Below are 114,410 nucleotides of genomic sequence, written 5' to 3' on the forward strand. Positions count from 1 at the left end.
CCCGCGGCGCCGGCCGCGGCGAGCACCCGCGCCACCGCACCGTGCCGCGTCCGGATCCAGCCCTCGCCGTCGAGCTGCTCGTAGGCGGCGACGACCGTGCCGCGTGCGACGCCGAGCTCGGCGGCCAACGCCCGGGTCGAGGGCAGCGGATCGCCCTCGCGCAGCGTGCCGTCGTGGACCATCCGGCGGATGCGCGCGACCACCCCTGCGGTCTTGCCGGACTGGTCCACCACGATCACCTCGATCTGGTCCACGCACTGGACCACTGTCGAACCTAGCGTGGCCCGTATGAGCACCCCGAACCCCGCCGACGGCCCCGACCTGCGCGTCCGACGCATCCGCGAGCGCCAGTCCGACGACCCCGCCGTCCTCCGGGCGATCCTCGCCGAGGCACACCTCGCCCACGTCGGGTTCGTCCGCGGCGGCCACCCGATCGTCCTGCCCTTCCTGTGCGGCGTCGGCGACCTCGGCGCCGGCCCGGTCCTGCTGCTGCACGGCTCGACCGGCGGCGGCCTCTTCCTCGAAGCAGGTGCCGCCGGCGTGCAGGTCGCAGCGACGGTCACGCACCTGGACGGGCTCGTGTTCGCCCGTTCGACCTTCGACAGCTCCGCGAACTACCGCAGCGCGATGATCGCGGGCGTCGCGACGGTCGTGCCGCCCGAACTCCGCACCGAGGCGCTCTGGCAGGTCTCCGACCACCTGATGCCCGGCCGCCGCGACGAGGTCCGCGAGATGACCCCGAAGGAGGTCCGCGCCACCCAGGTCCTGCAGCTGCCCCTCGACCGCGCGAGTGTGAAGGTCCGGTTCCAGGGCAACGGCGAGGCCGCGGACGACGGCGAGGACCACACGGTCTGGGCCGGCGTGCTGCCGCTCGCGGTCCGCGCCGGCGTCCCGGTACCGGGGGACATCTCGGGGGACGCCCCGGTCGACGCGTCCGTCGTGGCGCTGGCGGCTCGCCTCGACCGCCTGTCGTCCGACCGGGAGGCCCGGATCGCCGCCGTCATGCGGGTCGCGCCCGTCTGAGGCCGGGTCCTCGGGCCCCCTGGCCGCTGATCCGCCGCATCTGAGCGACCTGCGAGGATCGTCCGTTCCTGTGACGAGCCGCAGGAACACTCCGGGACTGCCCAGCCTCGGTCCGCCCCGTGACCAATACGTTACTTTCCGGATCGCCCAGCGGTCCCGACCCGGAAGGACCCATGGGACGCCACGCCCTGCCTGCAGCAGCCGATGACCGAGAGCCCTCGCGAGGGACCCCGCAGACCGCGGTGGAACCCGCTCCGGCGTCGCCGCAACCGCAGCTGTCCCGCCCGCGTGGTCGTCGCTCGGCCCTCGGTCCGGCCGCCGCCCGGGCCACGTTCGTGGAGCACCCGAAGCCGACCCGCACCGTCCGGATGCAGCCGCGTCCGCTCCCAGTCGCTTCGAGCGCCGGTGCGGCCGTCCTGAGCCGGAAGGCCGTCCTGCGCGCCGAGCGGGCCGTCGACCCGCGGCACATCCGCCGCACCGCGAACGCCAAGCGTGCCGCGATCCTGCTCGCACCGGCGATCGCCGTGACCTCGAGCCTGACCCTGGCCGTGCCGGCGAACGCGGCGACCCCGGCCGAGACGCAGCAGGGCACGACGACCTCGCAGGCCGCGCAGACCTTCACCGTGGCACACGACGTCAAGGTCCCCGTCGTCACGACCGACGGTATGACCACCACGACCACGGTCGTGTCGTACCCGACGCTCGACCTGCGCTTCGGGGTGACGACGGCCCAGGCGCAGTCGGCCCTGTCGGCGGCGTTGTCCGCCGGCGGCGACCGCGCCACCATCGTCGAGACCGCTCTGCAGTACATGGGGGACCCGTACGTCGAGGGCGGCGCGAGCCACGAGGGCATCGACTGCTCCGGCCTGACGATGGTCGCGTACGCGGCAGTCGGCATCCCGCTCGTGCACTACGTCCCGACGCAGGACGCCGCGGCGACGACGATCCCGGAGTCCGAGGCGCTGCCCGGCGACCTGGTCGTGTACGACGACGAGGACCACGTCGGGCTGTACCTCGGTCAGGGACTCGTGCTGCAGGCACCGCACCCGGGCGAGGTCGTCGACATCGTGCCGATGTACTCGGCCGCGCACCACTTCGCGCGCCTGCTGCCCGCCGGCAGCTGATCCGACGCAGGCGGGGCCGTCGACGGTGGCCATCCCGGCCACCGGAGGGTCCGGCACCGACGTGTCACGGGCCTCCCGTATCCTGGCCTGATGGCTTCCGACACCCGTACCCCGTTCGAACAGCAGCAGTCTGCTCGTCCGCAGGTGCGCCCGCGCACCGAGGGCTGGAAGCAGGCGACCGACACCGACGGCCGTCCGCTGCTGCAGTTCGCGTCGCCGAAGCGCGGCAAGCCGCCCGTCCACCTCGCCGACCTGACGGCCGAGGAGCGCGAGGCACGCGTCAAGGAACTCGGGCTGCCGGGCTTCCGCGCGAGGCAGCTCGCGACCCACTACTTCACGCACTACACGTCCGACCCGGACAAGATGACCGACCTGCCGGCAGCCCAGCGCGAGCAGCTCGTCGCCGGGATGCTGCCGCCCCTGCTGACCGAGACCCGGCGCCTGGCGACGGACAACGGCGACACGATCAAGTTCCTGTGGAAGCTGCACGACGGCGCCCTGGTCGAGTCGGTGCTCATGCGGTACCCGGGCCGCATCACGCTCTGCGTCTCGTCGCAGGCCGGCTGCGGCATGAACTGCCCGTTCTGCGCCACCGGCCAGGCAGGGCTGACCCGCAACATGTCGACCGCCGAGATCATCGAGCAGATCGTGCGGGCCAACGCGGCCATCGCCGCGGGGAGCTCGGGGGCGATCCCCGCAAGGGTGGCAAGGACCGCGTCGACGCCGAGCGCGTGACGAACATCGTGTTCATGGGCATGGGGGAGCCGCTCGCCAACTACAAGCGGGTGATGGACGCCGTGCGGCTCATGGTCGCGCCGCAGCCGAACGGCCTCGGCATGAGCGCCCGCGGCATCACGATCTCGACCGTCGGACTGGTTCCCGCGATCCTCAAGCTGGCGGACGAGAACATCCCGGTGACCTTCGCGCTGTCGCTGCACGCTCCTGACGACGAACTCCGCGACGAGCTCATCCCGGTGAACTCGCGCTGGAAGGCCGACGAGGCGATCGACGCCGCACACAACTACTACGTCAAGACGGGCCGTCGTGTCTCGATCGAGTACGCGCTCATCAAGGACATGAACGACCACGCCTGGCGTGCGGACCTGCTCGCCGAGAAGCTCAACAAGCGCGGCAAGGGCTGGGTGCACGTCAACCCGATCCCGCTCAACCCGACGCCCGGCTCCGTGTGGACCTCGTCCGAGGTGCACGTGCAGGACGAGTTCGTCCGCCGGCTCAACGCCGCGGGCATCCCGACGACCCTGCGCGACACCCGCGGCAAGGAGATCGACGGGGCCTGCGGGCAGCTCGCTGCAGCGGAGTAGCCCCGCCGCCGACGATCATTCCCGGGCCGACACGCCCGGGAGGAACCACGGTTGGCGAGGCCTCCGGAGCCTGTGTAGTGTTACCTCTCGTTGCCACGGCGGCGGAGAACGGAACGGCTGAGACGGTCACTGGGTTTACTCGGGGATCTTGTCCGCCAGGGTTCTTCCCCGGGCAGCGGATTCACCAGCCTCTCTGGCGGAGCATCTTCGGGTGTCGAGTGGGGGAGTGCGTCTGGTCCTTGAGAACTCAACAGCGTGCACATTGTCAATGCCAATTTATTGATTGACCTCGTGCCTGGTCGGCTTGCTGACTGGGTCATGATGCAATTCCTTTTGGATTGAAGATTGTCAGTTGACAGTCAACAGTCAGAATCAACTCGGTCTGATGCCTTCGGGTGTTGGGCCTGTATTTTTTTACGGAGAGTTTGATCCTGGCTCAGGACGAACGCTGGCGGCGTGCTTAACACATGCAAGTCGAACGATGATGCCCAGCTTGCTGGGTGGATTAGTGGCGAACGGGTGAGTAACACGTGAGTAACCTGCCCCTGACTCTGGGATAAGCGTTGGAAACGACGTCTAATACTGGATATGATCACTGGCCGCATGGTCTGGTGGTGGAAAGATTTTTTGGTTGGGGATGGACTCGCGGCCTATCAGCTTGTTGGTGAGGTAATGGCTCACCAAGGCGACGACGGGTAGCCGGCCTGAGAGGGTGACCGGCCACACTGGGACTGAGACACGGCCCAGACTCCTACGGGAGGCAGCAGTGGGGAATATTGCACAATGGGCGAAAGCCTGATGCAGCAACGCCGCGTGAGGGATGACGGCCTTCGGGTTGTAAACCTCTTTTAGTAGGGAAGAAGCGAAAGTGACGGTACCTGCAGAAAAAGCACCGGCTAACTACGTGCCAGCAGCCGCGGTAATACGTAGGGTGCAAGCGTTGTCCGGAATTATTGGGCGTAAAGAGCTCGTAGGCGGTTTGTCGCGTCTGCTGTGAAATCCCGAGGCTCAACCTCGGGCTTGCAGTGGGTACGGGCAGACTAGAGTGCGGTAGGGGAGATTGGAATTCCTGGTGTAGCGGTGGAATGCGCAGATATCAGGAGGAACACCGATGGCGAAGGCAGATCTCTGGGCCGTAACTGACGCTGAGGAGCGAAAGCATGGGGAGCGAACAGGATTAGATACCCTGGTAGTCCATGCCGTAAACGTTGGGCGCTAGATGTAGGGACCTTTCCACGGTTTCTGTGTCATAGCTAACGCATTAAGCGCCCCGCCTGGGGAGTACGGCCGCAAGGCTAAAACTCAAAGGAATTGACGGGGGCCCGCACAAGCGGCGGAGCATGCGGATTAATTCGATGCAACGCGAAGAACCTTACCAAGGCTTGACATACACCGGAAACGGCCAGAGATGGTCGCCCCCTTGTGGTCGGTGTACAGGTGGTGCATGGTTGTCGTCAGCTCGTGTCGTGAGATGTTGGGTTAAGTCCCGCAACGAGCGCAACCCTCGTTCTATGTTGCCAGCGGGTTATGCCGGGGACTCATAGGAGACTGCCGGGGTCAACTCGGAGGAAGGTGGGGATGACGTCAAATCATCATGCCCCTTATGTCTTGGGCTTCACGCATGCTACAATGGCCGGTACAAAGGGCTGCGATACCGTAAGGTGGAGCGAATCCCAAAAAGCCGGTCTCAGTTCGGATTGAGGTCTGCAACTCGACCTCATGAAGTCGGAGTCGCTAGTAATCGCAGATCAGCAACGCTGCGGTGAATACGTTCCCGGGCCTTGTACACACCGCCCGTCAAGTCATGAAAGTCGGTAACACCCGAAGCCGGTGGCCTAACCCTTGTGGAAGGAGCCGTCGAAGGTGGGATCGGTGATTAGGACTAAGTCGTAACAAGGTAGCCGTACCGGAAGGTGCGGCTGGATCACCTCCTTTCTAAGGAGCATCTGGCCTCGTGTGCCCTTCGGGGTGGGCGTGGTCCAGGCGCCGAGTAACCCGAACGTGGTTGCCGGTAGCTCATGGGTGGAACATTGACAGTGCAGTTGGGAGTGATGCTTCCGACCTCAGTACGCTCTGCTTGCAGGGTTGGGACGGGTTGGGGTGGAGCTGCCGGCTGGTGCACGTTGTTGGGTCCTGAGGGACCAGGCTTCCTGCTGACATGAGAGTGTCTGGTGGGGGTTGGGCCTGCGGGTCCTTCGTTGGGCTGCATGAAGCATCGTCGTTGGATGGTGGGGAGTGTGGTGCCGATCGTATGTTGAGAACTACACAGTGGACGCGAGCATCTTTGATTCGCGTCATCCAATCGACCGGGGTCTTCGGACTGATGGTTGTGGGTGATGACGGATCGCAATTTTAATCTTTGTGGTCAAGTTTCTAAGAGCAAACGGTGGATGCCTTGGCATCTGGAGCCGAAGAAGGACGTAGAAATCTGCGATAAGCCTCGGGGAGCTGATAATCGAGCCCTGATCCGAGGATCTCCGAATGGGGAAACCCCGCTGGGCGCTTTTGTGACCTGGTGACTCCCGCCTGAATATATAGGGCGGGTAGAGGGAACGTGGGGAAGTGAAACATCTCAGTACCCACAGGAAGAGAAAACAACATGTGATTCCGTGAGTAGTGGCGAGCGAAAGCGGATGAGGCTAAACCGATCATGTGTGATAGCCGGCGGGCGTTGCATGGTCGGGGTTGTGGGACACGTCACTCAGTTCTGCCGGACTGGGGCGGTTACAGCGCATCATAGTCGAACCGGTTTGAAAGCCGGGCCGTAGTGGGTGCCAGCCCCGTAGACGAAATGGTGTTATGGCCGGATGTGTATCCCAAGTAGCACGGGGCCCGAGAAATCCCGTGTGAATCTGTCAGGACCACCTGATAAGCCTAAATACTCCCAGATGACCGATAGCGGACAAGTACCGTGAGGGAAAGGTGAAAAGTACCCCGGGAGGGGAGTGAAATAGTACCTGAAACCGTTTGCTTACAAACCGTCGGAGCCTCCTTAGTAGGGGTGACGGCGTGCCTTTTGAAGAATGAGCCTGCGAGTTAGTGATATGTGGCGAGGTTAACCCGTGTGGGGCAGCCGTAGCGAAAGCGAGTCTGAATAGGGCGTTTGAGTCGCATGTTCTAGACCCGAAGCGAAGTGATCTATCCATGGCCAGGTTGAAGCGACGGTAAGACGTCGTGGAGGACCGAACCCACTTCAGTTGAAAATGGAGGGGATGAGCTGTGGATAGGGGTGAAAGGCCAATCAAACTTCGTGATAGTTGGTTCTCTCCGAAATGCATTTAGGTGCAGCGTTGCGTGTTTCTCGCCGGAGGTAGAGCTACTGGATGGCCGATGGGCCTCAACAGGTTACTGACGTCAGCCAAACTCCGAATGCCGGTGAGTGAGAGCGCAGCAGTGAGACGGTGGGGGATAAGCTTCATCGTCGAGAGGGAAACAACCCAGACTACCAACTAAGGTCCCTAAGCGTGTGCTAAGTGGGAAAGGATGTGGAGTTGCATAGACAACCAGGAGGTTGGCTTAGAAGCAGCCACCCTTGAAAGAGTGCGTAATAGCTCACTGGTCAAGTGATTCCGCGCCGACAATGTAACGGGGCTCAAGCACACCACCGAAGTTGTAGATTTCGCACATTGACAAGCCTTCGTGGTTCAGTCGTGCGGAGTGGTAGGAGAGCGTCGTGTGGCGAGTGAAGCGGCGGAGTGATCCAGCCGTGGACGCTACACGAGTGAGAATGCAGGCATGAGTAGCGAAAGACGGGTGAGAAACCCGTCCTCCGAAAGACCAAGGGTTCCAGGGCCAGGTTAATCCGCCCTGGGTAAGTCGGGACCTAAGGCGAGGCCGACAGGCGTAGTCGATGGACAACGGGTTGATATTCCCGTACCGGCGAACAACCGCCCAAGCTAATCCAGTGGTGCTAAGAGTCCTAACCCGGACGACCGGATCCCTTCGGGGTGATGGTGGCCGGTCTAACGCTCGACCCCATGCTGGTGCGGTTAGCGTATGAACAGGTGTGACGCAGGAAGGTAGCTGAGCCAGGCGATGGTATCCGTAAGGTGAACCTGGTGTAAGGATGTAGGGCTGACGATAGGCAAATCCGTCGTCTGTGTGCCTGAGATCCGACGCGTACCCGTAAGGGGAAATCAGTGATCCTATGCTGCCGAGAAAAGCATCGACGCGAGGTTGCAGCCGCCCGTACCCGAAACCGACTCAGGTGGTCAGGTAGAGAATACCAAGGAGATCGAGAGAATCGTGGTTAAGGAACTCGGCAAAATGCCCCCGTAACTTCGGGAGAAGGGGGCCGGACACGTGACCGGATTTACTCCGTGAGCGTTGAAGGCCGCAGAGACCAGTGGGAAGCGACTGTTTACTAAAAACACAGGTCCGTGCGAAGTCGCAAGACGATGTATACGGACTGACGCCTGCCCGGTGCTGGAAGGTTAAGAGGAAGGGTTAGCCTTTGGGCGAAGCTCTGAATTTAAGCCCCAGTAAACGGCGGTGGTAACTATAACCATCCTAAGGTAGCGAAATTCCTTGTCGGGTAAGTTCCGACCTGCACGAATGGCGTAACGACTTCCCAGCTGTCTCAACCGCGAACTCGGCGAAATTGCACTACGAGTAAAGATGCTCGTTACGCGCAGCAGGACGGAAAGACCCCGTGACCTTTACTACAGTTTGGTATTGGTGTTCGGTGTGGCTTGTGTAGGATAGGTGGGAGACTGTGAAGCGGGCACGCTAGTGTTCGTGGAGTCATTGTTGAAATACCACTCTGGTCACTCTGGATGTCTAACGTAGGACCCTGATCGGGTTCATGGACAGTGCCTGATGGGTAGTTTAACTGGGGCGGTTGCCTCCCAAAGAGTAACGGAGGCGCCCAAAGGTTCCCTCAACCTGGTTGGCAATCAGGTGGCGAGTGTAAGTGCACAAGGGAGCTTGACTGTGAGACTGACAGGTCGAGCAGGGACGAAAGTCGGGACTAGTGATCCGGCAGTGGCTTGTGGAAGCGCTGTCGCTCAACGGATAAAAGGTACCTCGGGGATAACAGGCTGATCTTGCCCAAGAGTCCATATCGACGGCATGGTTTGGCACCTCGATGTCGGCTCGTCGCATCCTGGGGCTGGAGTAGGTCCCAAGGGTTGGGCTGTTCGCCCATTAAAGCGGTACGCGAGCTGGGTTTAGAACGTCGTGAGACAGTTCGGTCCCTATCCGCTGCGCGCGTTGGAAATTTGAGAAGATCTATCCCTAGTACGAGAGGACCGGGATGGACGAACCTCTGGTGTGTCAGTTGTTCTGCCAAGGGCACCGCTGATTAGCTATGTTCGGACCGGATAACCGCTGAAAGCATCTAAGCGGGAAGCCGTCTTCGAGATGAGATTTCCATGCACCTTGAGTGTGAGAGGCTCCCAGCAGACTACTGGGTTGATAGGCCGGATGTGGAAGCGGGGACTAACGACCCGTGGAGCTGACCGGTACTAATAAGCCGAAGACTTGATAACACACTGATTTCCCGCACCTTTGCGTGTGGGGCTCGCGTCCACTTTGTGGTTCCCGACAGACGATCGGGAATCAAACTGAATACACCGCTCTGCCCATTCGTGGGCAGCAGTCGGAACATGTTTGAGACCAGTTCATGGTCGATAGTGTTCCGGTGGTCATAGCGAGAGGGAAACGCCCGGTCACATTCCGAACCCGGAAGCTAAGCCTCTCAGCGCCGATGGTACTGCAAGGGGGACCTTGTGGGAGAGTAGGACGCCGCCGGACTTACCGTAGTAACACCAGGGAACCCCTGACCAGCACTGGTCAGGGGTTTTCTGCGTTTCCGGGCAGGCCGTAGGATCAGCCGACGACGGAGGAACGATGACCGAAGCCTGGCCGGCACTGCCCGAGGGTTCCCGCTTGGCACTGCGGGAGATCCTCATCCACGGCACGCTTTCGCGAGCGGAGATCGCTCGGTCACTCGGGCTGTCGCGGGCGAGCCTGACCCGGGCGATGCGGATCCTCGTGGCACACCGGCTCGTGGTCGAGGTCGGCACCGACGTTCGTGGGGCCACCGGTCGACCGTCGGAGCTGTTGCAGTCGAGTTCGGGGCAGTGGGAGTTCCTCGGCGTCAAGCTGACCCGGGAGCAATTGTACGCCGCGGTGACCGACCTGGGTGGACGGGTCCTCGCGCTGCACGAGGAGACCGTCCCGTCGACCGTCCCGGACGACCTCGCCGACCAGATCAGCGCCGTGCACGAGCGCCTCCGTGCCGCGCACCCCGCGATCTGCGCCGTCGGGGTGTCCCTGCCCGGCGATGTCCTCACCCGGGGCGGCGAGGCCGTCGTCGCCGCGTCGCCGTTCCTCGGGTGGACCGACGTCCCGTTCGCACGGATGGTCCGGGAGCGAACCGTGCTCGCAGCCTTCACGGCGAACGACGTCCACGCCCTGACCGTCAAGGAGCACTGGTTCGGTGCCGGCGCCGGCCGGGGTCCATGGCCCTGGTCACGGTGGGTGAAGGGCTCGGCCTCGGGCTCATCGTGAACGGGCAGGTCTCCACCGGTGAGCACGGGCGACTCGGTCGGATCGGGCACCTTCCGGTCCTCGGTGGTGGGCCCGACTGCGGCATCGGGCACGCGGGGTGTGCCTCGAGCTACCTGCCGAGTCCGGTCATCGTGCGGAACGCCGGGCGCGAGGGATCGTCGTACGAGCAGGTCGTCGAGCCTCGCGCGGAACGGTGACGAGCAGGCCGTGGCGGCGTTCGAGGACGCCGGACGAGCACTCGGTGTCGTCCTGGCCACCGCGGTGCACATCGCCGACCCTGCCGCGATCGTCCTGACCGGCGACGGGCTGCCGGTGTACGACCTGGCGCGGACCACGGTGGACGACTCGCTCCGTGCGGCCCTGGCTCCGTACCGGCAGCCGGTGACCGTCGAGGTGCAGCCGTTCGAGTTCTCGGAGTGGGCGCGAGCGGGGCGGTCCTCGCGATCCGGCAGCTGCTCGAGACCTGATGCGGCACCACTGACTGCGCGTTAGTTACACACGTTGACAAACACTTCCGGAGACGGGAGGCTGGTGCGGTCCACCCATCGAAGGAGATGCCGTGCCCGCTGCCCCCACCGTCCCGTGGCCGACCGACGGCCTGTCGTTCGGCGGCGACTACAGCCCTGAACAGTGGCCGCGCGAGGTCTGGCTCGAGGACGTCCGCCTGATGCGCGAGGCCGGGGTGAACCTGGTCACGATCGGGGTCTTCTCGTGGGCGCTGCTCGAGCGGTCGCCGGGGAGTACACCTTCGACTGGCTCGACGACGTCATCGCCCTGCTGCACGACAACGGCATCGCGGTGGACCTCGCGACGCCGACCGCCGCTCCGCCGAACTGGCTGTTGACCGCCCACCCCGAGGTGCTGCCGGTGGACGCCACGGAACGTCGCGAGCGCCCCGGTGGACGTCTCGGGTGGTGTGCGGCGTCGATGGTCTTCCGCGAGCACGCCCTGCGGATCGTCGGTGCCCTGGCCGAACGGTACGGGCACCACCCCGCGGTGCGGCTCTGGCACGTGAGCAACGAGCTCGGTGGCGGGAACGGCCGCTGCTACTGCGAGGAGTCGGCAGCGGACTTCCGGCGCTGGCTCGCCGACCGGTACGGGGACGTCGACACCGCGAACGCCGCATGGGGAACGGGGTTCTGGGGACACACCTACACGTCCTTCGACGAGGTCTCACCCCCGCGCGGAGTCGGCGGCGCACCGAACCCCGGCCTCTTCCTGGACTTCGAGCGGTACTCGTCCGACGCCCTGCTCCGGCACTTCGACGCCGAGAAGGCCGTCATCGAGCGGCACTCGGACGTCCCCGTCACGACGAACTTCATGGTCGGTGCGGGATCGCAGGTCGTCGACTACGCCGAGTGGGCGAAGCACGTCGCGATCCCGGCGAACGACCACTACACGCTCGTCGACGACCCGCACCGCGAGCAGGACCTCGCCCTCGCTGCCGACCGGATGCGCGGCATCACCGCCGACCGCGCCCCGTGGTTGCTCATGGAGCACTCGACGGGTGGCCCGAGCTGGCAGCAGCGCAACCGGGCGAAGGAACCGGGCGAGATCCTGCGGAACTCCCTCGTGCACGTCGCCCGCGGGTCCGACGGCGCACTGTTCTTCCAGTGGCGGGCCTCCACCGCAGGGGCCGAGCAGTTCCACTCCGCGATGGTCCCGCACGCCGGCACCCGCACCCGGATCTGGCGCGAGGTCGTCGCGCTCGGCCGGGCACTTCGCGACCTCGCCCCCGTGCAGGGCAGCCGCGTCGAACCGGCCCGGGTCGCGATCGTCGTCGACGAGCCGTCTGGCTGGGCGCTGCAGTCCGGGCTGAAGCCGCACCGGGCACTGCGGTACTCGCGGGAGCTCCGTACCTGGTACGCCGCGTTCCACGACCGGCAGGTGCTCACCGACGTCGTGCCCTCGGACGCCGACCTCGACGGCTACGACGTGGTGGTCGTCCCCACGATGCTGGTCGTCGACGACGCCACCGCCGCACGGATCGCCGCAGTGGTCGACCGCGGCGCGACCCTGATCGTGACCTATCTGTCCGGCGTCGCCGACGAGACCGCCCGCATCCGCACCGGCGGCTACCCGGGCGCGTTCCGGCAGGTGCTCGGCGCCTGGAGCGAGGAGTTCACCCCGCTGCAGCGCGACGAGACCCGCACGCTCGACGACGGCGGCACCGTCACCGACTGGGCCGAGGCCGTCGTGGTCGACGACGCCGACGTCGTGCTCCGGTACACGAACGGGCCGCTCGCGGACCGCGCAGCGGTCACCCGCCGCGCCGTCGGCGGCGGCGCCTGGTACGTGTCCGCGATGCTGCCTGCCCAGAGCACCCAGCGGCTCGTGGACCGGGTCATCGAGGAGCGCGCGCTCCCGCGGACGGTCACCGCGCCTCCCGGCCTGGAGGCGGTGCGCCGCGTCCACGACGACGGATCCGTGTTCCTGTTCCTCGTCAACCACCGCGCGGACGACGTGACGGTCGTCGCGTCCGGTACGGACCTGCTCGACGGCTCCGGCCACGGGCCGGAGACCGTCGTGCCCGCCGGTCGCGTCCGCGTCCTGCGCGAGGAGCGTGCGTCGTGACCGTCGTGGACCGCGAACCGGCGCCGGCGCGCGCACTCGACGGACGGCAGGTGCAGGTCCTGCGCAGCGGCGGGGTGTCGCTCGTGCTGGCGACCGCCGACGACGGGCTGCCCGAGGTGCTGCACTGGGGCCGCGACGTCGGACCCGTCACGGACGGCGACGGCGCCGAAGTGCTGCTCGCGCTCGGACGGCCGCTCGGACCGAGCGCCCTCGACGCGGCCTGGCCACTGACCGTGCTGCCGACCGAACGCGACGGGTGGGAGGGACGACCCGCGATCGCCGGGCACGTCGACGGGCTGCCGCTCGTGCCGCGGTGGCGCGACGTCGAGGTGACCGCGGAGCCGGGCGTGCTGGTCGTGACCGCGGTGTCCGACGAACTGCTGCTGCGGAGCACCTTCCGGCTCGACGCCGCGGGGGTGCTGCGCGTCGGGCACACGGTGACGAACGCCGCCGCCGTGCCCGTGCACCTGCAGGCACTCGAGGCGACGCTGCCCGTGGGCGAACGGGTCGGCGAGGTGCTCGACCTGGCCGGACGCTGGACCCGGGAGCGCACCCCGCAGCGCCGGACCCTGACCGCCGGCAGCCACGCGCGGGAGAGCCGCCGCGGTCGCACCGGCCACGACGCTCCGACGCTGCTCGTGCTCGGCACACCCGGCTTCTCGGACGCCCAGGGTGAGCTGTGGGGCGTGCACCTGGCCTGGAGCGCGGACTCGGTGCACCGGTACGACCTGCTCGCCGAAGCGCGACCGCTGCTCGGCGCCGGGGAACTCCTGCGCGCCGGCGAGGTCGTCCTCGGGCAGGGAGAGTCCTTCGCGGCGCCCGACGCCGTCTTCGTCTGGAGCGACGCCGGGTTGGACGGACTGTCCGACCGGCTGCACGACTCGCTCCGCAGCCGTCCCGGCCACCCGAAGCGCCCCCGGCCGGTGGTGCTCAACACGTGGGAGGCCGTCTACTACGAGCAGGGCCTCGCACCCCTGGTCGCACTGGCCGAGACCGCCGCGGACATCGGCGTCGAGCGGTTCGTGCTCGACGACGGCTGGTTCCTCGGACGGCGCTCGGACTCGACGTCGCTGGGGGACTGGCGCGTCGACCCGACGGTGTGGCCGGACGGCCTCGGGCCGCTCGTCGACCGGGTCCGCGGACTCGGTATGGAGTTCGGGCTGTGGTTCGAGCCCGAGATGGTGAGTCCGGTGTCCGAGCTCGCGGCCGCGCACCCCGAGTGGTTGTTGCAGCGCCCCGAGGACGACGTCCGCACCTGGCGGAACCAGTACGTGCTCGACATGGCGAACCCACTCGCGCGGGCGTACGTGCTCGAGGCGATGTCCGCCGTCATCGGGGCGCACCACGTCGACTTCGTGAAGTGGGACCAGAACCGCGACATCGTACACGCGGTCCACGCCGGACGTGCCGGCATCGACGCGCACACCCGCGGGGTCTGGACGCTGATGGACGCCCTGCGCGCCCGGCACCCGTGGCTCGAGATCGAGGCGTGCGCGAGCGGCGGCGCCCGGGTGGACCTCGGCGTGCTGGAGCGCACGGACCGGGTGTGGCCGTCGGACTCGAACGACGCGTTCGAACGCCTGCCGATCCAGCGCTGGACCGAAGCACTGCTGCCGCTCGAGCTGATCGGCTCGCACGTCGGCCCCGAGGTCTCGCACACCACCGGCCGGCACCTGGACCTGGACTTCCGGATGGCGGTGTCGTTGTTCGGCTCCGCTGGCATCGAGACCGACGTCACCCGACTGGCGCCCGCGGAGCTCGACCGGCTGCGGGCGTGGACGGCGTTGTACAAGCGGGAGCGCGGACTGCTGCACACCGGGCGACTGCGGCACCTGGAGCTCGGCGACCCCGGGCTCGTGGCGACCTCGGTCGTGGCCGTCGACCGGTCGCGGGCGCTGGTGCGGATCGCACGGACCGAGACCGGGCCGCAGTCGCTGCCGGTGCCGCTCCGGATGCGGGGGCTCGACCGCGCGCGGCGCTACCGGCTGGCACCTGTCGCAGGGCTGCGGGTGCCGCACGGGCTCGACATGGTGCCGCCGGCGTGGCTCGTGCGCGGGCACCTGGAGCTGTCGGGCGCGGTGCTCGAGGACGTCGGGGCGCGGCTGCCGCTGCTGGCCCCGGCGACCGCGATCGTGTTCGAGCTGGCCGCCGTCGACTGACCCGACCCTGTCGGCCGCCGCGGTGGTGCAGGCGCGGCCCAGCCGAGCGGGCGAAATGCCCGGGTGCCTGACGTGGGAACCCGGGCATTTCGCCCGCTCGCGGTCCGTGCATGCCGCGCGGGCGATACATCCGGGTGCTCGGCCTGGGAACCCGAGCATTTCGCCCGCTCGCGGATTGCCCGCTCGCCGACAGCACGGTCGGCGAGCGGGCGGCCCGCGTCAGGGAGGAGCGAGCCCGCGTGGCGGAGGACGAGCGGGCCGACGAGCGCCTCGGGGTCGATGCCCGGCGCACCCGTCACCGTGAACGTCACCGACTCGCCGGCCAGCAGGGACACCAGTCCGTCGTCGACCCGAGCGGCCGGGTCCACACGGTCCGGGAACAGCGAGACGTCCCGCGCGTAGGACGTCGCCGTCACCGTGACGACCGCCCCGTCGTCCGTCCCCGTGACCGACGTGGACAGCGGTGTGCGGGCGAGCACCTGGTCGACGACCTCGGCGAAGTCGAACACCGTGCGGGTTCCTGCTCCGGTGACGACGAGCACCTCGGACCCGGCGTCCTCGGGCACCGCGAGTGAGGCCGGCAGCGTGACCCGGTCGGCATCGGCGGGTGCGGCGGCGAGCGAGAACGACGACGAGTCGAGCACCGTGCCGTCGAATGCGACGCGGGAGACCGTGACCACGTCGGTGACCGGCGCCCCGGACGCGTTCACGAGCACGACGTCGAGCCCGCCAGCAGCGCCCGCCGCGTCCGCAGCCCCGGCAGGAGAGGGCTGCACGGTGAGCAACACCGGCTGGTAGGCCTGCCGCACCGCGTACCAGACGGGCTTCCGGATGCCCGCGTGGTCGACCAGCGCCCAGGACACCACGGGCCAGTCGTCGTTGAGCTGCCAGACGATCATCCCGGTGTTGTCGGGCGTGCGGGACCGGAACCACTCCATGCCGAAGCGGATCGCGTGCGCCTGGTTGAGCTGTGACGCCCAGTGCCAGTCCTCGATGCCCGTCGGCGTCGGCAGGTGCCCACGCATGCCGTCGGCGAGCTTCCGGTTGCCCTGGTCGGCCTTCTGGTGCACGAGCATCTCGTGGCCGTCGGGGTCGAGCGGCTCGTCGTGCACCACCGCGGTGAGGGTCGACCAGGCGGGCGGGCCCTGGAACCCGAACTCCGCCACGAACCGCGGGTTCCAGTCGGCGTAGGCGCGGTAGTCGAGCCGGTTCCAGACGTCCCAGATGTGCACGCTGCCGTTCCGCTCGTCGTTCGGCGTCAGGTACTCGTCGAACGAGAACGGGCTGCCCGGCGTGTACGGACGGGTCGGGTCGAGCTCGGCGACGATGGAGGGCAGCAGCGAGCGGTAGTAGCCGTTGCCCCAGGTCCGGCCGACGAGCGACGGCCGCCAGCCCCACTCGGCGTACGCGACGAGGTTCTCGTTGTTGCCGTTCCACACCACGAGCGACGGGTGCGGGCTCAGGCGGGTGACGGCTTCGCGGACCTCGGGCTCGACCTCGTCGGCCAGCCAGGGCTCCTCGGCGTAGGCGGCGCAGGCGAACAGGAAGTCCTGCCAGACGAGCACACCGAGCTCGTCGCAGCGGTCGTACAGGTCGTCGGACTCGTAGATCCCGCCGCCCCAGATGCGGAGCAGGTTGACGTTCGCCTCGATCGCGTCGTCGATCCGGTCGGCGTAGCGCTCGGGCGTCATCCCGGGCAGGTACGCGTGGTCGGGGATCCAGTTCGCGCCCCGCACGATCACCGGCCGGTCGTTCACCCGGAGCAGGAAGGGCGCTCCGCCGGCGTCGGCGGCGGTGTCGAGCGTCACGGTGCGGAACCCGACGCGGCCCGTCCAGACGTCGTCGCCGACCTCGACCCGGACGTCGTACAACGGCTGCTCGCCCTCGCCGCGCGGCCACCAGACGGCGACGTCGGGGACCTCGAGCCGCACGACGGCGGAGCCGTCGACGACGGCGCGCACGCTGGTGACGGACGTCGCGCCCGGCACGGACGGGCGGCCGGGAGGCACGGTGCCGGACCCGACGGGCGTCGCCGCCGCCTCGGTGCCGCTCGCGCCGGGGGCGGGCGTGCTCTGCTCGGCCAGGGCGGCGCCGTGGCCGTCGGCCCCGCCGGGGGTGACGTGCGGATTCAGGGTGACCCGCGCCTCCAGGCCGGCCCGACCGGACACACCTGCGACCGGAGCCGACCCGATGTGCTGGGAGAAGGCCCCGGTGGAACCTGCGGACTCGACGTCGACGTGCGCGGTGAGCACGCCGGTGGTGCGGTCCACGTCGACGAGCGGGCGGACGGCGGCGATGCGGGCGCCGCTCCACGACTCGATGCCGATCGACTTCCAGATGCCGCTCGTGGCGACGTCGATGCCCCAGTCCCAGCCGAAGTTCGACGCGTTCTTGCGGAGCGCGTTGTACGGGTGGTGGTTGACGTGGGGGAGTTCGCCGCCGTGCAGGGCGGACAGCCGCTCGGCCGCGGGCACCGGTGCGTCGAAGGTGATCACGAGCTCGTTCGTGCCCGGGCGCAGCAGGTGCCCGACGGGGAACCGGTACGCGCGGTGCTGGTTCGCGGTGGTGGCGACGACGATGCCGTTCAGCTCGATCGTCGCGAGGGTGTCGAGCCCCTTGGCGACCAGGTCGTGGCGGTCGTCCGTGCTCGTGCCGGACCACGCGAAGGTGCGGCGGTACCGCCACACCGTGTCGCCGATCCACTGGGTCGCGGCCTCGTTGTCGCCGTCGAACGGGTCGGGGATCCGGCCCGCCCGCAGCAGGTCGGTGTGCACGCAGCCGGGGACGATCGCGGCGACCGGCTCCCGGTGTGCATCGGCCAGCGCCGGGCCGTGCACCGCCTCGACCGTCCACGTGCCGTCCAGGGTGGTCCGCTCCATCGCGTCTCCTCAATCGTGACGGGGCCGTGACCCGACCCCTTGACCGCCTTAGTTTACGCGTGTAACAATCACGCTCACAACGTGGATCCTGCGACGACGCAGACCGAGAGGACAACGATGTTCAACCCAACCCGTTCACGGCTCGCCATCGGCGCCGCCGTCCTCCTCGCCGCCGGCCTCGCGCTGAGCGGCTGCAGCGCGAGCGGCAACGCCAGCACGAAGGACGACGCCGCCTCGACCCTGGTCGCCTACACCGGACAGTCCGGCGACTACCAGATCAACTTCAACCCGTGGTCGCCGTCGAACATCGGCGGCGTCGGCACGATCTACGAGTCGCTGTTCTTCATCACCAACGTCAACACGAACGACCCGAAGCCGCTGCTCGGCAAGTCGTACGAGTGGAACACCGACGGCACGCAGCTCACCATCACCCTGCGCGACGGGGCGACCTGGAGCGACGGCGAGCCCTTCACCTCGAAGGACGTCGTGTTCACGCTCGACATGCTCAAGAAGCAGAAGGCCCTGAACTCGATCGGCTACGACGGCACCGCGAAGGCCGACGGCGACTCCAAGGTCGTCGTGACGTTCGACAAGCCGTCGTTCGTGCTCGGCCCGAACCTGCTCGGCAAGACCTGGATCGTGCCCGAGCACCTGTGGAAGGACATCGACCCGACCACCGACGTCGTGCGCGAGCCCGTCGGCACCGGTCCGTACACGCTCGGCACCTTCAAGGCGCAGGCCTTCACCCTCGAGGCGAACAAGAAGTACTGGGACGGCGCCCCGGCCGTGAAGACCATCCGCTACCTGTCGCTCTCCGGCAACACCGCCGGCGCCGACGCGCTCAAGCAGGGCTCGATCGACTGGCAGACCGGCCCGGTGCCGAACATGGACGACATCGCCGGCAACTACAACGGCTACGACGGCATCACCGTCGGCCAGAACCAGATGGCGCTGCTCACCTGCGCGAACACCGACCTCGGCTGCACCGGCCCGCAGACCGACCCGGCCGTGCGCCACGCCATCGCCGACGCGATCAACCGCAAGCAGCTCAACTCGCTGGCGTTCGAGAACACCGCGAGCGAGATCTCGCCGACCTTCGCGCTCACCACGACGCAGAAGGACACGATCTCGAAGGACATCGAGCCGGCCGTGATGCCGGAGACCGCCGACAAGGCCGCCGCCGCGTCGTCGCTCGAGGGCGCCGGGTGGAAGAAAGGCGCCGACGGCATCTACGTGAAGGACGGCAAGAAGCTGTCGCTGACCGTCGAGGTCGTCACCGGCTGGACCGACTACATCACCGCGATCGACACGATGACGCAGCAGCTCAAGGCCGCGGGCATCGAGCTCAAGGCGCAGCAGTCGTCGTGGAACGAGTGGACCGACAAGAAGACCAAGGGCAACTTCGAACTCGCGATCGACTCGCTCGGTCAGGGCCCGACGGCGAACCCGTACTACCTGTACAACAATTACTTCACGACGGCGAACACCGCGAAGGTCGGCGCAGCAGCCCCGATGAACATCTCGCGGTACAGCAACCCCGACGTCGACAAGGCCATCGCGAAGCTCGCCACGATCAACCCCGAGGACACCGCCGCCACGCAGCCGGAACTCGACACGATCCAGCAGCACATCGTCGAGGACCTGCCGTACATCCCCGTGATGACCGGCGGCACGACGAGTGAGTTCCACGCGGCGAAGTTCACCGGCTGGCCCACGAAGGACGACCTCTACGCCTTCCCGGCGGTCTGGGCGAGCCCGGACAACGCCGAGATCTTCAAGGCACTGAAGCCGGCGAAGGGCTGACCACGATGGGATCGCGACCGAGGAGCACTCGACGATGACCTACTTCCTGCGCAAGATCGGCTTCTACATCGTCGCCCTGTGGGCGGCACTGACGCTGAACTTCATCATCCCGCGGCTGCTGCCCGGGAACCCGGTGGACATCCTGCTCGCCAAGCTCCAGCAGCGCGGCGGGCAGGTGACCCCGGCGACACGGCAGGCGTACGAGCTGCTCCTCGGTGGCGATTCCTCGGAGCCGCTGATCTCCCAGTACGGCCACTACCTGGTCAACGTGTTCCGCGGTGACCTCGGGGTGTCCGTCAGCTACTTCCCGGCCCCCGTCACCGAGGTCATCGCGAGGCTCGCTGCCGTGGACCATCGCCCTGGTCGGCATCGCCACCATCCTGGCTGCCATCATCGGCGTCGGCCTCGGCGCCTTCGTCGGCTGGCGTCCGGGCACCTGGCTCGACTCGTTCGTGCCGGCAACCACCCTGCTCGCCGCGGTGCCGTACTTCTGGCTCGCGCTGATCCTGGTGTACTTCTTCGCCACCGGCATCCACCTGTTCCCGGCGCAGGGCGGCTACGACGTCATCCTGACCCCCGGGTTCAACTGGGACTTCATCGCCTCGGCGATCCAGTACGGGGTGCTGCCCGCCGTGACGATCGTGCTCGCATCGCTGGGCGGCTGGCTGCTCGGCATGCGCAACATGATGGTGTCGACGCTGTCCGAGGACTACATCACCACCGCCCAGGCCAAGGGGCTGTCCGACGGCAAGATCCTGCGGAACTACGCCGCCCGGAACGCCGTGCTGCCCTCGGTCGCCGGCTTCGCGATCTCCCTCGGGTTCATCGTGTCCGGCTCCGTCGTCACCGAGCAGGTGTTCTCGTACCCGGGCATCGGGTCGAAGCTGCTGTCCGCCGTGACCAACAACGACTACGCGCTCATGCAGGGGATCTTCCTGTTCATCACCCTGGCGGTCCTCGGCGCGAACCTCGTCGTCGACCTGCTGTACGGGCTCATCGACCCGCGGACGCGGGCGCGGAGCTAGGGAGGACACGCCATGACCAACATCCAGCAGGACACCGAACCCACCATCGGCGCACTCGCCGAGGAAGCCGACGCCGGGTCGACGCGGAGCATCGCCACGGCCCGAGCGACACGACCGAAGGGCGGCATCCGCCGTTTTCTGCCGACCCTGACCCCGTGGCTCGTCACGGGCATCGCCCTCGTCGCCGGCGTCACGTTGTTCGGCGTCGTCGGGCCGCTGCTCGTCGGCGACCCGACCACCATCCGCGACTCCGGACTGCAGGGACCGAGCGGCGAGAACCTGCTCGGGACGACCCAGACCGGGCAGGACGTCCTCGCGCAGCTCGCCTACGCCACCCGCGGCAGCCTGCAGATCGGCCTGATCGTCGGCGTGCTCGCCACGGTGCTGTCGGCGTTCTTCGGGATCCTCGGCGCCTACCTGGGCGGGATCATGGACGAGGCGTTCTCGCTGTTCTCGAACGTGTTCCTCGTCATCCCCGGTCTGCCGCTCGTCATCGTCATCTCCGGCCTGGTCCCGCGCGAGGCCCGCGGGCTGTGGACCATCGCCGTCGTCCTCGCGATCACGTCGTGGGCCGGGTCCGCCCGGGTCCTGCGGGCGCAGACGATGTCGATCCGCAACCGCGACTACGTCTCCGCCGCCCGGGTCGCCGGCGAACGACCCTGGCGGGTCATCGCCGTCGAGATCCTGCCGAACCTGCTGCCCGTCCTGGCGTCGCAGTTCGTGTTCGCGGTGATCGCCGCGATCCTCGGGGAAGCGGGGTTGTCCTTCCTCGGCCTCGGGGCGTCGAACTCGTCGACGCTCGGCACGATGCTCTTCTACGCCCAGAACGGCTTCGCGCTGGCGAACGGCGCCTGGTGGTGGTTCGTGCCGCCCGGCCTGCTCATCGCCCTGCTCGGCATGGGCCTGTCCCTGGTGAACTTCTCGATCGACGAGGTCATCAACCCGCGGCTCGCGAACGTGCGTGCCCAGCGGCGGCGCGAACGTCGCGCCAAGCGGGCCGCCCGCGCCTCGCGGTCCGCACGCACCACGAAGGAGTTCGTCCGATGAGTGCCGAAGCCGTGCTGACGATCGACCACCTCGACGTCGTCTACGAGACCGAACACCCCGTGCACGCCGTCAAGGACGTGTCACTCACCCTGGCCCCCGGCGAGATCCTCGGGCTCGCCGGGGAGTCCGGCTGCGGCAAGACGACCCTGGCCTACGCGATCACCCGGCTGCACCGACCGCCGGCGAAGGTCGCCTCGGGCAGCATCACGTTCCACGACCGCGACGGCACCGACATCGACCTGCTCGGGCTGCCGCACGAGCAGCTGCGGGCCGTGCGCTGGTCGAAGCTGTCGATGGTGTTCCAGGGCGCGATGAACGCCCTCAACCCGGTCACCACCATCCGGGCGCAGCTCGACGACGCCCTGAAGGAACACCGGCGCGACCTGGGCCGCAAGGAACGGCGCGCGATCGCCGAGGACGCCCTGAGCCGCGTCGGTGTCGACCCGTCTCGCATCACCGCGTACCCGCACGAGCTGTCCGGTGGCATGCGGCAGCGCGTGATGATCGCGATGGCGATGCTGCTCGAACCGCAGATCATGATCATGGACGAGCCCACCACCGCGCTCGACGTCGTGGTGCAGCGCGAGATCCTGCGCGAGATCGTCCGACTGCGCGACGAGCTCGGGTTCGCCGTGGTCTTCATCACGCACGACCTGCCGCTGCTGCTCGAGATCAGCGACCGCATCGCGATCATGCTGCGCGGCGAGGTCGTCGAGTGCGACCGGGCCTCGGTCATCCAGCACGACCCGAAGCACCCGTACACGCAGAAGCTGCTGCAGTCGTTCCCGAGCCTGTCGGGGAGCGCGGCGCGTTCATCCGCTCCGGCGTCGACGACCACGCGGCCGCAGTCCACGAGGAGATCCGATGACCAGCGTGACCGTCAGCCACCTCGGCAAGGACTTTCACACCCGCAAGGGCCTGAAGCGCACCACCTTGCACGCCGTCGACGACGTGTCGTTCGAGCTGCTGCCCGGGAAGACCGTGGCGTTGGTGGGTGAGTCCGGATCGGGCAAGTCCACCATCGCCCGGATGCTCGCCAAGCTCGAGAGCACCACCCGCGGCACGATCGACGTGCAGCTCGAGGACGGCACCCCCGTCGTCGGCAGCATGTACCGCCGGCACGTGCAGATGGTGTTCCAGGACCCCTTCGCCTCGCTCAACCCGTTCCACTCGATCGAGCACCACATCGCCCGGCCGCTCCAGCTGCACCACCGAGCCCGGGGCGCCGACGAGACCGCCGAGAAGGTGCGGGAACTGCTCGGCCGGGTGAACCTCGACGAGGACTTCGCGAGCCGCCGCCCGCATGAGCTCTCCGGCGGACAGCGGCAGCGCGTCGCGATCGCCCGCGCACTCGCCCCCGGCGCCCAGGTGCTCATCGCCGACGAACCGGTGTCGATGCTCGACGTGTCGATCCGGCTCAGCGTGCTCAACCTGATGGGCCGACTGCAGCGTGAGGACCACCTCGCCGTGCTCTACATCACGCACGACCTGGCGACCGCACGGCACTTCTCCGACGAGATCCTGGTGCTCTACCGCGGCCGGGTCGTCGAACGCGGGCCGTCCGACGCCGTGATCCTCGACCCGCAGCACGACTACACCCGGCTGCTCGCCGAGGCCGCCCCCGACCCGGAGCGCATCGACCGCAAGGTCACCTCCGGCAGCGCCCTCGACCGCTCGAAGATCGACAACACCACCTGCTACGACCACGGTGTCGGGGCGTGGGTGTCGAGCGAGCCGGCACCGGTCGGCGCACGGTGAGCGGAGCCTTCGCCGACTGGGTCACCCCGGGGTTCTCGGCACGGTTCCGGATCGGCGACGACCAGCCCGCCGCGCTCGTGTCGTTCGTGGCGGCCGGCGGAGCGCTCGCCGACGGACCCGATGATCCGCAGCCGCTGGTCGAGCTGACCACCGTCGGGCACGGGCGGTTCCCGGGCGGGTTCCGGCACGTGGACTCCACGATCGGGGCGCGACTGCGACCCGTTTCGTGGCGTGTGTCCGACGACGCGACCGATCCGTGGTTCCGGATCGTGCAGGCGGACGCGGCCACGGGCCTCCAGGTCGAATCGGTGTTCCGGGCGCGAGCCGACGTCCCGGGCTTCCAGACGTGGACCGAGGTGTCCGCCGATGACGGCGAGCACGTCGTGGACTTCGTGTCGTCGTTCGCGACCGGGGCGTTCCTGAACGACTCCGGCGTCGGCGTCGACGACCTGGCCCTCGTGCACGCGGACAACGACTGGGCGGCCGAGAGCCGGTGGCGGACCGATCCGCTGCGGTCGATCGGACTCGCAGCCATCGACCGCGAGGCGCAGCACCACCCGCCCCGCAGCCGCGCCGTCGTGCAGAACCGGGGATCGTGGTCGACGGGCGAGGCGCTGCCGATCGGCGTGCTGACGCCTGCTGCATCCGCTGGTGCCGGGCCCTACGCGCTCGGCTGGCAGGTCGAGCACAACGGGCCGTGGCTGTACGAGCTCGGCGAGACCCGGCGGCACGCGTACGTGCTGCTGAGCGGGCCGACCGACCAGGAGCACCAGTGGACGGCCGTCGTGGCTCCGGGGCAGCCGTTCGTGTCCGTGCCGGTGTCGGTCGGGATCGCCGGTTCGGTCGGTGGCGCGTTCGAGGTGCTCACGGCGCAGCGTCGGGCGTTCCGGCACGTGCGCGAGGCCGATCGAGCCCTGCCGCTCGTGTTCAACGACTACATGAACACGCTCATGGGCGACCCGACCACCGAGAAGCTGCTGCCGTTGATCGACGCCGCCGCCGACGCCGGAGCGGACCTGTTCTGCATCGATGCCGGCTGGTACGCCGAGGGGCACTGGTGGGACACCGTCGGGGCCTGGGAGGAAGCCGCGTCGCGGTTCCCGACCGGGCTCGGGTTCGTCATCGACCACATCCGGTCGCGGGGGATGCAGGCCGGGCTGTGGCTCGAGCCCGAGGTCATCGGCATCCACTCGCCGCTGGCCGCGACCCTGCCGGACGACGCCTTCGTGCACCACCACGGTGTGCGGGTCGCCGAGCACGGACGGCACCTGCTCGACCTCCGGTCACCGGCCGCGCGGGCGCACCTCGACGCGGTCGTCGATCGACTCGTCGGGTCGCTCGGGGTCAGCTTCTTCAAGATGGACTACAACACGATGACGGGGCCGTGGGACGGTTCGGTCTCGGCTGGCAGAGCGCTGCTCGACTGGCTCGACGACGTGCAGGCCCGGTACCCGTCGCTGCTCATCGAGAACTGCGCCTCGGGAGCGATGCGCGCCGATCCCGCGATGCTGTCCCGGTTGCACATGCAGTCCACCTCGGACCAGCAGGACCCGGTGCTGTCGGCCTCGATCGTCGCTGCTGCCCCCGCCGCGATGCTGCCCGAGCAGGCCGGCAACTGGGCGTACCCGGCGCCGTCGATGTCGCCCGACCTGTTCGAGCTGTCGCTCGTGAACGGGGTGCTCGGGCGGATGTACCTGTCGGGCTACCTCAATTCGATGAGCACATCGCAGCGGGCGGTCGTGCGTGCTGCGATCGAAGCCCACCGGACAGTGCTCGAGGTCATCGAATCGTCGGTGCCGGTGTGGCCGCTCGGGTTGCCGGCCTGGGAGGACCCGTGGCTCGCGCTCGGCTTGCGGGCGGCGTCGGGCGATCTGTACTTGTCGGTGTGGTCGCTGCCCGGTGCATCGGGGTCGGTGTCGTTGCCGCTGCCGGGCTTCGCCGGGCAGGCGGTCGTCGTCGAGCCGCTGTTCCCGACGGCGCTCGGGTCGTGGTCCGTGGCGTGGGACGCCGCCTCGGGCTCGCTCGAGGTCGCGAACGGCGGGGCGACCCCCACAGCGCGGGTGCTCCGCGTCCGACCGGAGGGGGCGGGCGCGGAGCACTGAGCGGGGCGCGCGTCGATGGCAGCGGGGCGCGTCACATGGTGAGCAGAAATGGTCGGGTGGCTCTGGTGCACCCGACCATTTCTGCTCACGAAGCGCACTGGGGGATCAGGGGAGCAGGCGGAGCTCCATCGCGCGGGTCACGGCACGGGTGCGGTCGTTGACGCCGAGCTTCTCGAACACGTGACCGAGGTGCGTCTTCACCGTCGTCTCGCTGAGGAACAGGGCGCGGCCGATCGCCGGGTTCGAGTTGCCCTGGGCGACGAGCTGCAGGACCTCGAGCTCGCGCGGGGTCAGCGACGGGCCAGTCGGGATCCCACCGGTGGCACGCCTGACGAGCGCAGCCGCGGCCGAGGGCGCAAGCGCGGTCTCGCCCCGCGCGGTCGCCCGCACCCCGGCGAGGATCTCGGACTCCGGAGCGGCCTTGAGCAGGTAGCCGGTGGCGCCGGCCTCGATCGCCGCGAGGATCTGGTCGTCGGACTCGTACGTCGTCAGGATCAGGACACGGACGCCCGGCTCAGCCGCGAGGATCGCCGCCGTCGCCGCATCCCCGTCGAGTTCGGGCATCCGCAGGTCCATCAGCACGACGTCGGGGCGCTCGGCCAGCACGACGGACACCGCTGCACGGCCGTCGCTGGCCTGCCCTACCACGTCGATGTCGTCGGCGTCCTGCAACAGCGCGACGATGCCCGAGCGGACGATCGGGTGGTCGTCGGCGACCACGACGCGGATCACCGGGTCACCTCCGCCACGGGGTGGCGAACGGCGGACGGGAGGCCCGGTGCGGCTCCGGTGGGCAGGGTCGCCTCGACGACGGTGCCCCGGCCCAGGGCGCTCGTGATCGTGCAGGTGCCGCCAGCGAGGGCGAGGCGCTCCCGTAACCCGCGCAGCCCGTGCCCGGCCGTCGGCTGCTCGGGGTCGAACCCGGTGCCGTCGTCGGTGATCCGCAGCACGGTCTGACCGTCCTCGGCGAGCAGACGGACCTGCGCCGAGGCGGAGCCGGCGTGCGCGCGGACGTTCGAGAGGGCCTCTTGCGCGACCCGCAGCAGGACGACCTGCGCATCACGATCGAGCACGCAGTCGGCCGCGTCGACCGTGACGACCGCGCCGGTCTCGCGGGTGTGCCGTTCGGCCAGGCGGTGGAGGGCGCCGGCGAGGCTGTCGCGGGTCATGCCGGCGGCTCCGGCGGCGACGAGGGTGCGGGATTCCTCGAGGGCGGCGCGGGCGGACTCCTCGAGGACGGTGAGTCGTTCCTCGAGCGCCTCGGAGCGGTCGTTCGCCAGGTCGCCGCGGGCCCGTTCGGTGAGCATGACGATGCCGGCGAGGTTCTGTGCGACGGTGTCGTGGATCTCGCGGGCCAGGCGCTCCCGTTCGCTCGCGATGCCCGCCGTGCGGTTCGCGTCGGCGAGGGACTGCTGGGTGGCGCGGAGTTCCTCGACGAGCTGGCGGCGCTCCTCGGACAGACCGGCGACACTCGAGATCCACACGCCCATCGCGCAGGCACCGATCACGCTGATGCCCTCGATGAGCAGGGTGCTGACGAGGGCGTCCGGGCCCTCGGAGACCTGCAGGCCGATGCCGCTCGCGACGCCGACCGCGATGGACAACAGGACCGCGGTGCGGACCCGCTCGGACTGCACCCAGACCAGCGGGAACACGATGCACTGCACGAACGCGGTGCTCGGGACGACGGCCGGCAGCACCAGGGCGGCGACGATGACGAGCGGCAGGAACGCGGCGGCGGCTCGGGGGTGTCGTAGCCGCGGTGCCCGTACGCGATGTACGCCACGACGAGGACCACCACAGCGAGGTACGCGGGCCAGCGGGCCGACCACGGGGACCAGCCCAGCGCGGTGATTACGGCGGTGAGGAGCATCGTGCCCGCGAAGAAGACGTGCAACCACCGGCCCCGCACCCACGTCTCCCCGCTCATGACGACAGCATCCCATCGATGCAGCACCGCGGAGCGGTTCTCCACAGGCCCCATCACGCGTCCTTGGGATTCCAGCGGAACGTGAGCAGGCAGGCCACCGTGCCCAGGACCAGCCACGCTGCCAACACGAGGGCTCCGAGGCCGAGGTGCCACGCGCCTCCCGGCTCACCCGACTCGAACGCACCGGGCAGGAAGACGGACCGCATTCCGGACGCCATCCAGCGCAGGGGGAAGACGGAGGCGACGTCCTGCAACCAGGTGGGGAGCTGCGTGAAGGGCAGGTAGACGCCGGAGATGAACTGCAGCACCAGCACGATCGGGACGATGGTGGCGGTGGCGCGGCGGCCCTCGCGGGGAGCGCCGAGACCGCGATGCCGAGGACGCAGCTGGTGGCGATGCCGAGGACCATCACGCCGGCGAAGACGCCCCAGTTGCTCGCGGCGGTCGGCAGGTCGACGCCGAACACCAGGCTCGCGATCGCCAGCAGCAGGGCGGTCTGCACGAGCGTGGTGACGAGGACCATGCCGATCTTGCCGACGAAGTACGACAGGACGGGCAGTGGTGTGCCGCCGAGTCGCTTCAGCGTGCCGTCGCTGCGTTCGGTGGCGATGTCGACACCGAGGGCCTGCGTGCCGGAGAGCAGGATGCCCGTCGCGACCAGGCCGGGCAGGTAGTAGGTGGCGTAGTCGACGCTGACGTCGGGGCCGGCCTGGATGTCGGCGGCGCCGGAGAACGCCACCGAGAACAGCGCCAGCATGATCATCGGGAACAGGAAGGTGAAGAAGACCGCGTCGGGAGCGCGGAAGTAGGTGCGGATCTCGTACGAGATACGGCTCGTCGCTGTCTTCATTTCTGTCCCACCATGTCGAGGTAGACGTCCTCGAGGGACGGGCGGATGACTTCGAGGTCGTGCATGGGTGTGCTGCTGCTGCGGATGAGCGCTGTCGGGTCGGTGGTGCGCTCGTCGTGGCGTTCGCCGCCGTCGTCGCGCCAGCGGACCCGGGGCGTGCGGGCCTCGGTGCCGCCGATCTCGTCGATGGGTGCGAGGTCGAGGAGCTTCCCGTCGGCGATCACCGCTGCCCGGTCGGCGAGCTGGGCGGCTTCGTCGAGGTAGTGCGTGGTGAGCAGGATCGTCGTGCCCTCGTGCTGCACCTGGCGCAGGAGGTCCCAGAACTGCCGGCGGGCCTCGGGGTCGAAGCCCGTGGTCGGTTCGTCGAGGAACAGGACCTCGGGGCGGCCGATGATGCCGAGGGCGACGTCGACGCGGCGGCGCTGGCCACCCGACAGGCGGCTGATGCGGGTGTTGCGCTGCGTCTCGAGCCCCGTCGCGGTGAGGAGCTCCTCGACGCTGCGGTGCTTCGGGTACAGCGTCGCGAAGTGGTTCAGCTGCTCGGCGACGGTGACGTTCGGGGACTCCGCGCTGGTCTGCAGGACGATGCCGATGCGTGCGTTGTGGCTGCGGCTCGTCCGTGCCGGGTCGTGGCCGAGGACACGGACCTCGCCGGCGGTGCGGGAGCGGTACCCCTCGAGGATCTCGACCGTCGTGGACTTGCCGGCACCGTTGGGGCCGAGGAGGGCGAAGGTCTCCCCGCGTTCGATCGTGAAGGAGACGTCGTCCACGGCACGTTTGCCGGTGGCGTACTGCTTGCCGAGGTGCTGGACCTCGATGGCGGGGGACTCGGGCATGGGTCCAGCTTCGCCGCCCGGTCGCGGTGGGGGATCGGCCGGGGCGGTGGTCTCGGCATCGTCCGATCGGGGGATGGTGCCGGACCGGAGGCACGGTGCGGGTCGGTCGTCCACAGGCCACTCCGCGGGTGGTTGTGTCCGGCAACTCTCTGATATGTTGCGTCCGGGGATGTGGCGCAGGCTGCAACGGCAAGACGGGGAGACGATGGCTGATCTGACGGTGTCGTGGAGCACGCTCAGAAGCTGTTCACGGCGCGCTCGAGAGGGCGACCGGAACGTTCAAGGGCGCCTCGCTCCCAGCCGAGGGCGGTGCATCCGGATCAGGCGACATCGCCCAGGCGTTCGCGGCCTTCCGGACGGCCCAAGAGCGTTCGGCCGAGTGGTTGGCCGACACGAGCCGGACGCTCGGCGAGTACGCGAAGGACACCAGGTCGCTCTTCGCCGACGCCGACGACGACCTGGCAGGCAAGGCCGGGGGCAAGTGATGGCGGCCGACCCCTCGCCGGCGACCCTGGCGCGATCACCAAGCTCTCGAGCGCTCTTGCCGATCACCAGGACGACATCCGCACGGGCGCGCACCAGGTCGTCAGTGCGCAACACGACGCCGACGGGTGGGAAGGCGCATCGAAGGACCGCTTCACCACCACCATCGGCACGATCGCGCCCGCCGCGCAGCGCATCATCAGTCGACTCGACGCAGCGATCGACGTGCTCGACACCTACGCCGAGGCCGTCCGACAGATCCAGGACGAGGCCGAACGCATCCAGTCCGCCCAGCTGCGCAACGCCGTGGACTCGGTGACGAACGCCGCGTCGATGGGCAGTGCGGAGTCGGCCGCGTCCGGCAGCGACGCCACCGAAGCCGACAGTCGGCGCCTGGACCGCCTGCAGAGCGATGCCGACGACCTGGCTGCCGCGGCGAAGCGACTGGACGCCGAGTGGGACGCGCTCGTCGAACGGCGGGCGGCGGCCGACCGCGCGGCCGCCGCTGGTCTGTCCGACAGCGACGTGCTCGGAGTCGCCCCCGGGTACGCGGGGTCGCTCGCCGCGATGAGCGACGCCGACTTCCTGCGGGCCGTGGCCGGGATGCCGCCCGAGGTGCTCGCGGCACAGGGGAACGGCGTCGCGGACCGGATCGCAGCTGTGCCACCCGAGGTCGTGCAGGCGTGGTGGGACGGGCTCGGCGGACGCGCGACCGCGGGCGAGCACTCAGCGGCGCAGGACGCGTTGATCACGGCGTTGCCCGCGGTGATCGGCAACCTGAACGGGGTGCCGTACTGGGCGCGTGACCAGGCGAACCGGCTGAGTGCGCAGCGGGCGTACGCGCAGGCGGAGGGCGCGGTGAAGGCCGCGAAGGACAACCTCAAGGCGGCGATCGGTCGGACCGCGCAGCTCGCGGCGCAGCAGAAGCTGAATGCCGCCCAAGCGCGTGAGAAGGACCTGCGCAACTTCGTCGCCGGGGCCAAGCGGAAGCTCAACCTCCTGCACGAGGTTCCTCGGCAGATGGTGTCCTTCTCACCGTCACACCCACCACTCGGTGCGTTCTCCGTGGGGGACCTCGACACTGCGGACAGCGTTTCCTACCTGGTGCCGGGCATGGGCAGCTCACTCAAGGACACGACGCAGTACATGGTCGCCGCATCGACCGTCATCGGCCTTCACCAGGGCCTCGTTCCGCCGCCGACGACGGCCATGGTCACCTGGATCGGCTACGAGGCACCGCCGAACTTCATGACCACCGGGAATCGTGGTGTCTTCGGTGAGCATTACGCCGACGCCGGAGCCAAGCGGTTGTCCGTCGACCTGGAAGGATTCCGTGCAACTCGCCCGGATGCCCAGCTCGACATCCTTGCGCACTCGTACGGATCGACCACCGCGGCAGTGGCGCTCGCGGCCTCACCCGACCTTCGGGTGCACTCCTTCGTGACCCTCGGATCAGCAGGCATCCCGTCCTCGGTCCCGAACGCCGCTGCGACCCACGCCGAGCACATGTACGCCGCGCAGGCCGCGGAACGCTGGGACATCGCCTACATCGGGCGGAAGTACAGCGTGCCGCACCGCCTCGACCCGGCTGACGGCTTCGGCGCTACACCGATCGACACGTTCGACGGCAATCGCGTGAACGTCCACGACCTCAACGTCCACAGCGACGAGGACGGCGACTACGGCTACCTCGACGAGGGCACGAACTCGCTGTTGACCGTTGCGAAGGTGACGCTACCGTGAGGACTGTGCGTCATGCTCCGATCCGCAAGAGGCTCGCCGTGCTTGCAGCCTTGCTGTCCGCCACGATCGTGCTCGCCGGATGTGCGGCCGAAGGGAAGACCATGACGCCGGAAGAAACGCAGAAGGACGCCCTGGCGCTGCTCGATCAGACCACGACGTCCACCGACCTCGATTGGTCCTCGCCCGGAGACCCCGTCAGCAAGAAGTGCTCGGAGGGTGTCCGGTACCAGTACATGGTGCATGCTCCGGTCAACTCGAAGCAGACCGAACTCGCTGACTCCCTGGCCGAGTTCTGGCGCTCCAAAGGACTCCAGGTCGAGCGGAGCCAGCAGGACTTCGGGTCGAAGTACGGGACCGTGTACGCAGCCACAGCGAAGGCTGACGGCAAGGCGGGCGCAGCCTTCGAGATCACGAACGGAAACGCACTCGTCTACGTCAACTCCAAGTGCGTTGCTGGCTCTCCGGACGATGAATGACAGCCGTGGCGAAGATCACCCTGCCGTGATGGCGAAGCAACGCATCGGACTCGTCGTGTTGACGGTGAGTCTGCTGACCGGGGGCCTCACAGCCTGTGCAGGAGGGAGCCAATCGATGCACGCCCCTGACGACGCGAAGGCTGACGCCTTGCAACTGCTCCGCAAGACCGAGAAGGTCGTGGACGTGTCGTGGCCCGACACCCCGGAACCGAGCGCCGAGCAGTGCGATGACGGCGTCCGCTTCGCCTACTTGGTCCCGGTGTCGGTCGACAACGACGCGAAGGCGACCGCGAAGTCACTCCGGCAGCTCTGGGAGTCGGAAGGCCTTCGAGTATCGCCGTCCGAGACGGATTTCGGTGCGAGGGGCACGCTCTACTCGGCGACTGCCGACCGGGACGGTGCGGCAGGAGCGGCGTACCAGATCAGTTCGACGTCGGTCGCAGTGCAAGTGACCTCTCCGTGCGCAACGGGGTCGGTGCACGATGACGACGAGTGACGGCGTCGAGGCAGGGGCGGCTCCGATGACGAGGCGAGCGCGCAAGCGATCACCGCTGCCACTCTGGCCGGCACGATCGTCCTCGCGCTGTCGGGGTGCGGGATGGCAGGGCCGGGCAAGACCATGACCATCGACGAAGCGCGCTCGCAGGCCGTGACCGAACTTCGGTCGGTCCTGGAACTCGCTCCCGACACGTGGCCGCAGGAAGTCCCGAAGCCGGTCGCGAACGACTGCCAGGTCGACGGGCAGAAGGCGGTGCAGTTCAGCTACTACGTCGAGGTGGATAGGCCGGACGACCCGCAAGTGCTCGTCGGACAGGCCAGTGAACACTGGAGAAAGCAAGGGTACGAGCTCGCAACGACGCGGACCGAGATGGATGCAGCGACGGGCGATGTGTCCGCTGTGGTCGCACGCGCCGACGGCAAGCCTCGTGCATCGATCGCAGCTACGAAGATCCGCGCGCACGTCAATGTGGACTCGCGCTGCGTTCTCGGGGACCCGGACGACTACTGGTGACGGCCCTGATGACGAATGAGGCCTGACGGTTCTGGTTCGCGATCGTCGGAGATCGTGAACCGGAGCCGCCACGACTTCAGTACTGCGGGCGGATCCAGTCTGTCGGTGGCACGAAGCGGGCGCGGGGCAGGGCCTCGTCGGGCTCCGCGGTCCGCACGCTCGTGATGATCGTGTCCTCGCCGTACTCCGACAAGCGACGGGCGATGCCGTCGCGTTCGTCGATCACCAGTGTCGCGCGGGTCGCGGGGTCCCCTCGGTGCTCGAACGTCACCAGGATCGAGTGCTCGCCGACGTGCTGGACCAGGATCGGGTGGAAGCTCTCGGGGCCGCGACCCCAACGGAGCATCAGGTCGGGCACTGCCATCCGGACGACGGGATCGGACACCATGCTCCGGGCGAACGACACCTCGATCGGGCCGTCGTCGGGCTCGTGGAGCACGCCGTCGCGGTAGGAGACCGGCTTGGCTCGCTGGCGGACGAGCGTCCACGTCTGCGCGGGCTCGTCGATGTCGACGCGGAACTGCCAGAACTTCTGCCGGGACTCCTGGTGGACGCCCTCGAGGACGTACCGGGCGGGTCGGCGGAGGGCGGACAGCCCCTCGGCGATCGCGGGACCGTCGGACCGGGTGAGGACTTCGTCGAAACGCACGGTGCCAGCATGGCGCACCACGTGCCGTGGACCGCACTCCCTGACGGGCGGGAGGCGCGGGGCGGGGTGGTAGCGGGCCTCCAGGCCGTGGGGTGGTCGCGTCAGGTTGCGTCAAGCAACGTGCGCGTAGACCGGGAGGATGCAGGTCGTCGGAGTCGAACAGTTCGGAGGGCCCGAGGCCCTCGCCGTCCACGAGGTGCCGGAGCCGCACGCCGGTGCGGGATCCGTGCGGATCCGGGTGCAGGCGTTCGCCGTGAACCCGACCGACACGGGGGTGCGTGCCGGGGAGCGGGACAGCTCGCAGGCCTCGCCGCCGTACGTGCCGGGGATGGACGCCGCCGGCGTCATCGACGAGGTCGGGCCCGACGTCACCGGCTGGCAGGTCGGCGACGAGGTCATGGCGATGGCATTGCCGCTCAGCGCCCACGGTGGCGCCTACGTGCAGGAGCTCGTCGCGCCGGTGGGGTCGTTCACGCGGATTCCTCGTGGGACGTCGATCCCGCTTGCTTCCACGGTCCCGATGAACGGGTTGACGGCGTCGCAGATCCTGTCGCACGCCTCGCTCGCGCCGGGGCAGACGCTCGCCGTCACCGGGGCTGCGGGGCTCCTCGGGAACTACGTGGTGCAGCTGGCGAAGGCCGCTGGGCTGACCGTGATCGCGGACGCAGCTGAGAAGGGCGAGGCGCTGGTCCGGTCGCTCGGGCCGGACCACATCGTGCCTCGCGGTGATGGGTTCGCTGCCGCTGTCCGTGAACTCGTGCCGGACGGGGTCGATGCGCTCGCCGATGCTGCGGTGCAGCGGTCCTCGGTCGTGGATGCGGTTCGCGACGGCGGAGTGTTCTTCGATGTGCGGGGGTGGCAGGGCGACGGGGCTCGGGGCATCGAGTTCGTGCAGGTGATGGTGTTCTCGGAGTACCGGTCGTTCGACAAGCTCGAGCAGTTGCGGCATGCGGTGGAGAGTGGGACGTTGACGCCGCGGGTCGCCGAGGTGCTGCCGGCTGCTCGGGCTGTGGAGGCGCATGAGCGGCTGGAGGCTGGAGGGACGCGGGGGCGGTTCGTGCTCACTTGGTGAGAAGCAGCCCATCGAGCCGAGCACCAACAAGTCGTGCCTCCGACTGGACCCGCGACGGAGGTCCTGATGGCTTACGAGCGGCTCCCCGCGGCTGATGCACGTACCTATGCCGCACCACGGTGCAGCACCAGGCAGCACGCCGCCGCCTCCTCGAGACGTTGCGTTCCTTCAACGGTCGAGGCGCAGCGCCGAGTAGGCAGAATGAATGGTATCCTTGTCCTTCTTCCCGAAAGTGAGGAAAATCTTTGAGGGCAATCCAGTCAAAAACTCTATTAGAAAAAGGGTTGCCGTCTCGTGTTGTGCCTTTCTCGGCAAAGTCCGTTAATAGAGTGCTCGACGCTCTCATCGCACCTTCGCACTCGAGTGCTGACACCCCCAGAGCCGGTGGCTTTCACTCGTTGCGGCTCGCGTTCGGGCAGTGAAGCCAGAGTATGCCGATGCTGCCGCAAAGTATCTGAGTGTCAAGCCGGCGACCGAAAACCTTTTGAGAAGCCTTTCTATTGGTGAAGTTAGTGCCTGCTATGAGGCGCTCCTGGCCACTTTGGATAGTGGTTCTCGCAAGGAATCCGGCCAGTTTTTTACTCCCGACGACGCCGCCTCGTTCATGGCCGGCTATTCGAGAGAATTTCCGGAGGGGATCTGGCTAGACCCGTGTTGTGGCGTAGGGAATTTAGCCTGGCACCTAGTTGCGGTTCAGGACGATCCATCAGACTTCCTGAAAAACCGTCTTGTTCTTTCCGATCGGGACGACGTTGCACTGCGGAGCGCTGTTGCGCTGCTTGCAGCCGAATTTGGCAACCCGCAGGATGATGAACTGCTTGGCGAGCTTGGGGGAGGGCAGTGTGCACGGATTTCCTCGCTGCAGAGCGCGTAGTAGCGCATGACTTCGTCATCTGTAACCCCCGTATGCAGCGGCTGCGAAAAGACCGGATTTCAGAACGGGTGATTGCAGAGACCTATACGCATACTTCTGGGAAAAAATCAGCCTATCGTCGCGAGGGTACATCATCGTGACACCAGCCTCCTACATGTCCGCGCCAAAGTATGCTCCGCTGCGAGATCTGCTCAATCAGGGATCACGGGGAGGGCGTGTATTTGTCTTCGATAATGTACCTGATACCCTTTTTCGAGGGTATAAATATGGCTCCACAAACACGTCGAAAACCAATTTTGTTCGAGCTGCTGTTACGATAGCTTCCCCAAATACGCAGACTGGCAGACTACGCCCATCTTGCGATGGCAGGCGGCAGAGCGCTCGTCCATGTTCGAGCAATGCCGCCTTCTGCTTCGCTCTCGGAGGATTGGACCGCATGGCGAATGGGCTAAAATCACCCCCGGAGTTCTCGACGCATGGGATGTCCTCGAAAATATCTCCTCCACGCTCAACGACCTGATTTCCACGCGCTCAAGCGACTACAAGCTCGACGTTGCGCTTACTCCTCGATACTTTATATCCGCCTCTTATAGGTCATTGAAACGCGGTTCGAAGGCTACATTGTACTTCAAGACGGAAGAAGACCGTGACAAAGCCGCGATCGTGCTGAACTCAAGCCTTGCGTACCTTTGGTGGCGCTCCCTGGACGGGGGCGTGACTCTGCCAATGCGAGTCCTCCTTTCGACACCCATTCCGCATCACCTCTCAGTCGATGACGCTTTGGTCGGAGCGATCAAAGAATCAGAAAATGAAAACGTCGTGGTGAAAATGAATGCCGGTTCGCCCAACGAGAACATAAAACACGATTCTGCGCTAGTGCGGCAACTGAACTCGGTAGTCATACCGGGCGACCCAGACCTTGACTTGCTTTACTCAAACAGTATGTTCCCACTGGACGCGACGTACGGGTAAGTCTTAACACGGAGCAGGGCACTACTCATGTGACTGAGTAGTGCCCTTTCCCGGGGATTGAGCGCCGGAGCTATTTCAACAGCAACCGCAGGGCGTCGCGGAGGGCCTGGAGCCCCTCAAGAGTGACTGTGGAACCGCCGCCTGAAGCGGACGCCCTTGAGTCGTATGCGTGGTAATACGGAAGTCCCGCACGTACAATCACAGCCTCATTGATTTCCGGCATCGAGCTGCCGGAAACCCCTACACGTATCGCCGCAGCCTCAAATACCTCACTAGGCAAACTCGAGCCGCGGGCTACGCTGTATCGCGGCAGGCCTAAAAGATCGGTGACGTCGTCAAGCACGTCTTGTTTGATTTCAGTCTCTGAGTTAGCAGCCATTCCGGCATCCTTCCGATGAGAAACGTGAAGTCCGGGTGGACTCACACGGTTGGTTCCTCGTCCGAGTCCTCGTTGACGTCTTCGATTAGGGCGTCTTTGGAGGAGTCAAAGAAACCAAGACTTGCAATTTCGTGCTTTGCAAGCGGTGGAGTGAAAGCCTTTGCGGCTTTCAAGATTAATTCCTGACTGCGTTGGTTGATCCGGGCGACGTCCCACCGGTCCACCGTCAGAAGGCCTTCGTTGAGCTTGAGGGTGTCATCCTTGTAAATCGCCTGCTTTTTTGCCAAGGACTTGTTGCCGAGCTGCGAGTTAGTTGCCGACAGTGTCAAGTTCCCGAGTACGTCCCGGTGCGTTTCGAGAAGATTTTGCACGCTTCCCACTCCCCAAATGAGCAAATCTGCTTCCCATTCAGGAGACGGCCGTTGGGGCAAAATGTGCTCTACGGTGTACGCCGAGTCGTTGATCAGCGCCGGCGCGTTAGCCTCGTAGTTGAAGTACTCTCGATTAATTCGCTCGAGAACGATGAAGACCCACTTCCTCCGAGGCGCCGTATAGAGGGGGTGCCGGCTGCCCTCTCCAATAGAAATGCGTCGGTGGGCCAGGCGTTGTCTCCTTCGAGCTCAGAGAGTAATGCGCGGAGTAGTAGCACAAGGTCGCTACCGCTAAGGTCGCTGCGTTCTCGGAGTTTTTGAGTGACGCGAACAAATATGGAGCGATGCCGATTAGGTGCATAGCCGGCAAGGAATCGCCTCGCAAGGTAGCTGAGGATTATCTCCCCGGCTTCGCCGAGTTGGGCATCATCAAGAAGATCAGCTTCGTGTGTCCTCAGAAGGTGAAGTAGCAGTCCTTCGGCGGGTTCGGTTCCCCATCGGGCAAGAGCTTTCAAGGTCCACATCGTGTTGGGAGCGATCCCAACCCATTCTTCCGGGAAGAGTATGTGTCGATAAAGGGCTGCACCATTGACAAATCGTTCGCCGTACGAAAAAACGGATTCTGCGTCGTGCTCACTGTCGCCGAGATCTTCCTGAAAGTACTCAAACAGGGCCGACTTGACCCCGGGATATCCCTGGCTGATTGACCAGGCAGTGAGGTACGCTTCAAGTCGGCCTGCTGGGATGTCTGATTCGAGATGAATCCAGTGGTGCCTGTAGAACTCGTCTCCTCCTTCGCCGAGGAGAAGGAAAAAGTAGTTGCGAACCAGGTCGGACTGATTCAGCTGCTTTCCGCCTGAGTTTAGTGTCTGAAACACGCGATGAGCATTATCGCCGGGTTCTAGGACGACCCAGACGGCAGTGAGGCGCTTCGCAATGATTGTTATGAGGGACTGAACGCGATCGTTCGGTAGTCGCGCTAGGGCTGTGGAGAAGTACTCATAGGCTTGCTCCACGAGTGTCGTTCCAGTCCGCTCACCACCCTCAACGAGAAGATTCAGCGCAGACCGATCCGGCTGCTGCAGGACAAGTCGCTCTTTGTGGTCCTTGGCAAGATTCGTGTTTCGCAGGTACCGGGACGTGTAGAGGTCAATCAGCTGCTCTCGCTGATCGCTATCGCTCTCACGTCGTGCTATTTGATCGCGGATCGCGCAGATTAGAATCGTCAGCGTGGTGATTCGCTGTTGGCCGTCGACAATGAGATACCGATGTGACTCGAAAGGTAGTCCCGTACCCTCCTGGGCGTGGAGAACTACGCTGCCAACAAAGTGACTGACAGATTTCTGATCGGTAGTGGTGTCCTCGACACGCATGAGGTCCTCCCAGAGCGCGATCCATTGATCGCGTTGCCAGGCATAGCGTCTCTGCCAGAGCGGAACGGTGAGCTGATTGTCGCTCTTGAAGAGCTCCTCAACGTTGATTTCAGCAGCGTGCATCGTCCTACTCTCTCCTCGTACGAGGAGCATAGTAGGTCAGCGGCAGTCGAGGCGGAAGCGCGTAGCTTCTGATTCGGGTGCTCGCGAATGGCCGAACGTCCTTGTCAGACCAGGGTTGATTGCGATCGGGGTGTTGGACTGTGCCGACCTGATCGCGTCCTTCTGTCAGCGTTGATGTCGCGGCGCCCGCGCTGTCTCGAGGTAACGGGCGAAGGAGAGGGCCCTCCAGTGCCTTAGCGCGAAGCCGTAGCCCGCAAGCGATCTCCGTCGTTCACCGGAAGGGTCGGCGATACTCGTTCGAGCGGTGCCGCGGGCGCCGACTGTGCCTCGAGGTCAGCCCTCACCGAGTCGGACACCCCGAACAGCAGCGTCGCCACGAACCCCACGACGTACGCCACGATGAGCCCCGACCCGTACCCGAGCAACGCCCACCCGTACCCGGACGAGCCGTTCAGCAGTGGGATGAGCGACAGGTCCGAGGCGCCGATGGCGATCGCCCCGACGGAATGCCCGAGCTGGTCGAACAGCCCGACGACACCGCCGCCGAACGCACCACCAATGCACGCGGTGATGAACGGCCGCCCCAGGGGGAGCGTCACACCGTAGATCAGGGGCTCACCGACACCGAGGAACCCGGCCGGCAGCGCACCGCGGATGGTTCGCACGAGCGATGCGTTCGACCGGAACCGGACCCACAGCGCGATGCAGGCACCGATCTGCCCGGCTCCACCCATCGCCAGCACGGGCAGCAGCACGGTCCACCCGGTCTGGTCGATCAGCGTGGTGTGGATCGGGATGAGTCCCTGGTGCATGCCGGTCATGACGAGCGGTAGGAAGAGGCCTCCGAGCACGAAGCCGGCGAAGGCCCCGCCGTTCGCGAGCAGCCAGGTCGCAGCGGTCCCGATCGCGACCGAGACGACACCGGCGACGGACATCAGGATCCCGAGCGTGATCGACCCGGCGACGAGGACGGTCACGGTCGGGACGACGATGAGCGCGATGACATCGGGAGTCACGCGCCGCATGAAGCGCTCGACGTACGCGGCGAGGATGCCACCGGCCAACGCGCCGAGCACACCGCCCTGCCCGGGAGCCAGGGTCTCGCCGAACACGGTCACGTTGGCGACACCGGCCGCGACGATGATGCCGCCGACCGCACCGCCGAGGATGGGTGTGCCGCCGAACTCCTTCGCGGCGTTCATCCCGACGAACACGGCGAGCAGCGAGAGGAACCCAGACGAGAGCACCCCGAGGAACGGCGTCACCCCGGGCACCCAGCCGAGGTTCGTCAGGATGCCGTTGATCCCGGCGATCAGCCCGCAGGCGATCAGCGCGGGGATGAGCGGGATGAAGATCGCTGAGATCTTCCGGATCGCGCGCATGGTGCGGCCGTCGGAACGAGCCCGCGCAGTCGCCTTGATCGACGCGCCGCGAGCGGCGAGCTCCTCGGGCGACGAACCAGACGCACCAGACGCACCAGCGGCACTGGACGCGCCAGCCCCACCAGCCGCAGCCGTCGGGGCGGACGCGCGCAGGGCCTCCAGGTCGACGGCCACGCGGTCGACGAGACCCGGGCCGAGCACGATCTGCAGGTTCGAGCCGGCCGCCAGCGCGGCCATGACACCGTCGGTGGACTTGAGTTCGTCGAGCGCGACCGCGTCGGTGGACACGACCTCGACGCGCAGTCGGGTCATGCAGTTCTCGACGTCGGCGATGTTCGCGGAGCCTCCGACGGAGTCGAGGATCTGCTGGGCGAGTTGCTGTGCATCGGGCATTGCTGTGCTCCTCGGGGAAGGAATCGAGCGGAAAGAGGGAGAACGGGTCAGGACATGACGGCACGCAGGGAGCCATCGGCAGCGACGAGGCGCTCACGGGCCGAAGCAGCCGACGCACCGGTCAGGATCACGGCGATGGCGGTCTTCACCTCACCGTCCGAGGCATCCAGCGCCGCCTGGACCTCGGCCGACGGAGCGCCGGTGACGTCCTGCACGAGCGAGAACGCCCGCGCGACGAGCTTCGCGTTCGTGGCCCGGACGTCGACCATGCGGTTGCCGTAGGTCTTGTGGCTGCGCACCATCGCGAGCGTGGTGAGCATGTTGAGCACGAGCTTCTGCGCGGTGCCCGCCTTCAAGCGGGTCGAGCCGGCGATGAACTCGGGGCCAACGACGACGTCGATGGCGATGTCCGCCTCCCGCCCCGCGGCCGAGTCGGGGTTGCACGCGACGGAGACCGACAGGACGGAGCGGCGACGGGCCTCCAGGATGGCTGCGATCACGTAGGGCGTCCTGCCGGACGCGCTGATCCCGACGACCACGTCGTCGGCCGTCAGGCTGAGCGCGTCGAGGTCGCGGACGGCCGCTGCTTCGTCGTCCTCCGCGCCCTCGACGGCGGTGGTCAGGGCGATGTCGCCGCCGGCGATCACGCCGACGACCTGCGACGGGTCGGTGCCGAAGGTGGGCGGGCATTCGCTGGCGTCGAGGACGCCGAGCCGGCCCGGCGTGCCGGCGCCGACGTAGATGAGTCGGCCGCCTCGACTGAACGCAAGAGCGATCGAGTCTGCCGCCAGGGCGATGGCCGGGAGGCACGGCTCCAGTGCCGCAGGCACGCTGCGGTCGCCGGCGTTCATGCGCTGGGCAGCTTCCAGCGTGGAGATCGTGTCGATGTCGTCGAGTGCGTGGTCGGTCGCCTCGGTCGTGAGGGTCGCGAGTTCGTCGCGGAGGGCGTCGTGGGTGTCGTGCTTCGTGGTCATGGTGGTGCTCAGTTCCGGTGGTGGGTGCGGACGGCGTCGCGGCTGCGGGCGAGGAGCGGTTGAGACCGCTCGTCGGTGCGCTGCGCGACGACGATGAACAGGGCGTCGACGATGGCGAGTTGGCTCATGCGGCTGCCCATGGCAGCGGGGCGGAGGGCGCTCTCGGCACCGGCGACGCCGAGCAGGACGTGACTGGCCGCGGTGGCGAGCGGGGCGTTGGCGTGGCCGGTGATGGCGACGATCGTGGCGTGCTGAGCTGCGGCGGCGTGGGCGACCTCGAGCGTCTCGGTGGTGGAGCCCGAGTGGCTGACGAGCACCAGGACGTCGTGCTCGCCGATGACGCTCGCGAGGGTCAGGGCATTGTGCGGGTCGTCGGCGATCGAGCTCACGATGCCGATGCGTTCGAGCTTGAGGTGCAGGTCGCGGGCGACGATGCCGCTCGCGCCGACGCCGTACAGGACGACCCGGCGGGCTTCGCTCACTGCTACGGCCGCGGCTTCGAGGGCGCGCGGGTCGAGGGCGGCACGGGTGTCGGCCATCACGGCGCGGACGTCCTCGGTGACCTTCGCGATGACGGTGGCGACGTCGTCGTCGACGGCGACCCCGGCGTGGATCTCGGTGTGCTCCCGCTCGTGGATGCCGCGTTCGACGGCTCGGGTCATGCTGCGCTGCAGGCCGGCGAAGTTCGCGAAGCCCAGGTGCTGGGCGAAGCGGGAGACGGTGGCGGGGAGACGCCCGCTCGGCCGGCGAGTTCGGCGGCGTTCGTGGTGGCTGCGGCTGCCGGGTCCTCGAGGACGGCGTCGGCGATGGCGCGCATGCTCGACGGCATCGTGGCCGACTGGGTACGCACGAGGGCGAAGGCGTCGGCGCGCTCGACCCGGTCGGTGATCGTCATCCCGCTATGAAAGCGGCTTTCGTGCGCGAGCGCCAGGGGTGAAAGTAAATTGCGTGTTACAGCGTTGCGAAGGAGTGCGGCTCCGTCACCCCCGCCGGTACCGCGTCGCCGGCTTCCCCGGCCCGTCCGTCCGCTTCGTGTCCGTCGCGACCAGCTTCGGCAGCATGGCTCGCCGGAACGAGTCCGGAAGCAGGCGCTCGCCGAGGACCGCCTCGTGCAGCTGCCGCAACTCCGACATCGTGAACGGCTCCTCGAGCAACCCGTGTGGATCTGGCGCGTCGATGGAGACGGAACGGAGCCGAGCGACCGCGAACTCGAGGATGTCGTCGTGCCCGTGCACCATCCCGCGCGCCTCGACCACCGGCGCGAGTCGCACCCGGGACTCGTCCAGGTCCAGAGCATGAGCCGGCACCACGTCGAGGTGTGCCACCGACAGCACCCACCCGCGGTCATCCCGCGAGGGCTCGTCGAACACGTGGAGCTGCTGCGGTGCGAGCCCCGTCACGCCCGCCTTCGTGGAGAGCGACCGCAGCACCGCGTCCGCCAGCCGCTCGCCCTCGTGCACGAACGTCCCGGGGAGTCGCCAGTCGCCCTCGGATGCATCGCGCACCTGCACGACGGACAGTGGTCCGCCCACCGGGGGACGGTCAGCACGGCGGTGTCCACGGCGACGGACGGCCGCGGGTAGTCCGTCAGTCGTCGGCCGCTCGCGTCGCGGTACTCATCGGTCATGCCCGTGAGTTTACGCACACTTGCGCAAACGCGGCGGGTGGTGCAGGATCGGTTTTGCGCAATCCCGCGTAAACCCGATCCGGAGGTCCACATGACCACCCCGCAGATCCACGACCGAGCAGTCGGTGCCGTCCTCGGCTCCGCCGCCGGCGACGCCCTCGGCGCCGGGTACGAGTTCCGACCGGCAGTGCCCGAGCCGACCCCGATCACGATGACCGGCGGCGGCTCCTTCGGCTGGGCGCCGGGGAGTGGACCGACGACACGAGCATGGCCGTTCCGATCCTCCGCACGGTCGCCCGCGGCGGCGACCCAGCGTCGGAGCCAGCCCTTGACGGCCTGGTGGCCGCCTGGGCAGCGTGGTCGGTCAACGCGCCCGACGTCGGCATCCAGACGCGCAACGTGTTGACCGGTCTGGAGGCGCGGATCGCCTCCGTCGCGCGGGCTGCGGCCCGCCAGGAGCACGAGTTCACGGGCCGCTCCGCCGGCAACGGATCGCTCATGCGGACCGCTCCGCTGGTGCTCGCATTCCTGCACGGCGACGTCGGTGAGGAGGAACGGCTCGCCTCGGCGGCTCGCGCGATCAGCGACCTGACGCACTACGAGTCCGACGCGGGGGACGCGTGCGTGCTCTGGTGCCTGGCGATCCGGCACGCGGTGCTGACCGGCGAGCTCGACCTCCTGCGTGGCATCGACCTGCTCGACCTCGACCGTCGCCGACTGTGGGTGGACCGGATCGTCACGGCTGAGCACTCGCAGCCCGTCGACTTCACGGAGTCGAACGGGTGGGTGGTGTCCGCGCTGCAGGCCGCCTACGCCGCGGTGCGCCAGAGTTCCTCGCTCGAGGACGCTCTGGTCCGCGCAGTGCGCACCGGCAACGACACCGACACCGTCGCCGCGATCGCCGGTGGGCTCGCGGGTGCGCTGTACGGCGCATCGACGCTGCCGGCCCAGTGGCGCGAACTGCTGCACGGCTGGCCGAACCTGCGGGCGGACGATCTCGTCGCGCTCAGTGAGCAGGCGCTCGCCGTCTGACCGGCCCGGCGTCGGAGGCTGCCGTGGGGGAGCCTCCGCCGTCGGGCCGGTCGTGCTCGTGGGGCCGGCCCACCGCTCTGGAATCGACCATGTCGGCAGCGCGTGTGGCGGGGCGGAGGCGGGCCGGGCCTCCCGGTCGTCCGCCGTCAAGCGATGCCGCGTCGCGGACGGAAGACGCCCGCGCGGACCAGCCACACGTAGAGCAGGCAGCCGATGCAGACGTCGAACACGGCGTTGAGGAACGCGGCGATCAGGGCGACGGCGGCGCCGATCGGGGCCGCGTACGGCACGCCGAGTACGGCGAGGAGCAGCGCCACAGCGGTGACGAACAGACCGACCTGCTGGGCGAAGGTCGGGGGTTCGGGAGCCTCGAGCTCGGCGGGCGGGGCGAGCCGCGGCCGGACGAAGCGACGGAAGAGTACGCCGTAGGGGTGGCGGCGGATGCCGGCGATGCCGCCGATCGCGAAGAGCACCACGATGACCGCGAGCAGGACGATGCCGACGACCCACGTGGCGGGGATCAGCGTCAGGACGATCGTCAGGGCGAGCAGGACCGTGGTGATCGCGGCGCCGAAGCGCGGGGAGCGGGGATCGATGCCTGCATTGTCGGGGGTGGTGGTCATCGGGACTCCTGTGGGCCGGTGAGGACGGTGTCGAGGGCTGCGGCGAGCTCCGGTGGGCGGGGTGGGCCTCCGAAGCGGGTGCGGACGGCGTGGGCACCGTCGACGAGCAGGACCGTGGGGGTCTGCAGGACGTTGAAGCGCGTGGCGAGGTGCGGGTGCTCGGCCAGGTCGATCTCGAGCCGGGTCACGCCAGCATGCTGCGCTGCGAGGCTGTCAAGCTGGCGGGCCGTCGCCGGGCAGCGGGCGCAGGTCGGCGTGGAGAACTGGACGAGGGTGGCGCGGGTGCCGAAGGCGGTCGCCGGAGCGATGTCAGCGACGCTGCTGTCGGGGCTGGCTGGCGTGTTGCGCGCGCGGCCGGTCTGGGGAACCGCTCGGCCCGTCCTCGAGCGCAGGAGCAGGCCGATCACGGTGGCGAGTGCGAGGACTCCCACCAGGACGGCGACGGCCACGATGACGGTCATGCCGTGACGGTACGTCGTTCCGGTGCGTCGGGGGCGAACGTGACCGAACGTGACCGAACGTGACGGTCTCGGAGGGGTCGGACGATCGCGGAGGGGCTCGCGTCCGGGGCCGGCCGGCCGGCCGGCCGGTCGCCGGTCCCTAGATTAGGCATACCATTCAAGGGGGCCGGGGCCGGGGCCGGGGCCGGGACCCAGGGCGGCGCGCGGCGATCGCCGGACGCGGTGGACCGGCGACGTGACGCGGGTGGGCTCGCGTGTCGTCAGAGCGCGGCGCGCGCCTGGTCGATCCGCTCGATGAACGCCCGGACACCCCAGATGACGAAGGTCAGGCGCTGCCCGTCCTGCAGGACGACCTGCATCTGCCGCGAGACGTTGCGCGAGGTGTCGTGGAGCTCGGCGATCGAGTCGAGCGGGATACCGAACGTCGGCCGGACGACGTTGAACGGGTGCGCGCGGAACCAGAGGACCGCGGGGGTCAGGGTGAGTCGGCCGCCCGCGGCTTCGTGGCGGCGCATCCCGAACCGGCCGGGTGCCGCGATGGACCGGACCAAGCCGGATGCCGCTGCTGCGTCATCGATGACGAAGTTCGCGTTCTTGCGTGCCAGTACGGTCTCCGCGTCCCCCAGGCCCATGCGCTGACCGTACCGTGCTCAGACGCGGCGGAGCATCCGGGCAACCGTGCCCTGCAGCACGAGGAGCAAGGCCCAGAGCAGGCCGATGCTCGGGAACACCACCGACAGGACCAGAGCGAGCGACAGCAGGCCGGCGGCGATGAGCCCCCGCGCCGAGTCGCCCAGCGGCGTGGAGAGCAACTCCGGGTTCCGTCGGAGCACGAGTTCGATCCCGGTGAGCGCCAGGCTCGTCACCACCATGCTGCCGAGGTACAGCGCGTGCGCGACACGGTCGTCGTCCTCGCCGCTGTTGAGCAGGTTGGCGGCGAAGGGCAGGAACACGATGCTGATGAGCCACACGAAGTTCAGCTGCATGACCCGGGCGTTGTAGGAGCGGACGTGCTCGAACACCTGGTGATGGAGGATCCAGAACCGCGAGATCAACCAGAACGTGATGAGGAACTCGAGCAGGGCGGGCCAGTGCGCTCTGAGCAGGTCGCCCGCGCCCTCGCCGTCGCGCAGGTCACTGGCGATGTCGACCAGCGGCAGGATCAGGAGCGTGATCGCGATGGCGACGGTGGCGTCCGAGAAGTTGACGAGTCGGTCGAGGCCGCGGTCCGTTCGAGCGTGCTCGGTCATGGCCCGAGTGTAGGAGCGCTCTGCCAGCCGGCCCTAGCATCGCGGGTGTGAGCGACGACGTGACCCCTGGCCGGTACCGCCACTTCAAGGGCAACGACTACGAGGTGCTGCTCGTCGCCCGTGACGTCGAGACTGAGGAACCGGTGGTCGTCTACCAGGCGTTGTACGGCGAGCGGGGCACTGGGTTCGCTCCCTCGCGGACTTCACGGCGCGCGTGACCCGCGACGGGTACGACGGGCCGCGGTTCGTGCCGGTCACCGACTGATCGAGCACGGCCTCGGTGTCGGCGGGCGGCCCTAGGCTCGCAGGGCACCAGAGAGACGGGGGAACGCATGCAGATCGGCGTCGACGGGCACGTGCTGCTCAGCCCGAGTGACCTCAGCACGTGGTCGGCCTGCGAGTGGGCGTTCCTGCGCCGGCTCGACGTCAAGCTCGGTCGCGGGGAACCCCTGTCCGAGGCGCACGACGACATGCTCGAGCGCACCGCCCGGCTGGGAGACCAGCACGAGCTCGACCACCTCGACATCCTCAAGCAGACCCGGAACGTCGTCGAGTTCGACCGCCCCGCCCCGCCGGACTACGCACGCGCCGCAGCCGAAGCGCGACAGGCCTTCGCCGACGGCGCCGACGTCCTGTACCAGCCGACGTTCCACGCGGCACCCACAACGGACAGCCCGGGCTTCATCGGCTTCGCGGACTTCATCATCCGCAATGACCGGGGCGAGTACGAGGTCTACGACACCAAGCTCGCCCGGCACGCCAAGATCAGCGCCCTGTTGCAGCTCGCCGCCTACGCCGAGCAGATGCAGGCACACGGCATCCCCACCGGGGCGCAGGTGCACCTGGTGCTCGGTGACCGGACGACGACCACGCACGACCTTGCCGACATCGCGCCGGTGTACCGCACGCAGCGCGCCGAACTGCAGCGGGTCATCGCCGAGCGCATCGCCGCCGACGAGCCGCTGCGGTGGGGTGACCCGCGCTACTCGTCGTGTGGCCGCTGCGCCGTCTGCTCGACCCAGGTGGCCGAGCACCGCGACCTCGTCCTGGTCGCGGGCATGCGCCTCGACCAGCGGGCGAAGCTCATCAAGCACGAGGTGCGGACGATCGACGACCTGGCGGTCCGCACCCGGGCAGTGCCGGGCTTGTCCCGCGCAACGCAGGATCGGCTGGTGCGCCAGGCGAGCCTCCAGATCGAGACGGAGACCGCTCGACGGAACGGCGCCGACGGGCCGGACCAGCCCGCGAAGCCGCGCTTCGAGGTCCTCGATGCCCGCGCGCTCGACGCGATCCCGGCACCAGACCCGGGCGACGTGTTCTTCGACTTCGAAGGCGACCCGCTGCACACCGAGGACGGCGTGCACTGGGGCCTCGACTACCTGTTCGGCCTGGTCGACGACCGCGCGGAGTTCACCGCGTTCTGGGCGCACACGATCCGCGACGAGCGGGTTGCGCTGGAGCAGTTCCTCGCGTTCATCGAGGCCCGGCGGCAGCAGTACCCGGGCATGCACATCTACCACTACGCGGCCTACGAGCGGACGCACCTGCTGTCGCTCGCCGCCCGGCACGGGGTCGGTGAAGAGGCCGTCGACGACCTGCTGCGCGCTGGTGTCCTGGTCGACCTGTACCCGATCGTCCGCAAGGCCCTGGTCGTCGGCAGCCACAGCTACTCGATCAAGAAGCTCGAGCCGCTGTACATGGGCGACGACCTGCGGCTCAGCGATGTGACGAACGCGGCCGACAGCATCACCGCCTACGTCGACGCGATCGAGGAGCTCCGGAACGGCGACCCCGCCGCCGGCCAGCACATGCTCGACGAGGTCGCCGACTACAACGCCTACGACTGCCGCTCGACCCTGCGGCTGCGTGACTGGCTCCGCACCCTGCGCGCCGACGACCCGGACGCAGCGGATCCGGCACTCGAGCTCGACGTCCCGCCGATCCCCGTCGAGCGTGAGCCGAACCCGGTGTACGTCGCGCTCGCGTCGCACCTGGAGGACGTCGACGCCCTCGACCGCACGCCCGACGAGACCGCATTGGCGCTCGCCGCAGCCGCGATCGACTACCACCGGCGCGAGGCGAAGACCTTCTGGCAGGACCACTTCGACCGCCTGCGCAACCCGGTCGACGACTGGGCCGACACCCGTGACGTGCTCGTCGTGGAGCGTGCGTCCGTCGAGCGGGACTGGGACACGCTGCCGCGTGCCCGCTCGCAGTCGCGAGAGCTCCGGCTGTCGGGGACGCTCGCGCCCGGTTCGCGGCCCCGGCCGGGAGGCACGCCCCACCTCGTCTACGACGACCCGCTTCCGCCTTCGGTCGTGTCTCCGGGCCCCGGGTCGAAGGGCGCGTCGTCGCGCGCCGTGATCGTGGACGTGTGGGACAACGGCGACGCCGTCGAGGTGCTCGTGAAGGAGGGGCTGCCCGTCGGGGCGGAGCCGCACCACGAGTTCCCGGTCGCGCTCGCGCCCTCGGCACCGCCCCGGGCGAAGCCGCAGCCCGAGGCGATCGCCGAGTGGGGGCAGCAGGTCCTCGACGAGCTGCCCTCGATGGTGTTGGACCCGGCCTTCGACCTGCTGCGCCGGGTGCCGCCACGCGGTGCGATCGTGCCCGTGCAGGGCGACGACACGGTGTCCGCCGTGGTGGCGACGCTGCTCGGCCTCGACCACTCGTACCTGGCGATCCAGGGCCTCCCGGCACGGGCAAGACCTACGTCGGGTCGAACGTCGTCGCACGGCTCGTCCGCGAGTACGGCTGGCGGGTCGGCGTCGTCGGGCAGTCCCACGCGACCTCCGAGAACTTCCTGTTCTCGGTCGTGAACGCCGGCGTGCCCGCGGACCGGGTCGTGAAGGTGCCGAAGTCCGGTGCGACCGAGGACGAACTCGACGCGGCCGCGTGGACGCCCGTGAAGAACGGTGCTGCGGTCGCCGCGTTCCTGTCGTCGTGCGAGGCCTCCGGAACCGGCGGTGTGGTCGGCGGGACCGCGTGGACGTTCGCGAACGCGTCGACGATCGAGCGCCGGTCACTCGACCTGCTCGTCGTCGATGAGGCCGGGCAGTTCTCGCTCGCACCGACGATCGCGTCCTCGATCGCCGCGACCCGACTCCTGCTGCTCGGGGACCCGCAGCAGCTCCCGCAGGTCTCGCAGGGCTCCCACCCGGAGCCCGTCGACGAGTCCGCGCTCGGGTGGCTGGCAGACGGCGAGCACGTCCTGCCGCCGGAGTTCGGCTACTTCCTGGCCCGCACCCGGCGCATGGAGCCGGCGCTCACCGAGTCCGTGTCGGCGTTGTCCTACGACGGGCAGCTTGCGTCGATGGTGTCCGGTCGGCACCTCGACGGCATCGACGCGGGCGTGCACCCCGCGCCGGTCGTGCACGCGGGCAACACGACCTCGTCACCGGAGGAAGCCGCCCGCGTGGTGGCCCTCGTCGGCGATGTCGTCGGGCGGACCTGGACCGACGGCTCGGACGCTCGCACCCTGACCGACGAGGACGTCATCGTCGTCGCCCCGTACAACGCGCAGGGTGCCCTGATCCGTCAGGAGCTCGACCGTGCAGGCTTCAGGGGTACCCAGGTCGGCACGGTCGACCTGTTCCAGGGCCGCGAGGCCGTGGTGTCGATCGTGTCCCTGGCGGCGTCGAGCGCAGCCGACATCCCGCGCGGCCTCGACTTCCTGCTCATGCCGAACCGGCTGAACGTGGCGATCTCGCGGGCGAAGTGGGCGGCGTACCTCGTGCACTCACCGGCGCTGACCACCGGACTGCCCCCGTCGATCGCGGGCTTGTCCCTGTTGTCCCGCTTCATCGAGTTGGTAGAACCCGTTCACCTCGCCGGAATGTGCGTGTTGTAGCAGCAAGGCAACGCGCTATGACAGACTCTCGTCCATGCATAAACCTGACGTTGACTCATTAAGGCACCAATGGTACCGGCAGACGGCGGAGTCCTTGATGTCCCCGAGCGTCCTGCCGAAGATGCCCGGGTTGGAGGCGATGCCTCCTATCAGCCGAGCGCTCGTCGCGATGCTCGTCGGGCAGGGGCACTTGCTCGGTGTGGACAACGAGGATCTGACGTTCGGCGGGGAAGTGAGTGCCGATGAAGTTCGGCGATTGATCGACCTCTGGCGTTCCGGGAGGGTTGCTCCGGAGATTGTCGCCGAGCCCGTGATGGCGACCGTGTCGCTGATCTGGGCAGCGGTTCGCTGGGAATCTTTCGGCAAAACGGCGTTGCACGCGTTCCTCTTGCGGTCGCACCTCCTCCGCAGACTCGAAGAGGCTTTGGGTGACGGACTTCTCGATGACCGTGATTATCACACCGGGATTGAATCGAATCCGCCTTCTCTGCTGCGGGATTCAGCGTGGCCGGAGGCGCTGAGGGCAGTGGCTACCGGTGAGCCAGCTGATCTCCGGATAGCATCGCCTCTCGAACTTCGCTTGATCCTTGATGACCCGTTCCGTGACTGGCAGGTCGATCGACTCCTTGAGGTGAGACGAGTGACCTACGCCTCGCTCACGGCAGACGGGGCGTGGCCGGCAAAGTCTGGCGGCACGGTGCCGCCTTGGTTGCGTGACGTTGTTGCTGGTGACGGTGCCCGTTTCTGGCACAATTCAACTGGGTTCGTACCGACTTTTCACTTGGTTCTGGAATCACCCCGCGATGAAGCCGATTTTTTAAGATGGACTTATCGTCCTGCATTCAGCATGGAGTTCCTGTCGGATAACCGGGTCGTTGTTTACATCGTGCTGGATCCCGAAGGTGATGCGGCGACGCTGCCGTTCTACTTCAGCTATGAAGATTGGCAGTCAAGCGAGCAACTAGACCTTTTCGCGGCCATTGGCCTTTTGCGTATCGAGGTGTATCGGATTGAAGCGGATGGTGTGATCAAGCATCTCTACAACTTCGGCACCACGACTGACTGGGTCCTGCCAATATTGCAGCATCGTGGTCGATGGGGTGGGAAGCCCAACCACCCTCTGAGTGAAAGCCTGACCCCCGAAGAACTGATGAAAGCGATTGATCAACGTCAGCGAGCGGCCTTCGAGACAACGGTTCCAGGCTTGGATCCGCGCAGCGCTAATGATGGAGTTCGCGAAGCTTGGGAGCGCCGCCTTAAGGTGCTTGACAGGGCGGCTGACACCTACTCGGTTGGAGGTATCGTCGACATCGAAGTTCTCGAGGAGACGGTCATTGAACTGCGCAACGCTGAGAGTCGTTCGCGTGAACCTCATGATGATGATTTTGGCGCCGAAATCGCGCCGGGCGAAGCCGTGGTCCATTATGGCTTCCGAGAGGACTTGGGCTGGTTCTCAGTTGCCGCGGTGCATCGCTCTGAAGACGGCGCGTATTCCGGGCAGTTTTACGACACTACCGAGGCCTGGCGTGAAGATTCTTTCGCCTCTGGCATAGATGATCTCGTGCGACCGCTTGTCCCGCTACAGGCGGAAGGAGTGAAGCATCTGACAGTTTCTGCAGGAGCTGGCGCTTATGCACTTCCGCTGCATGACGCCGCGCTCCGTCTCGGATTTGAAACCGTATCGTATTCTCACTCACTTCGGCGCAGGCCTGCGAGTGGTCGTGGAGACGGCGTCCTGGTGATGGGATACTCCGGCGCGGGCAGGGATCACATACCCGCCGTGGATGCGGAACTGAGCTACGTCTCGAGCCTCTACAACGCGGCTGTGAATGTCGAACCTGAGGCGTGGCGCGGGAACTGGCCAGGTGTTGTTCATGTTGCCGGACACGGTGTGACCGGTATGCGTGAGTACGAGGCCGGTATATATTTGCAGGGTTCATTTATGTCAGCAAGCGGTGTTCTTCGCTCCGTCGATGCGTCGGATACAGGGCTTGCCTTCTTGTCTGCGTGCGATTCGGGCGCAGGTGAGTTTGCGATTGGCGCAATTGGAAAGTCGGTTCCCCTAGATGTTGCTCTCCTTGAGCGAGGATGCTCGACCGTTGTTTCGACCTCAGCGCCTGTGAATGATGTAGTCGCTTCAGTCTTCGCGGTGGCTTTTCATGCGTCTTATGCTGCCGGTGCGTCCGCCTGGGACGCGTACTCGGCGGCGCGAGCAATATTTGAAGCAGGGAGAAAAGACGTGACTCGTGAGTTGAAGGACGTGTTCGAGCGGTATCTGCCTAATTGGCAGACCGAGCTCTCCGCAGAGGCGGAGGCAACCTGGCGATTCTTTCGATTCTCCGGACTGCGGGGATAACGTCTCGGAGTGCTGAGAAGGAGCCGCCTAGACCAAAGGTGCGCTGCTTGTCACGCGTCCGTCGGCACGCCACCCTGCATCTGCGCCCGCATCTCGGCGAGGACGTCGGCGTGCAGGAAGTTCGCCTCGGCCGCACTCGTGGGGTCGACCACGATGCCGAACTCCTCGGGCAGGGCCGACACGAGCTCGGACATCGGCACCGGACGCCCCTCGGCGTCGGGCAGGCCGGCGGCGAGTTCGTCCGGGTCGGTGAAGACGGGCACGAACGGCTTGTCGCGGATCATGACGTGAGCGACGCTGCCGGCCTCCGGGGTACCCGCCGCCTTCCAGGGGACCCACGCCGCGCTGCGCAGGAAGCCCGCGGGCGAGGCCGCCATCCTCCGTCGGAGTTCGGCAGCAGCGGTCGGCGGGGCCTTGTCGACGCCTCGGCCGAAGGCTGATCCGTTCGTCTCATCGGTACTCACGCCAACCATGCTGTCACGGTCGGCGGACACGGCGGGGCCGAGCCGCGCCTCCAGGCCGATGGCCGGCGCACGCGGACGTGGGCCGGGCGTCGGAGGTGCCGGACTCAGTACGCGGCCGACTGCCCACCGTCGATCGGGACGACCGTCGCGTTGACGTAGGACGCGTCGTCGGACAGCAGGAACGCGACGACGGCGGCGATCTCGGGGGCCTCGCCGTAGCGCTTCGTCGGGTTGACCTGGATGAACTCCTCGGCGGCCTTCCGGGGGTTCTCCGCGTCGAGCTGCTTCATCGAGTTCTCGACCATCGGAGTCCAGATGGCGCCGGGGGCGATGGCGTTGATGCGGATGCCGTAGCGGCCGTACTCCACCGCCGAGTTGCGGGTCAGGCCGACGACGCCGTGCTTGGCGGCGGCGTAGCCGGACTGGTTGCCGATGCCGCGGATGCCGCCGACGCTCGCGGTGTTCACGACCATGCCGGAGCCCTGCTCACGCATGACCTTGAGCACCTTCTCGAGCCCGAGGAACACGCCACGCAGGTTGATCGACACGACCTTGTCGAACTCGGCGGCGGTGAACGACTCCGTGGGGTTCTGCTTGCCCTCGATGCCGGCGTTGTTGAAGAAGCCGTCGATGCGCCCGAAGCGCTCGGTGGTGGCGGTGACGTAGGCGTCGACCTGGGCCTCGTCGGAGACGTCGGCAACGGTCGTCAGGACCTGGGCGGCGGGGGTGGCCTCGAGCACGGCGGACTTCGTCGCCTCGAGTCCCTGCTCGGAGACGTCGCCGAGGGAGAGCGCAGCGCCCTCGGCGGCCAGACGGACGGCTGTGGCGCGACCGAGGCCGGAGCCGCCGCCGGTGATGAGGACGACTCGGTCGGCGAAGCGGGACGTGACGGAGTTGGTTTCGGGCATGGGGAGGCCTCCTGGGGTCTTCGACGATGAATTCCCTTTAGGCTACACCTGTCGTTTTGCAGGACGGTCGAGGGGGCGAGGGACCGCCCGGTGCTGCCGACCTCAGCTCGTGATGATCGTGGTCGTCGTCACGGTGGTCGCCGCCATGATGACGATCATCGCCGCGGCCTGGATCTCCTCGAGCACGGCCTTCACCGCCGGGCTCGCCCAGGTGCCCGAGGTGATCTCCTTCACCAGGCCCTTGTCGACCGCGCCGAACTGCTTGCGGAGCGTGTTCGTCGCGTCGAGCAGGCCGATGACCGCAGCGGAGAACGGTGTCGGGGTCGCCCGCCGAGCCAGGACGTCCGCGATGCCCGATCGCAGCAGTGCCTCCGGGGCCCCGTCCCGCTCCGGGTGCTTCGTGGTGGGGAAGAGCCCGAGCACCTTGCCCTGCTCGACGCTGATGATCCCTCGCTCGACGAGTCCGGCGAAGACGTCGTCGCGGAGCCGCTGCTTCCCGAGCCGGCTCACCCACCACTTCGCCTTGCGCGGCGATCCGGACGCCGCGATCGAGCCGACGACGCCGTCGAGCACCGGGTCACCCGTGGCGGTGCCGTCGACGACGGTGACCAGGCCGTTCTGCAGCGAGACGGCACCGCGGAGCGCCAGGTCAGCGAGGACCGCTCCCGCGAGACCGGTGTCCAGCGTCTGCCAGTCGAGGGACTTGCGGCCGTCGGGCTCGACCTGGAGGAGCGCGAACGCCTGCGGGACCGTGAGTTGCTCAGCCATGTCCGCAGCCTGCCACGTATGGCGGAGGTGCGCCGGGCCTCCAGGTCGACACCCAGCGGCGGCAGACCGCCGGGCGTCAGCAGGCGTCGAGCACCCGCTCCATCGCATCGCGCTCAGCGGGCACGACCCACAGCCGGTACTTCGCCTTCACGGCCACCTGATGCTCGATGTAGTCGCAGCGGAAGGCCTTGTTCGCCGGCAGCCACGTCGCGGCGTCACCCGAGCGCTTCTGCGAGTTCGACCGGCCGTCGACGGCGAACAGGTTCGACGGGTCGTTCGCAAGGGCCTCCCGCTCCGGCTGACTGAGCTGCTGGGCGCCGGTGCGCCAGGCGTTCTCGAGCGCGACGACGTGGTCGATCTGCACGAGGGTCGAGGTCGTGTTGCCGCGCACGAAGTCGATCGTCGCACCGGTGTACGGCGACACGAGCGTGCCGGTCACCACCTTGCACGGCCCCTGCCGCACGATGCCGCTGAGGTCGCGAGCGAGCACGTCGTTCCGGGTGTCGCAGCCGTTGTGGTCGACGTCGATCCACGCGCTGCCGAACTTGCCCGTGCGGTCGTACCCGGTGCCGGGGGCCTTGCCCTTGACGGGCAGCGTGGCGAGGAGCGCGCGGGCGTCCGCAGCGTCGGTGTCGGTCGACGTGCTGACGGTCGGATCCGTCGGACTGGAGGCGCGGCTCGGCTCCGGTGCGTCGCTGTCCGTGCCGACGGTGGCCGTGGCGACCGCCGTCGGACCGGCAGCAGCGTCGGCGTCCGGTCCGAGGACGCCGGTGGCGTCGAGCGCGTAGCCCCCGACCGCGAGGGCCAGGACGACGAGGACGGAGGTGAGGCTGATGCGAGTGCGGCGGCGTCGGCGGGACGTCATGGGTGCGTGGAACTCCTGGTGGTGCAGTGGTGCGGTGGTGCGGTGGGGCCGGCCGGGGTGGCCTCGACGATCATGGCGGAGACCTCGGACATGGCCGTGGACCGCCACGCTCTGAACCGATGCGCGACCACGGCGTAGACAGGTCCGCATGACCGATTACGCGAATCCGTCCGTGTCCGTCACCGGTGGGTCGATGCCGCTCCTGGGCTTCGGCACCTGGCAGATCCCCGACGGCGAGGCCCCCGCCGCCGTCGGCGAAGCACTGGCGGCCGGGTACCGCCACATCGACACCGCCACCGGCTACAGCAACCAGCGCGGCGTCGGCAAGGCCCTCGCCGAGTCCGGCCTCGCCCGCGACGACGTGTTCGTGACGACGAAGCTGCCGCCGGACAACGCCGACCGCGTGCGCGAGACGATCGAGGAGAGCCTGGACCAGCTCGGCCTCGACCACCTGGACCTCTGGCTCGTGCACTGGCCACCGAACGGCGAGGCCCGCCCCGATGTGTGGGAGCAGGTCGTGCAGGCCCAGGCCGACGGACTGACCCGAGCGGTGGGTGTGAGCAACTACTCGCTCGACCAGATCGACGAGCTGGTCACCGCGACCGGCACCACTCCCGCCGTGAACCAGATCAAGTGGAGCCCGGTCGAGTACGACCAGACGATCGCGGACGGGCTGGCCGAGCGCGGAGTCGTGCTCGAGGGCTACAGCCCCTTCAAGGCGAGCAACCTGCAGGACCCGACGCTGCTCGACATCGCGGGCGAGCACGACGCCGACAGTGCCCAGGTCATCGTTGCGTGGCACGTCGCGCACGGCTTCGTCGTCATCCCGAAGTCGTCGAACCCGGAGCGCATCCGGTCGAACGCTGCCGGTGCCCGCATCGAGCTGTCGGCGTCCGAGGTCGCAGCGATCGACGCGCTCGCCCGCTGACGCGCTCGCCGACACTCGCCTGACGCGCAACCGCGCACTGCGTACCGCGCACCGCGCGTCAGGCGAGCAGCGACCGGATGTCGTCGGCCGTCAGGTCCTCGGCGAACAGGGCGTCGTCGTCGATCATCGTGGCGAACAGCTCGGCCTTGCGCGCGGCGAGGGCCAGGACCTTCTCCTCGATGGTGTCCTCGGCGATGAAGCGCTGCACGCTCACCGACCGGGTCTGCCCGATGCGGTGCGTGCGGTCGACGGCCTGGGACTCAGCAGCGGGGTTCCACCACGGGTCGAGCACGAACACGGTGTCGGCCTCGGTCAGGGTGAGCCCGAAGCCGCCGGCCTTCAGCGAGATGAGGAACGCGGGCGCGGTGCCCTGCCGGAAGCGCTCGATGACCTGTGGGCGTTTGCGGGTCGAACCGTCGAGGTACTCGTAGCCGACGCCCCGTTCGTCGAGGGCATCGGACACCATCCGCAGGAACGACGTGAACTGACTGAACACCAGAGCGCGTCGGCCTTCTGCCGCGAGCTGTTCGAGTTCGTCGAGCAGCAGGTCGAGCTTGGCGGAGGGGATCGGCGTCGACGGCGACAGGGTCGAGTCCGACCCGGTCGAGACCAACGCCGGCGACAGCGCGAGCATCCGCAGCAGCGTCAGCGACCGGAACACGATCATCCGGTTCTTCGACAGGTCGTCGATCAGGTCGAGAACCTTCAGTCGCTCGCGGTTGAGCGTGCGCTCGTACAGCTCGCGGTGCGCTGGGTCGAGCGTGACGCGGACGACCTGCTCCTGCTTCGGCGGCAGGTCGGCGGCGACGGCCTGCTTCGTGCGGCGGAGCATGAGCGGCCGGATCCGCCGCCGGAGCTTCGCGGTGAGCTGCTGGCGCGCTTCGCCCCGGAGTTCGGGGAGGCGAGCGGCTTCACGTAGTCGTCGCCGAACCGGGTCCAGGTGGACAGCAGCCCGGGCGCGACGATGTGGAACAGCGCCCACAGGTCGGTCAGCCCGTTCTCGAGCGGGGTGCCGGTGATGGCGAACTTCACGGGTGCCTGCAGCTCGGACGCCACCCGGTGGGTCTGCGACTGCGGGTTCTTCACGAACTGCGCCTCGTCGAGCACGAGTGCCGACCACGGCAGGTCGGTCCATGCCTGCGAGTCGAGCCGGAGCAGCGCGTACGAGGTGACGACGACGTCGGCCTGCGAGGCCGTGCGCGCGACGAGACCGGGGTCCTTCAGCGAGGTCGAGGTGACGGCCGCCACCCGCAGTGACGGCGTGAACTTCGCCGCTTCGGCCACCCAGTTGCCGACGACCGAGGTCGGCGCGACGACCAGGAACGGTGGCGCGTCGGGGTCGGCGGCACGGCGCGCGGCGACCATCGCGAGCACCTGCAGGGTCTTGCCGAGGCCCATGTCGTCGGCGAGTACCCCGCCGATGCCGTGCGCCGCCAGGAACGACAGCCACGCGTACCCGGCGTGCTGGTAGGGCCGCAGCTCGGCGTGCACGGTGTCCGGCACCGGGACGTCCCCCGGGGAGTCGCCCCCATCAGCCCCGCGGTGATCGCCTGCCAGCGTTCGTCGTGCGAGGTCTCGTCGGCGAGCAGGTCGAACTCGGTCCACAGCCCGGCCTGCAGCGGCGTCACCTGGATCGGCTGGTCGGGCTCCCATTCGTCGAGGTCGCGGGCCTCGTCGATGAGTTCCTTGAGCCGGTCGAACGCGGGGTCCGCGAGTGACAGGTACGAGTTGTCGACGAGCTTGAGCCGCCGCTGCCGACCGGCCAACGCCGTGAGCAGGGGCGTGAACGGGATCTGCTTGCCGTTCACGCTCACGATGATGCCGAGGTCGAACCAGTCGTGCTTGTCCGACGGCATCGTCGTGACGCGGATGTGCGGCCGCCCGCTCAACCGCTCGTAGTCGAGGCGCTCACCCTGCACGACGGTCCGGACGCCGAGCGCCGGCAGCTCGGGTAGGAACTCGTTCGCGAACACCGCGACGTCGGCCCCGTCGATGGTGCCGTCCTGGAACCAGTCCAGTCCGCCACCGGGTCCGGCAGGGCGGACGGGAGGCTCGCCCACGGTCGCGCCGTCGGCTCGCGCTGTCGACGTGGCGGGTTCCAGGGCCGCGGGCACGTCGGCGTCGGCGGTCGCCGCCTCGGTGCCGGCCGGAACGTCGGTGCCGGCCGGAACGTCGGTACTCGCTGGGTCGTCGGTGCTGGCTGGATCGTCCGCGGCGCGGAGCCCGTTCAGGTCGGGCAGCGGCCCGTGCAGCGAGACCGGGTCCTTGCGGCCGTCGACGTGCCAACGCCAGTGCAGGTGCACCCGGTCGTCGGTGCGGGGTGCCCGGGCCGGCTCGAACGTCGCCGTCAGCACGAGCTCGGGCGGCGTGCGCTCGGGCAGCTCGACCGACCCGTCGGAGCTGACCAGGCCGAGGGCACCGCGCAGCCGGGGCGACCAGTCGGCCAGGAACTCGTCGACCTCGGCCGTCGGTACCGTGATGCGGGTGCCCTCGAGGAGCATGCGCCGTTGGTCCTCGGGCACGGGCGCCGGGGTCGGTGCGAGTCCGACGGTGAACTCGGGGCTCTCGCGGAACACGTACACACCGTGGTCGCCGACCATCCGTGCGGCACCGTGGACCACTGGGCGGCCGTCGAGCACCGCGCTCGCGCCGATCACCACGGCGTCGTCGTGCCGGGCGACGTCGAGCAGCACCTGGGCCTGCTCGCCGAGGACCGCGCCGCCCTCGCGCTTGCCGGTGACGAAGGCGATGTCGAGCCCCGACGCCTGCCGGAGCAACGGCCACAGGAGCGGGCTGCGGAAGTCGTCGAGGTGGAGCCAGTCGCTCTCGCCGGGCAACCCCGCGAGCTGGCCGGCACGGTGCAGGGCCGCGAGCTGCATGAACCACCCGTGCTGCTCGGCGCCGAGGCCCAGACGGTTCTGCGAGTAGGGGAGCGTGCCCCAGGTGAGCTGGCCGCGCACCCAGTTGCCGGCGTCGCTGCGGGTCACCGGTCGGACCCCGAGCCGGACGGTGCCGGACGGCGCCGGCAGGGCGCGGCCGGCGGCGCGGGCACGGGCCGCGAGGGCGGCGGGGACCGCGTCACGCAACTCGAACTGCAGACCCATCCGGGTGCCCTGCGGGGCGACCGCCTGCTCGTCGTCACCGGCGAGGCGGGCGAGGTCGTGCCTCCAGTCCGAGGGCGGCGGAGCCGGCGCTTCCGGACGCGGGCCGGCGTTGGCGGCCAGGGCACGCGCGTTGATGGTGAGCAGCGCGGCGGCGACGTGCTTGCAGTCGCCGCCGAGGGGCAGCTGCACGTGCTGCGGACCGGACGGATGAAGTCGCCGCGGGCCACGGTCATGTCGATGCGGCACTCGTACGGGTCGTCGGCGGTACCGGAGACGGTCGCCGTGACGGTGCCGTCGTCGGCGTTCCAGACGGCATCGTCGACCAGGCCGGCGCGCACGACGTCGCGTGCGCGCCCGAAGGTCTGCGGCCCGACGAAACGGATGACGTCGACGGCGTCGATCATCGGGGCTGCTGGCACGGGACCATCGTGCCAGGTGCCACCGACGCGAACGGCCCCCGTCGGTCATCGACGGGGGCCGTGTGTGGTGCGTGGTGCTACTTGACCTCGCTGACGAGGACCGCGCGGTTGCGTCGAGCGACCGCGAGGAGCCCTCGACGTTGGTGGCGCTCTGGATCGCGACTGGCTCGCCGTACTGGGCGACCAGGGCCGCGCGCAGGTTGCCGAGCGAACCGGAGAGGTTGTACGTCGACTTCAGTTCGGTGAAGAACTCGGAGTTGATCTCGATCCCGGTCATCTCGCCGATGAGCCAGGTGCGTCCGTTGTTGGTGATGAGCTTCATGTCTGATGCGTCCTGTTCTGTTCCTGCCGGCGGTGTGGGTTCTTGCGGCGCGTACGAGCCGTCGTACTCGAAGTGCCAGGCTTCGCGCTGGCTGAAGCCGTTCCCGGTCGGCTGCCATCCGTAGGTGGGCGCGTTGGCGTCCATCCAGGTCTTCTGCGGGGTGTTGTACGTGTCCACCGAGCTGCCGAAGTCGCAGGCCAGGGCCCAGCCGTGGATCGACGTGCCCGGTTCCGCCGCGAGCGGACCCGTACCGGCCTGGTACTCCTGGTAGAGCTTCTCCTGGCGGGCGAGGTCGCGGTACGCCTCGGTGATCACGAGTGCGGTGCCGAACTGCCTGGTGAAGTCAGCGTTCAGGTCCCGCCACGCGAGGGCGGCGTCCGGGCGGAGGAACGGCTGGCCGTTCAGCGCCGGAACCTGCTCGAGCACGGAGGTCGGGATCTGGCCGTTCTGGTAGCCACCCCACTGCCCGGCGACCGCCGCGGCACGCGCGTTGGCGGACGGCCCTGCCTCGGGCTTGGACTGGTCGAGGTTCGCCAGGTTGTCCGGCGTCGCACCGAAGGCACGGTCCGCCGAGAGCACGGTGCTCCCGGCGAGTGCACTCGCGACGGCGAACATGAGGACCTGACGCCTGCTCGCTCCCGCGGGCGGTGGTTCGAGTCGTGCGGATGGATGGACGTCGTCGACGTCGGCCATTGGTGCTCCCTCTCGAGCCACGGCATTCGTGACCCGTGATCAGGTTGTCAGTCGGTAGACGAATGGGTGCACCCCAGTTCGGGGGTGCCGACGAGTCCCGGCGTCGCGTTCGCATCGCACATGTGACAGTCCGCATCCGGCAGGGCTAGCGTCTGACCCGAGGCGCGATGACTGCGCTTCGCTTTCCATCCGATTGGACACACTCATGCCGGACCGCTTGCGGTGGGTGCACGATTCTGCAGACCACTGGAACGTGTGGCTCGGCTCCGAGGTCGTCTGCGACGTGACCCGGACGGACCAGTTCACGGTGGACTCTCCGGACCACTCGATCAACGGGGCACACTCGTCCCTCGAGAGCGCTGCGGCGCAGGTGCAGGGCTGGGTGCGCTGGAGCGGTCGCTAGTCCGCTCACTCTTCCAGCCCTGTCGTGTCCCCGACGTGCGCCGAGCGCCCCAGCCACGTCCGTTCGGGACGCGCTGGGGCGCTCGGGTGTCAAGTCGCGTGCTGGTCTTGCCCGCTCTCAGTACGCCTGGATGATGCCCAGGAAGTCGCCGTAGCCGAGGGAGCGCTGCGACTGTTCGCAGTAGTCCGATGCCGGCTTCATGACCAGCCGGCTCGCCTGATCGACGTGACCGAGCCCGAACGTGTGGCCCCACTCGTGGACCGCGACTCCACGAAGGTCGAAGCGATTGCCCGAGCACGAGGACGTCGAGCTCCATGCGTACCGCGTCGAGTACTTCTGGTCTGATTCAGTCGACGTCAGGCCGGTCAGATCGACGAAGGTGCAGGTTGCGGCCAATGTGCCGATGGGGAGGCTTCCCCAGCCGATGACGTTCTTGCGGTCCTGCGCAGAACATGCGAGGTCGCCAGTCACTGCCGGGTCTGATCCCGTGGCTCCCAAGGGGGTGTTCTTCGCGCCGGACACTCCCGACGCGCCGCAGGCGCTGATGTTGCCGCCCCACTTGTTCGCTGCCGCCTTGAGCTCGTCGTAGGCGTAGGTGGCCTTGCTGTTGGCTTCGTTGTACCGCCAGCCGACCGACGTGCGCCAGGTGTTTCCTTCGAGGTTGAAGTTCGCGGCGCACGAAGCTGCTGCGATCACGCCGCCGGGTGTCGAGGAACTGGTGCCGTCAGTGCTGCTGCTCCGCACAGCCTTCCCCTGGAGTGACTTCTGCGCGGACGACCTCGCTGGAGCAGTGCCCTGCCAGTCGTCACCGATCTTCACCGACACCCCGGAATCGGTGTTGAAGACGGCCACGTCGGGAGCGGATGCCATGCCCTGCACAGCAACGGAGTCCAGGACGACGGCAGTCCCCTTTTCCGGGACGGTGAACGCGCGGCCGTCGGCGACGACAGTCGAGCCGGCCACCGCGGCACAGCCGGCATCGAGGTCGGCCGATGTGATGGTGCCGTCGGCGCAGCCCCTTGCGGCGTACGCAGGAGCGGCCACCCCGGAGCCGATGACGAGCGCCGTGGCGAGCACGGAGAGAGTGAGTGTGCGGTACATGAGTCCCCTTCGAGTACTGTGAGCACTCGAATACTGGCAGGACGGTGTTCGCGGGGCGACAGAGGTTACCGAACTGTTACCGCCCTGGAACGGTCCGACCGATGCGAAGGGAGCGGAGCGATTGCGCTCGCGGAACGGGCGGCTGACCCGGCGGACTACGGCGTCGTGTTCGTCTCGGAGCCCGCGAGCTTGCTGTGCTTCCGTGAGTAGCCGAAGTACACGCCCAGACCGATCGCGAACCAGACCGCGAACCGCACCCACGTCTCCCACTGCAGGAACGTCACGAGCCACAGCGACGCGATGACGCCGATGATCGGGATGACCGGCATGAACGGCAGCCGGAACTGGCGGTCGAGGTTCGGCTGGCGGTAGCGGAGCACGATCACCGCGGAGCAGACCACTACGAACGCGAGCAGGATCCCGATGTTCGTGAGTTCCGCGACGACGCCGATGGGCAGGACGCCCGCCAGGATCGCCGACGCGATGCCGAGGATCCACGTGACGCGGGTCGGGACGTGGCGCTTCGGGTCGGTCTTCGAGAACCACTTCGGCATCAGGCCGTCGCGGCTCATCGAGAACCAGACGCGGCTGGCTCCGAGCATGAACGTGACGAGCACCGTGACGATGCCGACGATGGCGCCGATCGCGATGACGTTCGCGACACCGCCGAGGCCGACCGACGCGAACGCCGACGAGAAGCCCGAGGCCGGGTCGATGTCGGTGTACTTCTGCATCCCGGTCAGCACCAGCGTCGCCAGCACGTACAGGACCATCGAGATGCCGAGGGACAGCAGGATCGCCTTCGGCATGTGCTTGCGGGCGTCGACGGACTCCTCGGCCGCGGTGGACATGGCGTCGTAACCGAACACCGCGAAGAACACCGTCGCGGCACCGGTCATCACGCCACCGAAGCCGAACGGGAAGTACGGGGAGTAGTTCGCGCTGTTGATGTGGAACACGCCGAGCACGACGATGAGCACGACGAGCGCGACCTTGATGCCGACCGCGACGAACTCGAACCGGGCGGCGCTGCGGATGCCGCGGGTGAGCACGAACGCGGTGACGAGGCACAGGATGATCGCGAAGACGTCGATCACGTGGCCGTCGCCGGTGCCGGGGGCGCCGAGCATCCAGGCGGGCAGGTCGATGCCGAACTGGCCCACCAGGAACCCGACGTAGCCCGAGATGCCGATCGCGACCACCGCCACGATCGCGGTGTACTCGAGCAGCAGGTCCCAGCCGATGAACCACCCGACGATCTCGCCGAGGACCGCGTAGCCGTACGTGTACGCACTGCCGGCCTTGGGGATGAGGCCGGCGAACTCGGCGTACGACAGCGCCGCCGCAGCACTCGCGACGCCGGCGACCAGGAAGCTGATGAGGACCGCGGGACCGGCCACGCCGTTCGCCACGGTGCCGGCGAGGGTGAAGATCCCCGCGCCGATGATGCCGCCGATGCCGATCGCGGTGAGCTGCCAGAGGCCGAGGTGCCGTTTCAGGCCACCCTCGGCTCCGGTGTCGTCATCGATCGTCTCGATGGGCTTCCGTCGGAAGAGCGTGCGTGTCGTCGTCGTCACCCGCCCATGGTGCACCTTGCGGCGGTCTCGTGCGCGGGCGGCGGGCCGCGGGCCGCGCCGAGTCTCGGGCTGAGCGACAGTCCTCGCGCCGCCGGGCCCGTGACGTGTCGCGCACCCCGAGGCTCGGGGCCACCCGCCCGAGACTCGGGCCCGCCCGCCCGCCAGCCCGACCGCAGCCGTGCGGCGTAGACAAGAGCCATGCGTCATCCCACACGGATCGAACCCGGCCCCGGACAGGAATCGGTCTGGGACTACCCCCGCCCACCGGCCGTCGAGCCTGTCACCGCCCGCGTCGTCGTCCGGTTCGGCGGCACCGTCGTGGCCGACACGACCGATGCGGTGCGGGTCCTCGAGACCTCGCATCCGCCGGTGTACTACCTGCCGATGGCCGACCTCGACCTCCGCCCCGCCCAGGGGTCGAGCATGTGCGAGTTCAAGGGCCGGGCGCGGTACTTCGACGTGGTCGGCGGGGACGGCACCGTCGCGAGCCGCGCTGCGTGGAACTACCCGACGCCCGAGCCGGGGTACGAGTCGCTCCGGGACCGCGTCGCGATCTACCCGTCGGCGATGGACTCGTGCGAGGTCGGCGGCGAGGTCGTGCAGTCGCAGGACGGCGACTTCTACGGCGGCTGGATCACGTCGGACGTCGTCGGACCGTTCAAGGGTGCACCGGGCACGCTCGGTTGGTGACCCGGCCCGCGGAGCCGGGGCACGCGCTCTGCGGCGCGACCGCCCCGGGGCGCGACGGGCAGCGCGGGCCGCCACGGGCCTCCCGGTCGACCGCGTCAGCGGTTCGCGTAGGGCGACCAGAACGGCGGCGGGAACGCGCCGTCCGTGGCGATGACGAGCAGCTGCCACAGGATCATGACCAGCCCGGCGGCGCCGATCACGATGCCGATCCACGCCCAGACCTGCACCGCGCGGCGACGGCGACCGGCGATGGCGATCGCCCGCCAGCCGCTCAGCACGCAGACGATGCCGAACGCAGCACCGAGCAGGACGTGCCGGACCGTGCCCTGGGCCGGCACGATGATGCCGAGGTAGAACGCGACCGGGCCGAGCAGCACGGCGAAGGTCGCGGGGCCGCTGGCGGCTCGTGGTCCCGAGAGGGTGCTCCCATACGTCTGAATGTAGCGAGCCGGTCGGGTTCCGTACACGTGCGAGCGCCGTCGCCCGGGAGCAGGCACGATGGAGGCATGCGTTCCTTCCTCCGCGTCCTGCTCGGCCTGGCGCTCGTGTTCGCCGGCACGAGCCACCTCACCTTCGCGCGCAAGGAGTTCACGGCGCAGGTTCCGGAGTTCGTGCCGCTCTCCGAGGACACGACCGTGCTGGCGTCGGGCGTCGCCGAGATCACCCTCGGTTCGGCGCTCGTGCTCGCGCCGAAGCCGGCCCGGCGCTTCGTCGGCTCCGTCGCTGCACTGTTCTTCACGGTGATCTTCCCGGGCAACCTGTCGCAGTGGATCAACCGTCGCGACGCGTTCGGCCTGGACACCGACGAGAAGCGGGTCGCGCGTCTGTTCGGGCAGCCGCTGCTCATCGCCGTGGCCCTCTGGTCCACGCGCGGCCGGCGGTCCTGATGGACGCGCCCGCCCGGTCGTCCGGTCCGGCTGACGCCGGTTCGGTGCCCGGCTCGGGTCCGGAGTCGGTTCCGGGTGCGCGTCTCGATCCGCTCGGGTCGGCTCCGGCGCGGTTCGGACGGGAGGCCCGTCACCCCTTGGCAGGGCGCCGCCGCGTCGCGGACATGGTGGCCTCCATCGCCCTGCTCGTGGTGCTGACGCTCGAAGCGTTGGCAGCGGGGTGGGGCATCAAGCTCATGTCGTTGGCGTTCGTGTCGTGCGCTGCCCCGGGGAACACCTGCAACGTGGGGCTCGGTGACTCGGTCGTGACGGTCGGGCCGATCCTGATCGCGCTGGTGCTGGTCGCTTCGATCGTGGTGTGCATCCTGCGGCTGGTACGGCGTCGGCTGGCGTGGCCGGTCGTGCTCGTGGGGATGGCCGCCGTGGTGGCGGTGTTCTTCGCGGCGTTGCTGCTCATCGAGAGCTCGGTGACGCACGGCATCTAGGGGCGCTGCCGTCCCGAGGTTCCGAGATCTCGGCATGTGGGCGCCCCGTTCGTCGAGGTCTGGAACCCGTGCACCGCGACGACCGCGGGGGCGTCGGGATCGCCGAAGTCGGACGGCTCGCGGCCTCAAGTCGTCCTCCTCCACAGGTGGCTGAAGCGGCGAGGTTGTCCACAGATGCACACGGTGGTCGTCGGTGTGCGGGCCGCGTTCGCGACGCTGGAGTCATGCCTGACACCGACACCCTCGACCGCCTGATCCGAACCCCCGTCCGTACCGACGACGACGTCGTCCAACTCGTCGCCATCCTGGTCGACCGCCCGGTGCGGCGGCAGTGCTGGGTGGTGTTCCTCGACGAACTCGGGATGTCGATCCCGTTCCTGCTGCCCATCGCCGACCTGCCCTACCAGCCGGACGAACACGTGCACGACTTCGCGGCGCTGATCTCCGACATCGTCCAGCAGCTCGGTGCCGTCGACGTCGTCCTGGCGTGGGAGCGGCCCGGTGTCGACCGGGTGCACCCGGTCGACTGGGAGTGGGTCGACGCGTGCGCCTGCGCCCTCGACGAGCACGCGATCCGGCTGCGCGCCCAGGTCATCGTCCACGACGGCGGTGCTGCGATGGTCGAGCTCGACGAGCACGAGCACGAGCACGACCAGGTGCAGGAAGCCGCGTGACCGGTCAGCCCTGCGGGGCGGTGTCCGGCACGGTCTCGCCCGTCAGTCCCTCGACGACGGCCTTCGCCGCGGGCCAGGACTTCGCGTAGTGCTCGGGATCCGAGTTGATCTGCACCGCGTGTGCCATCTGCGTCGGCGTCATCGTCTTCCAGCCGGGGACCTTGACGAGCTTCGCGTAGAACATCGACGCCGCCGTGTACGGGTCCATCCGCTGCTCGTACGTGCCCCAGGCGCCGTTGTCGCGCTGCTGGAACAGGCCGCGGCTGTCCGGTCCCGCGGCGTCGCCGTGATCCAGGTTCACCAGGCTCGACTCGCCGATCGCCGTCATGACCCCGACGGCCTGGGTGTGCGGCCCGATGCCGACTGCCTTCGCGGCTTGGATCACCGACGCGGCGTTCACCAGGCGGTCCTGGCAGAAGCCCGCGATGGGGCCGGCGGGGACGACCAAGCCGCCGACGGTCTTCGAGGCGACCTTCGGGCACGTGGGGGTGGCGTCGGCACCGCTGGACTTCGCGATGCCGGCGATCGAGTTGACCGCGATCACGACGAGCACCACCACCCCGATGCCGACGACCACGATGCCGGCGCCGAACACGGACGCGAGCGTGATGCCGACACGGCGCATGACGGGACCTCTCGACGGACGGGGTGGGGCAGGCGGAGCACGACGAGCGTACGGGCGCCGCCTGTGAACCGCACCCGCCCGATCGGGGGTCGCGCCGTACTGCCGCCCCGCCGTCCGTCCGTCAGACGTCGCGGTGGTCGTGCGGTGGGTGCTGCACCTTCGTCGGTTCGGTGACCAGACCGGTCGGGGCCTTCTCGGCCTGCTTCCGGCCGTGGGTGAGCCACGTCACGAGCCAGAGGACCACGCCGAGCGCCAGCAGTGCTCCGGCGATCTGGTACTGCTGCGGGTCACGTCCGGACGAGAACGGCAGCACGAGCCACAGACACGTGATGATGCCGATGACGGGGATGATCACGCCGGCTCGGAAGTGCTTGTGGTCGACCTTGTCGCGCCGGAGCACGAGCACCGTCAGGTTCACGACGGCGAACACCGTGAGCAGCAGGAGCGAGGTCGTGCCACCGAGGACCACCACGATCGGGGAGTCCGGGTCGAGCGAGACCCAGCCGATGAGCAGCAGGGAGATCGCGGTGGTGAAGACGATCGCGTTCGACGGAGTGCGACGGGCGGGGGAGATGCGGGCCAGGAAGCCCGGCAGCACGCCCTGCTTGCTCATGCCGTACAGCAGTCGCGACGCCATCATCATGTTGATCAGGGCGGTGTTGGCCACGGCGAACATCGAGATGAACGGCAGCAGGTCGGCGATCGGGAAGTCCGGCGCGGCGGTCTGCACGACGGTGACGAGCGGGGTCTCGTTGCCGGCGAGCTCACCGATCGGCACGACGGCGACGGCGCAGATCGACACGAGTGTGTAGATCACCGCCGTGATGCCGAGGCCGGTGAGCATCACCTTCGGGAAGATGCGCGAGGGGTCCTTGGTCTCCTCGGCCATGTTCACCGAGTCCTCGAAGCCGACCATCGCGAAGAACGCCAGCGACGTCGCCGTGGAGATCGACATGAGCAGGGTCTTGTCCTCCGGGGTCTCGAACATCACCACCCGCGAGAAGTCCGCGTTGCCGCCCGCGATCGCCCAGAAGCCGATCAGGATCACCATGACGAGACCGGACAGCTCGACCAGGGTGAGGACCACGTTCGTCTTCACGCTCTCGCTGACCCCGCGGAAGTTGATCGCCATCACCGCGAGCATGAAGCCCATGGCGATGAGCATCACGACGGCGTTCGGCAACTCGAGGCCGAACCCGACGCCGAGGTTGGCGGCGAACGCCCGCGACGCCGTCGACGCCGAGGTGATGCCGGAACACATCACGATGAAGGTCACGATGAAGGTGATGAAGTGGACGCCGAACGCCTTGTGCACGTAGAGCGCAGCGCCCGCGGTCTGCGGGTACTTCGTCACGAGCTCCAGGTACGAGAACGCCGTCAGCAGGGCGACCGCGAAGGCGATGAGGAAGGGGAGCCACGCTGCTCCTCCGACCTCTGCCGCGACCTGACCGGTGAGCGCGTAGACACCCGTTCCCAGGATGTCGCCGACGATGAACAGCAGCAGGAGCTTGGGACCGATGACCCTGCGGAGCTCGGGCTGCTCCTGCTGTGGTCGATCCGTGTTGGTGGTGGTCATGCACCAACCTCTTCCGGGGACACCACGCTGTCCGGTTTCACAGGAAGCTCCCCGGAGATCGCAACACGCCCGTGCCCTGGCGGATACGCTCCGGGCCATGGAGCACGAGTCGAACACCACCGAAGAGCCCGTCGAGTTCGCCGACTTCAACGCGAAGCTGCTGGTGCTCGACGTCCTCTGCTACGACCTCGACGTCCTCGACCCCTACGACCCGGAGACCGCCGACGAGACGGACGAGGACCTCGACGTCGATGGCCAGGACGACCGGGCCCGCGAGTACTACGACGACCTGGAACTCCTGCCGTCGCACCTGTCGCTCGTCACAGAGCTCTCCGTCGACACCGAGCTCGAGGTGCTGCAGGACGTGCACCCCGGGTGGGAGGGCTCCGACGACCGCTTCGACCCGCAGAACTGGGACGACGTCCTCGACCTCCCGGCACTCCGCACCGTGTACGCCGCGGCGCCGCTCCCCGCTCACGTCGCCGAGGCCCTGGGCGCGAAGGGCGTCGAGGTCCGCTCAGCCTGAGCGAAGGAACCGGCACGGGGAACTCGCCGGCACGGGGAACTAGAGCGTGCAGTCCAACGCTCGCAGCTGCTCCGTGAACTGCTTCGCGCCGCCCTGCGCAGGGTGCCGGACGGCGATGGCCTCGATGCCAGCCAGCGCGAGCGCTCCCTGGGCCTTCCGACCGACGGCCACGACCCGGACCTGGTCGACGCCACCGAGTGCCTCGAGCAGTGCGAGGGCGACGGGTGCTCCCGACTGCACTTCGGCAGGTCGGGGCGTGCGGTTCGTCAGCCGGTCCGGCGCGACGAACGGGTGGTGCGGGAAGATCGCCCACGCCACGGGGAGCGGCCCGGTCCAGTCGGACAACGCCGCCTGCACGACACGCGACGAGGCCTCCCAGGGGGCTGTCGGCTCCGGCGGCACCAAGTAGTCGTCGCCGAACCGGTCCGTCCCGAGCTCCCGCATGCTCGTGAACGGGATGCCGGTGTTCGTCATGCCGCGCCACCCGGGCGCCTCCGCCACGAGCAGGGTGTCCGCCGCCGGACCGAACTGCTCCAGGTACCGCTGCAGGTTCGACCGCCGGAGCCGCCCCTCGGCCGAACCGAGGTCGTAGAGCGCCTCGGCGTCCGCCTCCACCGGCACGGCGTCGAGCGCCGCCCAGAACCCCGACGCGTCGAAGCGGCTCACGAGCGCCCGAGCACCCGGCGGTACACGTCCTCGAGCCCCGAAGCCGATCGCTCCCAGCTCAGACGCTCCGCATGCTCCCGCCCGGCCGAGGACAGTGCGGCCGCGTACCCGGAGTCCGTCAGGATCCGCTCGATCTCGGCAGCCCACACCGACGGCTCGCGCGATTCGAGCACGACACCCGTCTCGCCGTCGACCACGGCCTCACGCAGCCCCCCGGCAGCCGCGGCCACGACCGGCACCCCGGACGCCGAGCCCTCCAACGCCACGAGGCCGTACGTCTCGGAGTGCGACGGCACCAGCACGGCTGCCGCGCCACGGAACAGGAACGCCAGGTCGGCACGCGACTGCGGCCCGATGAAGGTGACGCGATCGGCGATGCCACGCGCGGCGGCGAGCCGACGCAGCTCGTCCACGTAGTCACCAGCCTCGCTCGACGCGTCCCCGGCGATGACCAACGTGGGACGGGCCTCCTCGCTGATGCCGGCGATCGCCTCGATGGCCAGGTCGAGCCCCTTCAACGGCTGCACGCGAGCCGCTGCGACGACGTAGGGGTGGCGGCCCGGCGCGCTCCGGCGGCCGCCGGACGGAAGACCGACCCGTCGACCCCGGGCGGCACGATCCAGATGCGCGCGTCGGCACCGCCGAGCCGCGTCCGGACCGTCGACGCCTCGGCTTCGGACACCACGACGACCGCATCGGACCCACGCGCCAGCTGCTGCTCGCCCGTGATGCGGCCGGCGGACTCGGGCCGCTCACCCTCGGACAGCGGTGTCTCGGGGTCGGCGGCGATCGAGTGGAACGACTGCACGTGCGGGATGCCACGCTCACGGGCCACCGGCAGGGCAGCGGCACCGGAGAACCAGTGGTGCGAGTGCAGGACGTCGAACGGCCCGAGCTGCTCGAGCTCGTGGCGGAACGGCTCGATGAACGCGTCGTGCTCACCCTTCGGCACCGGTTCGGCCGGACCCGCCGACAGGAACCGCAGGCACACACCCGGCACGAGCGAGACCGAGTCCGGCTGCGTCGGCGCCGAACGCCGCGTGATGATGTCGACGTGGTGGCCACGATCGGCCAGCGCCTCGGCCTGGTGCCGGACGACGACGTTCATGCCGCCGACCTCGCCCGAGCCGGGTTCGTCTCCGGGGAGGTGTGCAGCGACACCAGCCCGATGTGCAGGGGTTCGCTCGTCGTGCTCACCGGTCAACCCTAGCCGCGTGCGCCCCGCTGCGACGGGCGCGCGGGCGCCACCACGACGGGCCGGCGGCCCGCCTCGTCCACCGGGTCGGTGGGGAGGTCCGGATCGCCTCCCAGGATCTGCACGCGCTGGTCGCCGTGACGCTCCCAGAACGCCGCCGTCCAGGCACACAGGGCACCGTCGAGCAGGTCCTCGCGGTGCTTGTGCGTCGGCCCGTGCAGCACCGACGGGTCGGCGAGGCCGGCAGTCAGCGGGTTCGAGTCGAGCTGCAACGGCGGGTCGAGCGGGGTCTCATGCAAGCGCCGGACGAGCTCGTCGAACGCCTCGGCGCGGCGTGCCCAGGCCTCGGCGGCCGGCACCTTCAGGTCCAGGCGCTTGTAGCGGGGCCGCTCGACGTCGTACCCGAGCTCCTCGACACCGACGAGGGTCGTGTACGGGTAGCACTCGAACACCGCCGGCCCGCTCCGGGCGTGCATCGATGCCGTGTCGGACACGTAGTCGACACCGAGCGCGGTGAGCCGGTCGAGCAGGCGGGAGCCGGCGCTCGCCGCGGAGGCCTGGTTCGTCGGGTTCGCCGCGACCTTCCACCGGCCGTAGCGCTGCCCGACCTGCCGTTCGGATTCGCGGATGCCGGTCGGGTTCGTCACGACGAGCGAGGCGTCGACGGCGATGAGCGATCGCGGCCCGAGGTGCTCCGTGATCCAGGCCGTGACGTCGTCGACCCCGCGGGCCCACCCGGCGTCGGTGATCGTGCCGTCGCGCTCCATCGCGATCAGTCCGGTCTCGTTCGGCGCGCGGCTCGCGGTGCCGAGCCCCCACGCCAGGTCCACTCCGAGGTACGCGCTCACCCGTCCATCGTGCACCGAGTACCTTCCGCTGCATGGCGAGCGAAGCGACGACGGTGCGGGTGCCCGGTCCCGACGGGGACCGCGAGGTCCGGATCAGCAGCCCGTCCCGGGTGCTCTGGCCGGATGCCGGGATCACCAAGGCCCACCTCGCCGAGTACCTGGTGACGGTGGGCGACGCCTTCGTCCGCGCGAACGGCGACCGACCCGTCTCGCTGCAGCGGTTCCCCGGCGGCGTCGACGGCGAGCAGTTCTTCTCGAAGAACCCGCCCAAGGGTGCGCCGGACTACGTGCGGTCGGTCACGGTGACGTACCCGAGCGGCCGGGAGCACCCGCAGCTCGTCATCGACGAGCCGGCCGTCGCGGTGTGGGCCGCGCAGATGAACACCGTGGTCTTCCACCCGTGGGCATCGCGCGCCGAGGACAGCGACCACCCGGACCAGCTCCGCATCGACCTCGACCCGCAACCCGGCACGGACTTCTCGGACACGGTGCCCGTGGCGCAAGAACTCCGGAAGGTCCTGGACGAAGCGGGTCTGACGGCGTGGATCAAGACGAGCGGCAACCGCGGTCTGCACGTGTTCGCCCCGATCGCTCCCGAGCACGAGTTCCTCGACGTCCGGCACGCCGTGATCGCCGCCGCCCGAGAACTCGAACGGCGGATGCCCGACCGGGTCACGACGGCGTGGTGGAAGGAGGAGCGCGGCCAGCGGGTCTTCGTCGACTTCAACCAGGCGAACCGCGACCGCACGATGGCCGGTGCCTACAGCCCACGCGCACTGGCGCACGCCTCGGTGTCGACGCCGATCACGTGGGACGAGCTGCCGACGGCGGACCCGACGACGTTCACGATCCGGACCGTCCCCGAGCGCCTGGCGACGATCGGCGACCCGTGGCAGGCGATGCACGACGAGCCGGCGAGCATCGCGCCGTTGCTGGCGTGGTGGGAGCGCGACCTGGAGAACGGCGCGGGTGAACTGCCGTTCCCGCCGGACTTCCCGAAGATGCCGGGCGAGCCGCCGCGCGTGCAACCGTCCCGAGCGAAGAAGTCCTGACCCGGACCAACGCGAACCGTCAGACGGCGGGCAGCGTGTCCGTCGAGCGGTCGGGGTCGTCGACGCGGGACGTCTGCATCGGCAACCCGACGCTCGCCGTGTGGAGGCGGGTCAGGCGGGACCAGGTGCCGCGGTGCGCGTCGCTGATGCCGTCGACGATCACGAGCCCAGGCCGATCGTGACGAGGGCGAGCGCAGTGGCGGTCACGCCGGCGATGGCGCTGATGACCGCGCTGAGCTGCAGGGTGCGCTGGCGACGTGCCTCGCGTACCTCGGTGAAGGGGTTCCGCTGTGAGTGGCGGACAAGCGTACTGGTGCTCATGTCGATCCGCTTTCGGTCCTGGGGCTCCCGGGATGGGTGCCTCGTGGTGCTGATCACCATCGTGGCAGCGTTTCGCTAGTTCGGCTAACTACTTTCCTGCGATGACCGGGAAGACGACGAAAAACGGACAACCACGCGTCAGGACAGGACATCCCGCAGGTCGTACGCCGACGGCACCTCGAGCTGGTCGAACCCGCACGACTCCGCGTCGCGGTCCGGACGCCACCGGTCGAACTGCACCGTGTGCCGGAACCGGTCGCCCTCCATCTGGTCGTACCGGACCTCGAGCACCACCTCCGGCGCCAGCCGGACGAACGACGTGTCGCGACCCGACGAGAAACGCGACCGTTCCCCGTCACCGGTGACGGGCCTTCCGTCCGCATCGCGGAGCACGACGGGCTCGAGCTCGTCGACCAGGGCGAGTCGGCGCTCGTCGGAGAAGGCGGAGACGCCGCCGACCTGGCGGAGCTCACCGTCGTCGCCGTACAGCCCGACGAGCAGCGACCCGACGCCCGAGCCGCTCTTGTGGACGCGGTACCCGATCGCGACGACGTCGGCGGTGCGGTGGTGCTTGATCTTGAGCATGGTCCGCTTGCCCGGTTCGTACGGCTTGGCACGGCGCTTGGCGACCACACCGTCGAGTCCGGCGCCCTCGAAGGTGGTGAGCCACTCGCGGGCCTGGTCGACGTCGAGTGTGGTGCGCGTGACGAACAGCGGTTCGGACATACCGCTCGCGAGCTGTTCCAGCCGGTCGCGGCGTTCGTCGAACGGCAGGTCGACCAGCTCGTCGCCGTCCGCCGCGAGCAGGTCGAACGCGACGAACTGCGCGGGCGTCTCGACGCTGAGCTTCGCGATCCGCGAGGCAGCCGGGTGGATGCGCTGCGACAGCGCCTCCCAGTCGAGGCGTTCGGCTCCGGGCTCGCCGGAGCGCAGGATCACCTCGCCGTCGAACACCACCGGGTGGTCGCGGCCGCCGAACTGCGCGCGGAAGGCCTCGACGAGTTCGGGGAAGTACCGCGTGAGGGGCTTTGCCCCGCGGCTGCCGATCTCGACGTCATCGCCGTCGATCGTCACGATGCCGCGGAAACCGTCCCACTTCGGTTCGTACCGCAGGCCGCCGGTCACGCTGTCGGGCTCCGGGACGTCGGCGACGGCCTTGGCCAGCATCGGTGCGATCTCCATGCGTCGTGTCTACTCGGGCGCGGGTGGGCAGCGCTGCGCGCTTCGGACGGGAGGCCCGGAGTGCGCTGGGCAGGTCGGCTCGCGTCAGTACTGTGGTGCGGGTGACGACCGTGCCCCCGTCGGCAGCGCCGACTCCGGAACCGATCAGCCCCGTGCAGGCCGCCGCGCTCCGCGACGGCGTCCTGCCGCCCGTCGAACAGGTCCGGCCGGGCATCTGGACCTTCGCGGTGCCGTTCCGGTTCGGGGTGCCCGATGCGACCCTGGTCTACGTGGTGGAGGGGGCGGACGGGTCCCTCGCGCTGATCGACCCCGGGTGGTCGGCCGACGGCGGTCTGGAGGAGGTGCGCGCCGCACTGTCGGCGATCGGCCGCTCGCTCGACGACGTGTCCCTCGTCGCCGTGACGCACCTGCACGCCGACCACCTCGGTGCCGCCGCCGCGGTCCGTCGAGCGACCGGTGCGCGGGTCGCGATGCACGGGCTCGAGGTCGCCGCGCTGGACTGTGAGCGCGCCGACGCGGTGCAGAACGACGCGGACATCGCCACGTGGGGCCTGCCGCAGCACCTGCACGACGGGGTCGTCGCTGCGTGGGGAGCGGGCGACGGATCGGACTCGGGCGGAGCGAGGCGCCGTACGCCGACCTGCTGCTGGCCGACGGCGACGTGCTGCCGATCCCGGGGCGCACCATCCGGACGCTCTGGACGCCCGGGCACACCGCCGGGCACGTGTGCTTCGTCGACGAGGCGGACGGGCTGCTGTTCACCGGTGACCACGTGCTGCCACGGATCAACTCCGGGATCGGCCTCGGCGGGCGCACCGACACGAACCCGCTCGGCGACTACCTGGCGTCGCTCGGCCGACTCGACGTGCACGCGGGGATGGAGGTCTGCCCGGGCCACGAGTACCGGTTCGCCGACGTCGTCGCACGCGCGCAGACGTTGGCTCGACACCGCGAGGAGCGGTCGCGGCACGTCGCCGAGGCGCTCGACGCGCTCGACCGGCCCACGCTGTTCGAGGTCGCCGCACGCGTGCCGTTCAGTGGCGGGATCGAGTCGATGACCGGGTTCCTGCTCGCGAGTGCGCTGACGCAGACGGCGTTCCACGCGGAGCTGCTCGGCCGGTCGGGCGAGGTCCGTCCCGCCTGACCTCAGCCGAGCGTGCTGGCGAGGCGCTCGATGGTCGTCTTCGCGTCGGCGAGCTCGGCGGACGCGTGCTCGGCGAGCGGGGCGAGGTCGGGCAGCCGGTCGGCCAGGGTCGCACTGACCGTGATCGGGTAGAGCTTCATGCCGAGCGCCGTGCCGAGGATGAGGTGCAGGACCGGCGAGCCGTGGTCCCAGTCCTCGGTCGGGGTGCCGGCGTCGTAGGTCGCGCCACGGCTGACCACGGTGACCACCGGCCGGCCGGCCAGGGCTGCACGTCGCCCGCCAGGACCCCGGGGACGTGGATGCGGTCGATCCAGGCCTTGAGCGTCGACGGCACCGTGTAGTTGTACAGCGGCGACCCGACGACCACGACGTCGGCGGCGAGGAGCTCGTCGATGACCTCTTGGCGCAGTGCCTCGGCCTCGGGAGCGACGGACTCGTCGGCAGTGCGGTCCACTGCCGCCCAGTGCAGCGCCGAGGTCTCGAGGTGCGGGAGCTGGTCGACGTGCAGGTCGCGGCGGACCACCGTGTACTCCGGACCACGAGCGCGCCAGGCGTCGGCGAACGCGGCGGTCAGCGCGCGCGAACGGGAGTGGGACAGGTCGGCCGAGGAGTCGATGTGCAGCAGCGTGGGCATGGTGCCCACGCTACCGACGGTGGGACGGAAACGGCCCCGCCGCCCCGGTGCGGGGACAGGCGGGGCCGAGCCGGCCTCCCGTCCGTCACGCGGGCACGCGACGGACGGGAGACGACGGGGACCGTCAGCGCTGTGCGCGGCGACGGCGCAGGGTGCGGGCGCCGATCAGGCCGGCACCGGCGACGAGCAGGCCGAGCGCCCAGGGAGGGCACCCGTCGCATCGGTTCCGGTGTAGGCGAGCCGGCCCGAGCCGACGTGGTGCGTGGCGACCGCCGCGGGGACGATCGGCTTGATGACGGCGGCCGGGGCGATCGTCGGCTGCACGTCCACCGCGAAGACCGTGCTCGGCACCGCGGCACCGGAGACGGTCAGGGTGTGCGTGGACGCGTGCGGGAACGTGACGGACACCAGGCCCACCCCGCCCAGCTCGGAGTCCGCGGCGATGACGTCGGACGCGACGTCCGAGGTGACGGTCGGCACGAAGAACTCCGGCTCGCCGGTCTCCTCGTCGAAGTCGGGCTGGATCTGGTTGCCGAAGCGGTCGACCTGGGCACCGGAGACGAGCAGCGTGCCGCCCTGCTTGACGGTCACCTTGCCGCCCTTGACCGGCTCGGAGTCGCTGAGCAGGTCACCCGTGTAGACGTCACCGTTCGGGTGGATGATCCACGCCGTGGTGTCGCTGCCGTCCTCGAGCGCGTTCTGGTTGAGCGTGACGACCTCGATGCCGACGGGGGCACCGGCCTGGACGTCGATGTCGACGAACTGCTGGTTCGAGACGGTGCCGCTCGGGCTCGTCGACGTCGCCGTGATCATGACCTGGTAGTACTGGTCGGCGTCGGTCAGGGTGCCGGAGAGCACACCGGTCTTCGCGTCGAAGGAGATCCCCTTCGGCAGCGTGGACTGCTCGTCGCCGTCGTCGTCGAACGACGATGCCGACAGCACCGGCGCCGGGGTGCTCAGGGCACGGAAGGTCTGCGAGAAGGCCTCGCCGGCGGTGGCCTCGATGGACGTGTCGCCTTCCTCGTCGGAGAGCGGCTGGCCGTCCTCGTCCACGAAGACAGGGGCAACGGCGGTCTCGGTGGTCGCCGTGGCGGTCTCGCCCGCGACCGACCCCTCGAGCGTGACCGTGATCTCCTGACCGGCGTCGGCGGCCGCGATCGTGTAGGTGGCGCTCTCGGACAGGACGGCACCGGTCTCGGAGGTCCAGACGTACGAGATCTTGCTGCCCTTGGTGAACCCGGACTGTCGCGCGACGAGGTCCGAGCCGACGTACAGGTCGCCGGTGATGGTGACCGACTGCGCCGCTGCGGCCGGGGTGGTCGCGGTGACGGTGGGCTCGGCGGGCGTGGTCGCTGCCGGGGCGGCGGGGGTGCCGGCCGGGGCCGTCGAACCCGAGCCGGGGGTGGCGGCGTCGGTCGGCTCGGTGGTCGGGGCGGTGGTGCCGGTCCCGTCGCCCGCCGGGGCGTCGTCGCCGCCGGTGGTGCCACCGGTCGTGTCGCCGGCGGCAGGGGTGCCGTCGGTCGCACCGGTGTCGGCCGCGGGCGTGCCGGTGCCGTCCGTCGCGGAGTCGCTCGGCGTGGTGCCGTCAGCGGTGCCGGTCGTCGCCGGGGTGGTGACGGCCGTGGTCGGCTCGGCTGCGGTGGCGGCGGTGGCGGTCATGACGCCCAGACCGGTCGTGAGACCGATCAGCGCGACGGTGGTGCCGACGGCGCACGCGCGTCGGACGGTGGAGGTGCTACGGCGCACTTCTTCCCCAAGGGTTCAGTCCGGTCGGGTGCCGGAACATAAGAATCCGCCGAGAATCCTCGGCTTGCTCGGATCGTATTGGTACCCGCGCGCGGACACGACCGTCTTGATCAGAATGTGACCATGGTTGGGGGTTCCCGCACGACGAACGGGAGGCTCCCCGCCGGACACGGACCGGCAGCCGCTGGCGCGTCTGCCGGGCACCGGCCGGCGGGGGCCCGAGTACCAGCTGGCACCGGGCTTCCCGTCCGTTCGTCGGTCACGTCTCAGGCGCGACGGCGACGCAGGCGGTGGACCAGCAGGCCGCCGCCGGCGGCGAGGAGGCCGAGGGCCCAGGCGAGGGGGCCGCTCTCGTCGGCGCCGGTGTAGGCGAGCGTGGTGCCGGTGCCGGTGCCGGTGCCGGTGCCGCTCGTCGTGGTCGCGACCGCGACCGCGGCCGCGGCGACGGGACGGACGGCGACGACGAACGTGGTCGAGGCGCCACCCTGCGTGACGGTGAGACGGTGGTCCGAGGCGTGCGGGAACGTCACCTTCGAGGCGTCGCCCCGGGGATCGGTGACGACCTGGTCGGACGCCACCGAGCTGGTCACCGTCGCGCCGAAGCCGGTGCTCACGGAAGCCGGTGCGGTCGGGTTGCCGAACCGGTCGACGGCGAGGCCGGAGACCTCCAGCGAGCCGCCCTGCTGGACGGGGATCGACGACACGGTGCCGAGGGGATCCCCGCCGCCGGTGAACGCGCTGATCACGCCACCGGGGGCGACCGACCAGACCGTCGCGCCGGGCGTGCCGGTGTCGACGATCGCGAGGACCCCGACGGGTGCGGCCGGCATGACGGTCAGGCGCACGTACTCCGTTGCGGTCGCGGTGCCGCGGAGGGCGACGACCTCGAAGTCGTACGTGCCCGCCGTCGTGACCGTGCTGGTGAGCACCCCGGTCTCGACGTTGACGGTGAGGTCGGTCGAGGGCGCGTCCTGGATCGCGTACGCCAGCGACCCCGTGCCGCCCGTGGTGCGGAAGGTGTGCGTGAACGTCGCGCCGGCGGTGGCGGTGAGGGCGAGCGGCTTCGCCTTCGTCGACGGTTCGGTGAAGACGACCGGTGACGCCGAGACGGTCAGGCGGACGTACTCGGTCACCTGTGTCGACCCGCTGAGGGCGACGACCTCGAAGTCGAACGTGCCGGCGGTCGTCGGGGTACCGCTCAGCTCGCCGGTCTCGACGTTCACCGTGTAGTCCGCCGACGGGGCGTCCTGGATGGCGTACGCGACCGTGCCGTCGCCGCCCGTCGTGGTGAAGGTGTGGCTGAACGGCGTGCCGACCGTGCCGGTGAGGGCGAGCGGGGCGGCCTGGGTCGACGGCTCGGTGAACGCGAGGTCGCTGCCGTCACCCGGTGCTGCCGCCGGGGTGGCACTGTCCGAGGCCTTCGCGGCGGGGCTCGCACTCGGCGTCGGGCGGGCGCTCGCCGTCGGGCTGGCGCTCGGCGTCGGCGCTGGCGTCTCCGTCGTCGGGCTGGCGCTCGGCGTCGCGGTGGCCGTGGTGGTGCTCGTCGGTGTCGTCGGTTCCGTCGGCGTCGCCGCCGTCGCGGACGCGCCGACGCCGATGACCGAGCCGATGGCCGTCGCCACCACGACGATGCCGATCGTCGCCGCGCGGCGGACGGGCGGCTTGGTGGACTGGTGCATGGTTCCCCCTGGGAGTCCTGGTTGCGAGCGCCCGGTGGTCGTGCGCTCGTCAGTGCTGACAGTACGGTTCGCGGGCCTGTTCCGATCCCGCCGGAGATCACGGTTTCATCTCGGTAATACCCGCTCTGATCTGGGGTTTCTCACAGGATCGCGCGACGACGGACGGGAGGCGCGGGGCGGTCGTGCCCCGCGCCTCCAGTCCGTCAGGCGGTCGCCGTGACGTGCCTCAGCCGAGTCGGCGACGCAGGCGCCAGACGAGCAGGCCGGCGCCCGATGCCAGGAGGCCGAGGGCCCACGCGAGCGGGCCGGACTCGTCGGCACCGGTGTAGGCGAGGGTGCCCGACGCGGTCGGCGTGTGGGTGGTCGAGACCACGGTCGTCGCCGTCGGCTGTACCTCGAAGCGGATGGTGCTCGTCACGTCCCCGTAGGCCACGGTGATCGTGTGCGGCGACGCGTGGTCGAAGGTCACCCAGGTGGCCGCAGCCTCGGGGTCGTACTCGATGCGGTCGCTGGCCACGTCGCTCGTGAAGGTGAGGTCGGCGTGGTCGCCGACCGGCTGCCCGTCGGCGTCCACGGCCAGGGCGCGGATCTGCACCCGGTCACCCTGCCGGGCCGGGATCGCGTCGACCCGCTGCGGGTCGCCGTCCGCCGGGTAGTAGGTGATCACGTCGCCCTCGACGCCCCACCGGTCGCCGGACGTCTCGTCCGCGGGGAGCACCCCGACGGCGATGCCGGCGACGGGAGCGGGGTCCTCAGGGACGCGGACCGTGAACGAGGTCGAGACGCCGCCCTCGGACACCGTCAGCGTGCGGGTGCCCGGCTCCGAGAACGTCACCGTGTTCGCCGACCAGTTCGGGTCCCAGACCACGCCGTCGGACGCGATGGTGCTCGTGACGGTCGAACGCGGGTACTCGTCGCCCGGGGTGGTGCGGTTGCCCAGTGCATCGACGGCCAGCCCCGCGAGGGTCATCGAGGAGCCGACGGTGGCGGGGACCTCCGACACGACGGTCTCGCCGGTGCCACCCGGCGTGTACTCCCGGATCGTCCCGTCGGCGTCGACCTGCCAGCTGACGTCGGACTCCGAGCTGTCGACACCGAACGTGACACCCACCGGGGCGCCGGGCTCGATGTCGACCTGGACGTACTGCACGGCGCTCTGGTGCAGGTCGGTCGCGGTGACCTCGAACAGTGCGGGCCCGTCGATCGTGCTCTTCGGCGTGGCGCTCAGGACACCGGTCTGCTCGTTCCAGGACCAGCCGTTGACGTCGTTGTTCGGGAAGAAGTTCAGCGGGTTGAACAGGTACTCCAGTGGGCCGTCGCCGCCCTGGGCGGTGAAGGTGTGCGAGAACGGCTGACCGGCGGTCGCGGTGAGGACGATCGGCGCGTCCTTGGTCGACGGCTCCGCCCAGGTGACGGGCGTCGATGCCTCGGGAGCGGGTTGTTCGGCGGCGGCGGGGGTCGTCGACCCTGGGTCCGCGGTGGGCGTCGTGGTCGCGGCCGGGGTGGAATCCGGTGTGTTGTCCGGCGCCGCCGTCTCGGTGGTGGGTGCCGGGTCGGTGGTCGGCCCCGAGTCGGTGGTCGGTGCCGGGTCGGCGGGCGCGCCGTCCGGCGCGCCGTGCTGCGTGTCGGTGCCGGCCGCCGTGGTGTCGGGTGCTGCGGTCGCGTCTTGCGGTGCGGACGTCGCGGTGGTGCTCGGTGCAGCAGTCTCGTCGGTCGCCGCGGAGGCGGCTCTCGCCCCGATGCCGAACGCCGACGAAGCGGTGACGATCGCGATCGCCGCTCCGATCGCCGCGCTGCGGCGGAGCGTGTACTTGCAGGACTGGTTCATGGGATCCCCCTCGGATGCCTGGGCGGGACGCTCGATCAGCGTCCTCTACCCAAGGAGTGTCCGAGGATGACCGGTCCTGACGTGTCGGAGGTCACGGATCGGTCACGACGTCCGTACCGGCGTCACCCACCGCGGCGGCCGCGCGCTCCAGGGCGTGGCGGAGTGCGCGGACCGCAGGGGAGGACGACCCGGCCGACCGGACCACCGTGAAGATGGTCCGGCGCGGGTGCTCGGGCAGCTCGACCAGTCGGCACGTCGTCGTCCGCCCCGTCCACATCAGGTCGGGCATCAGGCTGACGGCGTTCCCGGACTCCACGAGCCGGATCTGCGTCTGCAGGTCGGCGGTCTCGTACCGGACGTCGGGCTCGAAGCCCCAGCGCCGGCAGACCTGCTCGGCGAAGTGCCTGGAGGCCGTCCCGCGCGGCTCCATCACCCACGGCAGCGCTTCGGCGTCCTCCAGCGACGAGACCGGCAGCAGCGCGGTGTCGAGCGGTGGCAGTGCCAAGCGGACGGCATCGGTCGTCAGGTCCGAACGGTCGAGCCCGGTCAGGTGCGGTGCTGCGTGCGCGGGGTACTGCTCCGCGATGACCATGTCGAAGTCGCGCGCCCACGTCTCGTTCAGGGCGGTCTCGGGCTCACGCTGCACCATCTCGACCCGGACGTCGGGGTGCTCGGTGGCCATCTCGTGCAGCGCGTTCGGCATCAGTGCGAGGGCAGCGGACTGGAACACGGCGACGCGCACCCGCCCCTGCACCGTCGGCATGGTCTCCTCGACCTGCGCCTGGGCCTGCTCGAGCACGTCCTGCACGTGGCCGGCTGCGGCGACGAGGACCTCGGCCTGCGGGGTGAGCTGCAGGCGTCGCCCGGCCTTGCGCAGGAGCTGCACACCGGCCTCGCGTTCCAGGGCGCTGAGCTGCTGCGAGACCGCCGACGGGGTGAAGTTCACGGCCTCGGCGACGGCCGCTATCGTGCCGCGGATCGAGAGCTCACGGAGCAGGACGAGACGGCGGACATCGAGCACGTGCTCACGGTAGCGGGTCTTACGGGTATCCATCACGAACCGTTGCTTCCGCTGATGAGTCGGGAGCTCCACACTGATCCCATGACGACCCTGCAGGAGCACCCCGCCACCGACCACGACGCCCTGGCGGACCAGTCCGTCGCACTCGTCCGACAGTGGCTGGCCGAGGCCGAGTCGTTCCCGGTGGACGGCTCCGCCAAGCAGCTCGCCGGGGTGCTCGCCGACCCCGCCGGTCTGGACTTCGCAGTCGGCTTCGTGGACGGCGTCGTCCGCCCGGAAGACCTCGCCGTCGCCGCCCGCAAGCTCCGGCAGATCGCGCCCGGGGCCCCCGGCTTCCTGCCCGCAGCGATGCGCGGACTCGTGCGCCTCGGTGGCGGCATGGCGCCGGTGCTGCCGGGCGTCGTCGTGCCCATCGCCCGCCGGGTGCTGCGGGGCATGGTCGGCCACCTCATCGTCGACGCGACCGACTCGAAGCTCGGCCCGGCGATCGCGAAGATCAAGCGGGACGGCGTCCGGCTCAACGTGAACCTGCTCGGCGAGGCCGTGCTGGGCGAGCGCGAGGCCGCACGCCGGCTCGAGGGGACGCACAAGCTCCTGGCGCGCGACGACGTCGACTACGTGTCGATCAAGGTCTCGTCGACCGTGCACCCGCACTCGCCGTGGGCGTTCGACCACGCCGTCGACGACATCGTCGAGCAGCTCCGCCCGCTGTTCGAGCGCGCCGCGGCCTCGACCCCGGCGAAGTTCATCAACCTCGACATGGAGGAGTACAAGGACCTCGACCTGACGATCGCGGTCTTCACGAAGCTCCTCGACGAGCCCGCGTTCCTCGGTCTCGAAGCCGGCATCGTCCTGCAGGCGTACCTGCCCGACGCGCTCGCCGCGATGGAGCAGCTGCAGGAGTGGTCCGCCGCCCGCCGTGCCCGCGGCGGTGCCGGCATCAAGGTCCGCCTGGTCAAGGGCGCGAACCTGCCGATGGAGCAGGTCGAGGCCTCGGTGCACGGCTGGCCGCTCGCCACCTGGCACACCAAGCAGGACTCCGACACCAACTACAAGCGCGTGCTCGACTGGGCGCTCACCCCGTCCCGCGTCGAGAACGTCCGCGTCGGCGTCGCCGGACACAACCTGTTCGACGTCGCGCACGCGTGGCTGCTCGCCGGCGAACGTGGTGTGCGGGACGGCATCGAGTTCGAGATGCTGCTCGGCATGGCGCAGGGCCAGGCCGAGGCCGTCCGCCGCACCGTCGGGTCGCTGCTGCTCTACACGCCGGTCGTCCACCCGGGCGAGTTCGACGTCGCGATCGCGTACCTGATCCGCCGCCTCGAAGAAGGTGCCTCGCAAGACAACTTCATGTCCGCGGTCTTCTCGCTCGTGTCGTCGCCGCCGCTGTTCGCCCGCGAAGAAGAGCGGTTCCGCGCCTCGCTCGTGCCGCTCGCCACGCCGGAGGGCCTCGCTGCCCCCGCGTCCCACCGCGTCGCCGACCGCTACGCGGCCGTCGGACGCCCCGGGCCCGGCCGGTTCGAGAACACGCCGGACAGCGACCCGTCGGTCGCGTCGGTGCGTCAGTGGGGGTCCGCGATCACGGACCGGATCGCGTCGTCGACGCTCGGCGTCCGCGCCGTCCAGGAGGCCCGGGTCGACTCCGCCGCGTCGCTCGACGCGGCGCTCGCTCGCGTCCAGGCCGCCGGTGCGGTCTGGGGGACCTGGTCCGGTGCCGCTCGTGGCGCCGTGCTGCACGCCGTCGGCGACGCGCTCGAGGCGAACCGCGCAGCACTCATCGAGGTCATGGCCGCGGAGACCGGCAAGACCATCGACCAGGCCGACCCCGAGGTGTCCGAGGCGATCGACTTCGCGCACTTCTACGGCTCGCTCGCGTCCCAGCTCGACGATCTCGACGGTGCCACCTTCACCCCGGCCACGCTGACCCTCGTCGCGCCGCCGTGGAACTTCCCGGTCGCGATCCCCGCCGGCTCGACCCTGGCCGCACTCGCCGCCGGGTCCGCCGTCGTCCTCAAGCCCGCGCCGCCCGCCGAGCGCTCCGGGGCCGTCCTCGCCTCGATCATCGAGACCGCGCTCGACGCCCACGGAGCCCCGGCCGACGTGCTCGCGTTCCTGCAGGTGTCCGAGAACGACCTCGGCCAGCAGCTCATCGCCTCGCCGTTGGTCGACCAGGTCATCCTCACCGGTGCCTACGAGACCGCCGAGCTGTTCCGCTCGTTCCGCCCGGACCTGCCGCTGCTCGCCGAGACCTCGGGCAAGAACGCCGTGATCGTCACCCCGTCGTCGGACCTCGACCTCGCGGTGAAGGACGTCGTCGCCTCGGCCTTCGGGCACGCCGGCCAGAAGTGCTCGGCCGCGTCGCTCGTGGTGATGGTCGGCTCGGTCGCGAAGTCGAAGCGCTTCCGCAACCAGCTCCTCGACGCCGTGTCCTCGCTCACCGTCGGCTACCCGACCGACCCGACGACCCAGATGGGCCCGGTCATCGAGCCGGCCTCGGGCAAGCTGCTCGCCGGCCTGACGACGCTCGGTGCGGGCGAGACCTGGGCCGTCGAGCCGAAGCAGCTCGACGAGACCGGCAAGCTCTGGAGCCCCGGTGTCCGCCAGGGCGTCCGCCGCGGCTCGGAGTTCCACCGCACCGAGTACTTCGGTCCGATCCTCGGCATGATGACCGCCGACACCCTCGACGAAGCAATCGACATCGTCAACGAGGTCGACTACGGCCTGACCTCGGGCCTGCACTCGCTCGACCCGGCCGAGATCGGGCAGTGGCTGTCGCGCATCGAGGCGGGCAACCTCTACGTCAACCGCGGCATCACGGGCGCCATCGTCCGTCGGCAGCCGTTCGGTGGCTGGAAGAAGTCGGCCGTCGGCGCGGGCACGAAGGCCGGCGGGCTGAACTACCTGCTCGGGCTGGGGTCGTGGGCGCCTGCTCCGTCGACTGCTGCGTCGGTTCCGTCCGCTCCGGTCAGCGCCTTCGCCCAGGCAGCCGGGGTCACCTCGTCGGTGCTCGACCGGTCGCTGGCATCGGACGAGCAGGCCTGGTCGACGCTGTTCGGCACCGCGACCGACGTCTCGGCCCTCACCGCCGAGCGGAACATCGCGCGGTACCTGCCGTTCCCGTCGGTGCACGTGCGGCTCGCTGCGGTTGCAGACTCCGACGCTGACGCCTCGGTGGTCGAGCTCGTGCGCGTCGTTGCCGCCGCACTCCGAGCCGGCACGACGATCGAGGTGTCGACGGTCGCGGCGCTGCCCGAGTCCGTCGCTTCGGCGATCCGCTCGCTGCCCATCGCCCGGTCCGTCGCGCAGTCGGTCTCCGACGAGTCCTTCGCGTCGTCGATCGCGTCGGGCCCGTCGACCCGTGTCCGGCTCATCGGTGGTGACACCTCGGCGCTGTACTCGGCGATCGGCGGGCGTCCCGACGTCGCGGTGTACGGCGGCCCGGTGACGGAGGCCGGTCGGCTCGAGATCCTGCCGTTCGTCCGTGAGCAGGCGGTGTCGATCACGGCGCACCGCTTCGGCACGCCGAACCACCTGACCGACGAGCTCGTCTAGCGTCTCCGCGCGGCTCACCGCTGTCCGGTCGCCGCACGGCCACGGGTGCTTCGGAGGGGCACAGCGTTGCCTCGGGTGCGCGTCGCAACCACGGCGCGTACCCGACGGCCCTGCGTCGGGTCGAACCCGGAGGAGCTCCACCATGACCGAACCGTTCGCACGCCCGACCGCCCTCGCCCACGTCCGCGTCACCGTGACCGACATCCACCGCAGCAAGGCGTTCTACCAGCAGCTGCTCGGCACCGACCCGGCGATCGACTTCAGCGACCAGGTCGACGAGCCCGGCGTGCGCGAGGACCGCGAGCGCTTCTACGGCGGCTCCGTGTTCCGGCTCGGCGATCAGGTCTTCGGTCTCCGCCCGGTCGCTCCGGCGGGGCAGACGTTCAACCCGGACACGGTGGGACTCGACCACGTGAGCTTCTGTCGTGGGGTCGGTCGACGAGCTGCACCAGGCGGCCGCACGTCTCGATGCCGCGGGGGTCGAGCACGGCGAGGTGACCGACCTCGGCGACGCCGGCATGGTGATCCTGTCCGTGCAGGACCCCGACGACATCAACCTCGAGCTCGCTGCCCTCAAGTCCTGAGTAGTTCTCGGGCCGCGGGCTAGCATGGGGTGACGAGAGGGGACGTCATGCGCTTCGCGCAGGCCATCGGCCGGGGGATCGGCTTCGTGTTGTCGACCGTTGCGAAGGTGCTCGGGACCCTCAACGGCGCCAAGCCCGCGGGCGACGACCTCGCCGTACGGCTGAACCAGCCGCGCCGTGACGACTACCGCCCCTGACGCGGCTCGGTTCCAGTCCGGCCCGCACAACCGAAGTGCCCTCGAACCACGCGTTTGCGCAGTTCGAGGGCACTTTGGTTGTGCGCAGGCACGTGGGACGAGCCCGGGCGCGGTGCGCTGACCCCGGTCAGTCGGCGACGGCGGGCTCCGGGGCGACCATCGTGCCGGTGACGAGCGCGCGGAGCGACTCCGGCAGGGGGATCGGTCGGCGGGCGCCCTCGCGGTCGATGATGACGTGCGCGAATTCTCCGGTGGCGAGCAGGGCGCCGTCGGACTGGCGGAACAGGCCGAACTCCCACGACAGACTCGTGTTGCCGAGGTGCTTGGACCGCATCCCGACCTCGATGACGTCCGGCCAGACGGCGGACTCGACGAAGCGGCAGCTCGACGACACCAGTACCGCGATCCACTCCGACGTGAAGGGGTCGAGGCCAGCTTCCTCGCGGAACCAGTACGTCGACGCGTTGTCCATCGCCGAGTAGTAGATCGTGTTGTTGACGTGCCCGAACATGTCGTTGTCGTTCCACCGAGTGGGGTAGAGGCGGCGGAACGGGTACTCGTCGATGGTCATCGGTCTCCGATCGGAGGTGCGGGTGTGGCGTGATCGGCGGCGGGGCGCAGCACGTACTCGAACGCGGCGCGTGCCCGGACGGGGTCGGGGGCCTCACCGGAGATGAACTCAGCGTAGGTGAACGACTCTGAGATCCGGACGAGCAGCCGGGCGAGCTCCTCGGCGGACAGCGGGGCCGGATCGAACTCGCCGGACGACTGCTCCTCGACCACGAGCGCGGTGACCCGCTCGACGAACCGGCTCTGGACGTCGCTCTCCGAGGTGGTCAGCAGGCGCATCGCCCGCGCGGGTTCGCGGGTCAGGAACGCGCGGAAGTAGGTGGCCTCGATGAGGTCGGCGGTGAACCGGTCGAGCACGTCGACGATGCGCGCCGCTCCGGACGACCCGATCGTGTCGGCAGCACGGGACGCCCGGTCGAGCGTCGGGACTGCGAGGGACCACAGGATCTCGGACAGCAACCGGTCACGGTTGCCCACCCACCGGAACAGCGACGTACGGTCCACGCCGAGTGCGGCAGCCAACGCGCCCATGTCGATCCGTGAGCCGTCGATGAAGGTGTGGCGGGCCTCCCGGAAGGCGCGCAGCGCAGAATCCGATGTGTACACGCGGTCCTCTCTTGCAACGTTTTCGAGAGTGATGCATCGTTGGTTCCATGTCAACGCTGACGCCCACGACGGGCCTCCTCGAATCGGACTTCTACGGCTTCCAACAACAGCTGACCGAGCCGGAGCGCGCGTCGATCGGGCGGCTCCGCGAGTACCTCGAGCGCGAGGTCGCGCCCATCGCCGACGGGTACTGGGCACGCGCCGAGTTCCCGATGCAGGTGATCGCGCCCCTCGCCGAGCTGGGCATGTACGGGCCGGGTATCCCGCTGGTGCGCCAGTTCGAGAACTCGGCCGTGTATCGCGGGTGGGCTGCGCTCGAACTCGGACGCGTCGACGCCAGCGTCGCGACGTTCATCGGTGTGCAGTCGGGTCTGGCGATGAACTCGATCGCCGTCGCCGGCAGCGAGGAACAGCAGCGCGAGTGGCTGCCGCGCATGGCCGCCGGCGAACTCATCGGGGCGTTCGGCCTGACCGAACCGCTGTCCGGCAGCGACTCCGCCCGTGGCCTGCGCACCACCGCTCGCCGCGACGGCGATTCGTGGGTGCTCGACGGTGAGAAGCGCTGGATCGGCAACGCCACCTTCGCCGACGTCGTCGTCATCTGGGCGAAGGACGTCGCCGACGAGCAGGTGAAGGGCTTCCTGGTGACCACGGACACCCCCGGCTTCACCGCCACCAAGATCGAGGACAAGATCGCGCTGCGTGGGGTGCAGAACGCCGACATCGTCATGCAGGGGGTGCGGGTGCCGGAGTCGCGTCGGCTCCAGCGCGCCGACTCGTTCCGGTCGACGGCGGAGGTGCTCCGCCTGACCCGCACCGAGGTGGCCTGGCAGGCCGTCGGCATCGCGGTCGGCGCCTACGAAGCAGCGCTCGCGTACGCCCGCGAGCGGATCCAGTTCGGCAAGCCGATCGCGTCGCACCAGCTCGTGCAGGACCTGCTCGTGAAGTCGCTGTCGAACATCACCGCTTCGATCGCGCTCTGCACGCAGGCTTCGGCCATGCAGGACGCCGGCGTCGGGGGTGACGAGCACTCCGCACTGGCGAAGGCGTTCGCGACCGCGAAGATGCGCGAGACCGTCGGCTGGTGCCGCGAGGTGCAGGGCGGCAACGGCATCGTGCTCGACAAGGGGGTCGCCCGGTTCTTCGCGGACGCCGAGGCGATCTACTCGTACGAGGGCACGCGCGAGGTGAACACGCTCATCGTCGGGCGGGCGATCACGGGCCAGGCCGCGTTCGTCTAGCGCGGGCGGACCCGGGTCGGTCGGGCGGATCCGAGCCGGAACGACGTTCTCGATGTCGTGCGACGTCGATCGTGTCGTTCCGGGTCGACCGCCACGCCCGCGCTACCCGAGCAGCTCCGGCCGCTCCCACTCCTGGCCGAGCACGTGCTGCTCGAGGAACGCGAACACCGTCTCGTACCAGACCACGGCGTGCTGCGGCGAGAGCACCCAGTGGTTCTCGTCCGGGAAGTACAGGAACCGGTGCGGCATCGCGCCGTCGTCGGCCGCGTGGTGTTCCGCGAGTTCGGACCACAGTCGCAGCCCCTCGCCGATCGGCACCCGGTAGTCCTTGTCGCCGTGGACGACGAGCATCGGTGACGTGATGTCCGCCACGAAGCGGTGCGGGTCGTTGGCCTCGATGCCGGCGGCGTCGAAGATCGACGACCAGTACTGCGACGAGTCCGTGGTGCCGTTGAACTGGTCGAGCGCCCACAGGCTGGCGTGCGTGACGATCGCGCGGAACCGGTCGGTGTGCCCGGCGACCCAGTTGGCCATGTAGCCGCCGAACGAGCCGCCCATCGCCGCCGTACGGGCCTCGTCGATGTCCGCTCGGGCTTCGACCACGTCCGTGATCGCCATCAGGTCGGTGTACGGCGCCTGCCCCCACGCGTTCCACCCACGGTTCACGAATTCGAGCCCGTAGCCGGTCGACAGCGCTGGGTCCGGCAGCAGCACGGCGTACCCGCGCGCCGCCAGGAGCATCGGGTTCCACCGCCACGACCACTGGTTCCACGAGTTGAGCGGCCCGCCGTGGATCCAGAGCAGCAGCGGGTGCGGGCCGTCACCCTCCGGCACGACCAGCCAGCCGCGCACGCGCGCGCCGTCGGCCGCGGTCGTCTCGACCTCTTCCAGGTGCGCGGGGACCTCTGGCAGGGGCGCGGGCGTCGCGAGCGGGGTCACCACGCCGTCGGTCGCGATCCGCACGGGGTGCAGCGGCGCCGCCCAGGAGGCCCGGAGCGCCACGACCACACCGCTCGCCTCCGCCACGCGCAGGCTCGAGTACGCCCAGTCGTCGTGGGTCAGCTGTTCGACGGCTGCGCCGTCGAGCGGGATGCGGAACACGGGTGCCCGGCCGTCCTGGTCGGCAACGGCGAGCAGTGCCCGGTCGCCGTGCTCGAACACGAGCTCGCTCGGCCAGCGGTCCCAGTCGGTGGCGATGCGGCGCGGGTCCGAGCCGTCGATGCCGGCGGTCCAGACCTCTTGCTGGTGCGCGCCGGCGGGGGTGGAGCGCACCGTCCGGACCCACGCGATCGTGCGGCCGTCATGGCTCAGGGTGGGCATCTCGTGGTCGACGTCGACGTCGTCGAACAGCACCGTGCGGTGGCCGCTCGTGCAGTCGATCGTGACGAGCGTCGAGCGGTCCCCACGGGCCTCCCGGACGCCCACGGCTGCCAACAGGACGGACCCGTCGGGCGTGAGTGCCCCGTTGACGTGGTCCAGTGACCGGGCGGGTGCCGGCGTGCGGTCGACGGGCTGCGCGAGTTCGTCTGATCCGCCGGCCGTGTCGAGTGTGAGGACGTGCGTCTGGTCGGGGCCGAGGTCGTGGTCCCAGTACCGGACCGGGTAGGTCTCGTGCAGGATCGCGCGGACCTTCTTGTCCGCGCGGGCCTTGCGGAGCTCGGCGTCGGCGTCGAGCACGGTCGCCGGGTCAGAGCCGGCACCCGGCAGCAGGTCGGCGGTGAGCGCGACGGTGTCGGCGGCCGCTGCGGTCGCGAGCACGCCGCCGACCCCGCCGGTGAGCCGCGTGAGGGGGCGGGCTTCACCACCGGCTGCCGGGAGGACCCAGAGCTGGGCGGCCTCGACGTCGGTGGCATCGGCGTCGGGGCGGGCGGAGACGAAGAGCAGGTCGCCGGTGCGGGTGAAGGCGATGCCGCCCTCGCCCTTGGCGGACCGGGTGAGGCGGACGGGGGACGCGGGTGCGCCACCATCGCCCTTGCCGGCTGGCACCTGCCAGACCGAGCGCCGGTATCCGGTGTGATCCGGGTCGAGCGCACTGACCGTCAGGGCGACGCGCTCTCCGTCCGGGCTGATCGCGATCCCGTCGACCCGGGGAGCGCGATGTACTGGTCGAGTTCGGAGAACGGCGTCGTCATGCGACCACGCTCACCAGGTCATCGGCCCAGAAGGCGGCGATCTGCTCGGCGACCGCTGTGCCCTGGGCGCGGCCGGCCTCGGCCGAGGGAGCCTGGGTGGCCAGTGAGAGCGAGTTCGTGCCGAAGGCTTCCTGCGCGGTGCTGTCGGCCACGACGACCTCGACCGAGCTGCCGCCGGCGCGGAGCGACTCGACCGCGACGTCGAGCCACGGGCCGACCGGAGACGGACCCTCGGGACCGCAGGCGATGACGAGGACACGCTCGTGTCCGGCGGCGGCGTCGGCGTTCGTGCCGGAGCGGACCCCGCCGTCGACGTACGGTCGCCCCTCGATGCCGACGGGCGACCACACGAACGGCACGGAGCAGCTCGCGGCGACCGCGCGGGGAGCGGGACGCCGTCGGCTGCGGTCAGCAGCCGGAACGTGCCGTCGGTGGCGTCGACCGCGGTGATCGCGAGCGGCTTGGCAGGCCAGTCGGTGGACGGCAGGGTTTCGGCGAAGGTCGCCACGCGCTCGTCGTCGGACTGTCCGTCGGTGACCTGCTGGGCGGCGAGGCCGAGGCGGGCGCGGGCGTCCTGCTCGCCGGTCGCCCCTCGAGCGCGGCACCGATCCGCTGCTGGACGGCGTCGGTGTCGATGGCCGGCGGCTCGACGTAGGTCGTCGGTGCGGGGGTGTGCTGCTGGTCGTACGCCTGCTGCACCGCGCGGTTCCGGACGAATGCCCCGACGACGCTGCCGGCGCTCGTGCCGACGACGAGGTCAGCAGCGTCGAGGTCGACGCCGGCGTCCTGCAGGGCGGACAGCACCCCGACCTCCCACGCGATCCCGGCGACGCCACCACCGCCCAGGACGAGGGCTCTGGATCCGGGAACGGGCGTGCTGGCATCGGTCATGGGTCTTGCTTACCAGCTGCGTGCGACGGGCCGGTGGAGGCCGACAGATCCTGTGGAGAACCGACCTGTGGACAACTCCGTCTGCGTCGGTGGCGTGACCTAGCGTCGTGGTCATGGGGCAACAGCGTTCAGGACGGGTCGGCACGGTCGGGTGGCCGATCGTGGTGGCGGCCGCGCCCACTGCGGCGTTCCAGCTGCCGAACCTGTTCGCCACCCCGGCGGTCCGACTGTCGCTCGTCGTGTTCGGGCTCGTCGTGCTGGCCGGTGCCGTGGCGGTGCAGGTGGTCCGGACCCGACGCAGCGACGCTGCGCGGTCGGTGGCCGAGGAGAACGCGACCGCGGCCGAACTCGAACAGTCGACGGCGGTCCGGTACGCGTTCGGCCAGATCGCCACCCGGCTCGTCCGGTTCACCGAACTGCCCCGTTCCGAGCGCCACGCCGAACTCTCCGTCGTCGCCGACCGCGTCGCCGTGGCCCTGGCGTTCTACCTGCTGCCGAAGGTGCCCGACGTCCGCGCCAACGTGTACCAGCTGTCCACCGATCTGCGTGCGCTCGAGCCGATCGGTCACGGCGGCGCCGGCGACACCGCCGGGGTCTTCCGCGCGGGCACGCCCTACGGCGACCGCAACCTCGAGTGGGTGCTGGTCGGGGGATCGCCCCGGATCGTCGGCGACCGCTCGGCCGACGTCGACGTGGACCAGGACGCGCCGGGCTTCGAACCGCGCTACTCGTCGTACGTCTCGGTGGTGATCCGGTCCGACCAGTACTCGTTCGGCATGCTCACCGTCGACTCCCCGGTCTCCGACGCCTTCAGCGAACTCGACGCCAAGAACATCGCGATGATGGCGTCGTTCATGGCCGTGGCGTTCTCGTTGACCTACTCGTTCCCCGAGCGCGACCGCAATCCAAGGAAAGGCCCGTGATGCTCACACGCTCTGTCGGACGCTCGACGTACGATGCCCTCATGACGACCGTGAACCCTGCTCCGCCGTCGTTCGGGCGTGCCCGGATCTCATCGCCCAACTGGAACGACACCACCACCGACGCCGACTACGAAGACCTCGACGTCATCGCCGCCAACCTCGAGCGCGAGCGCGAAGCCGCCCGGATCCGGGTCGCCGCAGCCATCGCCGCGCGCCTGGGTCGCTGACCCTTCCCGCATCGTCCACGACGAACGGCTCCCACGGGTGTGGGAGCCGTTCGTCGTCTGGGCGTCGAGGCTACTGCGCCTCGGGAACGTCGATCAGGACCTTGCCGACGGTGTCCTGCTCGACGGCGTCGTGTGCGTCCGCGGTGCGGGCGAGGTCGAAGCGGGTGAGCGGCAGACCCGCGTCCGCGCCGACCGGCAGCACGCCGTCGTGCAGCGCCTCGGTGACGTCCTCGGCCGCGGCGGCCAGGGCCTCGTCGCCGATCGTGTAGAGCAGCAGGAACTGGTAGCGCGCGTTCACGCTCATGTTCGGGCGGATCGGCAGCGTCGCCTCGTCGCCGCCGTTGTTCGCGTAGATCGACACGACGCCGTGGTTCGCGAGGACGTCGGCGACCAGTTCGGCGTTCTGGGGGATCGACACCTCGACGACGATGTCGACGCCGTCGGGCGCGATCTCACGGATGCGGGTCGCGGCGTCGTCCTGTCGGTAGTTCACGACGTGGTGGGCACCCGCCCCGGTGGCGAGGGAGGCCTTGTCATCCGAGCTGATCGTCGTGATCACCGTCGCGCCGGCCCAACGGGCGAGCTGGATCGCCGCGTGCCCCACCGCTCCGGCACCCCCGGCGACGAGCACCGTGACGCCGTCGAGCGCACCGGGGCCGAGTCGTGCGGGGCCGTCCTCGTGCGTCGTGAGGGCGCGGTGCGCGGTCATCGCCGGGACACCGAGCGAGGCGCCGACGTCGAAGCTCGTCTCGTCGGGCAGGCGGACCGCGCGGGTCTCCGGCACGACGGTGTACTCCTGCGCGGTGCCCGTCGGGCGCGAGGCGGCGGCCATGAAGAGCCACACGCGGTCGCCGACGGCGAGTTCCTCGACACCCGGGCCGACCGCGTCGACGACACCGGCGCCGTCCTGGTTCGGGGTGATCTCGGGGAAGGGCAGGCCGTCGCCGTAGGTGCCGCCCGCCCGTGCCTTCCAGTCCGTGGGGTTCACGCCGGAGACGACGACGCGGACGCGGACCTCGCCGGCGCCGGGTTCGGGCACGTCCCGCTCGACGAGTTCGAGGACGCTGCTGTCACCGGGCTTCGTGTAGACGATCGATCGCATGTCCCCAGGCAACCACTTGCCGCCGTCTGGGATTCCGAGTGTGGGCGTGGCGGCACTTCGTGAGCAGGAATGGTCGAGTGGACGCTGCCGACCCGACCATTCCTGCTCACGAAGCGCCCCGGCACCCGCCGCGCCCCGCCGCACGCGCCGCGCCCCGCCGCACGCGCCGCGCCCCGCCGCCCGCGCCCCACCGCACGCGCCGCGCCCCGCCGCCCGCGCCCCGCCACCCGCGCCGGGTCAGCGCGCGTCGTACTCCACGCGCGACACCGCGACGTCGTCCATGTGCGACGTCGCCCACGCTTCGAGCGGCTCGAGCACCCGACGGAGCGACCGGCCGCGATCGGTCAGTTCGTACTCGACGTGCGGCGGGATCTCGGGGAACACCGTGCGGGTGACGAGCCCGTCCCGTTCGAGCGCCCGGAGGGTCTGCGTGAGCATCTTCTGCGACACACCCTGCACCCGGTTCGCGATCGCCGAGTACCGTTGCGGCCCGTCGGCGAGGGTGCCGATCGTCAGCACACTCCACCGGTCGCCGATGCGGTCGAGCAGCTGCCGGCTGGGGCAGTCCGCCGCGTAGGGGCTGTACTCGAGCGCTGACATCCTGGCCTCCGTGACGCGAGCTCCATTACGCACCGTGAGGTGCCTACTTACTCAAAGAGAGTAACTCTTGTACGGTGAGCAGCACCAGCCCCACGAAAGGAACAGCATGACCAGCATCGTCGTCTTCGGAGGCACCGGCTACGCCGGCTCCGCCATCACCCGCGAAGCCCTCTCCCGTGGCATCGCCGTCACCGCCGTCGCCCGCGACACGAGCAAGCTCGACGCCGCCGAGGGCCTGACCCTGGCGCAGGGCGACGCCTTCGACGCCGACTTCGTGGCCGAGGTCACGAAGGACGCCGACGTCGTCGTCGTCGCACTGCACGCCGTCCAGGCCGACGGTAGTGAGCTCAAGGACCGGTTCCAGCACTTCGTCGACGCTGCGGCCAGCGCCGGTGCGCGTCTCGGCATCGTGGGCGGCGCCGGTTCGCTGCTCGTCGCCGACGGTGGACCGCGCCTGTTCGACTCGGCCGAGTTCCCGGACGCGTTCAAGGGCGAGGCGAAGAGCCACGCGCAGATCCTCGACGCGCTCCGCGCCTCGGACACCGACGTCGACTGGTTCTACGTCAGCCCGGCCGCCGGCTACGGCAGCTACAACCCGGGCGAGCGTCGCGGAACGTACCGCACGACCGACGAGGTCCTGCTGACCGACGCCGAGGGCAACTCGGACATCTCCGGCGACGACTTCGGCCTGGCCTTCGTCGACGAGATCGCGAACCCGGCGCACCACCAGGCGCGTTTCGGCGTGGCTTACTGAGGCAACCGTTCACCGGACGGGAGGCGCGTGGCGGGGCCGCCCCGTGCCTCCCGTCCGTCCCGGACCGCGTCCGCGCCCGGTTGCGGGCATTGCGCCCCTGTGTGTCGGGGCGCAAAGCCCGCAACGGTGCGCAACGCCTTGGCGCGTGGCGGACGGGAGGCCCGTGGCGATGCCGCCACGGTCCTCCCGTCCGCGGGGTGGGCGCGTCCACCGCCCCGCTCAGTGGGCGACGATGGCCGGCAGCGGCACGTGGTGGCGCATGCGCACGGCGAGGTGCAGGCCTCCGCGGCGGGCGAGCACGAGCGCGATCACGGCGGCGGCCGCGGCCGGCACCCCACCGGCGACCATCATCCCGACGTGCGCCCCGAAGTGGTCGACGACCTGGCCCATGAGCGGCCCGCCGATCGCCTGGCCACCGAGCAGCACGAGCACGTAGAGCGACATCACCCGGCCGCGGATCGCCACGTTCGACGACAGCTGCACGAGCGAGTTCGACGCGGTCTGGAACAGCAGCTGCGACATCCCGACGGCGACGAGCGCCACGGTGAACGGCGCGATCACGGGGATGGACCCGGAGACCACGAGCAGCACCCCGGTCAAGAACACCCCGCCGACGATGGTCCGGAGCCGCACGACCGCCCGACGTGTGGAGAGCAGCGCACCGACGAGCGCGCCGATCGCCACGGCCGAGTTGAACACGCCGTACCCGGCGGCGCCGACGTCGTACACCTGTGACGCGAAGGCCGACAGCAGCACGGGCATCGTCAGCGCGAACACCGAGAAGAACGCGACGAGGATCACCGGCACGATGATGGTCGGTTTGTTCACCGCGTAGCGGAGCCCCTCGATCAGCTGCCCCTTGCCGCGGGGTGCCGGGGGCGTCCGGTGCAGCTCCGAGACCTTCAGGAACCCGAGCGTCACGACGACGGCGACGCAGGCGATGGCGTTCACACCGAAGGACCAGCCGGCCCCGACGGCGACGAGCAGTGCGCCGGAGAGCGCCGGGCCGATCATGCCGCCCAGCTGGAACACCGACGAGTTCACACTGATCGCGTTGCGGAGGTGCTGGTGTCCGACGATCTCGGTGACGAACACCTGGCGGGCTGGGTTGTCGATCACGGTGACCATGCCGACCAGGAACGCGATAACCCATATGTGCCAGGCCTCGACCACCCCGGCGAGCGTCAGCACGGCGAGCAGCGCGGACAGCACCGCGAAGGCGCCCTGCGTGATCATCATCAGCGCGCGCTTCGAGAACCGGTCGACGAGCACGCCGCCGAGCAGCCCGAACAGCAGCATCGGCGCGAACTGGCAGGCGACGGTGATGCCGACCTGCGCGACCGAGCCGGTCAGCTGCAGGACGAGCCAGTCCTGGGCGATGCGCTGCATCCACCCGGCGGTCATCGCGACGAGGTTGGTGGCCGTGAACAGCCGGAAGTTCGGCACGGACAGGGCGATCAGGGTGTGCCGCCAGGGCGGGCGGGTGGCCTGGATCGGGAGTGGTTCGGTGGGCGGGGGAGGGTCGTCGATGACGCACTCACGGTGAGGGGTTCTCCGGACGTCGTTGCGGATCTGGTACCCCAACGAAACTACGTGGCCGCGCGCCATTCGACACCCCTATGGTGGCTATCAATCCATTGCGATGTCGAATGACCGCGCGAACGACCGCGCGAACGACCGCGCGGACGACCGCGCGAACGAACGAGGTGCCCGTGCTCGATCCGGTCTTGCTGCAGACCTTCCTGGCCGTCGCCGAGACGCAGAGCTTCACGCAGGCCGGAGCCCGTCTCGGCATCAGCCAGCCCACCGTCTCCCAGCACGTCCGACGTCTCGAGACCGCCGTGTCCCGCACCCTCGTCGCCCGCGACACCCGTGGCGTCACCCTCACCGACAACGGCGACGCGATGGCCGGCTTCGCCCGGACGATCCTCGCGGCGCACGCCACCGCGGACGCCTACTTCTCGGGGTCGGCGACGCGTGGACGCCTCCGGTTCGGTGCGGCTGACGACCTCGCGATCACGCAGTTGCCGCGCATCCTCCGCGACTTCCGGCGGCTGCACCCGCAGGTGAACCTCGAGCTGACGGTGAACCAGTCGTCGCCGCTCCTGCGCCGGGTGCACGCCGGGCAGCTCGACCTGGTGTTCATCAAGCAGACCGCGGGGAGTCCGCCGAGGGGACCCGGGTCGCGACCGACCAGATGGTGTGGATGGCCCAAGACGGCATCGCGGTCGAACGCGACGAGCCCGTACCGCTCATCGCGTACCAGGCGCCGAGCATCAGCCGGCAGATGGCGATCGACGCCCTCGAATCAGCCGGCCGCACCTGGCGGATCACCTGCAACACCCGCGACGTCAACGGCGTGCTGGCGGCGGTGCGGGCGGGGATCGGGGTGGCGGTGTTCCCGCACTCGCTCATCCCGGCGGACCTGGTGAAGGTGTCGCAGCGGCTCGGACTGCCGGACCTGCCGGCGGTCGACTACGTCCTCATCGCGAACCCGACGGTGCAGCGCGAGCCGATCGACGCCCTGACGAACGCGATCCTGTCGCGTGGGGTCGTCCGCGCGGTCTGACCGGGCCAGCCGAGGGCCGGTGCCAGGAGACGCCGGCGTCCCGAGACCCTACGGTGCGACGGTCGGGGTCGTCCCGGTCCCCGTCAGGTCGGGCAGCGTCACCCCGGCGAGCGGCAGCAGCGCCGACGCGACGGCCCACAGCAGCACGAGCGTCCCGACGCCGCCGAGCACGGCGCCGAGCAGCGCGACCGGCCGCTGCCACGTCGCCGCACGGTCGCGCAGCGTCACGAGCGACACCACCAGCGCGAGGAGTCCGAGCACGACGCCGACACCGTGCACGGTCGCCGGCGCGGTGAACCACCACGCCGCGAGTCCGAGCGTCGCGATGCCCGCCACGGCGCCCAGGACCGCTCCCGGGGTCGCGCCGAGCGCACGGCGCGGCTCCGGCTGGGCGGCTGCGGCCACGGGCTGGTCGAGCAGTTCGGTCGGGAGGCCCGGCTCGGCCCCGACGGACGAGCTCGCCTCCGCCACGGGTGCGGTCGAGGGCACGGTGGCGTTCGTGGCCGCGGGTGCAGCCGCGGACGCCGGCGCCTGCAGGACCGCGTCGAAGGACCGCACGTGGGCGGACGCCGGGGTCGGTGCCGAGGCCCCGGCAGCGGCGGCCTGCTGGTGGGCGAAGCGGCGCGGCGTGCGGAAGCCGATCGGGCCGACGGGTTCGGGCTCGGTGCCCTCGACGACGACGTGCTCCAGGCCGGGCACGGAGAACCGCGGCTGTCCGGCGGAGGGCACGGGCGACGGTGCGGGGGCCGCTGCGGTGCGGGGAGCGGCGTCGATCGGTGAGACCGGGGCCGGTGCGGAGGCCACGGCGGCGGTGTCGAACGGCACGGTGTGCACGGTCGGAGAGGTCGGGGCCGGCGGCAGGAGGTCCTGCTGCGGCGGGTAGTCGGGGACGGTGACGTCGTCGTCGACCAGGGTGGCGATCGACGCCGGCTCCGGCGTCGGCGCTGCCGTCGGGGCGAGCGTGGCCGTCGGCTGCGGGGCGGAGCCGAGCACGGTGGTGGGAGCCGGCGCACCGTGGGCGGGGCGCGACGTGGCGGGGGTGGGGCGGGCCTCCTGGCCGGTGCTCGCTGCGGAGTCAGAGGCGACCCGCCCGGCGGACGCGGCCGGTTCGACGGACGGGAGCCGCTCGACGGACGCGGCCGGTTCGACGACCGGTGCGGTCACCCAGGACGGGACGGGACGGCGTGGCCGTTCCGAATCCTGCATGCGATGCGACGCCACTGCGGTGCTCCCTTCGTCGACTGATCCATCGTCAGTTCTAGCGGCAACGGTCGCGGATGTCGCAGCCCCAGTTCCGGGGTCGCCGGTACGTTCGGGGCATGACCGGAATCGAACACCGTCCACTGGGTCCCTCGGGGCTCGTCGTCTCCACCGTCGGCCTCGGCTGCAACAACTTCGGGCGGCCGGGGACCGCCTCCGAGTCGCAGGAGGGCACCGACGCCGTCGTGCGAGCGGCACTCGACGCCGGGGTCACGCTGTTCGACACGGCCGACATCTACGGCGGTCGGCCCGGTATGTCCGAGGAGATGCTCGGCCGGTCGATCGCGGGGCGGCGTGACGAGATCGTGCTCGCGACGAAGTTCGGCATGGACATGCAGGGCGCGAACGGCCCGGACTGGGGTGTGCGCGGGTCGCGGCGGTACGTCCGGTTGGCCGTCGAGTCGTCGCTCCGTCGCCTCGGGACGGACTGGATCGACCTGTACCAGATGCACCGTCCCGACGACGTGACGCCGATCGAGGAGACGCTGTCGGTCCTCGACGACCTGGTCCGCGAGGGCAAGATCCGCTACGTCGGCCACTCGAACTTCGCGGGGTGGCAGATCGCCGAGGCCGAGCTGACCGCCTCGATCGCCGGCACGACGGCGTTCGTGTCCGCGCAGAACGAGTACAGCCCGCTCGCCCGTGCCGCCGAGGCCGAGGTGCTGCCGGCCGTCCGCGCCTACGCCCTCGGGTTCCTGCCGTTCTTCCCGCTGTACAACGGGCTGCTGACCGGCAAGTACACGAAGGCCGGGGTCCGGCCGACGGGCGCCTGTCGACGTCGAAGCCGCAGCTGCTCGAGGACGCCCCGTGGGACGTCCTCGACGACTACCAGCGGTTCTGCGACCACCGCGGCGTCACGATGCTGCAGGCGACGTTCGCGTGGTTGCTCGCGCAGCCGGGGCTGTCGAGCGTCATCGCGGGCGCGACGAAGCCGGCGCAGATCACGCAGAACGTCGAGGCCGGCACCACGTGGGAGCCGACCGAGGACGACCTCGCCGACATGACGGTGATCTTCGACCGGGCGTAGGCGGCGGGCGCCGGTCGCCAGGCCCGAGTCTCGGGGTGGGCGACAGTTCTCGCGGCGGTCGGCCCGAGGACTGTCGCCCAGCGCGAGTCTCGCCGCGGCGGGGCCGAGACTCGTGGGCGTCAGCGGGTGGCGGCGGAGAGCGCCTCGCGCAGCTGGTCGGCGGTCAGGCGCGGGCCGTAACCGGGGGTGTCCCGCTGGATGCGCCAGCCCTCGGCGAGGGGCCCGGCGTCGACGACGTCGAAGCCGAACTCGTCGATGAGGTCCGCGGTGACCTGCTTCGCCTCGGCGTCGTCGCCCGCGACCACGAGGGCGCGGCGGTCCGGAGTGCCGGCCGGGGTGGCGTGGCCGGTCAGGTCTGCGGCGCCGATGTGGTTGAACGCCTTGACGACCCGGGCGCCGGGCAGGTGGTCCTGCAGCAGCTCGGCCGTCGTCGTCGACTCGTCGTCGAGCGCCGGGATGTGGCCGTCGCGCTCCCAGTAGTAGTTGTTCGTGTCGATGACGACCTTGCCGACGAGCGGGTCCGCCGGGATCGTCTCGATGGCGGCGAGCGGCACCGTCACGACGACGACCTCGCCCGCGGCGGCTGCTTCGTCGCGGGTGGCCGCACGGGCCTGGTCGCCGAGTTCGGCCACCAGGTCGGTCAGGGTCTCGGGGCCGCGTGAGTTCGCGATCACGACCTGGTGGCCGTGCTGCACCGCGAGCCGTGCGAGTTGGGAGCCGATGTTGCCTGCGCCGATGATGCCGATCGTCGTCATGGTGTCCATCCAACGCTCGGCGGCCACGAGCATTCCCGGGGCACCTGCGCCCCGGGCGGAGCATGATGGCGGCATGGACCACGAGTTCCGCGACGAGACCGACCAGGACCGCTACGCGATGTACGTCGGCGGCGAGCTCGTGAGCGTGCTCGACTACCGCGAGAACGGCGACGCGATCGCGTTCCCGCACACGTACACGGTGCCGAAGCACCGCGGGCACGGCTACGCGGCCGAGCTCGTCGAGTACGCGGTCGCCGACGTCGAGAGGAACTCGACGAAGCGGGTCGTGCCGATGTGCTGGTTCGTCGGCAAGTGGTTCGACGAGCACCCCGAGAAGTCAGACCTGCTCATCCGCAGTGCCGCGGACTGAGCCGACGCGAGGAGAACGCCTCATGCCCACCATCACCCCCTTCCTCTGGTACGAGGACCAAGCCGAGCAGGCCGCCCGGTACTACGTCGACCTGTTCCCCGGCAGTTCGGTCGACAGCGTGGCGAAGACCCCGGACGGCGCGACCCTGGTCGTCGAGTTCACGTTGCTCGGGCAGCCGTACCGGGCGATGAACGGCGGACCCGGACACCCGCACACCGACGCCGTCTCGTTCCAGGTCGACGTCGACACGCAGGACGAGCTCGACCGCATCTGGGACGCCCTGCTCGCCGACGGCGGGAAGCCGAGCATGTGCGGCTGGTTGTTCGACCCCTGGGGTGTCGCCTGGCAGGTGACCCCGTCGATGATGGGCGAGCTCATGACCGGTTCGGGTGACCCCGAGGCGAACGCCCGTGTCTTCCAGGCGATGATGACGATGCAGAAGCTCGACATCCCCGCGCTCCGGGCCGCAGCTGCAGGTCACTGAGCCCGAACCTCGCGTACCGCCCGGTATGGTGTCGGCACGGAAGACCGTCGGCCGGCGCCGGCACCGACAGGCTGGAGCCACGATGGACCACCCGAGCTCCGGGATCCGGAACAGCGAGATCGGCCGGGCGTACACCGAGCTCGCCCGCATCACCCGACGCGCGAGCATCCGTGCCCGCGGGTCCGACCAGGCGCTGAGCGTGGTCGACCAGTCCCTCGTCGACTTCGTGGTGCAGCACCCCGGCTGCATGGCCATCGACATCGCCCGGTACCTCCGCCTGAACCGTTCGACGATCTCGCGGCAGCTGTCCGGGCTGCTCGCGACGAAGCTCATCGAGACGACCGACGGCGGCACCGGCAACGCGAAGCCCCTGGTGGTGACGGACGCCGGTCGCACCGCGCTCGAGCGCTCCGTGCAGCTGCACCGCGACGCGCTGGAGGAACGGCTCGCCGGCTGGTCCGACGACGACATCGCCCTGCTCGCCGGACTGCTCGAGCGGCTCGGCGCCTCGGACGAGGCCGGGCTGCCGATGCCCGGACGCACCCCGACGTGACCACGTCGTTCGTCCTGCTCTCCGACACGCACCTGCCGAAGCGGGCGAAGGACCTGCCCGCGGCGCTCTGGGCGGACGTCGATGCCGCCGACCTGGTGGTGCACGCGGGGGACTGGGTCGACCTCGACACCCTCGACTCCGTGCAGGCCCGATCCCGCCGGTTCGCGGGCGTGCGCGGCAACAACGACGGCCCCGAGTTCGACGACCGCCTGCCGGTCGTCGCGCACTTCGCGGTCGAGGACCTGCGGTTCGCGCTGGTGCACGAGACCGGTGCCGCGACGGGCCGGGAACGCCGCATGGCCGCCGAGTACCCCGACGTCGACGTGCTCGTCTTCGGGCACTCGCACATCCCGTGGGACACCGTCGCACCGTCCGGGCTGCGGCTGCTCAACCCCGGCTCGCCGACCGATCGCCGTCGGCAGCCGGACTTCACGTGGATGCGCGGGACGGTGACCGGCGCGGACCTGGCCGTCGAGCTCGTGCGCCTGCCGCCGCCCCCGCGCTGAGGCCACCGACCTGGCCCGTTCGCGAAAGCGACAGATCCCCGCGGAACATCGGCGGACGTCTGTCGCTTTCGCGGGGTGGTCGGCGGCCGTCAGCGCCGAAGTGTCGCTTCCGCGGCAGCGACCGTGGCGCCGGCAGCCCCGGCCAGCGGCATCTCGAAGAACGCCAGCTCCCACTCGGTCGAGCGGCGGAACGCCCGCGCCATCCGGCCCCGCTCGGCCGGCGTCGCTGATGCCGCCATCTCCTCGACCAGCCGGGTCGCCTCGGCACTCGACGCCGCGAACCCCGGGTCACCGTAGGCCGTGATCCAGTCCGCGAACGCGTGCCCGTCCGGCGCCGAGCCGAGCTGCGCCCCCACCCAGGCGTAGACCCGGAAGCAGGGGAGCACCGCCGCGGCGAGCACGGCTGCCGACCCGGAGTCCGCCGCCTGCTGCAGGTGTGCGAGGTACCCGGCACAGGTCGGGTGGACGGGGTCGTCGGCGTGGGTGCCGGCGAGGCGTCGGTGGTGCAGGTCGCGGGCCTCGGCGGCGCACCCTCGGACGCCGCCGTCCAGAAGGCCGCAGCCGCAGGACCGCGACCAGCGCCGGCAGCCGCAGCGCCGGCAGCCGCAGCGCCGGCAGCCGCAGCGCCGGCAGCCGCAGCGCCGGCAGCCGCAGCGCCAGTACCAGCGCCGGCAGCGCTCGACGCCAACGCGGCCAGGTGCTGCTCGTAGGCCCGCAGGTAGTGCACGTCCTGCGCGAGGTACCCGGCGAACACGTCCGCGTCGAGCGACCCGTCGCGCAGCCCGACCAGGAACCCGCACTCGATCGTGGCCTGCAGCACGGCGCTGACGTCGGACCACCACACGTCGGCGAAGGGGACCACGGGCAGCAACGCTCGGACCACGGCGCCGTGGTCGATCGGCCCGTTGCCGGACCCGACCTCCAGGGCGTCGGCTCCGCGCAGGGCCGCCGTCAGCCAGGGCTTCGCCACCCCGACCGCGAGTTCCCAGTCCCCGTGCCGAGCGGCGAGCGTCGCGATCGCACTCGACAGGGAGCACCCGGTGCCGTGCGTGTTGGCCGTTCCGACGCGGGGAGCGGTGAACCCCCGAGCGGACCCCGACGGCGACACGAGCACGTCGTCGGAGGTCGGCCCCTCGTCGTGCCCGCCCTTCGCCAGCACGAGCACGTCCCACGTCGACGCCACGAGCCGCGCAGCGTCCAGCGACGACAGCGACGCCGGCGCCGGAGCCCCCGCCAGCTCCGCCAACACCTGCAACTCGGCCCGGTTCGGCGTCACCAGGTCGGCCAGCCCGAACAGCGCCCCCATCGCCGCGGCTGCGTCCTCGTCGAGCAACCGGTCACCACTCGTCGCCACCATCACCGGGTCCACCACGACCACGGGCGGCCGGTGCTCCCGCAACCAGTCCGTCACGACGCGGACGACCGGTGCCGTGCCGAGCATCCCGATCTTCACGGCGTCGATCGTCACGTCGTCCGACACCGCGTCGAGCTGCTCCCGCAGGAACGCGACGTCCGGCACGTGCACCGAGCGCACCCCGTGCGTGTTCTGCGCGACGAGGGCGGTGATCACGCCCATGCCGTACCCGTCGTGCGCCGCGATCGCCTTGAGGTCGGCCTGCAGCCCGGCGCCGCCCGTCGGATCGGTCCCGGCGATGGCCAGGACGCGCGGGACGCTCACGACTCCGCCCCGTGGTGCGACGAAGCCCCCGACGGGAGGAACGGATCGCCCGCCGCGAGCCGCCCCGGCTCCGCCCCGTGGCCGGGTCCAGGTCCCCACGCGGCCACGTACGCGGCCGCTGCGGACCCGGGATCGGCTGCGGCGCAGATGCCCGACACGATCGCGACCCCGGCTGCACCCGCCGCCCGGAGCGGCGCGACGTCGTCGAGGGTCACCCCGCCGATCGCCACGCACGGCAGGTCCGTCGCCGCCGCGAGCCGGGCGAACCCGTCGTGCCCGAGCGCCGGCGGGTGGTCGGCCTTCGTGGTGGTGGGGTGCACGACCCCGACGCCGAGCAGGTCCACGGTGCCGCGGGGCAGCCGGGCGACGACGGCCAGGTGCTCCGGGGTGTTCGCGGTCAACCCGACGTGTGCGTTCGGCCCGAGCAGGGCACGAGCAGCGGTCACCGGCACGTCCGACTGGCCGAGGTGCACCCCGGCGACCCGGTGTCCCGCGTGCCGAGCGGCGAGGGCGACGTCGAGCCGGTCGTCGACCACCACGCTCGCGCGGTCGCCCACGGCATCGGCGACGGCAGCAGTCAGTGCCAGGAGGTCCCGTGCCGAGGCGTCCTTGTCGCGCACCTGCACGATCCGGACCCCGGCGTGCACCGCGGCGCGGACCACTCCGAGCACACCGACACCGTGCCGGTCGGCCAGGGTGCCGTCGGTGACCAGGTACACGCCGGAGTTCCCCGGCAGCCCGCTCATGCCGGCACCACCAGGGACGCGGGCTCGGCCTCGACCGTGATCCGGGCCTCGCGGACGACGTCCTCGGGGGTGAGCGACGCCAACCGGTCGAGGAACAGCGGCTGGAAGGTGCCAGGGCCGCCGGCCTCGCGGGCGGCGAGCTCCGCGGCGATCGTGTGCACCGCGGTCGCCGCGACGGCGGCCGCACCGGCGTCGTCGGGCGCGACCGACGTGAACGCGGCGACGACCGCGCCGAGGGCGCACCCGCCCCCGGTGATCCGCGTCAACAGCTCGGTGCCGTTCGCGACCCGGACCACACCGGTGTCCGGCGCGACCAGCAGGTCGACGGGACCCGACACGGCCACCGCGGCCACGAGCCTCCCGGCCGCCTGACCGGACACGGCGTCGACCGCAGCCGCACGGGCGTCTTCGGTACCCACGGTGCTGTCGACACCGCGGCCGCCGGCCGACGTGCCGAGCAGGGCGAGGACCTCGGAGGCGTTGCCGCGCAGCACCGTCGGGTGCAGCGCGAGCAGGTCGCGGGCCAGGGCGGTGCGCACCGGCAGGGAGCCGACCGCGACGGGGTCGAGCACCCAGGGGTCCCGGCGTCGCGGGCGGCGTGTGCGGCCTCGAGCGACGCGACCCGGGGTTCGGCGTGCGGGGTACCGGTGTTCACCAGCAGGGCGTCGGCGACCCGGGCGAACGGTCCCGCCTCGGTCGCCACGTCGACCATCGCGGGCGAGGCCCCGAGGGCGAGCAGCACGTTCGCGGTGACGTTCTGCACCACGGTGTTCGTGATGCACTGCACCAACGGGCTCCGGGCCCGGACGGCCTCGAGCAGTTCGGCGGTTCGGTGGGCCCAGGCAGGGAGGGCGCAGCGGATTCCATGGACGATCCCTTCGCGAGTACGAGCTCGAGCAGGTTCGACGGGTGTGATCTCAGCCGCTGGTTGCGGCACCCCGTGTCTCGATCGACACCGTACACGAGCAGCTGCGCCGTGCCACGGCTCGTCGTCTCCGGCCCCGTCGTCTCCGGTCACATGCCCTGCACCGTGTGACAGGGTTGGTGTGTGCCAGACTCCACGCCTCCCGGACCGCCACCAGGCCCCCGCGACCCCGGCGATGCCTGGGCGGTCGGTCCTGATGGCACCAAGGCCTGGGGACTCTTCGGCGCCGCGGGGCTGCTCGTCGACGACGGCGCCGGACGCGTGCTCCTGCAGCACCGCGTCGAGTGGAGTCACCACGGCGGCACGTGGGGCATCCCCGGCGGCGCACGCCACCAGGGCGAGGACGCCGTCACCGGAGCACTCCGCGAGTCCGCCGAGGAAGCCGGCGTGCCGCACGACGGCGTCGACCTGCGCCACACGGCACTGCTCGACCTGGGGTTCTGGACCTACACGACCGTGGTGGGGCGTGCCGCTCGGCCGTTCGAACCGGTGATCGCGGACCGCGAGAGCCTCGCCCTGTCCTGGATCCCCGTCGACGAGGTCGAGGACCTGCCGCTGCACCCCGGGTTCGGGGCGTCGTGGCCGGCGCTCCGCGCGTCGATCACCACCACCCCGCACGTCGTCGTCGACGCGGCGAACGTCGTCGGCAGCGTGCCCGACGGATGGTGGAAGGACCGGGCGGGAGCCGCTGCACGCTTGCTGTCGTCGGTGACGGCGCTCGCCGTGTCCGGGGTGACCGCCGACGTGCTGGCGCTGCCGTTCGCCCGGTGGTGGCCGCGGTGGACGGTGGTGCTCGAGGGCGAGGCCCGGGCGGCCTCCGGGTCGTCGGACGGCGCCGACGTGCCCCGTGCACTCGACGTCGTCGCAGCGCCGGGTTCGGGGGACGACGCCGTCGTGGACGCCGCTCGTGCCGCGGTGGAGGCCGGCGACGGTCCCGTTGTGGTCGTCACGGCCGATCGCGAGCTCCGTGCGCGCGTCGAGGCGCTCGGTGCCGTGGTGCACGGGCCGTCCTGGCTGCGCGACCAGTTCTAGCGGCGGTACGCCGTCGGCGCACGGTGCGAGGTCGCACGGCGCACGGTGCATGGCGTCCGGCGTCGGCGTCCGGCGCACGGTGCGAGGTCGTTCGTTCGGTGCTGGCTTGATCGCTCCGTGCGCCGCATCAACCTCGCACCGAGCGGCCGGTGTCGCACGGACTGACGCACCGCGCACGGTGCGGTGCCCGCACGCGCCCCCGTGCCCCCGCACGCCGCGCCCCCGCGCCCCAGCACGCCGGCGTGGCCGCGCCGCGCCCCTACGCCGTCGGCAGGTACCGCCGCGACGACACGAGCACCGCGCACCACGACACGACACCGAGTCCGACGATCACCCAGAGGACGACCGGCAGCGCCACGACGTTCGCGATGCCCGCGATCACGGCAGGCGCCAGGAACCCCGCGTACGCCGCCGCGTAGAACACCCCGGTCAGTCCGGCCAGGTCGCGGGACCCGGCGATCCGCTGCACCTCGAGCAGCGACGACACCAGTGCGAGCCCGATCCCGACGCCGATGACGACGTTCGCGACGAGTCCGACCACGACGGACTGCAGTTCGATCGCGACGACGACCACGGCGATGCCGGCGGTCATGCACGCCAGGGCCGTCGTGAGTCCGCGGGCCGAAGTCAGCGAGTGCACGCGCCGCGCGAGCGGTTGGACCGCACTGGACACCCCGAGTGCGACGACGGTCGCGGCGGTGGCGAACAGCAGGCCCCACGCGCCGGTGGCCCCGGTGAGCCGGGTCGGCAGGTAGCCGTACCCGATAGCCGCCGAGCCGAAGATCCACGGGGCGGTGACGAGCACCACGCGGGTGAACCGTCGGTGCCCGGCGCTCGGCACCCGCAGCTGGCGCCACCACGGACCGGGGACCCCGCCGGAGCGGTTGGTCTCGGGGGTGCGCCAGACGACGACGGCGAAGGGAAGGGCGACGATGATGTGGACCAAGAAGGGCAGCACCTCGGGGATCGGTCCCCACTGTGCGATGAGCCCGGCCACCAGCGCCCCCGAGGCCGAGCCGAGCGTGAACGCCAGCGAAGCCCGGCGGGCACCGGACCCGGCGTCGGCGGTGGGGTCGAAGCGTCCCTGCGACAGCTCCTTCACCCAGCTGTTGCCGACGGCCATCGCGATGCCGATGGTGATGCCGGAGAACAGCCGCCCGGCCGCCAGGAACCCGGGGCCGAGCGGTCCGAGCGCGAGCAGTCCGCTGCCGACGACGGCGGACACGATGGCGGCGAGCATGAGGGCCTGCGGCCGTGCCGGTCGGACAGCGACCCGGCGACGAGCAGCGCCGGCGCGAGGCCGAGCACGTAGACGCCCAGGAAGACGTTGACGACGACCGACGAGTAGTGCTCGCGGCCCTCGTACATGAGCAGCAGGGGCGAGAACTGGTTGCCGCCCCACGAGCAGACGAACACCGCGCCCCACACGGCGACCCAGGGCATCACGCGCGCCGAGGGGACGGACAGCGAGCCGGTGGTGGGGATGCTCCCCGTCGCGCTCACAGGGCACCCCGGTGCGAGGCGACGTGGGCGCGCAGGACCTCGGCGTAGCGGGCCGCGTCGCCCGCCGCCAGGGCTGCCGCGAGGGCTCGGTGGTCGTCGAGCGAGGCCTGCAGCTGCGACGGCTGCACCCGCATCAGCTGGTGTCGGAGCCGGTTCTGCCGGTCACGGAGCGTCTGCGCGAAGCGCACCGCGATCGCGTTCCGCGACGCGCCGATCACCGCACCGTGGAACGCCGCGTCGACCTCGATGAACCGGTCGACGTCGCCCGTCGCGACCGCCTGCTCCTGCTCCGCCAGCATGGCCTGGAGGCCCGGGGTGACGTCCGCCACGCGGCCGTCGGTCACGACGCGGGTCGCCGCCGTGGCCTCGATCGCCTCGCGCATCTCCAGCACGTCCGCCGCCTCGTTCGGGGACATCGGGCGCACCACCGCACCCTTGCGGGACTCCAGGGTGAGCAGGTCCTCGGCGGCCAAGCGCAGGAAGGCCTCGTGCACGGGGGTGCGGGACACCCCGATCTCCTGGCACAGGGCGTTCTCGCTGATCGCGGTGCCACCGGGGATGTCGCCGCGGATGATCGCCCGTTTGACATGGTCGTACGCGCGATCGGATGCGGCCTGGGTCGTCGTGTGCTGCTCCACGGTCGTCGATCGTACGCTCTTGCATGCAACGCTGCATGCCGTCATGTGACGTGTTGTTCACACCACCGGGTCACATGCGGCGGCGCACGTCGATACGCTGGCCGGACGTCAACGGAGACGCACACACAGGAGGTTCCCCTTGGAGCGGATCACCAGGGCCGACGACCGAGTCCACCGCCCGGCCGGTCCGTGGACACCGACCGTCCACCGGCTGCTCGCACACCTGCACGAACAGGGGTTCGTCGCGGCGCCGGAACCGATCGAGCACGGCGACACCCTCGAGACGGTGTCGTTCGTCCCCGGGGTCGCGGGGAGTACCCGTGGACCGAGGACGTCGCGAGCGAAGCCGCCCTCGTCACGAGCGCCCGACTGCTCCGGCAGTTCCACGACGCCGCAGCCACGTATCCGCTCGACGCAACACGCGACCTCTGGTCACAGGCGGTCCGCGCCCCAGTCGAGACGATCGTGCACGGCGACTTCGCGCCGTACAACTGCGTCTACGACGGCATCCAGGCCGTGGGCCTCATCGACTTCGACACCGCACACCCCGGCCCCCGGGTCTGGGACGTCGCGAGCGCCGTCTACCGGTTCGCCCCGTTCACCACCGGCGCCGTCGAGGGCATGACCGCCCCGGACCTCGACGACCGGCTCGCCCGCGCCGCGGAGTTCTGCCGCGCCTACGACCTCGACGACCGCTCCCGCAGCGTCCTCGCCGAGACGATGACCGCGTCCCTCGTCGCGATGGTCACCACCATGGAGACCGAGGCCGCCGCCGGCAACCCGAAGTTCGTCAGCGACCTGGCGCACGGGCACGCCGACCTGTACCGGGCCGACGTCGCCTACATCGAGCAGCACGCCGACGCCATCGCCGCCGCCGTCGCGTGACCCCGACCCCTGCGCAGCTCCGCGCGATGCGGCTCGCCGCGCAGGGGATCGCCGCCCCCGGACCCAGCCCCACCGCGACCGTCGAACGGATGACCGCCGTGCAGGGGCAGGACCTCGGCCAGGTCCTCTGGGCCATCGGGGTCCGCACACCCGGGGCGAGTCGTGACGACGTCCGCGCCGCCTTCGACCACGGCGAGCTCGTCCGCTCCTGGCCGATGCGGGGGACCCTGCACGCCATGCGACCCGACGACCTGCGGCTCCTGCTCTCCCTGACCGCCGAACGGACCCTGCGCACCATCGCCCGACGCGCCACCGAACTCGGCATCGACCAGCCCCTGCTCGACCGAGCACGGGACGCCACCGTCGCCGCACTCTCCGGTGGCCGCGCGCTCGTCCGCGACGAACTCTTCGACGAGTACCGCGCCGCCGGCATCGACCCCACCGCCGGCCGCGGCTACCACCTGCTGCTGCAGCTCTCGCAAGAGGGACTCGTCGCCTGGGGGCCCACCGCCCGCGTCGGCCAGGGACTCGTGCTCCTCGACGAGTGGGCACCCGCGGCCGCCGAGGTCCCCGACCGCGACGAAGCACTCCGCCGGGTCCTGCTCGGGTACCTGCGCGGTCGGGGACCCGCCACCGAGGTCGACGCCGCCAGCTGGACGAAGCTCCCGCTCGGAGACCTCCGCCGTGCCCGAGCCGCCGCCGGCGCCGCCGTCGAGGACCTCGGCGACGGACTCCTCGCGCTCGCCGACCGTCCCACCCCCGGCGGCACCCCCACCGGCCACCTGCTGCCCGGGTTCGACGAGTACCTGCTCGGGTACGCCGACCGCTCCGCCCAGCTCGACCCCGCACACGCCGACCGGGTCGTCCCGGGCGCCAACGGCATGTTCCTGCCCATGGCCGTGATCCGCGGGCGGGTCGTCGGCACCTGGAAGCGGAGCGAGCGCGCCAGCGGGGTGGCCGTCACCGTCACACCCTTCGCGGAACTCGACGTCGCATCGGTGCGCGCGCTCGAGGCGGCCGCCGCCCGGTACGCGCGGTTCCTCGACGCGCCCGTCGCGTTCGGGGTGGTGGAGGCGACCAGCCGCTGACCGCAGCCTCCCTCGCCAGCTCCACCGCACCTCCAGGCCGTCCCCAGCAACCACGCGGCGGACTCGTACCCTGCCTCGGGTAATGTCGCAGGGCCATGACCGACAGCCCGGCCGACGCCACCCCGTACGAAGTCCTCGGCGTCCCCGCGACCGCCGACGACGACGCGCTCCGCCGCGCCTACCGGCGCGCGGCCCGCGAATCCCACCCCGACCTCGGCGGCGACGCCCAGCACTTCCGCCGCGTCCAACTCGCCTGGGAACGCATCGGCACGCCCGCAGCGCGCCGCGCCTACGACGCGGGCTCCCGCGGCGCGTTCAGCGGCAGCGGCGCCGGCCCGTTCGGTGCGTCCGGTTCGTCTGGTTCGTCCGCCGGGAGGCCCGACACCGGTCGCGACGCCTACGCACCCCCGTCAGCCCGTCGCGACACCCGCCCCCGCGCCCGGTCACACGGACACCCCGGCGGACGCTCCCGCGAGGTCTTCCTGCAGGCAGAACGCGAATGGGTCGGACTCGGCGACCCCATCGAGGACCCCTACGACCCCACCCTCATCCGTTCCGCGCCCCGACACATCCGACGGCTGCTCGGCGAGGCGCTCGCCGAAGAGGCCACCGCCTCGATCGTCTCGGACATGGGCATCGGCGTCACCGTCTGGCACGACCTCGACGCCGGAGCCGAGGGCAAGCTCGACCACGCCGTCCTGACCCCGAGCGGGCTCTGGGCCGTCGAGTCGATCGACTGGGGAGCCCCGGTCCGGATCGAGCACGGCGACATCGTCGGGGAGACCCTGGCGCCCGGCGAGCGTCCGGTGAAGGAACTCGTCCGAGCCGCCCGTGCCGTGCAGAAGCAGACCCGGGTGCGGTTCACCGGCCGGCTGCTCGTCGTGCCGGACTCCGCGGTCGAGGTCGACGTGCAGCTCGTCGGCTCCCCGAAGAAGCCGACCGCCCTGGTCGTCCGCCGCAGTGCGCTCGGGCAGGTGCTGAACGGCGTGTGGTCCCCGCCCGGATCGGTCGACGTGTTCGAGATCCGCGACCGCCTGCAGCAGACCGTCCGCTTCGTCTAGCGACGGGCGTCAGTAGCCTCGGAGCTTCTCGAGGTCGCGGCGCTCCCGCTTGCTCGGGCGTCCGGCGCCGCGGTCGCGCATCGGGACGAACCCCGCTTCCTCCTTGGACAGCCGCGGTGGGGTCTTGTCCTCGAAGTGCTTCGCGGCCTCGGGCGCACTCGTCCGCTTCAGGATGATGCCGGTGACGACGACGATCCGGTCGAAGCCGTTCTGCCGCACCCGGACCTCGTCGCCGGGGCCGATGGGCTGGGCGGGCTTCGCGCGCTCCCCGTTCACCCGGACGTGTCCGGCCTTGCACGCGGCGGTCGCAGCGGAGCGGGTCTTGGTGATCCGCACCGCCCAGATCCAGCTGTCCACGCGAGCCTTGGCCATCCCCTCACTCTAGGCGGCCCCTACGCTGGGCGGGTGAGCACCGGGGAACAGGCGGCGATCGCGCGGGTCCGTGCGCTCGGGGTCCTGCACGACGCCGCGATCGGGGACCGGCTCGTGGTGCGGGCACACCACGACGACGGTGCACAGGACGCCCTCGGGGACCTCGTCGCCCGCACCCCCGACACCGTGACGATCGCGACCCGCCGCGGCCCGGTCGAGGTCCGGCTCGACGACGTCGTCGCCGCGAAGCCCGTCCCACCGCCCCCACCCCCGCGCGCGCCCCGTCGCTGACGCGTGCGAGTGGCGGCTCGGTGCGAGGTTGCTCACCCGGTGCGAGGTTGTGGCGCGGCACGGAGTGGTCAACCTCGCACCACGCGAAGCGCACGCCACGCACCGCCCACCCGCGCGCGCACGGCGAGCCGCACCCCTCCGCACCCCGCACCCGACGTAGCCTCGTGCCATGGCAGTCCCCGTCCCGCTCGGCACCGAGGACCGCACCGCCCGCCTCACCCTCCGCCGCCCCGACCAGTGGCGCCGCGAGGACTCTGCCCAGGCGGACCTGCGCGTCACCGGCGACGACATCGTCCTCACCGTCCGATCCCGACCCAGCGACCGCGCGATCGGCGACGAGAACACGGGCCTCCTCGCCAGACTGCCCGGCTCCGTCGAGGGCCTGCTGCTCGTCGGCTGCGACACCTGGACCGCCGCCGGTGCTCCCGCGCGCCTGGTCGAGTACGTCCGTCCCGACGAACACGGCGACGTCGCGGGTGCGCACCTGCTGTTCGTCACTGGCCGGCACCGCGTCGACCTGACGATCGAACGCCCCCTGGC

100 protein-coding genes, 3 rRNA genes, 15 pseudogenes and 1 riboswitch (2 of these 119 cut by a window edge) are annotated in these 114,410 nt (G+C 69.9%); of the genes and pseudogenes, 58 read left to right on the top strand and 60 right to left on the bottom strand.

Annotated features, from left to right (window positions below; all coding sequences use genetic code 11):
- A protein-coding gene (locus tag JN350_RS09910) for a winged helix-turn-helix domain-containing protein (RefSeq protein ID WP_240347246.1) crosses the window boundary here: on the bottom strand, positions 1–254 show its beginning. Its footprint begins 268 nt before the window's first position; only the first 254 of its 522 coding nucleotides appear in the window; its start codon is at positions 252–254; the stop codon falls past the left edge of the window.
- Between the two features lie 34 nt (positions 255–288).
- Between JN350_RS09910 and JN350_RS09915 the strand changes: the two genes are divergently transcribed.
- The 12 genes and pseudogenes from JN350_RS09915 (at position 289) to JN350_RS09955 (ending at position 14,715) form a co-directional block, all read left to right on the top strand.
- A complete protein-coding gene (locus JN350_RS09915) occupies positions 289–1,023 on the top strand; it encodes a pyridoxamine 5'-phosphate oxidase family protein (RefSeq protein ID WP_205462080.1) in 735 nt (244 codons plus the stop codon).
- Positions 1,024–1,196: 173 nt separating this feature from the next.
- Positions 1,197–2,147: a C40 family peptidase gene (locus tag JN350_RS09920; protein ID WP_205462081.1), complete on the top strand. Its 951-nt coding sequence runs from the start codon at positions 1,197–1,199 to the stop codon at positions 2,145–2,147.
- 90 nt (positions 2,148–2,237) lie between these two features.
- Positions 2,238–3,469, top strand: a pseudogene (rlmN, locus tag JN350_RS09925) (dual-specificity RNA methyltransferase RlmN).
- A gap of 413 nt (positions 3,470–3,882) precedes the next feature.
- Positions 3,883–5,404: ribosomal RNA gene (locus JN350_RS09930) — 16S ribosomal RNA — on the top strand.
- A 428-nt stretch (positions 5,405–5,832) separates the two neighbouring features.
- A 23S ribosomal RNA gene (locus JN350_RS09935) occupies positions 5,833–8,958 on the top strand.
- Positions 8,959–9,106: 148 nt separating this feature from the next.
- Positions 9,107–9,223 (top strand): 5S ribosomal RNA (gene rrf, locus JN350_RS09940).
- Together the 16S, 23S and 5S rRNA genes form the textbook arrangement of a ribosomal RNA operon.
- A 96-nt stretch (positions 9,224–9,319) precedes the next feature.
- On the top strand, positions 9,320–9,982 hold the full coding sequence (locus tag JN350_RS20170) for an ROK family transcriptional regulator (protein WP_275897972.1): 663 nt from the start codon (positions 9,320–9,322) through the stop codon (positions 9,980–9,982).
- Positions 9,949–10,179 carry an ROK family protein gene (locus tag JN350_RS20175; RefSeq protein WP_275897973.1) on the top strand — a complete coding sequence of 77 codons (231 nt, stop codon included), beginning with the start codon at positions 9,949–9,951 and terminating at the stop codon, positions 10,177–10,179. Before JN350_RS20170 ends, JN350_RS20175 begins: the two co-directional genes overlap by 34 nt.
- A gap of 10 nt (positions 10,180–10,189) precedes the next feature.
- The gene (locus JN350_RS20180) at positions 10,190–10,474 is read left to right on the top strand and encodes a hypothetical protein (RefSeq protein ID WP_275897974.1); all 285 of its coding nucleotides are present in this window, start codon (positions 10,190–10,192) and stop codon (positions 10,472–10,474) included.
- A 175-nt stretch (positions 10,475–10,649) separates the two neighbouring features.
- Positions 10,650–12,286 (top strand): annotated as a pseudogene (locus JN350_RS09950) (beta-galactosidase); the annotation flags it as partial.
- Positions 12,287–12,556 carry a Beta-galactosidase C-terminal domain gene (locus JN350_RS19370; protein WP_240347712.1) on the top strand — a complete coding sequence of 90 codons (270 nt, stop codon included), beginning with the start codon at positions 12,287–12,289 and terminating at the stop codon, positions 12,554–12,556.
- Positions 12,553–14,715 carry an alpha-galactosidase gene (locus JN350_RS09955; protein WP_461962828.1) on the top strand — a complete coding sequence of 721 codons (2,163 nt, stop codon included), beginning with the start codon at positions 12,553–12,555 and terminating at the stop codon, positions 14,713–14,715. Before JN350_RS19370 ends, JN350_RS09955 begins: the two co-directional genes overlap by 4 nt.
- A 2,342-nt stretch (positions 14,716–17,057) precedes the next feature.
- On the opposite strand, the pseudogene JN350_RS20830 reads toward JN350_RS09955, so the two are convergent.
- Positions 17,058–17,594 (bottom strand): annotated as a pseudogene (locus tag JN350_RS20830) (glycosyl hydrolase 2 galactose-binding domain-containing protein); the annotation flags it as partial.
- A 117-nt stretch (positions 17,595–17,711) separates the two neighbouring features.
- Between JN350_RS20830 and JN350_RS09960 the strand changes: the two are divergent.
- From JN350_RS09960 to JN350_RS09985, 6 genes and pseudogenes are all read left to right on the top strand, one after another.
- The gene (locus JN350_RS09960; RefSeq protein WP_205462082.1) at positions 17,712–19,397 is read left to right on the top strand and encodes an ABC transporter substrate-binding protein; all 1,686 of its coding nucleotides are present in this window, start codon (positions 17,712–17,714) and stop codon (positions 19,395–19,397) included.
- A 34-nt stretch (positions 19,398–19,431) separates the two neighbouring features.
- Positions 19,432–20,422 (top strand): annotated as a pseudogene (locus JN350_RS09965) (ABC transporter permease).
- 12 nt (positions 20,423–20,434) lie between these two features.
- The gene (locus JN350_RS09970) at positions 20,435–21,469 is read left to right on the top strand and encodes an ABC transporter permease (protein WP_205462083.1); all 1,035 of its coding nucleotides are present in this window, start codon (positions 20,435–20,437) and stop codon (positions 21,467–21,469) included.
- Positions 21,466–22,337: pseudogene (locus JN350_RS09975) on the top strand (ABC transporter ATP-binding protein). The gene JN350_RS09970 and the pseudogene JN350_RS09975 overlap by 4 nt, the downstream one beginning before the upstream one ends.
- On the top strand, positions 22,334–23,227 hold the full coding sequence (locus tag JN350_RS09980; protein ID WP_240347248.1) for an ABC transporter ATP-binding protein: 894 nt from the start codon (positions 22,334–22,336) through the stop codon (positions 23,225–23,227). Before JN350_RS09975 ends, JN350_RS09980 begins: the two are co-directional and overlap by 4 nt.
- Positions 23,188–25,329, top strand: a complete 2,142-nt coding sequence (locus JN350_RS09985; protein ID WP_205462085.1) for a glycoside hydrolase family 36 protein — start codon at positions 23,188–23,190, stop codon at positions 25,327–25,329. Before JN350_RS09980 ends, JN350_RS09985 begins: the two co-directional genes overlap by 40 nt.
- Positions 25,330–25,434: 105 nt before the next feature.
- On the opposite strand, the gene JN350_RS09990 is transcribed toward JN350_RS09985, so the two are convergent.
- The 4 genes and pseudogenes from JN350_RS09990 to JN350_RS10005 all read right to left on the bottom strand — a co-directional run bounded on the left by JN350_RS09990 (position 25,435) and on the right by JN350_RS10005 (position 28,945).
- Positions 25,435–26,061: a response regulator transcription factor gene (locus JN350_RS09990; RefSeq protein ID WP_205462086.1), complete on the bottom strand. Its 627-nt coding sequence runs from the start codon at positions 26,059–26,061 to the stop codon at positions 25,435–25,437.
- A complete protein-coding gene (locus tag JN350_RS20835; RefSeq protein ID WP_461962831.1) occupies positions 26,058–27,275 on the bottom strand; it encodes a sensor histidine kinase in 1,218 nt (405 codons plus the stop codon). The genes JN350_RS09990 and JN350_RS20835 overlap by 4 nt, the downstream gene beginning before the upstream one ends.
- 37 nt (positions 27,276–27,312) lie before the next feature.
- Positions 27,313–28,109: pseudogene (locus JN350_RS10000) on the bottom strand (ABC transporter permease).
- Positions 28,106–28,945, bottom strand: coding sequence for an ABC transporter ATP-binding protein (locus JN350_RS10005; RefSeq protein ID WP_240347249.1), 840 nt, complete (start codon positions 28,943–28,945; stop codon positions 28,106–28,108). The pseudogene JN350_RS10000 and the gene JN350_RS10005 overlap by 4 nt, the downstream one beginning before the upstream one ends.
- 708 nt (positions 28,946–29,653) lie before the next feature.
- Here JN350_RS10005 and JN350_RS10010 point away from each other — a divergent pair.
- From JN350_RS10010 to JN350_RS10025, 4 genes are all read left to right on the top strand, one after another.
- Positions 29,654–31,171, top strand: a complete 1,518-nt coding sequence (locus JN350_RS10010; RefSeq protein ID WP_205462089.1) for an alpha/beta hydrolase — start codon at positions 29,654–29,656, stop codon at positions 31,169–31,171.
- Positions 31,168–31,647: a hypothetical protein gene (locus tag JN350_RS10015; RefSeq protein ID WP_205462090.1), complete on the top strand. Its 480-nt coding sequence runs from the start codon at positions 31,168–31,170 to the stop codon at positions 31,645–31,647. The genes JN350_RS10010 and JN350_RS10015 overlap by 4 nt, the downstream gene beginning before the upstream one ends.
- A gap of 28 nt (positions 31,648–31,675) precedes the next feature.
- A complete protein-coding gene (locus JN350_RS10020) occupies positions 31,676–32,143 on the top strand; it encodes a hypothetical protein (protein WP_205462091.1) in 468 nt (155 codons plus the stop codon).
- Positions 32,144–32,266: 123 nt separating this feature from the next.
- Positions 32,267–32,659, top strand: a complete 393-nt coding sequence (locus JN350_RS10025; RefSeq protein ID WP_205462092.1) for a hypothetical protein — start codon at positions 32,267–32,269, stop codon at positions 32,657–32,659.
- 76 nt (positions 32,660–32,735) lie between these two features.
- Here JN350_RS10025 and JN350_RS10030 read toward each other — a convergent pair whose 3' ends face one another.
- On the bottom strand, positions 32,736–33,308 hold the full coding sequence (locus tag JN350_RS10030; protein WP_205462093.1) for a hypothetical protein: 573 nt from the start codon (positions 33,306–33,308) through the stop codon (positions 32,736–32,738).
- 139 nt (positions 33,309–33,447) lie between these two features.
- On the opposite strand from JN350_RS10030, the gene JN350_RS10035 reads away from it, so the two are divergent.
- Positions 33,448–34,380 carry an NADP-dependent oxidoreductase gene (locus JN350_RS10035; RefSeq protein WP_205462094.1) on the top strand — a complete coding sequence of 311 codons (933 nt, stop codon included), beginning with the start codon at positions 33,448–33,450 and terminating at the stop codon, positions 34,378–34,380.
- A gap of 418 nt (positions 34,381–34,798) precedes the next feature.
- The gene (locus JN350_RS10040; RefSeq protein ID WP_205462095.1) at positions 34,799–35,254 is read left to right on the top strand and encodes an N-6 DNA methylase; all 456 of its coding nucleotides are present in this window, start codon (positions 34,799–34,801) and stop codon (positions 35,252–35,254) included.
- A gap of 1,392 nt (positions 35,255–36,646) precedes the next feature.
- On the opposite strand, the gene JN350_RS10045 is transcribed toward JN350_RS10040, so the two are convergent.
- From JN350_RS10045 to JN350_RS10075, 7 genes are all read right to left on the bottom strand, one after another.
- On the bottom strand, positions 36,647–37,186 hold the full coding sequence (locus tag JN350_RS10045) for an HNH endonuclease family protein (RefSeq protein WP_461964402.1): 540 nt from the start codon (positions 37,184–37,186) through the stop codon (positions 36,647–36,649).
- Positions 37,069–38,472, bottom strand: coding sequence for a DUF262 domain-containing protein (locus JN350_RS10050; protein WP_205462097.1), 1,404 nt, complete (start codon positions 38,470–38,472; stop codon positions 37,069–37,071). The genes JN350_RS10045 and JN350_RS10050 overlap by 118 nt, the downstream gene beginning before the upstream one ends.
- A 233-nt stretch (positions 38,473–38,705) precedes the next feature.
- On the bottom strand, positions 38,706–40,247 hold the full coding sequence (locus JN350_RS10055) for a PTS transporter subunit EIIC (RefSeq protein WP_205462098.1): 1,542 nt from the start codon (positions 40,245–40,247) through the stop codon (positions 38,706–38,708).
- A gap of 47 nt (positions 40,248–40,294) precedes the next feature.
- Positions 40,295–41,221, bottom strand: coding sequence for an N-acetylmuramic acid 6-phosphate etherase (gene murQ / locus JN350_RS10060; RefSeq protein WP_205462099.1), 927 nt, complete (start codon positions 41,219–41,221; stop codon positions 40,295–40,297).
- A gap of 8 nt (positions 41,222–41,229) precedes the next feature.
- Entirely contained in the window at positions 41,230–41,883 is a 654-nt protein-coding gene (locus JN350_RS10065; RefSeq protein ID WP_205462100.1) for a MurR/RpiR family transcriptional regulator, read from the bottom strand.
- On the bottom strand, positions 41,880–42,116 hold the full coding sequence (locus JN350_RS10070; RefSeq protein WP_205462101.1) for a hypothetical protein: 237 nt from the start codon (positions 42,114–42,116) through the stop codon (positions 41,880–41,882). Before JN350_RS10070 ends, JN350_RS10065 begins: the two co-directional genes overlap by 4 nt.
- Positions 42,117–42,201: 85 nt before the next feature.
- Positions 42,202–42,753 carry an NrtR DNA-binding winged helix domain-containing protein gene (locus JN350_RS10075; protein ID WP_240347250.1) on the bottom strand — a complete coding sequence of 184 codons (552 nt, stop codon included), beginning with the start codon at positions 42,751–42,753 and terminating at the stop codon, positions 42,202–42,204.
- A 362-nt stretch (positions 42,754–43,115) separates the two neighbouring features.
- Here JN350_RS10075 and JN350_RS10080 point away from each other — a divergent pair, with 362 nt between their 5' ends.
- Positions 43,116–43,880: an ADP-ribosylglycohydrolase family protein gene (locus JN350_RS10080; protein ID WP_240347251.1), complete on the top strand. Its 765-nt coding sequence runs from the start codon at positions 43,116–43,118 to the stop codon at positions 43,878–43,880.
- 146 nt (positions 43,881–44,026) lie between these two features.
- Here JN350_RS10080 and JN350_RS10085 read toward each other — a convergent pair whose 3' ends face one another.
- The 4 genes from JN350_RS10085 to JN350_RS10100 all read right to left on the bottom strand — a co-directional run bounded on the left by JN350_RS10085 (position 44,027) and on the right by JN350_RS10100 (position 46,214).
- Positions 44,027–44,503, bottom strand: a complete 477-nt coding sequence (locus tag JN350_RS10085; RefSeq protein ID WP_205462102.1) for a DUF4395 domain-containing protein — start codon at positions 44,501–44,503, stop codon at positions 44,027–44,029.
- Positions 44,500–44,964 carry a thioredoxin family protein gene (locus JN350_RS10090; protein WP_205462103.1) on the bottom strand — a complete coding sequence of 155 codons (465 nt, stop codon included), beginning with the start codon at positions 44,962–44,964 and terminating at the stop codon, positions 44,500–44,502. The genes JN350_RS10085 and JN350_RS10090 overlap by 4 nt, the downstream gene beginning before the upstream one ends.
- Before the next feature lie 260 nt (positions 44,965–45,224).
- Positions 45,225–45,596, bottom strand: a complete 372-nt coding sequence (locus tag JN350_RS10095; RefSeq protein ID WP_205462104.1) for a hypothetical protein — start codon at positions 45,594–45,596, stop codon at positions 45,225–45,227.
- 18 nt (positions 45,597–45,614) lie between these two features.
- Positions 45,615–46,214 carry a TMEM175 family protein gene (locus JN350_RS10100; protein WP_205462105.1) on the bottom strand — a complete coding sequence of 200 codons (600 nt, stop codon included), beginning with the start codon at positions 46,212–46,214 and terminating at the stop codon, positions 45,615–45,617.
- A 47-nt stretch (positions 46,215–46,261) separates the two neighbouring features.
- On the opposite strand from JN350_RS10100, the gene JN350_RS10105 reads away from it, so the two are divergent.
- The 4 genes and pseudogenes from JN350_RS10105 to JN350_RS10115 all read left to right on the top strand — a co-directional run bounded on the left by JN350_RS10105 (position 46,262) and on the right by JN350_RS10115 (position 52,417).
- Entirely contained in the window at positions 46,262–46,432 is a 171-nt protein-coding gene (locus tag JN350_RS10105) for a DUF1653 domain-containing protein (RefSeq protein ID WP_240347253.1), read from the top strand.
- Positions 46,433–46,546: 114 nt separating this feature from the next.
- A pseudogene (locus JN350_RS20840) lies at positions 46,547–48,031 on the top strand (TM0106 family RecB-like putative nuclease); the annotation flags it as partial.
- 695 nt (positions 48,032–48,726) lie between these two features.
- Positions 48,727–50,061 (top strand): DEAD/DEAH box helicase, encoded by a 1,335-nt coding sequence (locus tag JN350_RS20845; protein WP_461962839.1) that lies wholly within the window; start codon positions 48,727–48,729, stop codon positions 50,059–50,061.
- A 97-nt stretch (positions 50,062–50,158) separates the two neighbouring features.
- Positions 50,159–52,417: a CHAT domain-containing protein gene (locus JN350_RS10115; RefSeq protein ID WP_205462106.1), complete on the top strand. Its 2,259-nt coding sequence runs from the start codon at positions 50,159–50,161 to the stop codon at positions 52,415–52,417.
- Between the two features lie 50 nt (positions 52,418–52,467).
- Here JN350_RS10115 and JN350_RS10120 read toward each other — a convergent pair whose 3' ends face one another.
- The 4 genes from JN350_RS10120 to JN350_RS10135 form a co-directional block, all read right to left on the bottom strand.
- Positions 52,468–52,881, bottom strand: a complete 414-nt coding sequence (locus JN350_RS10120) for an SseB family protein (protein ID WP_205462107.1) — start codon at positions 52,879–52,881, stop codon at positions 52,468–52,470.
- A gap of 104 nt (positions 52,882–52,985) precedes the next feature.
- Positions 52,986–53,789: a glucose 1-dehydrogenase gene (locus tag JN350_RS10125; protein ID WP_205462108.1), complete on the bottom strand. Its 804-nt coding sequence runs from the start codon at positions 53,787–53,789 to the stop codon at positions 52,986–52,988.
- 102 nt (positions 53,790–53,891) lie between these two features.
- The gene (locus JN350_RS10130) at positions 53,892–54,557 is read right to left on the bottom strand and encodes a GOLPH3/VPS74 family protein (protein ID WP_205462109.1); all 666 of its coding nucleotides are present in this window, start codon (positions 54,555–54,557) and stop codon (positions 53,892–53,894) included.
- A 76-nt stretch (positions 54,558–54,633) separates the two neighbouring features.
- The gene (locus tag JN350_RS10135; RefSeq protein ID WP_240347254.1) at positions 54,634–55,422 is read right to left on the bottom strand and encodes an HNH endonuclease family protein; all 789 of its coding nucleotides are present in this window, start codon (positions 55,420–55,422) and stop codon (positions 54,634–54,636) included.
- A 148-nt stretch (positions 55,423–55,570) separates the two neighbouring features.
- Between JN350_RS10135 and JN350_RS10140 the strand changes: the two genes are divergently transcribed.
- Complete coding sequence (locus JN350_RS10140) at positions 55,571–56,350, top strand: aldo/keto reductase (protein WP_205462111.1); 780 nt, start codon at positions 55,571–55,573, stop codon at positions 56,348–56,350.
- A gap of 58 nt (positions 56,351–56,408) precedes the next feature.
- Here JN350_RS10140 and JN350_RS10145 read toward each other — a convergent pair whose 3' ends face one another.
- The 3 genes and pseudogenes from JN350_RS10145 to JN350_RS19380 all read right to left on the bottom strand — a co-directional run.
- Positions 56,409–57,182, bottom strand: a complete 774-nt coding sequence (locus JN350_RS10145) for a DEAD/DEAH box helicase (protein WP_240347256.1) — start codon at positions 57,180–57,182, stop codon at positions 56,409–56,411.
- A 125-nt stretch (positions 57,183–57,307) separates the two neighbouring features.
- Positions 57,308–58,003 (bottom strand): annotated as a pseudogene (locus JN350_RS19375) (SNF2-related protein); the annotation flags it as partial.
- A gap of 2,261 nt (positions 58,004–60,264) precedes the next feature.
- Positions 60,265–60,888, bottom strand: a pseudogene (locus JN350_RS19380) (M15 family metallopeptidase); the annotation flags it as partial.
- Between the two features lie 226 nt (positions 60,889–61,114).
- Here JN350_RS19380 and JN350_RS10155 point away from each other — a divergent pair.
- The gene (locus JN350_RS10155; RefSeq protein WP_205462114.1) at positions 61,115–61,291 is read left to right on the top strand and encodes a hypothetical protein; all 177 of its coding nucleotides are present in this window, start codon (positions 61,115–61,117) and stop codon (positions 61,289–61,291) included.
- A gap of 117 nt (positions 61,292–61,408) precedes the next feature.
- Here the strand turns inward: JN350_RS10155 and JN350_RS10160 are convergent, their stop codons facing one another.
- Both JN350_RS10160 and JN350_RS10165 read right to left on the bottom strand, forming a co-directional pair.
- Positions 61,409–62,392: a matrixin family metalloprotease gene (locus tag JN350_RS10160; RefSeq protein ID WP_205462115.1), complete on the bottom strand. Its 984-nt coding sequence runs from the start codon at positions 62,390–62,392 to the stop codon at positions 61,409–61,411.
- Positions 62,393–62,547: 155 nt separating this feature from the next.
- Positions 62,548–63,969 carry an amino acid permease gene (locus JN350_RS10165; RefSeq protein ID WP_205462116.1) on the bottom strand — a complete coding sequence of 474 codons (1,422 nt, stop codon included), beginning with the start codon at positions 63,967–63,969 and terminating at the stop codon, positions 62,548–62,550.
- A gap of 198 nt (positions 63,970–64,167) precedes the next feature.
- On the opposite strand from JN350_RS10165, the gene JN350_RS10170 reads away from it, so the two are divergent.
- Positions 64,168–64,659: a DUF427 domain-containing protein gene (locus JN350_RS10170; protein ID WP_123292406.1), complete on the top strand. Its 492-nt coding sequence runs from the start codon at positions 64,168–64,170 to the stop codon at positions 64,657–64,659.
- 95 nt (positions 64,660–64,754) lie between these two features.
- Here JN350_RS10170 and JN350_RS10175 read toward each other — a convergent pair whose 3' ends face one another.
- Positions 64,755–65,036 carry a hypothetical protein gene (locus tag JN350_RS10175; RefSeq protein ID WP_205462117.1) on the bottom strand — a complete coding sequence of 94 codons (282 nt, stop codon included), beginning with the start codon at positions 65,034–65,036 and terminating at the stop codon, positions 64,755–64,757.
- A gap of 129 nt (positions 65,037–65,165) precedes the next feature.
- Between JN350_RS10175 and JN350_RS10180 the strand changes: the two genes are divergently transcribed.
- The 3 genes from JN350_RS10180 to JN350_RS10190 all read left to right on the top strand — a co-directional run bounded on the left by JN350_RS10180 (position 65,166) and on the right by JN350_RS10190 (position 66,705).
- Positions 65,166–65,546, top strand: coding sequence for a DoxX family protein (locus JN350_RS10180; protein ID WP_205462118.1), 381 nt, complete (start codon positions 65,166–65,168; stop codon positions 65,544–65,546).
- A 164-nt stretch (positions 65,547–65,710) separates the two neighbouring features.
- The gene (locus JN350_RS10185; RefSeq protein ID WP_123292409.1) at positions 65,711–66,031 is read left to right on the top strand and encodes a hypothetical protein; all 321 of its coding nucleotides are present in this window, start codon (positions 65,711–65,713) and stop codon (positions 66,029–66,031) included.
- A gap of 224 nt (positions 66,032–66,255) precedes the next feature.
- Positions 66,256–66,705 carry a hypothetical protein gene (locus JN350_RS10190; RefSeq protein WP_205462119.1) on the top strand — a complete coding sequence of 150 codons (450 nt, stop codon included), beginning with the start codon at positions 66,256–66,258 and terminating at the stop codon, positions 66,703–66,705.
- Between the two features lie 4 nt (positions 66,706–66,709).
- Here JN350_RS10190 and JN350_RS10195 read toward each other — a convergent pair whose 3' ends face one another.
- Positions 66,710–67,330: a hypothetical protein gene (locus JN350_RS10195; RefSeq protein ID WP_205462120.1), complete on the bottom strand. Its 621-nt coding sequence runs from the start codon at positions 67,328–67,330 to the stop codon at positions 66,710–66,712.
- Positions 67,331–67,451: 121 nt separating this feature from the next.
- Positions 67,452–68,906: an APC family permease gene (locus JN350_RS10200; RefSeq protein WP_205462121.1), complete on the bottom strand. Its 1,455-nt coding sequence runs from the start codon at positions 68,904–68,906 to the stop codon at positions 67,452–67,454.
- Between the two features lie 97 nt (positions 68,907–69,003).
- Between JN350_RS10200 and JN350_RS10205 the strand changes: the two genes are divergently transcribed.
- The gene (locus JN350_RS10205; protein WP_205462122.1) at positions 69,004–69,432 is read left to right on the top strand and encodes a DUF6892 domain-containing protein; all 429 of its coding nucleotides are present in this window, start codon (positions 69,004–69,006) and stop codon (positions 69,430–69,432) included.
- Between the two features lie 39 nt (positions 69,433–69,471).
- Here JN350_RS10205 and JN350_RS10210 read toward each other — a convergent pair whose 3' ends face one another.
- The 4 genes from JN350_RS10210 to JN350_RS10220 form a co-directional block, all read right to left on the bottom strand.
- Positions 69,472–70,098 (bottom strand): uracil-DNA glycosylase, encoded by a 627-nt coding sequence (locus tag JN350_RS10210; RefSeq protein WP_205462123.1) that lies wholly within the window; start codon positions 70,096–70,098, stop codon positions 69,472–69,474.
- The gene (locus JN350_RS19385) at positions 70,095–70,625 is read right to left on the bottom strand and encodes a glycosyltransferase (RefSeq protein ID WP_240347258.1); all 531 of its coding nucleotides are present in this window, start codon (positions 70,623–70,625) and stop codon (positions 70,095–70,097) included. Before JN350_RS19385 ends, JN350_RS10210 begins: the two co-directional genes overlap by 4 nt.
- Positions 70,613–71,206 (bottom strand): glycosyltransferase, encoded by a 594-nt coding sequence (locus tag JN350_RS19390; RefSeq protein WP_240347260.1) that lies wholly within the window; start codon positions 71,204–71,206, stop codon positions 70,613–70,615. Before JN350_RS19390 ends, JN350_RS19385 begins: the two co-directional genes overlap by 13 nt.
- A 98-nt stretch (positions 71,207–71,304) precedes the next feature.
- Positions 71,305–72,141, bottom strand: coding sequence for a DUF429 domain-containing protein (locus JN350_RS10220; RefSeq protein WP_205462124.1), 837 nt, complete (start codon positions 72,139–72,141; stop codon positions 71,305–71,307).
- 32 nt (positions 72,142–72,173) lie between these two features.
- On the opposite strand from JN350_RS10220, the gene ligD reads away from it, so the two are divergent.
- Positions 72,174–73,193, top strand: coding sequence for a non-homologous end-joining DNA ligase (gene ligD, locus JN350_RS10225; protein WP_205462125.1), 1,020 nt, complete (start codon positions 72,174–72,176; stop codon positions 73,191–73,193).
- A gap of 19 nt (positions 73,194–73,212) precedes the next feature.
- On the opposite strand, the gene JN350_RS10230 is transcribed toward ligD, so the two are convergent.
- The 3 genes from JN350_RS10230 to JN350_RS10240 form a co-directional block, all read right to left on the bottom strand.
- Complete coding sequence (locus JN350_RS10230; RefSeq protein WP_159573682.1) at positions 73,213–73,356, bottom strand: hypothetical protein; 144 nt, start codon at positions 73,354–73,356, stop codon at positions 73,213–73,215.
- Positions 73,353–73,514, bottom strand: a complete 162-nt coding sequence (locus tag JN350_RS10235) for a hypothetical protein (protein ID WP_159573681.1) — start codon at positions 73,512–73,514, stop codon at positions 73,353–73,355. The genes JN350_RS10230 and JN350_RS10235 overlap by 4 nt, the downstream gene beginning before the upstream one ends.
- A 138-nt stretch (positions 73,515–73,652) precedes the next feature.
- The gene (locus JN350_RS10240; RefSeq protein WP_205462126.1) at positions 73,653–74,696 is read right to left on the bottom strand and encodes an ATP-dependent DNA ligase; all 1,044 of its coding nucleotides are present in this window, start codon (positions 74,694–74,696) and stop codon (positions 73,653–73,655) included.
- Between the two features lie 245 nt (positions 74,697–74,941).
- Between JN350_RS10240 and JN350_RS20185 the strand changes: the two are divergent.
- Together JN350_RS20185 and JN350_RS20190 are read left to right on the top strand one after the other, a co-directional pair.
- Positions 74,942–75,178 (top strand): annotated as a pseudogene (locus JN350_RS20185) (MBL fold metallo-hydrolase); the annotation flags it as partial.
- Positions 75,179–75,282: 104 nt separating this feature from the next.
- Complete coding sequence (locus JN350_RS20190; protein ID WP_275897975.1) at positions 75,283–75,840, top strand: MBL fold metallo-hydrolase; 558 nt, start codon at positions 75,283–75,285, stop codon at positions 75,838–75,840.
- A 2-nt stretch (positions 75,841–75,842) separates the two neighbouring features.
- On the opposite strand, the gene JN350_RS10255 is transcribed toward JN350_RS20190, so the two are convergent.
- The 6 genes from JN350_RS10255 to JN350_RS10280 form a co-directional block, all read right to left on the bottom strand.
- Positions 75,843–75,980, bottom strand: coding sequence for a hypothetical protein (locus JN350_RS10255; protein ID WP_205462128.1), 138 nt, complete (start codon positions 75,978–75,980; stop codon positions 75,843–75,845).
- Positions 75,977–76,474: an FMN-dependent NADH-azoreductase gene (locus tag JN350_RS10260; protein WP_205462129.1), complete on the bottom strand. Its 498-nt coding sequence runs from the start codon at positions 76,472–76,474 to the stop codon at positions 75,977–75,979. Before JN350_RS10260 ends, JN350_RS10255 begins: the two co-directional genes overlap by 4 nt.
- A gap of 165 nt (positions 76,475–76,639) precedes the next feature.
- Positions 76,640–78,220, bottom strand: a complete 1,581-nt coding sequence (locus JN350_RS10265; protein WP_205462130.1) for a putative Ig domain-containing protein — start codon at positions 78,218–78,220, stop codon at positions 76,640–76,642.
- Positions 78,221–78,486: 266 nt separating this feature from the next.
- Positions 78,487–79,899 (bottom strand): hypothetical protein, encoded by a 1,413-nt coding sequence (locus tag JN350_RS10270; RefSeq protein ID WP_205462131.1) that lies wholly within the window; start codon positions 79,897–79,899, stop codon positions 78,487–78,489.
- A 226-nt stretch (positions 79,900–80,125) separates the two neighbouring features.
- The gene (locus tag JN350_RS10275; RefSeq protein ID WP_205462132.1) at positions 80,126–81,727 is read right to left on the bottom strand and encodes a hypothetical protein; all 1,602 of its coding nucleotides are present in this window, start codon (positions 81,725–81,727) and stop codon (positions 80,126–80,128) included.
- 91 nt (positions 81,728–81,818) lie between these two features.
- A complete protein-coding gene (locus JN350_RS10280; protein WP_205462133.1) occupies positions 81,819–82,748 on the bottom strand; it encodes a LysR substrate-binding domain-containing protein in 930 nt (309 codons plus the stop codon).
- 81 nt (positions 82,749–82,829) lie between these two features.
- On the opposite strand from JN350_RS10280, the gene JN350_RS10285 reads away from it, so the two are divergent.
- From JN350_RS10285 to JN350_RS10295, 3 genes are all read left to right on the top strand, one after another.
- Positions 82,830–86,300: a proline dehydrogenase family protein gene (locus tag JN350_RS10285; protein WP_205462134.1), complete on the top strand. Its 3,471-nt coding sequence runs from the start codon at positions 82,830–82,832 to the stop codon at positions 86,298–86,300.
- A gap of 425 nt (positions 86,301–86,725) precedes the next feature.
- Complete coding sequence (locus tag JN350_RS19395; RefSeq protein ID WP_240347261.1) at positions 86,726–86,884, top strand: hypothetical protein; 159 nt, start codon at positions 86,726–86,728, stop codon at positions 86,882–86,884.
- Between the two features lie 29 nt (positions 86,885–86,913).
- Positions 86,914–87,081 carry a hypothetical protein gene (locus JN350_RS10295; RefSeq protein WP_205462135.1) on the top strand — a complete coding sequence of 56 codons (168 nt, stop codon included), beginning with the start codon at positions 86,914–86,916 and terminating at the stop codon, positions 87,079–87,081.
- Between the two features lie 127 nt (positions 87,082–87,208).
- On the opposite strand, the gene JN350_RS10300 is transcribed toward JN350_RS10295, so the two are convergent.
- Positions 87,209–87,652, bottom strand: a complete 444-nt coding sequence (locus JN350_RS10300; RefSeq protein WP_205462136.1) for an acyl-CoA thioesterase — start codon at positions 87,650–87,652, stop codon at positions 87,209–87,211.
- Entirely contained in the window at positions 87,649–88,257 is a 609-nt protein-coding gene (locus JN350_RS10305) for a QsdR family transcriptional regulator (RefSeq protein ID WP_123292424.1), read from the bottom strand. Before JN350_RS10305 ends, JN350_RS10300 begins: the two co-directional genes overlap by 4 nt.
- A 47-nt stretch (positions 88,258–88,304) precedes the next feature.
- Between JN350_RS10305 and JN350_RS10310 the strand changes: the two genes are divergently transcribed.
- Positions 88,305–89,498, top strand: coding sequence for an acyl-CoA dehydrogenase family protein (locus JN350_RS10310; protein WP_205462137.1), 1,194 nt, complete (start codon positions 88,305–88,307; stop codon positions 89,496–89,498).
- Between the two features lie 102 nt (positions 89,499–89,600).
- Here the strand turns inward: JN350_RS10310 and JN350_RS10315 are convergent, their stop codons facing one another.
- The 3 genes and pseudogenes from JN350_RS10315 to JN350_RS19400 form a co-directional block, all read right to left on the bottom strand.
- Entirely contained in the window at positions 89,601–91,484 is a 1,884-nt protein-coding gene (locus JN350_RS10315) for a S9 family peptidase (protein WP_461962854.1), read from the bottom strand.
- Positions 91,485–91,626: 142 nt separating this feature from the next.
- Positions 91,627–92,235: a patatin-like phospholipase family protein gene (locus tag JN350_RS10320; protein ID WP_240347262.1), complete on the bottom strand. Its 609-nt coding sequence runs from the start codon at positions 92,233–92,235 to the stop codon at positions 91,627–91,629.
- Between the two features lie 148 nt (positions 92,236–92,383).
- Positions 92,384–92,521, bottom strand: a pseudogene (locus tag JN350_RS19400) (patatin-like phospholipase family protein); the annotation flags it as partial.
- A 113-nt stretch (positions 92,522–92,634) separates the two neighbouring features.
- On the opposite strand from JN350_RS19400, the gene JN350_RS10325 reads away from it, so the two are divergent.
- On the top strand, positions 92,635–93,444 hold the full coding sequence (locus JN350_RS10325; RefSeq protein WP_205462138.1) for a hypothetical protein: 810 nt from the start codon (positions 92,635–92,637) through the stop codon (positions 93,442–93,444).
- A 41-nt stretch (positions 93,445–93,485) separates the two neighbouring features.
- Positions 93,486–93,671, top strand: a complete 186-nt coding sequence (locus JN350_RS10330; RefSeq protein ID WP_205462139.1) for a hypothetical protein — start codon at positions 93,486–93,488, stop codon at positions 93,669–93,671.
- Positions 93,672–93,741: 70 nt separating this feature from the next.
- On the opposite strand, the gene JN350_RS10335 is transcribed toward JN350_RS10330, so the two are convergent.
- Together JN350_RS10335 and JN350_RS10340 are read right to left on the bottom strand one after the other, a co-directional pair.
- On the bottom strand, positions 93,742–94,773 hold the full coding sequence (locus JN350_RS10335; RefSeq protein WP_205462140.1) for an NADPH:quinone reductase: 1,032 nt from the start codon (positions 94,771–94,773) through the stop codon (positions 93,742–93,744).
- Positions 94,774–95,010: 237 nt separating this feature from the next.
- Complete coding sequence (locus JN350_RS10340; protein ID WP_111086871.1) at positions 95,011–95,373, bottom strand: winged helix-turn-helix transcriptional regulator; 363 nt, start codon at positions 95,371–95,373, stop codon at positions 95,011–95,013.
- A 106-nt stretch (positions 95,374–95,479) separates the two neighbouring features.
- Between JN350_RS10340 and JN350_RS10345 the strand changes: the two genes are divergently transcribed.
- Positions 95,480–96,127 carry an NAD(P)-dependent oxidoreductase gene (locus JN350_RS10345; protein ID WP_205462141.1) on the top strand — a complete coding sequence of 216 codons (648 nt, stop codon included), beginning with the start codon at positions 95,480–95,482 and terminating at the stop codon, positions 96,125–96,127.
- 219 nt (positions 96,128–96,346) lie between these two features.
- Here the strand turns inward: JN350_RS10345 and JN350_RS10350 are convergent, their stop codons facing one another.
- A complete protein-coding gene (locus tag JN350_RS10350; RefSeq protein ID WP_240347263.1) occupies positions 96,347–97,711 on the bottom strand; it encodes an MFS transporter in 1,365 nt (454 codons plus the stop codon).
- A 128-nt stretch (positions 97,712–97,839) separates the two neighbouring features.
- On the opposite strand from JN350_RS10350, the pseudogene JN350_RS10355 reads away from it, so the two are divergent.
- Positions 97,840–98,696: pseudogene (locus JN350_RS10355) on the top strand (LysR substrate-binding domain-containing protein).
- A 48-nt stretch (positions 98,697–98,744) separates the two neighbouring features.
- Here the strand turns inward: JN350_RS10355 and JN350_RS10360 are convergent.
- Complete coding sequence (locus tag JN350_RS10360; RefSeq protein ID WP_205462143.1) at positions 98,745–99,860, bottom strand: hypothetical protein; 1,116 nt, start codon at positions 99,858–99,860, stop codon at positions 98,745–98,747.
- Positions 99,861–100,015: 155 nt separating this feature from the next.
- Between JN350_RS10360 and JN350_RS10365 the strand changes: the two are divergent.
- Positions 100,016–100,983: pseudogene (locus JN350_RS10365) on the top strand (aldo/keto reductase).
- A gap of 119 nt (positions 100,984–101,102) precedes the next feature.
- Here the strand turns inward: JN350_RS10365 and JN350_RS10370 are convergent.
- On the bottom strand, positions 101,103–101,738 hold the full coding sequence (locus tag JN350_RS10370) for an NADPH-dependent F420 reductase (RefSeq protein WP_205462144.1): 636 nt from the start codon (positions 101,736–101,738) through the stop codon (positions 101,103–101,105).
- Here JN350_RS10370 and JN350_RS10375 point away from each other — a divergent pair.
- The 4 genes from JN350_RS10375 to JN350_RS10390 all read left to right on the top strand — a co-directional run bounded on the left by JN350_RS10375 (position 101,737) and on the right by JN350_RS10390 (position 103,651).
- On the top strand, positions 101,737–102,108 hold the full coding sequence (locus JN350_RS10375) for a GNAT family N-acetyltransferase (protein ID WP_461964404.1): 372 nt from the start codon (positions 101,737–101,739) through the stop codon (positions 102,106–102,108). The two genes, JN350_RS10370 and JN350_RS10375, sit on opposite strands and share 2 nt — an antisense overlap.
- 22 nt (positions 102,109–102,130) lie before the next feature.
- On the top strand, positions 102,131–102,592 hold the full coding sequence (locus JN350_RS10380) for a VOC family protein (RefSeq protein ID WP_205462146.1): 462 nt from the start codon (positions 102,131–102,133) through the stop codon (positions 102,590–102,592).
- A gap of 82 nt (positions 102,593–102,674) precedes the next feature.
- On the top strand, positions 102,675–103,145 hold the full coding sequence (locus JN350_RS10385; RefSeq protein ID WP_205462147.1) for a MarR family winged helix-turn-helix transcriptional regulator: 471 nt from the start codon (positions 102,675–102,677) through the stop codon (positions 103,143–103,145).
- Positions 103,142–103,651, top strand: a complete 510-nt coding sequence (locus tag JN350_RS10390; RefSeq protein WP_205462148.1) for a metallophosphoesterase family protein — start codon at positions 103,142–103,144, stop codon at positions 103,649–103,651. Before JN350_RS10385 ends, JN350_RS10390 begins: the two co-directional genes overlap by 4 nt.
- Positions 103,652–103,740: 89 nt before the next feature.
- Here the strand turns inward: JN350_RS10390 and JN350_RS19405 are convergent, their stop codons facing one another.
- From JN350_RS19405 to thiM, 4 genes and pseudogenes are all read right to left on the bottom strand, one after another.
- Positions 103,741–104,493, bottom strand: a complete 753-nt coding sequence (locus JN350_RS19405) for a thiaminase II/PqqC family protein (protein ID WP_461964406.1) — start codon at positions 104,491–104,493, stop codon at positions 103,741–103,743.
- Between the two features lie 59 nt (positions 104,494–104,552).
- Positions 104,553–105,428 (bottom strand): annotated as a pseudogene (thiD, locus tag JN350_RS19410) (bifunctional hydroxymethylpyrimidine kinase/phosphomethylpyrimidine kinase); the annotation flags it as partial.
- A complete protein-coding gene (gene thiE / locus JN350_RS10400; RefSeq protein ID WP_205462150.1) occupies positions 105,326–106,075 on the bottom strand; it encodes a thiamine phosphate synthase in 750 nt (249 codons plus the stop codon). The pseudogene thiD and the gene thiE, both read right to left, overlap by 103 nt.
- Positions 106,072–106,937 (bottom strand): annotated as a pseudogene (thiM, locus tag JN350_RS10405) (hydroxyethylthiazole kinase). The gene thiE and the pseudogene thiM overlap by 4 nt, the downstream one beginning before the upstream one ends.
- Positions 106,931–107,026, bottom strand: a riboswitch (TPP riboswitch). Its footprint overlaps the pseudogene before it by 7 nt.
- Positions 107,027–107,123: 97 nt before the next feature.
- On the opposite strand from thiM, the gene JN350_RS10410 reads away from it, so the two are divergent.
- Positions 107,124–108,032, top strand: a complete 909-nt coding sequence (locus JN350_RS10410; RefSeq protein ID WP_205462151.1) for an NUDIX domain-containing protein — start codon at positions 107,124–107,126, stop codon at positions 108,030–108,032.
- A gap of 259 nt (positions 108,033–108,291) precedes the next feature.
- Here the strand turns inward: JN350_RS10410 and JN350_RS10415 are convergent, their stop codons facing one another.
- Complete coding sequence (locus JN350_RS10415; RefSeq protein WP_205462152.1) at positions 108,292–109,272, bottom strand: MFS transporter; 981 nt, start codon at positions 109,270–109,272, stop codon at positions 108,292–108,294.
- A 259-nt stretch (positions 109,273–109,531) separates the two neighbouring features.
- Complete coding sequence (locus JN350_RS10420) at positions 109,532–110,173, bottom strand: GntR family transcriptional regulator (RefSeq protein WP_205462153.1); 642 nt, start codon at positions 110,171–110,173, stop codon at positions 109,532–109,534.
- Here JN350_RS10420 and JN350_RS10425 point away from each other — a divergent pair.
- The 3 genes from JN350_RS10425 (at position 110,123) to JN350_RS10435 (ending at position 113,207) form a co-directional block, all read left to right on the top strand.
- Complete coding sequence (locus JN350_RS10425) at positions 110,123–111,058, top strand: phosphotransferase (RefSeq protein ID WP_240347264.1); 936 nt, start codon at positions 110,123–110,125, stop codon at positions 111,056–111,058. The genes JN350_RS10420 and JN350_RS10425 overlap by 51 nt on opposite strands.
- On the top strand, positions 111,055–112,146 hold the full coding sequence (locus JN350_RS10430; protein ID WP_205462155.1) for a winged helix DNA-binding domain-containing protein: 1,092 nt from the start codon (positions 111,055–111,057) through the stop codon (positions 112,144–112,146). Before JN350_RS10425 ends, JN350_RS10430 begins: the two co-directional genes overlap by 4 nt.
- Before the next feature lie 95 nt (positions 112,147–112,241).
- Complete coding sequence (locus JN350_RS10435) at positions 112,242–113,207, top strand: J domain-containing protein (protein WP_205462156.1); 966 nt, start codon at positions 112,242–112,244, stop codon at positions 113,205–113,207.
- Positions 113,208–113,216: 9 nt separating this feature from the next.
- Here the strand turns inward: JN350_RS10435 and JN350_RS10440 are convergent, their stop codons facing one another.
- Entirely contained in the window at positions 113,217–113,579 is a 363-nt protein-coding gene (locus JN350_RS10440) for an RNA-binding S4 domain-containing protein (RefSeq protein ID WP_123292446.1), read from the bottom strand.
- Between the two features lie 33 nt (positions 113,580–113,612).
- Between JN350_RS10440 and JN350_RS10445 the strand changes: the two genes are divergently transcribed.
- Together JN350_RS10445 and JN350_RS10450 are read left to right on the top strand one after the other, a co-directional pair.
- On the top strand, positions 113,613–113,870 hold the full coding sequence (locus tag JN350_RS10445; protein WP_240347265.1) for a hypothetical protein: 258 nt from the start codon (positions 113,613–113,615) through the stop codon (positions 113,868–113,870).
- A gap of 169 nt (positions 113,871–114,039) precedes the next feature.
- Positions 114,040–114,410, top strand: partial view of a hypothetical protein gene (locus JN350_RS10450; protein ID WP_205462157.1) — the 5' portion only. The gene runs 793 nt beyond the window's last position; 371 of the gene's 1,164 nt are visible here — the first part of the coding sequence; it begins with the start codon at positions 114,040–114,042; its stop codon lies off the right edge, out of view.

Origin of the sequence: Curtobacterium sp. 24E2 (assembly GCF_016925595.1) — a bacterium.
Classification (GTDB): Bacteria; Actinomycetota; Actinomycetes; order Actinomycetales; family Microbacteriaceae; genus Curtobacterium.

Bases quoted from the DNA above. Each gene is read 5' to 3' on its own strand.
- thiE (WP_205462150.1), bottom strand. From the start codon at position 106,075: ATGAGCGGGCTGCCGGGGAACTCCGGCGTGTACCTGGTCACCGACGGC.
- JN350_RS10005 (WP_240347249.1), bottom strand. From the start codon at position 28,945: ATGCCCGAGTCCCCCGCCATCGAGGTCCAGCACCTCGGCAAGCAGTAC.
- JN350_RS10285 (WP_205462134.1), top strand. From the start codon at position 82,830: ATGACGACCCTGCAGGAGCACCCCGCCACCGACCACGACGCCCTGGCG.
- JN350_RS10340 (WP_111086871.1), bottom strand. From the start codon at position 95,373: ATGTCAGCGCTCGAGTACAGCCCCTACGCGGCGGACTGCCCCAGCCGG.
- JN350_RS20170 (WP_275897972.1), top strand. From the start codon at position 9,320: ATGACCGAAGCCTGGCCGGCACTGCCCGAGGGTTCCCGCTTGGCACTG.
- JN350_RS10195 (WP_205462120.1), bottom strand. From the start codon at position 67,330: ATGCGCCGTGTCGGCATCACGCTCGCGTCCGTGTTCGGCGCCGGCATC.
- JN350_RS10180 (WP_205462118.1), top strand. From the start codon at position 65,166: ATGCGTTCCTTCCTCCGCGTCCTGCTCGGCCTGGCGCTCGTGTTCGCC.
- JN350_RS10140 (WP_205462111.1), top strand. From the start codon at position 55,571: ATGACCGATTACGCGAATCCGTCCGTGTCCGTCACCGGTGGGTCGATG.
- JN350_RS10370 (WP_205462144.1), bottom strand. From the start codon at position 101,738: ATGACGACGATCGGCATCATCGGCGCAGGCAACATCGGCTCCCAACTC.
- JN350_RS10300 (WP_205462136.1), bottom strand. From the start codon at position 87,652: ATGACCATCGACGAGTACCCGTTCCGCCGCCTCTACCCCACTCGGTGG.
- JN350_RS10275 (WP_205462132.1), bottom strand. From the start codon at position 81,727: ATGAACCAGTCCTGCAAGTACACGCTCCGCCGCAGCGCGGCGATCGGA.
- JN350_RS10235 (WP_159573681.1), bottom strand. From the start codon at position 73,514: ATGAGCACCAGTACGCTTGTCCGCCACTCACAGCGGAACCCCTTCACC.
- JN350_RS10255 (WP_205462128.1), bottom strand. From the start codon at position 75,980: ATGAAGCTCTACCCGATCACGGTCAGTGCGACCCTGGCCGACCGGCTG.
- JN350_RS10130 (WP_205462109.1), bottom strand. From the start codon at position 54,557: ATGGCTGAGCAACTCACGGTCCCGCAGGCGTTCGCGCTCCTCCAGGTC.
- JN350_RS10310 (WP_205462137.1), top strand. From the start codon at position 88,305: ATGTCAACGCTGACGCCCACGACGGGCCTCCTCGAATCGGACTTCTAC.
- JN350_RS10050 (WP_205462097.1), bottom strand. From the start codon at position 38,472: ATGCACGCTGCTGAAATCAACGTTGAGGAGCTCTTCAAGAGCGACAAT.
- JN350_RS10055 (WP_205462098.1), bottom strand. From the start codon at position 40,247: ATGCCCGATGCACAGCAACTCGCCCAGCAGATCCTCGACTCCGTCGGA.
- JN350_RS10085 (WP_205462102.1), bottom strand. From the start codon at position 44,503: ATGACCACCACCCCCGACAATGCAGGCATCGATCCCCGCTCCCCGCGC.
- JN350_RS10200 (WP_205462121.1), bottom strand. From the start codon at position 68,906: ATGACCACCACCAACACGGATCGACCACAGCAGGAGCAGCCCGAGCTC.
- JN350_RS10440 (WP_123292446.1), bottom strand. From the start codon at position 113,579: ATGGCCAAGGCTCGCGTGGACAGCTGGATCTGGGCGGTGCGGATCACC.
- JN350_RS10260 (WP_205462129.1), bottom strand. From the start codon at position 76,474: ATGCCCACGCTGCTGCACATCGACTCCTCGGCCGACCTGTCCCACTCC.
- JN350_RS10375 (WP_461964404.1), top strand. From the start codon at position 101,737: ATGGTGTCCATCCAACGCTCGGCGGCCACGAGCATTCCCGGGGCACCT.
- JN350_RS10190 (WP_205462119.1), top strand. From the start codon at position 66,256: ATGCCTGACACCGACACCCTCGACCGCCTGATCCGAACCCCCGTCCGT.
- JN350_RS10205 (WP_205462122.1), top strand. From the start codon at position 69,004: ATGGAGCACGAGTCGAACACCACCGAAGAGCCCGTCGAGTTCGCCGAC.
- JN350_RS10090 (WP_205462103.1), bottom strand. From the start codon at position 44,964: ATGACCGTCATCGTGGCCGTCGCCGTCCTGGTGGGAGTCCTCGCACTC.
- JN350_RS10345 (WP_205462141.1), top strand. From the start codon at position 95,480: ATGACCAGCATCGTCGTCTTCGGAGGCACCGGCTACGCCGGCTCCGCC.
- JN350_RS10020 (WP_205462091.1), top strand. From the start codon at position 31,676: ATGGCGAAGCAACGCATCGGACTCGTCGTGTTGACGGTGAGTCTGCTG.
- JN350_RS10080 (WP_240347251.1), top strand. From the start codon at position 43,116: ATGGCCGTTCCGATCCTCCGCACGGTCGCCCGCGGCGGCGACCCAGCG.
- JN350_RS09960 (WP_205462082.1), top strand. From the start codon at position 17,712: ATGTTCAACCCAACCCGTTCACGGCTCGCCATCGGCGCCGCCGTCCTC.
- JN350_RS10325 (WP_205462138.1), top strand. From the start codon at position 92,635: ATGGGGCAACAGCGTTCAGGACGGGTCGGCACGGTCGGGTGGCCGATC.
- JN350_RS10160 (WP_205462115.1), bottom strand. From the start codon at position 62,392: ATGTACCGCACACTCACTCTCTCCGTGCTCGCCACGGCGCTCGTCATC.
- JN350_RS10415 (WP_205462152.1), bottom strand. From the start codon at position 109,272: ATGCTCGCCGCCATCGTGTCCGCCGTCGTCGGCAGCGGACTGCTCGCG.
- JN350_RS10330 (WP_205462139.1), top strand. From the start codon at position 93,486: ATGACGACCGTGAACCCTGCTCCGCCGTCGTTCGGGCGTGCCCGGATC.
- JN350_RS19390 (WP_240347260.1), bottom strand. From the start codon at position 71,206: ATGAACGTCGTCGTCCGGCACCAGGCCGAGGCGCTGGCCGATCGTGGC.
- JN350_RS10100 (WP_205462105.1), bottom strand. From the start codon at position 46,214: ATGACCGAGCACGCTCGAACGGACCGCGGCCTCGACCGACTCGTCAAC.
- JN350_RS09915 (WP_205462080.1), top strand. From the start codon at position 289: ATGAGCACCCCGAACCCCGCCGACGGCCCCGACCTGCGCGTCCGACGC.
- JN350_RS09920 (WP_205462081.1), top strand. From the start codon at position 1,197: ATGGGACGCCACGCCCTGCCTGCAGCAGCCGATGACCGAGAGCCCTCG.
- JN350_RS10135 (WP_240347254.1), bottom strand. From the start codon at position 55,422: ATGACGTCCCGCCGACGCCGCCGCACTCGCATCAGCCTCACCTCCGTC.
- JN350_RS10115 (WP_205462106.1), top strand. From the start codon at position 50,159: ATGTCCCCGAGCGTCCTGCCGAAGATGCCCGGGTTGGAGGCGATGCCT.
- JN350_RS19370 (WP_240347712.1), top strand. From the start codon at position 12,287: ATGCTGCCTGCCCAGAGCACCCAGCGGCTCGTGGACCGGGTCATCGAG.
- JN350_RS10065 (WP_205462100.1), bottom strand. From the start codon at position 41,883: ATGACCCGAGCCGTCGAACGCGGCATCCACGAGCGGGAGCACACCGAG.
- JN350_RS10385 (WP_205462147.1), top strand. From the start codon at position 102,675: ATGGACCACCCGAGCTCCGGGATCCGGAACAGCGAGATCGGCCGGGCG.
- JN350_RS10425 (WP_240347264.1), top strand. From the start codon at position 110,123: ATGGTCGTACGCGCGATCGGATGCGGCCTGGGTCGTCGTGTGCTGCTC.
- JN350_RS10380 (WP_205462146.1), top strand. From the start codon at position 102,131: ATGCCCACCATCACCCCCTTCCTCTGGTACGAGGACCAAGCCGAGCAG.
- JN350_RS10095 (WP_205462104.1), bottom strand. From the start codon at position 45,596: ATGGGCCTGGGGGACGCGGAGACCGTACTGGCACGCAAGAACGCGAAC.
- JN350_RS09980 (WP_240347248.1), top strand. From the start codon at position 22,334: ATGACCAGCGTGACCGTCAGCCACCTCGGCAAGGACTTTCACACCCGC.
- JN350_RS10145 (WP_240347256.1), bottom strand. From the start codon at position 57,182: ATGCTCCGCCGCACGAAGCAGGCCGTCGCCGCCGACCTGCCGCCGAAG.
- murQ (WP_205462099.1), bottom strand. From the start codon at position 41,221: ATGACCACGAAGCACGACACCCACGACGCCCTCCGCGACGAACTCGCG.
- JN350_RS10435 (WP_205462156.1), top strand. From the start codon at position 112,242: ATGACCGACAGCCCGGCCGACGCCACCCCGTACGAAGTCCTCGGCGTC.
- ligD (WP_205462125.1), top strand. From the start codon at position 72,174: ATGGCGAGCGAAGCGACGACGGTGCGGGTGCCCGGTCCCGACGGGGAC.
- JN350_RS10170 (WP_123292406.1), top strand. From the start codon at position 64,168: ATGCGTCATCCCACACGGATCGAACCCGGCCCCGGACAGGAATCGGTC.
- JN350_RS10185 (WP_123292409.1), top strand. From the start codon at position 65,711: ATGGTGGCCTCCATCGCCCTGCTCGTGGTGCTGACGCTCGAAGCGTTG.
- JN350_RS10035 (WP_205462094.1), top strand. From the start codon at position 33,448: ATGCAGGTCGTCGGAGTCGAACAGTTCGGAGGGCCCGAGGCCCTCGCC.
- JN350_RS09970 (WP_205462083.1), top strand. From the start codon at position 20,435: ATGACCAACATCCAGCAGGACACCGAACCCACCATCGGCGCACTCGCC.
- JN350_RS10070 (WP_205462101.1), bottom strand. From the start codon at position 42,116: ATGACGATCACCGACCGGGTCGAGCGCGCCGACGCCTTCGCCCTCGTG.
- JN350_RS10335 (WP_205462140.1), bottom strand. From the start codon at position 94,773: ATGCGATCGATCGTCTACACGAAGCCCGGTGACAGCAGCGTCCTCGAA.
- JN350_RS10025 (WP_205462092.1), top strand. From the start codon at position 32,267: ATGACCATCGACGAAGCGCGCTCGCAGGCCGTGACCGAACTTCGGTCG.
- JN350_RS10125 (WP_205462108.1), bottom strand. From the start codon at position 53,789: ATGCCCGAAACCAACTCCGTCACGTCCCGCTTCGCCGACCGAGTCGTC.
- JN350_RS10240 (WP_205462126.1), bottom strand. From the start codon at position 74,696: ATGGAGATCGCACCGATGCTGGCCAAGGCCGTCGCCGACGTCCCGGAG.
- JN350_RS10270 (WP_205462131.1), bottom strand. From the start codon at position 79,899: ATGCACCAGTCCACCAAGCCGCCCGTCCGCCGCGCGGCGACGATCGGC.
- JN350_RS20835 (WP_461962831.1), bottom strand. From the start codon at position 27,275: ATGGGATGCTGTCGTCATGAGCGGGGAGACGTGGGTGCGGGGCCGGTG.